At 35.0% G+C, this 115,343-nt stretch carries 126 protein-coding genes, 3 pseudogenes, 1 riboswitch and 1 other annotated feature (2 of these 131 running past the window's edge); of the genes and pseudogenes, 112 read left to right on the forward strand and 17 right to left on the reverse strand.

Going from position 1 to position 115,343, the window contains the following annotated elements; all coding sequences use genetic code 11:
* A pseudogene (locus EHV10_RS09445) lies at positions 1-562 on the forward strand (ATP-binding cassette domain-containing protein) (its annotated part extends 142 nt beyond the left edge of the window); the annotation flags it as partial.
* Between the two features lie 2 nt (positions 563-564).
* Here EHV10_RS09445 and EHV10_RS09450 read toward each other — a convergent pair.
* A complete protein-coding gene (locus EHV10_RS09450) occupies positions 565-780 on the reverse strand; it encodes a type II toxin-antitoxin system RelE/ParE family toxin (RefSeq protein ID WP_128674439.1) in 216 nt (71 codons plus the stop codon).
* Between the two features lie 6 nt (positions 781-786).
* Positions 787-1,068: a type II toxin-antitoxin system RelB/DinJ family antitoxin gene (locus EHV10_RS15410; RefSeq protein WP_334295165.1), complete on the reverse strand. Its 282-nt coding sequence runs from the start codon at positions 1,066-1,068 to the stop codon at positions 787-789.
* Positions 1,069-1,167: 99 nt separating this feature from the next.
* Between EHV10_RS15410 and EHV10_RS09460 the strand changes: the two genes are divergently transcribed.
* The 13 genes and pseudogenes from EHV10_RS09460 (at position 1,168) to EHV10_RS09515 (ending at position 8,484) form a co-directional block, all read left to right on the forward strand.
* Positions 1,168-1,548, forward strand: a complete 381-nt coding sequence (locus EHV10_RS09460) for a hypothetical protein (RefSeq protein WP_128674440.1) — start codon at positions 1,168-1,170, stop codon at positions 1,546-1,548.
* Between the two features lie 106 nt (positions 1,549-1,654).
* Positions 1,655-1,946: GNAT family N-acetyltransferase (locus EHV10_RS15415; protein ID WP_148092617.1), on the forward strand; the 292-nt coding region annotated here is incomplete at its 3' end.
* 1 nt (position 1,947) lies between these two features.
* A pseudogene (locus EHV10_RS09470) lies at positions 1,948-2,261 on the forward strand (GNAT family N-acetyltransferase); the annotation flags it as partial.
* Between the two features lie 77 nt (positions 2,262-2,338).
* On the forward strand, positions 2,339-2,905 hold the full coding sequence (locus EHV10_RS09475) for a GrpB family protein (protein WP_128674441.1): 567 nt from the start codon (positions 2,339-2,341) through the stop codon (positions 2,903-2,905).
* A 170-nt stretch (positions 2,906-3,075) separates the two neighbouring features.
* The gene (locus EHV10_RS09480; RefSeq protein ID WP_128674442.1) at positions 3,076-3,492 is read left to right on the forward strand and encodes a hypothetical protein; all 417 of its coding nucleotides are present in this window, start codon (positions 3,076-3,078) and stop codon (positions 3,490-3,492) included.
* A 72-nt stretch (positions 3,493-3,564) separates the two neighbouring features.
* Positions 3,565-3,975: a GNAT family N-acetyltransferase gene (locus EHV10_RS09485; RefSeq protein WP_128674443.1), complete on the forward strand. Its 411-nt coding sequence runs from the start codon at positions 3,565-3,567 to the stop codon at positions 3,973-3,975.
* Positions 3,976-4,053: 78 nt separating this feature from the next.
* Positions 4,054-4,671 carry an SAP domain-containing protein gene (locus EHV10_RS09490; RefSeq protein WP_128674444.1) on the forward strand — a complete coding sequence of 206 codons (618 nt, stop codon included), beginning with the start codon at positions 4,054-4,056 and terminating at the stop codon, positions 4,669-4,671.
* 44 nt (positions 4,672-4,715) lie between these two features.
* Positions 4,716-5,675, forward strand: a complete 960-nt coding sequence (locus EHV10_RS09495; protein WP_128674605.1) for a DUF4846 domain-containing protein — start codon at positions 4,716-4,718, stop codon at positions 5,673-5,675.
* A gap of 74 nt (positions 5,676-5,749) precedes the next feature.
* A complete protein-coding gene (locus EHV10_RS09500) occupies positions 5,750-6,370 on the forward strand; it encodes a TetR/AcrR family transcriptional regulator (protein WP_128674445.1) in 621 nt (206 codons plus the stop codon).
* A gap of 1 nt (position 6,371) precedes the next feature.
* On the forward strand, positions 6,372-6,794 hold the full coding sequence (locus EHV10_RS15135; RefSeq protein ID WP_128674606.1) for an energy-coupling factor transporter transmembrane component T: 423 nt from the start codon (positions 6,372-6,374) through the stop codon (positions 6,792-6,794).
* 5 nt (positions 6,795-6,799) lie between these two features.
* Positions 6,800-7,765: an ATP-binding cassette domain-containing protein gene (locus EHV10_RS09510; RefSeq protein WP_330508527.1), complete on the forward strand. Its 966-nt coding sequence runs from the start codon at positions 6,800-6,802 to the stop codon at positions 7,763-7,765.
* Positions 7,737-8,009: a hypothetical protein gene (locus tag EHV10_RS15625; protein WP_330508528.1), complete on the forward strand. Its 273-nt coding sequence runs from the start codon at positions 7,737-7,739 to the stop codon at positions 8,007-8,009. The genes EHV10_RS09510 and EHV10_RS15625 overlap by 29 nt, the downstream gene beginning before the upstream one ends.
* A 37-nt stretch (positions 8,010-8,046) precedes the next feature.
* Positions 8,047-8,484 carry a GNAT family N-acetyltransferase gene (locus tag EHV10_RS09515; protein ID WP_128674446.1) on the forward strand — a complete coding sequence of 146 codons (438 nt, stop codon included), beginning with the start codon at positions 8,047-8,049 and terminating at the stop codon, positions 8,482-8,484.
* Positions 8,485-8,648: 164 nt separating this feature from the next.
* Here EHV10_RS09515 and EHV10_RS09520 read toward each other — a convergent pair whose 3' ends face one another.
* Positions 8,649-9,215, reverse strand: a complete 567-nt coding sequence (locus EHV10_RS09520; RefSeq protein ID WP_128674447.1) for an NAD(P)H-dependent oxidoreductase — start codon at positions 9,213-9,215, stop codon at positions 8,649-8,651.
* Positions 9,212-9,808 (reverse strand): TetR/AcrR family transcriptional regulator, encoded by a 597-nt coding sequence (locus tag EHV10_RS09525; protein WP_128674448.1) that lies wholly within the window; start codon positions 9,806-9,808, stop codon positions 9,212-9,214. The genes EHV10_RS09520 and EHV10_RS09525 overlap by 4 nt, the downstream gene beginning before the upstream one ends.
* Positions 9,809-10,044: 236 nt before the next feature.
* Between EHV10_RS09525 and EHV10_RS09530 the strand changes: the two genes are divergently transcribed.
* The 5 genes from EHV10_RS09530 to EHV10_RS09555 all read left to right on the forward strand — a co-directional run bounded on the left by EHV10_RS09530 (position 10,045) and on the right by EHV10_RS09555 (position 12,759).
* A complete protein-coding gene (locus tag EHV10_RS09530; RefSeq protein WP_128674449.1) occupies positions 10,045-10,488 on the forward strand; it encodes a hypothetical protein in 444 nt (147 codons plus the stop codon).
* A gap of 103 nt (positions 10,489-10,591) precedes the next feature.
* Entirely contained in the window at positions 10,592-10,933 is a 342-nt protein-coding gene (locus tag EHV10_RS09535) for a dihydropteridine reductase (protein WP_128674450.1), read from the forward strand.
* A 70-nt stretch (positions 10,934-11,003) separates the two neighbouring features.
* A complete protein-coding gene (locus tag EHV10_RS09540) occupies positions 11,004-11,567 on the forward strand; it encodes a TetR/AcrR family transcriptional regulator (protein ID WP_243116116.1) in 564 nt (187 codons plus the stop codon).
* Between the two features lie 265 nt (positions 11,568-11,832).
* Positions 11,833-12,255 (forward strand): Imm12 family immunity protein, encoded by a 423-nt coding sequence (locus tag EHV10_RS09550; RefSeq protein ID WP_128674452.1) that lies wholly within the window; start codon positions 11,833-11,835, stop codon positions 12,253-12,255.
* Between the two features lie 93 nt (positions 12,256-12,348).
* A complete protein-coding gene (locus tag EHV10_RS09555; protein ID WP_128674453.1) occupies positions 12,349-12,759 on the forward strand; it encodes a GNAT family N-acetyltransferase in 411 nt (136 codons plus the stop codon).
* Positions 12,760-12,843: 84 nt separating this feature from the next.
* Here EHV10_RS09555 and EHV10_RS09560 read toward each other — a convergent pair whose 3' ends face one another.
* Together EHV10_RS09560 and EHV10_RS09565 are read right to left on the reverse strand one after the other, a co-directional pair.
* Positions 12,844-13,347, reverse strand: a complete 504-nt coding sequence (locus tag EHV10_RS09560; protein ID WP_279221824.1) for an NAD(P)H-dependent oxidoreductase — start codon at positions 13,345-13,347, stop codon at positions 12,844-12,846.
* Positions 13,348-13,409: 62 nt separating this feature from the next.
* Entirely contained in the window at positions 13,410-14,006 is a 597-nt protein-coding gene (locus tag EHV10_RS09565; protein ID WP_128674454.1) for a TetR/AcrR family transcriptional regulator, read from the reverse strand.
* Positions 14,007-14,356: 350 nt separating this feature from the next.
* Between EHV10_RS09565 and EHV10_RS09570 the strand changes: the two genes are divergently transcribed.
* The 21 genes from EHV10_RS09570 (at position 14,357) to EHV10_RS09675 (ending at position 32,457) form a co-directional block, all read left to right on the forward strand.
* Positions 14,357-14,803, forward strand: coding sequence for a hypothetical protein (locus tag EHV10_RS09570; protein WP_128674455.1), 447 nt, complete (start codon positions 14,357-14,359; stop codon positions 14,801-14,803).
* 53 nt (positions 14,804-14,856) lie between these two features.
* A complete protein-coding gene (lsa(C), locus tag EHV10_RS09575; protein WP_128674456.1) occupies positions 14,857-16,335 on the forward strand; it encodes an ABC-F type ribosomal protection protein Lsa(C) in 1,479 nt (492 codons plus the stop codon).
* Positions 16,336-16,536: 201 nt separating this feature from the next.
* Positions 16,537-17,175 (forward strand): AAA family ATPase, encoded by a 639-nt coding sequence (locus EHV10_RS09580; protein ID WP_330508535.1) that lies wholly within the window; start codon positions 16,537-16,539, stop codon positions 17,173-17,175.
* Between the two features lie 32 nt (positions 17,176-17,207).
* Complete coding sequence (locus EHV10_RS09585) at positions 17,208-17,447, forward strand: VOC family protein (RefSeq protein ID WP_243116117.1); 240 nt, start codon at positions 17,208-17,210, stop codon at positions 17,445-17,447.
* 102 nt (positions 17,448-17,549) lie between these two features.
* Positions 17,550-18,392 carry an AraC family transcriptional regulator gene (locus EHV10_RS09590; RefSeq protein ID WP_128674457.1) on the forward strand — a complete coding sequence of 281 codons (843 nt, stop codon included), beginning with the start codon at positions 17,550-17,552 and terminating at the stop codon, positions 18,390-18,392.
* Between the two features lie 514 nt (positions 18,393-18,906).
* Positions 18,907-19,227 (forward strand): hypothetical protein, encoded by a 321-nt coding sequence (locus EHV10_RS09600; RefSeq protein ID WP_128674458.1) that lies wholly within the window; start codon positions 18,907-18,909, stop codon positions 19,225-19,227.
* An 86-nt stretch (positions 19,228-19,313) separates the two neighbouring features.
* Positions 19,314-19,769 (forward strand): DUF4869 domain-containing protein, encoded by a 456-nt coding sequence (locus EHV10_RS09605; RefSeq protein ID WP_128674459.1) that lies wholly within the window; start codon positions 19,314-19,316, stop codon positions 19,767-19,769.
* A complete protein-coding gene (locus EHV10_RS09610; protein WP_128674460.1) occupies positions 19,769-20,734 on the forward strand; it encodes a hypothetical protein in 966 nt (321 codons plus the stop codon). Before EHV10_RS09605 ends, EHV10_RS09610 begins: the two co-directional genes overlap by 1 nt.
* A 178-nt stretch (positions 20,735-20,912) precedes the next feature.
* Positions 20,913-21,302 carry a bleomycin resistance protein gene (locus EHV10_RS09615; protein ID WP_128674461.1) on the forward strand — a complete coding sequence of 130 codons (390 nt, stop codon included), beginning with the start codon at positions 20,913-20,915 and terminating at the stop codon, positions 21,300-21,302.
* Positions 21,303-21,378: 76 nt separating this feature from the next.
* Complete coding sequence (locus EHV10_RS09620) at positions 21,379-21,789, forward strand: GNAT family N-acetyltransferase (RefSeq protein WP_128674462.1); 411 nt, start codon at positions 21,379-21,381, stop codon at positions 21,787-21,789.
* A gap of 108 nt (positions 21,790-21,897) precedes the next feature.
* Complete coding sequence (locus tag EHV10_RS09625; RefSeq protein WP_128674607.1) at positions 21,898-22,656, forward strand: class I SAM-dependent methyltransferase; 759 nt, start codon at positions 21,898-21,900, stop codon at positions 22,654-22,656.
* Positions 22,657-22,684: 28 nt separating this feature from the next.
* Positions 22,685-23,074 (forward strand): bleomycin resistance protein, encoded by a 390-nt coding sequence (locus EHV10_RS09630; RefSeq protein ID WP_128674463.1) that lies wholly within the window; start codon positions 22,685-22,687, stop codon positions 23,072-23,074.
* Positions 23,075-23,402: 328 nt separating this feature from the next.
* Positions 23,403-24,884, forward strand: a complete 1,482-nt coding sequence (locus EHV10_RS09635) for a phytoene desaturase family protein (RefSeq protein WP_128674464.1) — start codon at positions 23,403-23,405, stop codon at positions 24,882-24,884.
* A gap of 74 nt (positions 24,885-24,958) precedes the next feature.
* Positions 24,959-25,369 (forward strand): GNAT family N-acetyltransferase, encoded by a 411-nt coding sequence (locus tag EHV10_RS09640; RefSeq protein WP_128674465.1) that lies wholly within the window; start codon positions 24,959-24,961, stop codon positions 25,367-25,369.
* 77 nt (positions 25,370-25,446) lie between these two features.
* On the forward strand, positions 25,447-26,064 hold the full coding sequence (locus EHV10_RS09645; RefSeq protein WP_128674466.1) for an SAP domain-containing protein: 618 nt from the start codon (positions 25,447-25,449) through the stop codon (positions 26,062-26,064).
* Between the two features lie 44 nt (positions 26,065-26,108).
* Positions 26,109-27,068 (forward strand): DUF4846 domain-containing protein, encoded by a 960-nt coding sequence (locus EHV10_RS09650; protein WP_128674467.1) that lies wholly within the window; start codon positions 26,109-26,111, stop codon positions 27,066-27,068.
* Positions 27,069-27,311: 243 nt separating this feature from the next.
* Positions 27,312-28,844 (forward strand): type I restriction-modification system subunit M, encoded by a 1,533-nt coding sequence (locus EHV10_RS09655; protein WP_128674468.1) that lies wholly within the window; start codon positions 27,312-27,314, stop codon positions 28,842-28,844.
* Positions 28,834-29,943, forward strand: a complete 1,110-nt coding sequence (locus tag EHV10_RS09660) for a restriction endonuclease subunit S (protein WP_128674469.1) — start codon at positions 28,834-28,836, stop codon at positions 29,941-29,943. Before EHV10_RS09655 ends, EHV10_RS09660 begins: the two co-directional genes overlap by 11 nt.
* 138 nt (positions 29,944-30,081) lie before the next feature.
* Positions 30,082-30,687 carry a protein adenylyltransferase Fic gene (gene fic, locus EHV10_RS09665; RefSeq protein ID WP_128674470.1) on the forward strand — a complete coding sequence of 202 codons (606 nt, stop codon included), beginning with the start codon at positions 30,082-30,084 and terminating at the stop codon, positions 30,685-30,687.
* 82 nt (positions 30,688-30,769) lie between these two features.
* Positions 30,770-31,753 (forward strand): site-specific tyrosine recombinase/integron integrase, encoded by a 984-nt coding sequence (gene xerA / locus EHV10_RS09670; RefSeq protein ID WP_128674471.1) that lies wholly within the window; start codon positions 30,770-30,772, stop codon positions 31,751-31,753.
* 8 nt (positions 31,754-31,761) lie between these two features.
* The gene (locus EHV10_RS09675; protein WP_207667150.1) at positions 31,762-32,457 is read left to right on the forward strand and encodes a restriction endonuclease subunit S; all 696 of its coding nucleotides are present in this window, start codon (positions 31,762-31,764) and stop codon (positions 32,455-32,457) included.
* Here the strand turns inward: EHV10_RS09675 and EHV10_RS09680 are convergent.
* A complete protein-coding gene (locus tag EHV10_RS09680; RefSeq protein WP_158609914.1) occupies positions 32,454-33,149 on the reverse strand; it encodes a restriction endonuclease subunit S in 696 nt (231 codons plus the stop codon). The two genes, EHV10_RS09675 and EHV10_RS09680, sit on opposite strands and share 4 nt — an antisense overlap.
* Positions 33,150-33,278: 129 nt before the next feature.
* Here EHV10_RS09680 and EHV10_RS09685 point away from each other — a divergent pair, with 129 nt between their 5' ends.
* The 5 genes from EHV10_RS09685 to EHV10_RS09705 all read left to right on the forward strand — a co-directional run bounded on the left by EHV10_RS09685 (position 33,279) and on the right by EHV10_RS09705 (position 40,132).
* Positions 33,279-33,782 carry a HEPN family nuclease gene (locus EHV10_RS09685; protein WP_128674473.1) on the forward strand — a complete coding sequence of 168 codons (504 nt, stop codon included), beginning with the start codon at positions 33,279-33,281 and terminating at the stop codon, positions 33,780-33,782.
* Complete coding sequence (locus EHV10_RS09690) at positions 33,783-36,923, forward strand: type I restriction endonuclease subunit R (RefSeq protein WP_128674474.1); 3,141 nt, start codon at positions 33,783-33,785, stop codon at positions 36,921-36,923.
* 95 nt (positions 36,924-37,018) lie between these two features.
* Positions 37,019-37,114: riboswitch (SAM riboswitch) on the forward strand.
* Between the two features lie 102 nt (positions 37,115-37,216).
* Positions 37,217-38,401 carry a methionine adenosyltransferase gene (metK, locus tag EHV10_RS09695; protein WP_128674475.1) on the forward strand — a complete coding sequence of 395 codons (1,185 nt, stop codon included), beginning with the start codon at positions 37,217-37,219 and terminating at the stop codon, positions 38,399-38,401.
* Complete coding sequence (locus EHV10_RS09700; RefSeq protein ID WP_128674476.1) at positions 38,401-39,432, forward strand: sensor histidine kinase; 1,032 nt, start codon at positions 38,401-38,403, stop codon at positions 39,430-39,432. The genes metK and EHV10_RS09700 overlap by 1 nt, the downstream gene beginning before the upstream one ends.
* Positions 39,433-39,442: 10 nt before the next feature.
* Positions 39,443-40,132 (forward strand): response regulator transcription factor, encoded by a 690-nt coding sequence (locus EHV10_RS09705; RefSeq protein WP_128674477.1) that lies wholly within the window; start codon positions 39,443-39,445, stop codon positions 40,130-40,132.
* Between the two features lie 31 nt (positions 40,133-40,163).
* Here the strand turns inward: EHV10_RS09705 and EHV10_RS09710 are convergent, their stop codons facing one another.
* Positions 40,164-40,466, reverse strand: coding sequence for an AzlD domain-containing protein (locus EHV10_RS09710; protein ID WP_128674478.1), 303 nt, complete (start codon positions 40,464-40,466; stop codon positions 40,164-40,166).
* Positions 40,459-41,181: an AzlC family ABC transporter permease gene (locus EHV10_RS09715; protein ID WP_128674479.1), complete on the reverse strand. Its 723-nt coding sequence runs from the start codon at positions 41,179-41,181 to the stop codon at positions 40,459-40,461. Before EHV10_RS09715 ends, EHV10_RS09710 begins: the two co-directional genes overlap by 8 nt.
* Before the next feature lie 288 nt (positions 41,182-41,469).
* Between EHV10_RS09715 and EHV10_RS09720 the strand changes: the two genes are divergently transcribed.
* From EHV10_RS09720 to EHV10_RS09795, 16 genes are all read left to right on the forward strand, one after another.
* The gene (locus EHV10_RS09720) at positions 41,470-41,829 is read left to right on the forward strand and encodes an Asp23/Gls24 family envelope stress response protein (RefSeq protein ID WP_128674480.1); all 360 of its coding nucleotides are present in this window, start codon (positions 41,470-41,472) and stop codon (positions 41,827-41,829) included.
* Positions 41,830-41,841: 12 nt separating this feature from the next.
* Entirely contained in the window at positions 41,842-43,497 is a 1,656-nt protein-coding gene (locus EHV10_RS09725; protein WP_128674481.1) for a DAK2 domain-containing protein, read from the forward strand.
* Positions 43,498-43,567: 70 nt separating this feature from the next.
* Positions 43,568-45,619, forward strand: coding sequence for an ATP-dependent DNA helicase RecG (gene recG / locus EHV10_RS09730; RefSeq protein WP_128674482.1), 2,052 nt, complete (start codon positions 43,568-43,570; stop codon positions 45,617-45,619).
* Positions 45,620-45,629: 10 nt separating this feature from the next.
* The gene (locus EHV10_RS09735; protein ID WP_128674483.1) at positions 45,630-47,189 is read left to right on the forward strand and encodes a L,D-transpeptidase family protein; all 1,560 of its coding nucleotides are present in this window, start codon (positions 45,630-45,632) and stop codon (positions 47,187-47,189) included.
* A 3-nt stretch (positions 47,190-47,192) separates the two neighbouring features.
* Entirely contained in the window at positions 47,193-47,747 is a 555-nt protein-coding gene (gene rsmD, locus EHV10_RS09740) for a 16S rRNA (guanine(966)-N(2))-methyltransferase RsmD (RefSeq protein ID WP_128674484.1), read from the forward strand.
* A gap of 2 nt (positions 47,748-47,749) precedes the next feature.
* Positions 47,750-48,253, forward strand: a complete 504-nt coding sequence (gene coaD / locus EHV10_RS09745) for a pantetheine-phosphate adenylyltransferase (RefSeq protein ID WP_128674485.1) — start codon at positions 47,750-47,752, stop codon at positions 48,251-48,253.
* Positions 48,246-48,911, forward strand: coding sequence for a hypothetical protein (locus EHV10_RS09750; protein WP_128674486.1), 666 nt, complete (start codon positions 48,246-48,248; stop codon positions 48,909-48,911). Before coaD ends, EHV10_RS09750 begins: the two co-directional genes overlap by 8 nt.
* 66 nt (positions 48,912-48,977) lie before the next feature.
* Complete coding sequence (locus tag EHV10_RS09755; RefSeq protein WP_128674487.1) at positions 48,978-50,384, forward strand: RsmB/NOP family class I SAM-dependent RNA methyltransferase; 1,407 nt, start codon at positions 48,978-48,980, stop codon at positions 50,382-50,384.
* Positions 50,384-51,085, forward strand: a complete 702-nt coding sequence (locus EHV10_RS09760; protein ID WP_128674488.1) for a pseudouridine synthase — start codon at positions 50,384-50,386, stop codon at positions 51,083-51,085. Before EHV10_RS09755 ends, EHV10_RS09760 begins: the two co-directional genes overlap by 1 nt.
* Entirely contained in the window at positions 51,082-54,240 is a 3,159-nt protein-coding gene (locus EHV10_RS09765; protein WP_128674489.1) for an AAA domain-containing protein, read from the forward strand. The genes EHV10_RS09760 and EHV10_RS09765 overlap by 4 nt, the downstream gene beginning before the upstream one ends.
* Positions 54,237-54,881 (forward strand): HAD family hydrolase, encoded by a 645-nt coding sequence (locus tag EHV10_RS09770; RefSeq protein WP_128674490.1) that lies wholly within the window; start codon positions 54,237-54,239, stop codon positions 54,879-54,881. The genes EHV10_RS09765 and EHV10_RS09770 overlap by 4 nt, the downstream gene beginning before the upstream one ends.
* Positions 54,878-55,417, forward strand: coding sequence for a hypothetical protein (locus EHV10_RS09775; RefSeq protein WP_128674491.1), 540 nt, complete (start codon positions 54,878-54,880; stop codon positions 55,415-55,417). The genes EHV10_RS09770 and EHV10_RS09775 overlap by 4 nt, the downstream gene beginning before the upstream one ends.
* Entirely contained in the window at positions 55,417-56,439 is a 1,023-nt protein-coding gene (locus EHV10_RS09780; RefSeq protein WP_128674492.1) for an RluA family pseudouridine synthase, read from the forward strand. The genes EHV10_RS09775 and EHV10_RS09780 overlap by 1 nt, the downstream gene beginning before the upstream one ends.
* Positions 56,411-56,944 (forward strand): Holliday junction resolvase RecU, encoded by a 534-nt coding sequence (locus tag EHV10_RS09785; protein WP_128674493.1) that lies wholly within the window; start codon positions 56,411-56,413, stop codon positions 56,942-56,944. Before EHV10_RS09780 ends, EHV10_RS09785 begins: the two co-directional genes overlap by 29 nt.
* 37 nt (positions 56,945-56,981) lie before the next feature.
* Positions 56,982-57,347, forward strand: a complete 366-nt coding sequence (locus EHV10_RS09790; protein ID WP_128674494.1) for a phosphoribosyl-AMP cyclohydrolase — start codon at positions 56,982-56,984, stop codon at positions 57,345-57,347.
* Between the two features lie 2 nt (positions 57,348-57,349).
* On the forward strand, positions 57,350-58,954 hold the full coding sequence (locus EHV10_RS09795; RefSeq protein ID WP_128674495.1) for a potassium/proton antiporter: 1,605 nt from the start codon (positions 57,350-57,352) through the stop codon (positions 58,952-58,954).
* A gap of 46 nt (positions 58,955-59,000) precedes the next feature.
* On the opposite strand, the gene EHV10_RS09800 is transcribed toward EHV10_RS09795, so the two are convergent.
* Positions 59,001-59,519, reverse strand: a complete 519-nt coding sequence (locus EHV10_RS09800) for a COG2426 family protein (RefSeq protein WP_128674496.1) — start codon at positions 59,517-59,519, stop codon at positions 59,001-59,003.
* 132 nt (positions 59,520-59,651) lie between these two features.
* Between EHV10_RS09800 and EHV10_RS09805 the strand changes: the two genes are divergently transcribed.
* From EHV10_RS09805 to EHV10_RS09830, 6 genes are all read left to right on the forward strand, one after another.
* Positions 59,652-60,518: a patatin-like phospholipase family protein gene (locus EHV10_RS09805; RefSeq protein ID WP_128674497.1), complete on the forward strand. Its 867-nt coding sequence runs from the start codon at positions 59,652-59,654 to the stop codon at positions 60,516-60,518.
* Positions 60,519-60,606: 88 nt separating this feature from the next.
* Positions 60,607-61,596 (forward strand): ABC transporter substrate-binding protein, encoded by a 990-nt coding sequence (locus EHV10_RS09810; protein WP_207667151.1) that lies wholly within the window; start codon positions 60,607-60,609, stop codon positions 61,594-61,596.
* Positions 61,597-61,661: 65 nt separating this feature from the next.
* Entirely contained in the window at positions 61,662-62,564 is a 903-nt protein-coding gene (locus EHV10_RS09815; protein ID WP_034214532.1) for an ABC transporter permease, read from the forward strand.
* A 1-nt stretch (position 62,565) separates the two neighbouring features.
* On the forward strand, positions 62,566-63,363 hold the full coding sequence (locus EHV10_RS09820) for an ABC transporter ATP-binding protein (protein ID WP_128674499.1): 798 nt from the start codon (positions 62,566-62,568) through the stop codon (positions 63,361-63,363).
* A 22-nt stretch (positions 63,364-63,385) separates the two neighbouring features.
* Positions 63,386-64,018 carry a cytidylate kinase-like family protein gene (locus EHV10_RS09825; RefSeq protein ID WP_128674500.1) on the forward strand — a complete coding sequence of 211 codons (633 nt, stop codon included), beginning with the start codon at positions 63,386-63,388 and terminating at the stop codon, positions 64,016-64,018.
* A 1-nt stretch (position 64,019) separates the two neighbouring features.
* Positions 64,020-65,366 carry a citrate synthase gene (locus tag EHV10_RS09830; protein ID WP_128674501.1) on the forward strand — a complete coding sequence of 449 codons (1,347 nt, stop codon included), beginning with the start codon at positions 64,020-64,022 and terminating at the stop codon, positions 65,364-65,366.
* A gap of 26 nt (positions 65,367-65,392) precedes the next feature.
* On the opposite strand, the gene EHV10_RS09835 is transcribed toward EHV10_RS09830, so the two are convergent.
* On the reverse strand, positions 65,393-65,956 hold the full coding sequence (locus tag EHV10_RS09835) for a hypothetical protein (protein WP_128674502.1): 564 nt from the start codon (positions 65,954-65,956) through the stop codon (positions 65,393-65,395).
* A 77-nt stretch (positions 65,957-66,033) separates the two neighbouring features.
* Between EHV10_RS09835 and EHV10_RS09840 the strand changes: the two genes are divergently transcribed.
* The 10 genes and pseudogenes from EHV10_RS09840 to EHV10_RS09890 all read left to right on the forward strand — a co-directional run bounded on the left by EHV10_RS09840 (position 66,034) and on the right by EHV10_RS09890 (position 78,247).
* Entirely contained in the window at positions 66,034-67,716 is a 1,683-nt protein-coding gene (locus tag EHV10_RS09840; protein ID WP_128674503.1) for a DUF2142 domain-containing protein, read from the forward strand.
* A 102-nt stretch (positions 67,717-67,818) separates the two neighbouring features.
* Positions 67,819-69,486, forward strand: coding sequence for a DUF5722 domain-containing protein (locus EHV10_RS09845; RefSeq protein WP_128674504.1), 1,668 nt, complete (start codon positions 67,819-67,821; stop codon positions 69,484-69,486).
* Between the two features lie 343 nt (positions 69,487-69,829).
* Positions 69,830-71,017: ISNCY family transposase (locus tag EHV10_RS09855; protein WP_128674609.1), on the forward strand; the 1,188-nt coding region annotated here is incomplete at its 3' end.
* 1 nt (position 71,018) lies between these two features.
* Positions 71,019-71,786: pseudogene (locus EHV10_RS15425) on the forward strand (transposase); the annotation flags it as partial.
* Between the two features lie 264 nt (positions 71,787-72,050).
* Positions 72,051-72,845 carry a glycosyltransferase gene (locus EHV10_RS09865; RefSeq protein WP_128674505.1) on the forward strand — a complete coding sequence of 265 codons (795 nt, stop codon included), beginning with the start codon at positions 72,051-72,053 and terminating at the stop codon, positions 72,843-72,845.
* A gap of 8 nt (positions 72,846-72,853) precedes the next feature.
* Positions 72,854-74,704: a beta-carotene 15,15'-monooxygenase gene (locus tag EHV10_RS09870; protein WP_128674506.1), complete on the forward strand. Its 1,851-nt coding sequence runs from the start codon at positions 72,854-72,856 to the stop codon at positions 74,702-74,704.
* Between the two features lie 11 nt (positions 74,705-74,715).
* Positions 74,716-76,062 (forward strand): hypothetical protein, encoded by a 1,347-nt coding sequence (locus tag EHV10_RS09875; protein ID WP_128674507.1) that lies wholly within the window; start codon positions 74,716-74,718, stop codon positions 76,060-76,062.
* A gap of 102 nt (positions 76,063-76,164) precedes the next feature.
* Positions 76,165-77,010 carry a LicD family protein gene (locus tag EHV10_RS09880; RefSeq protein ID WP_128674508.1) on the forward strand — a complete coding sequence of 282 codons (846 nt, stop codon included), beginning with the start codon at positions 76,165-76,167 and terminating at the stop codon, positions 77,008-77,010.
* Positions 77,003-77,932, forward strand: a complete 930-nt coding sequence (locus EHV10_RS09885; RefSeq protein WP_128674509.1) for a glycosyltransferase family 2 protein — start codon at positions 77,003-77,005, stop codon at positions 77,930-77,932. The genes EHV10_RS09880 and EHV10_RS09885 overlap by 8 nt, the downstream gene beginning before the upstream one ends.
* 87 nt (positions 77,933-78,019) lie before the next feature.
* The gene (locus tag EHV10_RS09890; RefSeq protein WP_128674510.1) at positions 78,020-78,247 is read left to right on the forward strand and encodes a helix-turn-helix domain-containing protein; all 228 of its coding nucleotides are present in this window, start codon (positions 78,020-78,022) and stop codon (positions 78,245-78,247) included.
* On the opposite strand, the gene EHV10_RS09895 is transcribed toward EHV10_RS09890, so the two are convergent.
* Positions 78,234-79,730, reverse strand: a complete 1,497-nt coding sequence (locus tag EHV10_RS09895) for a BCCT family transporter (RefSeq protein WP_128674511.1) — start codon at positions 79,728-79,730, stop codon at positions 78,234-78,236. The genes EHV10_RS09890 and EHV10_RS09895 overlap by 14 nt on opposite strands.
* A gap of 187 nt (positions 79,731-79,917) precedes the next feature.
* Between EHV10_RS09895 and EHV10_RS09900 the strand changes: the two genes are divergently transcribed.
* The 12 genes from EHV10_RS09900 (at position 79,918) to EHV10_RS09955 (ending at position 89,088) form a co-directional block, all read left to right on the forward strand.
* Positions 79,918-80,463, forward strand: a complete 546-nt coding sequence (locus EHV10_RS09900) for a hypothetical protein (RefSeq protein ID WP_128674512.1) — start codon at positions 79,918-79,920, stop codon at positions 80,461-80,463.
* Entirely contained in the window at positions 80,460-81,422 is a 963-nt protein-coding gene (locus EHV10_RS09905) for a ComEC/Rec2 family competence protein (protein ID WP_128674513.1), read from the forward strand. Before EHV10_RS09900 ends, EHV10_RS09905 begins: the two co-directional genes overlap by 4 nt.
* A 168-nt stretch (positions 81,423-81,590) precedes the next feature.
* Positions 81,591-82,226: a hypothetical protein gene (locus EHV10_RS09910; RefSeq protein WP_128674514.1), complete on the forward strand. Its 636-nt coding sequence runs from the start codon at positions 81,591-81,593 to the stop codon at positions 82,224-82,226.
* Positions 82,227-82,265: 39 nt separating this feature from the next.
* A complete protein-coding gene (locus EHV10_RS09915; protein WP_128674515.1) occupies positions 82,266-83,294 on the forward strand; it encodes a S66 family peptidase in 1,029 nt (342 codons plus the stop codon).
* Positions 83,295-83,332: 38 nt separating this feature from the next.
* Positions 83,333-83,878 (forward strand): DUF6609 family protein, encoded by a 546-nt coding sequence (locus tag EHV10_RS09920; protein ID WP_128674516.1) that lies wholly within the window; start codon positions 83,333-83,335, stop codon positions 83,876-83,878.
* Positions 83,879-83,903: 25 nt separating this feature from the next.
* Positions 83,904-84,449, forward strand: a complete 546-nt coding sequence (locus tag EHV10_RS09925) for a DUF1697 domain-containing protein (protein WP_128674517.1) — start codon at positions 83,904-83,906, stop codon at positions 84,447-84,449.
* Complete coding sequence (locus EHV10_RS09930) at positions 84,450-84,962, forward strand: GNAT family N-acetyltransferase (RefSeq protein ID WP_128674518.1); 513 nt, start codon at positions 84,450-84,452, stop codon at positions 84,960-84,962.
* 27 nt (positions 84,963-84,989) lie between these two features.
* Positions 84,990-85,505: a GrpB family protein gene (locus EHV10_RS09935; RefSeq protein ID WP_128674519.1), complete on the forward strand. Its 516-nt coding sequence runs from the start codon at positions 84,990-84,992 to the stop codon at positions 85,503-85,505.
* The gene (locus tag EHV10_RS09940; protein ID WP_128674520.1) at positions 85,502-85,918 is read left to right on the forward strand and encodes a DUF523 domain-containing protein; all 417 of its coding nucleotides are present in this window, start codon (positions 85,502-85,504) and stop codon (positions 85,916-85,918) included. The genes EHV10_RS09935 and EHV10_RS09940 overlap by 4 nt, the downstream gene beginning before the upstream one ends.
* A gap of 49 nt (positions 85,919-85,967) precedes the next feature.
* Positions 85,968-86,234 carry a hypothetical protein gene (locus EHV10_RS09945; protein WP_128674521.1) on the forward strand — a complete coding sequence of 89 codons (267 nt, stop codon included), beginning with the start codon at positions 85,968-85,970 and terminating at the stop codon, positions 86,232-86,234.
* 256 nt (positions 86,235-86,490) lie between these two features.
* Positions 86,491-87,822 carry a tagaturonate reductase gene (locus tag EHV10_RS09950; protein ID WP_128674522.1) on the forward strand — a complete coding sequence of 444 codons (1,332 nt, stop codon included), beginning with the start codon at positions 86,491-86,493 and terminating at the stop codon, positions 87,820-87,822.
* A 138-nt stretch (positions 87,823-87,960) separates the two neighbouring features.
* Positions 87,961-89,088 carry a glycerate kinase family protein gene (locus EHV10_RS09955; protein ID WP_128674523.1) on the forward strand — a complete coding sequence of 376 codons (1,128 nt, stop codon included), beginning with the start codon at positions 87,961-87,963 and terminating at the stop codon, positions 89,086-89,088.
* Between the two features lie 48 nt (positions 89,089-89,136).
* Here EHV10_RS09955 and EHV10_RS09960 read toward each other — a convergent pair whose 3' ends face one another.
* Complete coding sequence (locus tag EHV10_RS09960; RefSeq protein WP_128674524.1) at positions 89,137-90,225, reverse strand: PTS transporter subunit IIC; 1,089 nt, start codon at positions 90,223-90,225, stop codon at positions 89,137-89,139.
* A 438-nt stretch (positions 90,226-90,663) separates the two neighbouring features.
* On the opposite strand from EHV10_RS09960, the gene EHV10_RS15005 reads away from it, so the two are divergent.
* From EHV10_RS15005 to EHV10_RS10050, 18 genes are all read left to right on the forward strand, one after another.
* A complete protein-coding gene (locus tag EHV10_RS15005) occupies positions 90,664-90,870 on the forward strand; it encodes a hypothetical protein (RefSeq protein ID WP_243116118.1) in 207 nt (68 codons plus the stop codon).
* A gap of 41 nt (positions 90,871-90,911) precedes the next feature.
* Entirely contained in the window at positions 90,912-91,265 is a 354-nt protein-coding gene (locus tag EHV10_RS09970) for a DUF3796 domain-containing protein (protein WP_128674526.1), read from the forward strand.
* A 216-nt stretch (positions 91,266-91,481) separates the two neighbouring features.
* Positions 91,482-91,646 carry a 50S ribosomal protein L33 gene (gene rpmG / locus EHV10_RS09975; protein ID WP_278321299.1) on the forward strand — a complete coding sequence of 55 codons (165 nt, stop codon included), beginning with the start codon at positions 91,482-91,484 and terminating at the stop codon, positions 91,644-91,646.
* A gap of 8 nt (positions 91,647-91,654) precedes the next feature.
* On the forward strand, positions 91,655-91,852 hold the full coding sequence (gene secE / locus EHV10_RS09980) for a preprotein translocase subunit SecE (protein ID WP_128674527.1): 198 nt from the start codon (positions 91,655-91,657) through the stop codon (positions 91,850-91,852).
* Positions 91,853-91,860: 8 nt separating this feature from the next.
* The gene (gene nusG, locus EHV10_RS09985; protein ID WP_007591300.1) at positions 91,861-92,394 is read left to right on the forward strand and encodes a transcription termination/antitermination protein NusG; all 534 of its coding nucleotides are present in this window, start codon (positions 91,861-91,863) and stop codon (positions 92,392-92,394) included.
* A gap of 71 nt (positions 92,395-92,465) precedes the next feature.
* Positions 92,466-92,891 carry a 50S ribosomal protein L11 gene (gene rplK, locus EHV10_RS09990; RefSeq protein ID WP_128674528.1) on the forward strand — a complete coding sequence of 142 codons (426 nt, stop codon included), beginning with the start codon at positions 92,466-92,468 and terminating at the stop codon, positions 92,889-92,891.
* A gap of 17 nt (positions 92,892-92,908) precedes the next feature.
* Positions 92,909-93,604 (forward strand): 50S ribosomal protein L1, encoded by a 696-nt coding sequence (gene rplA, locus EHV10_RS09995; protein WP_007591304.1) that lies wholly within the window; start codon positions 92,909-92,911, stop codon positions 93,602-93,604.
* A 252-nt stretch (positions 93,605-93,856) separates the two neighbouring features.
* Complete coding sequence (locus tag EHV10_RS10000) at positions 93,857-94,183, forward strand: PadR family transcriptional regulator (RefSeq protein WP_128674529.1); 327 nt, start codon at positions 93,857-93,859, stop codon at positions 94,181-94,183.
* A gap of 1 nt (position 94,184) precedes the next feature.
* Positions 94,185-94,772, forward strand: a complete 588-nt coding sequence (locus EHV10_RS10005; protein WP_009218295.1) for an HAAS signaling domain-containing protein — start codon at positions 94,185-94,187, stop codon at positions 94,770-94,772.
* Positions 94,773-94,800: 28 nt separating this feature from the next.
* Positions 94,801-95,676, forward strand: coding sequence for a DUF4097 family beta strand repeat-containing protein (locus EHV10_RS10010; RefSeq protein ID WP_128674530.1), 876 nt, complete (start codon positions 94,801-94,803; stop codon positions 95,674-95,676).
* 251 nt (positions 95,677-95,927) lie between these two features.
* On the forward strand, positions 95,928-96,254 hold the full coding sequence (locus EHV10_RS10015) for a hypothetical protein (protein ID WP_128674531.1): 327 nt from the start codon (positions 95,928-95,930) through the stop codon (positions 96,252-96,254).
* A 223-nt stretch (positions 96,255-96,477) separates the two neighbouring features.
* Positions 96,478-97,155, forward strand: coding sequence for a hypothetical protein (locus EHV10_RS10020; protein ID WP_128674532.1), 678 nt, complete (start codon positions 96,478-96,480; stop codon positions 97,153-97,155).
* A gap of 52 nt (positions 97,156-97,207) precedes the next feature.
* Complete coding sequence (locus EHV10_RS10025) at positions 97,208-98,995, forward strand: leucine-rich repeat domain-containing protein (RefSeq protein ID WP_128674533.1); 1,788 nt, start codon at positions 97,208-97,210, stop codon at positions 98,993-98,995.
* 44 nt (positions 98,996-99,039) lie between these two features.
* Complete coding sequence (locus EHV10_RS10030) at positions 99,040-100,866, forward strand: leucine-rich repeat domain-containing protein (RefSeq protein ID WP_128674534.1); 1,827 nt, start codon at positions 99,040-99,042, stop codon at positions 100,864-100,866.
* A gap of 136 nt (positions 100,867-101,002) precedes the next feature.
* Positions 101,003-101,413 (forward strand): endosialidase, encoded by a 411-nt coding sequence (locus tag EHV10_RS10035; protein ID WP_128674535.1) that lies wholly within the window; start codon positions 101,003-101,005, stop codon positions 101,411-101,413.
* 54 nt (positions 101,414-101,467) lie between these two features.
* The gene (gene radA / locus EHV10_RS10040) at positions 101,468-102,832 is read left to right on the forward strand and encodes a DNA repair protein RadA (RefSeq protein WP_128674536.1); all 1,365 of its coding nucleotides are present in this window, start codon (positions 101,468-101,470) and stop codon (positions 102,830-102,832) included.
* A 23-nt stretch (positions 102,833-102,855) separates the two neighbouring features.
* A complete protein-coding gene (gene ybaK / locus EHV10_RS10045; RefSeq protein ID WP_128674537.1) occupies positions 102,856-103,323 on the forward strand; it encodes a Cys-tRNA(Pro) deacylase in 468 nt (155 codons plus the stop codon).
* Between the two features lie 9 nt (positions 103,324-103,332).
* On the forward strand, positions 103,333-105,942 hold the full coding sequence (locus EHV10_RS10050) for a translation factor GTPase family protein (protein WP_128674538.1): 2,610 nt from the start codon (positions 103,333-103,335) through the stop codon (positions 105,940-105,942).
* 51 nt (positions 105,943-105,993) lie between these two features.
* Here the strand turns inward: EHV10_RS10050 and EHV10_RS10055 are convergent, their stop codons facing one another.
* From EHV10_RS10055 to EHV10_RS10070, 4 genes are all read right to left on the reverse strand, one after another.
* Complete coding sequence (locus EHV10_RS10055) at positions 105,994-106,134, reverse strand: FeoB-associated Cys-rich membrane protein (RefSeq protein WP_128674539.1); 141 nt, start codon at positions 106,132-106,134, stop codon at positions 105,994-105,996.
* A gap of 28 nt (positions 106,135-106,162) precedes the next feature.
* Positions 106,163-108,316, reverse strand: a complete 2,154-nt coding sequence (gene feoB / locus EHV10_RS10060; protein WP_128674540.1) for a ferrous iron transport protein B — start codon at positions 108,314-108,316, stop codon at positions 106,163-106,165.
* Positions 108,317-108,325: 9 nt separating this feature from the next.
* Positions 108,326-108,550, reverse strand: a complete 225-nt coding sequence (locus tag EHV10_RS10065) for a FeoA family protein (protein ID WP_009662413.1) — start codon at positions 108,548-108,550, stop codon at positions 108,326-108,328.
* A 113-nt stretch (positions 108,551-108,663) separates the two neighbouring features.
* On the reverse strand, positions 108,664-108,876 hold the full coding sequence (locus EHV10_RS10070) for a FeoA family protein (protein WP_007591319.1): 213 nt from the start codon (positions 108,874-108,876) through the stop codon (positions 108,664-108,666).
* 291 nt (positions 108,877-109,167) lie between these two features.
* Between EHV10_RS10070 and EHV10_RS10075 the strand changes: the two genes are divergently transcribed.
* From EHV10_RS10075 to thrS, 5 genes are all read left to right on the forward strand, one after another.
* Positions 109,168-109,434, forward strand: coding sequence for a DUF6110 family protein (locus EHV10_RS10075; protein ID WP_007591321.1), 267 nt, complete (start codon positions 109,168-109,170; stop codon positions 109,432-109,434).
* A gap of 134 nt (positions 109,435-109,568) precedes the next feature.
* Positions 109,569-111,605 (forward strand): heavy metal translocating P-type ATPase, encoded by a 2,037-nt coding sequence (locus tag EHV10_RS10080; protein ID WP_128674610.1) that lies wholly within the window; start codon positions 109,569-109,571, stop codon positions 111,603-111,605.
* Between the two features lie 152 nt (positions 111,606-111,757).
* Positions 111,758-112,123 carry a metal-dependent transcriptional regulator gene (locus EHV10_RS10085; RefSeq protein WP_128674541.1) on the forward strand — a complete coding sequence of 122 codons (366 nt, stop codon included), beginning with the start codon at positions 111,758-111,760 and terminating at the stop codon, positions 112,121-112,123.
* Positions 112,124-112,279: 156 nt separating this feature from the next.
* On the forward strand, positions 112,280-113,497 hold the full coding sequence (locus EHV10_RS10090) for an FAD-dependent oxidoreductase (RefSeq protein ID WP_128674542.1): 1,218 nt from the start codon (positions 112,280-112,282) through the stop codon (positions 113,495-113,497).
* 52 nt (positions 113,498-113,549) lie between these two features.
* Positions 113,550-113,742: a binding site (T-box leader), on the forward strand.
* Positions 113,743-113,786: 44 nt separating this feature from the next.
* A protein-coding gene (gene thrS / locus EHV10_RS10095; RefSeq protein WP_128674543.1) for a threonine--tRNA ligase crosses the window boundary here: on the forward strand, positions 113,787-115,343 show its 5' portion. Its footprint extends 399 nt past the window's final position; only the first 1,557 of its 1,956 coding nucleotides appear in the window; the start codon lies at positions 113,787-113,789; its stop codon lies beyond the right edge, outside the window.

The raw sequence follows: 115,343 nt of genomic DNA on the forward strand, positions 1-115,343 counted from the left end.
AAATCCTCTAATATCAGTTTGCGATTTATCATCATATTATGGAGAAAGGCAAATATTAAGTAATATCAGTTTTGATATAAAGCAAGGTGATATAGTGGCTATATATGGGGGTAATGGTAGCGGAAAATCAACCTTGATTAAAATTTTACTAAGGTTACATCACGAGTATTCAGGTGATGTAAAATTAGCAAGTGATTTAAAAATATCATATATTCCTCAGGATACATCAAATTTAACGGGTAGTCTAAATGAGTATATTAAAAGCCAAGGTGTTGATGAAACATTGTGTAAAACAATTCTTAGAAAATTAGATTTTGCAAGAGAATTATTTGAAATGGATATGAAGAACTATAGCGATGGACAAAAAAAGAAAGTTTTAATTGCTGTAAGCTTATCAAAGCCGGCTCATATATTTGTTTGGGACGAACCGCTGAATTATATAGATGTAATATCAAGAATACAGATTGAGGAAATTATAAAAAGAGCAAATCCTACACTCATATTTGTGGAACACGATAAGAGGTTTGTGGAAGATATAGCGAATAAAATAATAAGCCTATAATCTTAAACACGATATATTAATAACCAATCCGGTTCTATGTGACATTCCTTAAAGTCTGATATATTACCGGAGAGTTGATGGTCTCTATATTTGGACTCAAGTGGTTTTCCTGTACTAAGTGAATCAAGTACATCTACTAATTTTGCAATATTTTTACCACCTTTCTTGATTCGCTTTACATCACGCTTCATCTTATTTGTAAATAGAATTTGATACATTTAATCCTACAACATAGCTAAAACAGCTTCTTTTGCAGAATTATATGGTCCATTTAAGTTTCTATGTAACCTTGTATCTTGAATTGCATTAAGACTTTCATTATATTGCTTTTTATGTACAACAGGAAATGGTAATCCATTGTGTTCAAGTGAAGCATTTAAGAAAATCCTTATTGCTGTTGATGTATCCAAACCCAGACTTGAAAATAGTGAGTCGGCGTCTTTCTTTAGCTGATCATCTATACGAATTTGTAGTGTTGATATATTGCATATCCAATACTTAAGCAATTATTTATAGTATAATTATAGTATAAGTGTAGCATATATGCGATGCTGATAACCGGATTAGATAAAATTAGAATTTGATAAAGTTTTAAGGAGATAACTGTGAAGATAGATATAGTTAAAATGAAAAAGTACTATGATTCATTGTCCTTAGATATGTTATGTGACTGTGATTATTGTAAGCTGTACTACCTTAAGTCAAGAAAAGAATTTGCTGAATTGGCATTATGGCTGGATAAATATGGTGTAGATATCGAAAAACCTTTTGAGGTTATGAGTCTTCTCCCGGATGATAGCGGGATTCTTGATTATATTGGAGTACAGTATATTGTTTTTGGTACTTTTTTGAATGATAATTCATATTATGTTGGAGAGTTTAACATAAAGATTGCACATTCACACCCAAATACCGGAATTAGTGATGAACATTTTGTTTTAGAAGTAATTCCAATGAATTCTATGAAATTATTGTTTAATGGATAAAAGTCTGATTTGGAAATAAAGAAAATAATAATTGATTATGTTAGCTAAGCCCGGTAATTAGAATTTAACAAATCGTATTATAAAAAAAGCAAAGGGTTTATAAGTTATGGAATTGAAATTAGAAAATGCTGAATCGAAAAAAACTCAAGAATTGGCAAATTTAATCAGAGCATATAACAGATCAAAGAGAGAGCCGTCTAAAAATGAACCTTTAAATATTTATTTGGAAGATGAACAGGGCAATTTAAAGGCAGGAATGGTAGCGGAAACTTTTGGAAATTGGCTTGAGATTGAATATTTATATGTCAGTGATGATTTACGGGGACAAGGGATCGGTTCAAAAATTTTGAAAATGGCGGAAAGAGAGTCAAAAGAAAGAGGGTGTAAGTATTCATTCGNATGAACCTTTAAATATTTATTTGGAAGATGAACAGGGCAATTTAAAGGCAGGAATGGTAGCGGAAACTTTTGGAAATTGGCTTGAGATTGAATATTTATATGTCAGTGATGATTTACGGGGACAAGGGATCGGTTCAAAAATTTTGAAAATGGCGGAAAGAGAGTCAAAAGAAAGAGGGTGTAAGTATTCATTCGTGGATACTTTTAATTTTCAAGCACCGAAATTTTATGAAAAGCATGGTTATAAAGAAGTGTTTGCATTGAAAAATTATCCTTATACAGGGGAGAGGTACTATTATACAAAAGAGTTATGATTTGAAATGTAGTTTGGAATTGGGATTAGTTACTATGATGACCATTATAGGTAAATCAGAATTTACAGAGGAAGAGTATGAGTAAAAAATTGGAGGAAATGAGCTTAAAAGAACTTTGGCAATTGTTTCCGATATTTTTAGTTGAATATAATAAAAAGTGGATAATATGGTATGATGAAGAAAGAAAATCGATTTTATCAGCGGTTCCAAATAAGTATATAAAAAGAATATCTCATATCGGTAGCACCGCTATATTGGGAATATGGGCAAAAAATATTGTGGATATATTGGTTGAAGTAAACAATAAAGAAGATTTAGATGTTGTTAAAAATATTCTCATAAATAATGGATGGCTATGTATGAATGTGACTGAAACTCGTACCATATTAAATAAAGGGTATACAGAACAAGGATTTGCAGAAAAAGTATTTCATCTTCATATTAGAATTGCCGGAGATAATGATGAATTGTATTTCAGAGATTATTTGAATGAGCATAAGGAAATAGCTAAAGAATATGAAACCTTAAAACTATCCCTTTGGAAAGAATTTGAACATGATAGAGATGGATATACAAATGCAAAAGCGGAATTTATAAATAAATATACAAATTTAGCAAAAAGTGAATATGGTGGAATATATTAAATAACTTCCGGTTTGTCCGACTTAGCCCAATACGAATTTGTAGTGTTGACATATTGCATCTCCAATACTTAAGCAATTATTCGTAATGTAATTAAAGTATAAGTGTAGCATATATGCAATGCTGATAACCGGATTAGATAAAATTAGAATTTGTGGAGGTGTTTTATGCCATGATTACATACAAAGTGGATGAAAATAAGTTAAGATTTTGGAAAGAATTATATGAAAAGAAATCTAAGTTCCTTAAACCAAATAGAATAAGTGGGAGCAATTTAAACACATATTTTCAAGATAAATATCCTACACAAAATTATGACAATATAAAATTTAAGGAAGTTGTAAATTTAAACTCAAAGGAACATTTCCATGAAAATGCAGGTAATATAAATGATATTGTTGCCTATAAACTTAATGGTGACATTTATGTCGGTATTGATTTAAAAACAGGTTTTTTTCATATTGAAAGTGAAGATGTAAGTAAGTCTATTTCGATTTATGATGATTTGTTTATCACGAGAGGGTTAAGCAAAGAGGATCTTCAAAACTATGTGATTGTAGGGCAATTTTTAGAATTAAAAGAGCTATAAATCTTTGTTAGCTAAGTCCGGTAATTAGAATTTAACAAATCGTATTATAAAAAAGTAGAGGGTGTATAAGTTATGGAATTAAAATTAGAAAATGCTGAATCGAAAAAAACTCAAGAATTGGCAAATTTAATCAGAGCATATAACAGATCAAAGAGAGAGCCGTCTAAAAGTGAACCTTTAAATATTTATTTGGAAGATGAACAGGGCAATTTAAAGGCAGGAATGGTAGCGGAAACTTTTGGAAATTGGCTTGAGATTGAATATTTATATGTCAGTGATGATTTACGGGGACAAGGGATCGGTTCAAAAATTTTGAAAATTGCGGAAAGAGAGTCAAAAGAAAGAGGGTGTAAGTATTCATTCGTGGATACTTTTAATTTTCAAGCACCGAAATTTTATGAAAAGCATGGTTATAAAGAAGTGTTTGCATTGGAAAAATACCCTTATACAGGGGAGAGATACTATTATACAAAAGAGTTGTGATTTGAAATGTGGTTTGGAATTGGGATTAGTTACTATGATGACCATTATAGGTAAATCAGAATTTGTAGAGGAGGGTTGATGAAAGATACTAGACCGGATTTTAAAGATATAAAATCATTTGAAGAATTTAACAGATACTATTGGTATCGAGAAGAACTTTCACAAATTTGTAAGGCTCTTGGGCTGGAATATAGATGTACAAAGCAGGAGCTGAACTTAATTATAGAACAATTTTTTAAGGGAAACAGAGTGGAAAAATCTGTAAGGAAAGTAAACAAAAATCAAACTGAATCGATAAATTTAAATACGCCATTGCTTGAATCCGGCTTTTCCTTTAACCAAAAATTTAGAGATTATTTTTCTGCTGTAACAGGAGTTAATCCGTTTAAATTTAATGCTGATATGGCAACAGCTTGGAGGAAAGTAAAAGCTGAAAATGATTTAAGCTTTACGATACAAGATATGCTGAAAGTATATTATGGTGAATCGGATTACGCTAAGTATGATAATTCAGCTTGTCAATGGAATCAGTTTTTAAAAGATTTTTGTAGAGATGAATGTAGCGAGCACTATTCTGACAAGTTAAAAACTGCAGCTGCCCTTTGGAAAGAAGTTAGAGACTCAAAAAATGAAAAAGTTTATTCAAGGGAACTTTTAAAAAAATATAGAAACAAAATAGATAAGTACTTAAAGTAAATAAATCTGATTTTAAGAGTTTGAAAGGATTTATACAGATATTGATGAATTTTATGAAGAGAAATAAATTTTATTTACTGCTTATTATGATGATTTGCATATGCTGGGGTTGTAAGAGTAAAAATATGAATACCGTCACAAATGAGGAAGCGGAAAGTACAATTGTTGAAAATAGTAATGATATAAAAACAAATGATAATGAGAGCAAGGAAGAAAGCACTGAGGAAAGTGCTGTAAAACTTTCGGATTTTATAAATCCTGAGGGCAACACACTTTTTACCCGTTTTATTACTCCAAAGGGATATAAAAGGGTGGAAGCGGCTGAGGGAAGTTTTGCCCATTTTATAGGTAATTATAATTTGGAGCCTGACGGTACTCCGGTATATTATTTTGACAAAAGAGAAAAGGCAGGAAACGGTCATGCTGCGGTATTTTCCATGGAAGTGGCTGAGGAGGATTTGCAGCAATGTGCAGACAGTATTATGAGAATATATGCTGAATATCTTTATAAGTCAGGAAAACAGGATAAGATAAGCTTTACATTTGTAGACGGCTTTGTATGCGATTATGAGCACTGGAGACAGGGGTATAGAGTAAAGTTTTCAAATGATAAACCGTACTGGGAGCAAAGTACAAATCCTGACAGCGGTGAGGAAACATTTAAAAAGTATCTTCGCATTGTATTTGCCTATTCATCCACATTGTCTATGGAAAAAGAGTCAAGACCTGTAGATATCTCTGAAATTCAGGTGGGGGATATTTTTATAAAGGGAGGAAGCCCGGGACATGTGGTAATGGTGGCTGATATCTGTGAAAATGAAGCGGGAGAAAAGGCATTTTTGCTTGCACAGGGATTTATGCCGGCACAAAGTTTTCATATAATTAAAAATCCCGCCCACAGTGAGGACCCATGGTATTATGAAGGCGAGATAAAATATCCTTTAAGAACACAGAATTATACCTTTGATGAGGGAAGTTTAAAAAGGCTTGATTATTTGGAATAGCTATAGGTGTTAGTTATTGACACCTAACTTAAAAAGGGATAAAATGATAACAAAGTTATCAGAAAGGTAAAAGTATGTCAAACGGAGCATATGATATCACACATAAAAAGATATTGGAAAGTGGAAAGGAGCTTTTTTTAAAAAATGGTTATGGAAGGACCAATCTCAGAGAGCTTTGTAAGAAGGCAGGAGTTACTACAGGTGCATTTTACAGGCATTTTGAGGACAAGTCTTCCATCTTTCGAGAACTTGTAGATGATGTGGCAACCGGTCTTTTATCCGGATTTGATAGAGCTGAAGATAAATGCTTTGATAATATAGATACGGGAAATACGGATGAAATCTGGAATATTTCTTCAGATGCTATAAGAGAATTTATACACTATATTTATATGCATTTCGATATATTTAAGCTTATAATTTGCTGCTCGGACGGAACGGAATATAATAACTATATTGACCGCATTGTTGAGCGTGAATTAAACAGTATGTATCGTATATATGAAACACTGGATAAAAAGGGGATTTCTTATAATCGTGTTGCAAAGAATGAGTTACATATGATTATACATGCATATTATGCCTGTATTTTTGAAACGGTTTTACATGATTTCAGTAAAGAAACAGCACTGGATTCTGTTCAAAGTCTGTCGAGTTTTTTTACGGCAGGATGGAGGAAACTGCTTCAAATCTAGGATTGTCACAATAATTTATATTGTGGTATTTTTTACAGTGGGAATGATTAATGCAATCCCATTTCTTTATCCTTTGCTGTTTATTTTGGTTCCGTTTATTACAGGAATACCTTTTATGTTATTTTTGACTAAAGTGGCAGAGGAGAATAAGTCCATCAGTAATGCAATGAGGATGAGAGAGATAAGATTCGGAACTAAGGAATTCCTGAAAAACCCGTCAATGATTTTGGAATACAGATTGGTTCCACTTATGATGTCTGTTGCAAAGATAGGCGAAGAACTTTCAGCAGCGGCACTTTCAAGAGGACTTGGAGGACTGAAAAAAAGAACCTGTATGGTTGAGCTGAGATTTGGAATATGGGATGCAGGTATGGCTATTCTCATAGTTGCTTTAGTTATATGGACAATAATAGGGAGAATATAAATAGTATGGTTGTACTTGAAAATGTGTCTTTTTCTTATAATACTGTAGAGCATAGTGCCGGTGTTTATGATATAAATCTGGAGATTTTGTCGGGGCAGGTTGTGATTCTTTGCGGTGCTTCAGGCTGTGGTAAGACTACAATTACAAGACTGATTAACGGGCTTTCACCTGCATATTATCCGGGAGAGTTGAAAGGAAAGATACTTATTGACGGCATAGATTCATCTGAATTGACATTATACGAATTGTCACAAAAAATAGGCTCCGTTTTTCAAAATCCTCGTTCTCAGTTTTTTAGTGTTGATTCCACAGGTGAGATTGCTTTCGGATGCGAGAATACAGGTGTTTCAAGAGAAGAAATATATAAAAGAATAGGCCGTATAACCAAGGATTTAAATATGGAGTATCTTCTTGACAGAGATATTTTCGCTTTGTCAGGAGGCGAAAAGCAAAAGATTGCATGTGCATCTGTTGCAGCAATGTTACCGGAAATTTTTATCCTTGATGAGCCCTCTTCAAATTTGGATCTTCGTACTATTTCCGATTTGAAGGAGGTAATAAGAAATTGGAAAAAGCAAGGTAAGACTGTCATTATTGCTGAGCATAGGCTGTATTATCTGATGGAGCTTGCGGACAGAGTCATTTATATGAAGTACGGAAGGATTGTAAATGACTTATCTATTGATGAATTTAAAAAAATTGAAGAAACACAATTGCATCAAATGGGGCTTCGTTCCGTTTGTCCGGTCAAATTTGAGGAAAGGAATGATGAAAACAGTAATAAAAATAACTTCAGTTTTAATAATATTTCATTTTCTTATGGGAAAAGAAAATTTATCGATATTCCTGATATAACAGTTCCATATGGTGCAATTGTAGGAGTTTTAGGGTATAATGGTGCAGGTAAATCCACTCTCTCTTTCGGGAGGTCAAAAATAGAGAGTGGCAATAGGCAGTGCAATATCAAGTGATAAGGAAATATTGATTTTTGATGAGCCGACAAGTGGTCTTGACTATGAGCATATGTTGGAAGTTTCTGAAATCATAAAGCATTTAAAAGCTAAGGGAAGAACAAGCTTTATCATAACTCATGATCCGGAGTTTTTAAAGGAATGCTGTGATTATTTGATTTTTTTGGAGAATGGAAAGTTTTTATGGTCAGGTGCATGGACAAAAGAGAACACGGAAAAAGTAAGTAAATTTTTTGAAATATAAGGCTTATAGCAAAAATCTTAGATATACGGGAGACCAAATGGTAAGAGAGATAAAAGAAAATGAATTAAATGATTTACTTCAACTGTATTTGCATTTACATGAAAGCAGTCTGCCACGGATGTCAAAGCATCTTGAGGAGGTATGGATTAGCATTATAAAAGATGAGAATCATCACATTATTGTTAATGAAATAGACAAAAAAATAGTATCCTCCTGTGTCTGTGTTATAATTCCCAATTTAACAAGAAATGCAAGAGCCTATGCATTTATAGAAAATGTGGTTACTCATACCGATTATCGCGGCAGGGGCTATGCAAGTGAATGTTTAAATTTTGCCGGAGAGATAGCTAAAAAAGAGAATTGCTATAAGATGATGCTTTTAACAGGCTCAAAAGATGAATCCACATTAAACTTTTATAAAAATGCAGGCTATAATTGTGCCGATAAGACAGCATTTATACAGTGGATTAAATAATGTTTATAAAAATTAAAGGGTATGTTGCTAAATTAGGACTTTTAATCGTGACATACCCTTTTTAACGGTTAGATCTATAAAGACAGTGAAAACCCTGACTGATAAATTTAATCCTTTATTATCACAGAAGATTTTATTTACATTATTTTTCACAGTCTTTGATTTTAGATACGGGAAGCCATACCGGATATTTTTTCCAAATAGAGTTTCATTTTTTCCTGTGATGAGGATTCCACCTGAGCTAAAGTGGTTAATTTGACCGGTGTAATACCGCAGAGCTTTAAAATCTGATTTTTTAGTACATTACCGTAATCATTACAGAAAGGCAGTGCAAAGGCAGGTGCATTCATAGTGGTGATAATCCATGCTGATTTGCCCTTTAAATGCCCTTCAAGTCCTATTTTCTTATAAGAATAAGCAAAACCGGATACAAACACTCTGTCGATAAAGCCCTTTAAAATAGCAGGCATACCACTCCACCATATAGGGAAGATAAAGATAAGCTTATCGGCTTCTTTGATCATATCACGATATTTTAAAGTCTCCGGACTTTTTGCAAGATCACGCCTTTTATTTTCTTCATCAAATTTCAGCACGGGATCAAAATTTTCTTTATATAAGTCTATGGTTTTAATCTTATGTGTAGACGAAATAGAACTTTCCACCTGCTTTAATATTGCATTATTAAAACTTTTACAATTTGGATGTGCGTAAATAATCAAAATATTCATTTTCTTTCTCCTTTAATATAGATATCAAGCATATGCTTGATAGTACTTTGTATGGTTTCATTATCGAGTTCATTCCTCATAGGGCTTCCTGAGATTATAGCAAGACCGGAGATAAAACTCCAAAAGTGAAGCAGAGACTCGGCTTCGCTATTTGTAAAGTTTTCCTCTTTTCGAAGCATCAGCACAATATGCTTAAACTTTGAAAATCCCGGGAAATCAGAGGTGTCTGAAATGGTATTTTCTGTGAATTTCATATATTTAAACGGGAATTTGATGAATAATGCCTCAAAGAAATAAGGATATTTCTTTGAAAAATTTATCAGATTAAGTCCCATTTGAACCAGCTGTTCTCCTGCACTTTGCTCTATATCCATATCCTTAACAAGCTCATTATCAAGTAAGGTTGAAATATGCTTTAATACAACATTCAAATAATTTTCCTTGCTCTCAAAATGGCGATAAGGAGTACCATGAGTCACACCGCAGGATTTGGCTACGGTTCTAAGTGATAAATTATCAATTCCGGATTGCTTTATTTCTTCCACCCCGGTTAAAATAAGATCTTCTTTTAATTTTTCTGTATTTCTTTTCATATTCGCCTTTCCCGAAAGTATACACCGTCTACAATATTAGTATACACCGTCTACTTTTATTGTCAAGGGGGAAATATAATAAATTCTATGTAAACTTTGGGGCACGTTGGCTTTTTCATTATTTATAATATATGCTATGTTAATAATTTGAAATATGCTAAAATATATAAGCCAATTGTTTGAATTTATAATGGACCACTTGAAAAACAAATTTACAGAAGGAGAGTGATATTGAAATGTGCAAGGAATGTTATGCTGATAATAATAGAATAACACCACTTTTAGAGCCATTTGATTGTTTAAAAAATCATACACAATATATTTGTGGTTCTTGTGGTCGTTGTATTTGTATTTCTAAAGATCCAAAGAGAGGATTGCAACGCTGGAATTTTCCTTTTAAGTCACTAGAAATTGCTAAGTTATATTTGAGAACTGCTGATTATACAATGAAAAAATCTTGTGGAATCTATGAGATTAAGAACAAGAATGGCAGATTATTATACAAAATCTTTGCGGATGGTGAAAAATTGCGAGTATATCTAAGAAATAATAAAGATAAAACTTGTGAAACGATGTTTCCTGTTTTCCGCGTGGAAGAATATAAAGAGTATCCAAATACGCAGATTAGAAAATTAACTTTTGACGAAATACAAAAATATATGTCAGAAAGACAAATTTGAATTTGCACAATTATTGAACTCAACACAAACTACCGTCAGTGTTGTTCCGTTGCTCGTTCTTTGCCGGTATCATAGAACCATCAAATGAAGGAGGCAACAAGCCATGAATACAGATAAAATCTATGCAGAACAACTCGCAAACGAATATGCACCCAAGGATACCTCTAAGGTGGTCGCTCTTCGCAAGCTGGATGCAAAAGCCAAGCTTCCCGCAACCGTTTTTACATACACCTTCGGTATTATCACTGCGACGGTAGCCGGTGTTGGGATATTCCTTTCCATGAAGGTCGTCGGCAGCGGTAGCACTACTATGTTTGTCCTCGGCGTGATTGGGCTGTTGGGTATGGGCGTTAATTACCCCATCTACAAAAAAATGCTGGCTCAGGGAAAGCAGAAATATGCTTTTGAAATCATGGAACTGGCAAAAGAAATCAGCGAGAAGTAAACAAAAATACGAAAGGTGGTAAGAACGACTGAATAGATCAGAAAGCAAATATTTTGCTACTGCAGCCAGAATGGACGAAGCCTTTCTGACACTTCTGGCAAAAAAGAATTTTGAGTATATTACAGTCAAAGAAATCTGTGAAGTAGCAGGGGTCAATCGTTCCACCTTCTATCTGCACTATGAAACGATATCAGACCTACTCTCGGAGAGTGTCAGTCGTATGAACGATCAATTTCTTGCTTGCATGGAGAAAGATTCAGATGCCTTTTTTGCAAAGCTGCTGAATTGCCCGAGGGATGAATTATATCTAATCACGCCGGATTATTTAACACCTTACCTCAGCTACATTAAGAACAACAAACGACTGTTCCGCACAGCAACAGAAAATGCAGCGGTGTTGGGCATGGATAAAAGCTATGATAGGATGTTCCGTCATGTGTTTACGCCGATACTCGACCGCTACGGTGTACTACCGCATGATCGACCTTATATTATGGCCTTTTGTATTCGGGGATTGATGGCAATTATCTCAGAATGGCTCAAGAACGACTGCGCCGATTCCATTACGTATGTTACAGGTGTGATCCAGAAGTGTGTAAAAATGCCACAAAGCGAAACAATGAACGCTGTTTGATAACTCCCGGTTTGCCAAGTCCGGTAATTAGAATTTAAAAATCGAGTTATAAAAACAATAAGGGACATATAAAATATGGGATTAAAAGAGGGTGATTATAAAAATATAAAAGTAACCACACCTGAGGATATAGTGATAGCTAAGGCGTTTTTGGATGCCGGTAATTGTTGATAGAAAAGTCAATTCAGCCTGTGGTTGCGTTGGCTTTTTGGGTATTATGTCAAGCGTCGGGGGGGTTCAACTTCACAGCTGATTCGAGGAAAATATGAAAGTCAATATGAATATTATTGTTGGCGGAACGGATGATATATTGGATAATATATTATCTGCTGCAAGGACGGTAAGAAAAGAAATGAAAAATATTTTTGAAAGCGTTGAGACAGAGACATTACAGAAGGCGGATATTTGTGTTTGTCTTAGCGGAAATATATCAAAGTATTATCCTAAGTCGGGAATTTATCAGGCAAGATATTATTCTAAAGCTAAGAAGTTTATGGTATATGTTCATTTCAGCTCTAATGAGTGGAACTCAAAAAAGACAGAAAGTGTAAGTAAGTTTCTTAAAATGTATAAGGACTATCTTTTGGAGCTTTCGGATATCATTAAGAAGAAAACTACAAAGTATAAACCGGATTTTGATAGTAGGTGTTATGAAGATGGGATTAGAAGGATGTTTGGGAATTTTTGAGGTGAAAATTTGTGACCTCAAAATCATATAAACTTTCAAGGTCACAAAATGCGACCTTGAACAAAGGAACAGGTAGAGGAAATAACATAAAGTATGGAATTTAAATTGGAAAATACAGAATCGGAAAGAACACATGAATTGGCAAATCTAATCAGAGCTTATAACAGAGCTAATAGAGAACCGTCTAAAAGTGAACCTCTTAATATTTATTTGGAAAATGAAGAGGGTAATTTGGTTGCAGGAATGGTAGCGGAGACTTTCGGGAATTGGCTTGAGATTGAATATCTGTATGTCTGTGATGATTTACGTGGACAAGGAATAGGCTCAAAGATCTTAGAAATGGCGGAAAATGAGTCAAGAAATAGAGGATGTAAGTATTCATTTGTAGATACTTTTAATTTTCAAGCACCGAAATTTTATGAAAAACATGGTTATAAAGAGGTTTTTGCATTGAAAGAATATCCTTATACAGGGGAGAGATACTATTATACAAAAGAGTTGTGATTTGAAGTGGAGGTACGAATGGAATCTTAACGCATGAAAGATTTAGGTGAGTCAAGTTTTGGCTCACCCTTTTAAAAATTGGATCTAAGAGATATTTTTGGCTATTGAAGATATTTTTTGTAAATAGAGTTTTCTCTTTTCGTGAGTAGCAGACTCTACCTGAGCAAGTGTGGTCAATTTAACAGGTGTAATACCACATTGCTTTAAAATCTGATTTTTTAAAACCTTACCGTAATCATTAAAGAAAGGCAGTATAACAGAAGGAGCATTCATAGTAGTGATAATCCACGCCGACTTACCCTTTAAATGTCCTTCAAGTCCTATTTTCTTATAAGAATAAGCAAAACCTGATACAAATACTCTGTCGATAAATCCCTTTAAAACAGCAGGCATACCTGACCACCACACAGGAAAGATAAAGATAAGCTTATCAGCTTCTTTGATCATATCACGATACTTTGAAGTCTCAAGATTTTTTGACAGATCACGCCTTTTATTTTCTTCGTCAAATCTCAATACAGGATCAAAATTTTCTTTATATAAGTCAATTGTTTTAATCTTATGTACAGATGGAATAGAACTTTCCACCTACTTTAGTATCGCATGATTAAAACTCTTACAATTCGGATGTGCAAAAATAATTAAAATATTCATTGTCTTTCTCCTTTAATATATATTTCAAGCATACTTTTTATGGTACTTTTAATAGTTTCATTATCAAGTTCGTTTCCAATTAGGCTTCCCGCTATAATTGCCAGTCCTGAAATAAAACTCCAAAAGTGAAGCAGTGACTCGGTTTCACTATTTGTAAAGTTTTCCTCTTTTCTAAGTAAAATAACCACTTCTTTAAATTTGGAAAACCCCGGAAAATCAGAGGTGTCTGAAATTGTTTTATCAGTAAATTTCATATACTTAAACGGAAATTTGATAAATAATGCCTCAAAGAAATTCGGATACTTTTTGGAAAAATTTATAAGATTATCACCCATTTGAATAAGCTGGTCTACTGCATGTCGGCTTGCATCCACATCCTTAATAAGCTCATCGCCAAGAAGTGTGGATATATGCTTTAATACTGTATTTAAATAATTTTCCTTGTTCTCAAAATGTCGGTAAGGTGTTCCATGGGTAACGCCACAGGACTTTGCTACAGTTCTAAGCGATATACTGTCAATGCCGTTTTTCTTTATCTCCTCTACCCCTGTTAAAATAAGGTTTTCCTTTAATTTTTCAGTATCTCTTTTCATATATTTCCTTTCTAAAAGTATACACTGTCTACAATAAAAGTATACGTTGTCTACTTTTATTGTCAAGAGGAAATATGTATTTAGGAACAGATTTTATAGAATTAAAAGTAATTATGATATAATATATTCAATATAAGAGAGAATAAAAACTATAAATATGGAGGAATATTATGCTTAGAGTGTGGTTTGGTGATAGAGATAATGTAATATATAAGAAAAACATTATCATAATTGGGGAAGCATGAAGTACAATTACTGAAGATAATACTTCTGCCTAAGCTAAAGATAATGAGAGCACAGAAGAGAGTTTTAAGGATTGATAAACAATAAGAAGTTGTGGAGGCAAAATTATGAATTCTTGGCACGATATTAAAACGCAAGAAGATATTGATTTGTTAATGTCTGTTTATGGTGACTTTCATGATGCTTGTATTGTGTCACTTAACTTTCAGAGTGGGGTTTTCGTTGATGATAATATGGCAATGCATTTTGGTGGTGCAGAAGAAAGGATATTATCTGTGAAATTTCAACGCCAATGGAGACCGAAAACAATAGAAGTTCAGTTTGTAGGTTTGCGTCAGATGCATTTGGTTGGCTGGCAAGATAATTATTCATGTGATATTTTGAGTGCAAATTTGGCTTTTCACGATAATTTACTACCTGGAAATCCTCATAGAGTAATAATATGGTCGGACACGGATTTCTTTCATGTTGAGAAAATAGATAATTCCATTCATGAGCCGGCAGATACATATATCGTAGCAAATTTTTTAAGGTGGAGAATTGCAGAGGAGTAGACAAACTTCAGTTTGCTAGTCTGGGTAAATTTGAATTTGAGGGGGGTATTTTTGTGTCAACAATTAAAATTGAAAATCTTAGTTTCTCATATTATGGCTATGAAAAACCTGTATTTGAAAATGTATCATTTTCATTTGATACAAACTGGAAAACAGGGTTAATAGGAAGAAACGGAATTGGAAAATCAACACTATTTAAGCTACTTCTAAACCAAGAAGTTTATAGTGGGAAAATCAGCAAAAGTGTTGACTTTATTAAATTTCCACCCAATTTAAGTGATACTTCAAAATTAGGGATTGAGTTATATAAAGAACTAATATCAGATGAGGAAGAATGGAAATTATTTAGAGAACTTAATTTGCTAAATGTAGATGAGAGTCTTGTTTACAGAAAGTTTGAAACGCTTTCTAAAGGAGAACAAACAAAAATCCTTTTAGCTATTTTGTTTACAGGAGAAGATGGTTTTTTACTTATAGATGAACCGACAAACCATTTAGATATGGACGGAAGAAAAATTGTCAGTGAGTATCTGAAAAATAAACAAGGTTTTTTGCTTGTATCTCATGATAGAGATTTTTTAGATGGTTGTATCAATCATGTTATTTCCATTAACAGGAATTCTATTGATGTCCAATCAGGAAATTTTACATCGTGGTATGAAAATAAATTGATGAAAGACCAATTTGAGATTAGTCAAAATGAGAAATTAAGAAAAGATATTAAACGATTAAAAGAAGCTGCAAGACAAAGCCAAATTTGGTCCGATAAAATTGAAAATACTAAAAACGGTGTGAAAGTATCAGGTGTAAAACCGGACAAGGGACATATAGGTCATCAGTCTGCTAAGATGATGAAAAAATCTAAGAATTTGGAGAATAGACAAAATAAGGCAATAGAAGAAAAACAGAATTTACTAAAAGATATTGAAACAAGGGAAAGTCTATTATTGAATACTTTAGATCATCACAAAAACCCTCTAATATCAGTTTGCGATTTATCATTATATTATGGAGAAAGACAGATATTAAGTAATATAAGTTTTGATATAAAGCAAGGTGATATAGTGGCTATATATGGGGGTAATGGTAGCGGAAAATCGACCTTGATTAAAATTTTATTAGGGTTACATCACGAGTATTCAGGTGATGTAAAATTAGCAAGTGATTTAAAAATATCATATATTCCTCAGGATACATCAAATTTAACGGGTAGTCTAAATGAGTATATTAAAAGCCAAGGTGTTGATGAAATATTGTGTAAAACAATTCTTAGAAAATTAGATTTTGCAAGGGAACTATTTGAAATGGATATGAAGAACTATAGCGATGGACAAAAAAAGAAAGTTTTAATTGCTGTAAGCTTATCAAAGCTGGCTCATATATTTGTTTGGGACGAACCGCTGAATTATATAGATGTAATATCAAGAATACAGATTGAGGAAATTATAAAAAGAGCAAATCCTACACTTGTATTTGTGGAACATGATAAGAGGTTTGTAGAAGATATAGCGAATAAAATAATACGATTATAAACTAAATAACAATTTTTAAGTTATAGCTAAGTGTAATCAGAAAGTTTTATTTTTGGGAAAATACGGAGGTAGGGTAGAAGTGGATAATAAATGGCTAAATAGAGGTTTATATGTGAACAAGATATTTTTATCCAAAAAAATTCCAAGTGGCAATTATCTAAAGAGATTACCGGTAATATCAAATCTAAAAAAATAGGTGGACTGGAATTAACTAAACCTGTCACAATTTTTGTTGGAGAGAACGGAGTTGGAAAATCTACACTGATAGAAGGATTAGCAGTGGCAATGGGGTTTAATGCAGAAGGTGGAAGTGTAAATTTCAGTTTTTCCACTAAAGAATCACATTCAAATCTTCATGAATATATTACAGTGAGTCGAGGGTGGAGAAAACATAAAGATGGTTTTTTCTTACGAGCGGAAAGTTTCTATAATGTAGCATCAAATATTGATGACTTGGATAACGGTTCGGGTGGTTTACCAATTATATTAAGCTATGGTGGAGTTTCTTTGCATGAACAATCACATGGAGAAAGTTTTATGGCATTGGTAGAAAATAGATTTTCTGGAAACGGATTATATATATTAGATGAACCTGAGGCTGCATTATCACCAATGAGACTTATGGAATTGATATGTTATATAAAAAAATTAGTAGATAATAATTCTCAATTTATAATTTCTACACACTCACCTATACTTATGACATTTCCGGATGCAGAAGTTATTGAAATAACTCAAGAAGAAATAAAATCAGTTGACTACAAGGAAACAGAATATTTTTTAATAACAAAGAGATTTATGGATTCTCCAGAACAGATGATAAAAAATTTGTTAGACTAAATTTGATTTATATTTGAGGAGGAATATATAAAATGGTAGGAAGAATATATCATGTTGGATTAACTGTTTCTGATTTAGATCGCTCAATAGCATTTTACAATGACATTCTTGGACTTGAATTCCAAGGAGAAATCATGATGACCGGTGAGGAGACAGACAAGCTGTTTCAAAGAAAGAATTGTAAAGCGAGAGTTGCTTATCTGAACGGCTCTAGGTCAGTTGAAGCCCCACCAATCGAACTGATTCAATTTGTTGAACTTAGAAAGTTATAATTTTCTATGAGATGAAGCCTATAAAACTTGTATGTATATTGTAGGGTATGAAAAGAAATCTTCCTCTATACTAAAATAAACCGAAAGAAAGGGGGAATCAAAGTGAATATTATCAAGTCGTTTAACAATACGATTGATTATCTTGAAACAGTTCTTGATGATGAAATTTACGAAAAGAAAGTAACTCAGTTATCCGGATATTCGTATTCAATGTTCAGTCGCTTGTTTTCCATTCTGACTGAAACAACACTCTCAGAATATTTAAGAAGCAGAAGATTGACAGAAGCAGCCGTTATATTAAGAGATACGGATGATAAGATTATTGATGTTGCTTTCAAATTCGGATACGAGTCATCAGATTCATTTGGAACAGCATTTAAGAATTTTCATGGATTTACTCCCTCTGAGGTAAGAAATGGGAAACCGTTCAAATTAGTATCACGAGTGCAATTAACACTCAGTGTAAGAGGAGGAAGAAGTATGAATATTACAATTCAAAAGAAAAAAGCATTTGCAGTTGCAGGTGTAAATGAACAAAGCATCAATTCATCATTATGTCCAAGTGTATGGAATAAGCTATATAAAAAATATAGCTACGATGAACTTGCAAGTTTGGGAAGCGGTCAAAGTATGGGCGTTTGTCATGATATAGAAAATCCAAGCAAAATAAACTACATGGCAGGCTATATTGTTAATGATGTAGACAAAGCCATAAGCATGGGTTTAGATGTTTTGGAAGTGGAAGAAGCAGAGTATGCCGTTGTAGAGTTAATAGGAAGTGTTCCGGATTGCATTCATAACGGGTGGAAATATGCGATGGAAGTATTCTTCCCTGAGCATGAATATGTTCATTCAGGAAAACCTGACTTTGAATATTATTACGAAGGTGATATGGATAGTAAAGACTATAAAATGGAACTTTGGATTCCTATAACTAAAGCTTAAAAAAAACGGTATGTCTAAACCATCGAATAGTGTAAAAACAAAGCACATAACTTTAAGATTATAGAATCTTTCAGATATGTGCTTTTTCTGTATTCAGTAATTTTGTTGGAAAAGTTTTTCTACAGGCCGGGACTAAAATATGGACTGAATATAAAAAGTACAGTAAAATCTATATTAGAAATGTTTCTGGGAAATATTCCGGGAGGGGAACTAAAGGATGAAGATAGATATTGTTAAAACGAAAGAGTAATACAATTCATTGTCCTCAGATATGCTATGTGACTGTGATTATTGCAAATTGTACTATGTTAAGTCACGAAAAGAATTTTCGGAATGATAATTCATATTATGTTGGAGATTTTAACATAAAGATTGCAGATTCACACCCATATACCGGAATTAGTGATGAGCATTTTGTGCTGGAAGTAATCCCTATGAATTCTATGAAATTATCTATTAACTGATAATTTAGGTTTGTAGAAATAAAGTATATAAATTTACGGAGGTAAAGGAAATGAAAAAAATAAGAGAAATGTCGGTTTACTTAATAGTGATAACCTTAGCTTTTTATGTGTTGCCTGTTTTCATTAATGATACAGGAACCGGTATATTCTTCTTACTTATTTTAACTCCGATTATTTGTTTTGTAACTTCTATCATTTATGGAATTAGACATTCTTTTAACTTGATATTTTTATTGCTAATTATGGCACTCTTTATTCCGACCATATTTATATTTTATAATGAAAGTGCAGCTGTTTATGTATTAATATACGGTATAATTGCAACAATAGGAAATCTTTTGGGAAGCTTAATTAAAAAAATTAGTAATTAAGAAATCTCTGTTTGATAAGCAGGGTAATTAGAATTTAGTGTGGTTCAATAAGAGAGAATAAAAAACTATAGATATGGAGGAATATTATGCTTAGAGTGTGGTTTGGTGATAGAGATAATGTAATATATAATACATCGGTATATTTTAGAAACAGATATAAAGACGGTTGGATTACAGATGAATTTGCAAAAGCTGCTATTAAAGATATTGACAGATCTGAAGTATTGGATGCAAATACTATTCAAAGCCCTGTTTTGGGACAAATTCCGCCGGATAAACTGTCAGGTGGTGTAAAGGCTTTGATTCTTATGAAAAATGAACCGGGTAAGACGTTTAATGCATCCAACTGTGGAGATAATTGCTCAAAATGGATACTGAAGCTTGGTAAAGAACAGGATTTCACGATAGCCCTATATCATATAATGGATTTTGGAAAGGAAGATTTTGAAATCCGTATTTTAAATGATAGAAAACTAATAGTGCATAATATGAGAGAGTTTTTAGATGCAGCGGATAAATATCTTAAGGAGAATATGCAGTAATGATTGGTAGGGTAAGTATTAAGATAAGCAATCAAAGAAACTCTTATAAATTCACACTAAATCGGAATATTACTATTCTTCGTGGAGACAGCGGCACAGGAAAGACCACATTGTATGATATGATTAGAGATTACAACAATCTGGGAAAAGAAAGCGGAGTAAAGATTAGCGGTGGTAATATAGTAACGTTAGAAGGGAAAAATTGGGAAGACGAACTTGATAAGTTGAGTAACTCTGTTGTAGTGATTGATGAAGGAAGCAAGTTTGTTTTTTCAAAGGAATTTGCAAGCAAGGTAAAGGGTTGCAATAATTACTTCCTAATAATAACAAGAAGTTACCTTTCACAGTTGCCATATAGTGTGGATGAAATATATCGTATTAAGGGTACCGGAAAGAACAAAGAATTTGAGAGAGTTTATACTGATATTGATAAATTTTATGATAATCCTGATCCAAATAGATTTCCATTCAGGCCGGATATTATTATTACAGAAGACAGCAAGTCCGGATATGAGTTTTTCTTAGAAACTATAAAAAACACATATATAAAATGTGAAGCAGCAGGAGGAAAGTCTAAAATTAAAGGACTTTTGAAAAAATATAAGAATTTTAATATCATTATTGTAGCAGATGGTGCTGCTATTGGGTGTGAGATGGAGAGCCTTGTAAAAGAACAAGAACTCAGTTATGGTAAGCTGGCATTATTTTTGCCGGAGTCCTTTGAATGGCTGATTTTAAAATCCGGTATATTTGGAGATAGCACAGGAATAACAGAGACCTATATTTATGCTGACAGTAAAAAATATGAGAGTTGGGAACAGTATTTTACAGATTTATTGATGAAATTAAGTGAAAAGGATTCTTATAAGAAATATAGTAAAGTAAAATTACCTTTATACTACATACAGCCGGACATAAGGGAAAAAATAATGATGCAGATTCCACATATTAAGTTGGATAAGTAAAGCGTAATATGAAAAGAAATAAATTGTAGTTACTATTGTTTATGATACTTTTTTATCCTTAATTTGAAAATTTAGTACGTAAATAACAAGACATCTTTTAGTATGCTTATTAAAAAAAGTGATTAAGAAATTCCGGTTTACTGGTCCGGGTAAATTTGAAGTTGTGGGAGAGGTGAAGATGGATTTCAATAAGATGATTCTGGAGTTATCAGTTTTTGATATTAATAAAACAAAAAAATTTTATAATAGATTAGGGTTTAAAATAGAATATGAACGCAATGATGAAAGATTTGTTTTCATGTCTTTTCAAGATAGTCAGTTTATGTTTGAACAAATTCATGATGATGGGTGGAACACGGGCGAATTAAGTTATCCATTGGGAAGAGGTATAAACTTTTCAATAGCAGTCGAAGATGTTGAAGAACTTTATAAATTAGTGAAAACTCTAAATTTTGAAATATATAGAGAATTAACAAGAAATAAATATCAAGTTAATGGGGCAGAAGAAACACAAATTGAGTTCTTAATACAAGATCCCAATGGATATTTATTAAGATTTACAAACTGATAACTCCCGTTTTGCTAAGTCCGGTAATTAGAATTTAAAAAATCTAATTATAAAAACAATAAGGGACATATAAAATATGAAATTGAAATTAGAAAATATTGAATCGAAAAGAACTCAAGAACTGGCAAATTCAATCAGAGCATACAACAGATCCAATAGAGAACTGTCTAAAAGCGAACCACTTAATATTTATTTGGAAGATGAACAGGGGAATTTAGTTGCGGGAATGGTAGCGGAGACTTTCGGGAATTGGCTTGAGATTGAATATCTGTATGTCAGTGATGATTTACGTGGACAAGGAATAGGCTCAAAGATCTTAGAAATGGCGGAAAATGAGTCAAGAAATAGAGGCTGTAAGTATTCATTTGTGGATACTTTCAATTTTCAAGCACCGAAATTTTATGAAAAACATGGTTATAAAGAGGTGTTTGCATTGAAAAATTATCCTTATACAGGGGAGAGATACTATTATACAAAAGAGTTGTGATTTGAAATGCAGTTTGGAAGAGGATTGTTTACTATGATAAACAGTATAGCTAAATCATGGTTTACCAAGGTTAGTGAATTTTTAGTTGTTATGGAGGTAAGTAAAATAATGAAAACATATCAGGATATAAACAAAGAAACTATTGACAGATGGGTTGAGGAAGGTTGGGAATGGGGGAAACCAATTTCACATGATGCATATATCAGTGCAAAAAATGGAGAATGGAAAGTTTTTCTTACTCCTACATTTCCGGTTCCACATGAGTGGCTGGGAGATTTAAAAGGAAAGAAAATCTTAGGTTTAGCATCAGGTGGAGGTCAGCAAATGCCTATATTTAATGCTTTAGGGGCAGAATGTACTGTGCTTGATTATTCTTCAAAGCAAATAGAAAACGAATTTTTAGTTGCTGAAAGAGAGGGCTATAATATTAAAGCAATTGAAGGTGATATGACAAAAATTTTGCCTTTTGAAAATGAAACTTTTGATATAGTGTTTCATCCTGTTTCAAACTGTTATGTTGAAGATGTGCAACATGTTTTTAACGAAGCATATAGAGTTCTGAAAAAGGGTGGAATTCTTCTTGCAGGTTTAAATAATGAGATAAACTACATTGTGGATGACGAAGAAAAAGAAATTGTTTGGAAAATGCCTTTTAATCCATTAAAAGATAAAGTGGCTAAAGAATATATGATTAAAGGAAATTCAGGAATTCAGTTCTCTCACAATATAACTGAGCAGATAGGTGGACAATTAAAGGCAGGGTTTACTCTGCTTGATATATATGAAGATACAAACGGTTCTGGTAGGTTGCATGAAATGAATATTAAAACATATATTGCAACTAAATCAGCTAAATTATCGAAATAGATAAATTTGAATTTTAGGAGATGTTGGTATGGATTTTAATAATTTGATTCCTGAATTATCAGTTTTTGATATTCTTCAAACTAAAAAATTTTACAAAGAATTAGGATTTAAAATAGAGTACGAACGACAGAAAGAGAAATTTATTTTCATGTCTTTTCAAGATAGTCAGTTTATGTTTGAACAAATTCATGATGATGGGTGGAACACGGGCGAATTAAGTTATCCATTGGGAAGAGGTATAAATTTTTCAATAGCAGTCGAAGATGTTGAAGAACTTTATAAATTAGTGAAAACTATAAATTTTGAAATATATAGAGAACTAACAATAAATAAATATCAAGTTAATGGGGCAGAAGAAACACAAATTGAGTTCTTAATACAAGATCCCAATGGATATTTATTAAGATTTACAAACTGATAAATTCCGTTTTGTCGAGCTAATACCTTTTAACGATAACCTTAAGCTATCATTAAAAGTTAATGGATATGTTTCCACATACGAACACAACTACTTGACATACTTAGTGTTCACTCGTTTCATATGGAATGCGTAACACTGCTTGTACGAGCAACGAAGTAGCGTAGTAGATGTAACCTCTCTTGTAAAGATTTCCTACAGTCAGAGAGTGGGGTGAAATAGTCTACTGAAAGCATAGAACATAGACAAAAAGCGAAATAGTGAAAATCATTAATTTAAGCAGTGTAGAAATTTTATTTTTTGTAGAAGAAGGAGAAGTTGAGACAGTATGGGTAAAAAAGTAGTAATTATTGGAGCAGGTGTTTCGGGGTTGAGTGCTGGAATATATGCATTGCAGGCTGGATATTCAGTAGAAATATATGAAAAAAACAAAATGCCTGGAGGTGAGTGTACAGGGTGGAACAGGCAAGGATATCATATAGATAATTGTATACATTTTCTTGTTGGATGCAATAAGGATGAACAACTATATAAAATGTGGGAAAATCTAGGAGTTATTTCTGATAGTTTGAAGATCTATCGTGAGCCATATTTTTATTGTATGAATATGGATGGAATAACACTACATTTGTGGAGCGATTTAGAGAAGGCAAGAAAAGAGTTTTTAGAGCTTGCTCCGGAAGATTACAAAGAATTAAATTTGTTTTTTGACTGTGCCAAAACCTTAGAGTGTGTAAAGCCACCGTGCGATTATTCGATTGCTCATATGAATCCTTTGCAATTTATAAAACTAGGAATGAGCATGAAAGATGCAAGTAAAGCAATTAAGGAATATGGAAAGCAGTCGATTGAGGAGTTTGTCAATCGCTTTAAGAATCATTACATTAGAGCAATGTTTAAAAATTACTTTAATAGCAATTTTAACGCTCTTTCCCTTGTTGCATCATATGCTTTTTTTACAAGCAACACAGCAGCTATACCAGAAGGAGGTTCTGTTGGATTGGTTGGTAGAATGCTTGCTAAATTTGAATCCCTAGGTGGGAAGTTGCATCTAGGTATTAATATTGTAAAAATAAATATTGTAGATAGTCAAGTTGTTAGTATTCTGGGTAATAATGGAGAGGTAATCAAATCAGATAACTATATTTGGTGTGCAGACCCACATTATCTTTTCTATGACTTAATTGATGAAAAATATTTAGATAAAAATCTTAGGTACATGTATGATAATCCACAGGGCTATGTTTCTAATACATGTTATCAGGTTGCATTTGGAATATCTACTGAGGAAGATTTGAAATTACCTAAAGGAAGCATTATTTTCCCTTGTGATGAATATGATGTTGCAGGGGAAACGCACAATTTTTGTGGAATGCGAGTTTTTGATTATGATGAGACACTATTTCCAATGGAAAAGAGAGTCATTCAATGTAATATTTTACAAAATGATGAAAATTATGCCTATTGGTTTGGACTAAAAAATAATATTAGCTTATACAATCAAGAAAAACAGCGTCTTGCAGATGACTTGAGATTAAGAATTGAAAAAAAGTATCCACAGCTTGAAGGGAAACTCATCGTAATTGGAACATATTCTCCAGTTACATTTACAACTTGGTGTAATGCATATAAAGGGGGTTACATGAGTTTTAATCCACAGAAAGGATATAAAAACAAGTATGTTAAGAGCACTATTAAAGGTTTAAATAATTTATACCTTGCAAGTCAATGGATTCAAACTGGTGGAGGACTTCCTATTGCTGCAGCAAGTGGAAAGTTTGCTATAGATAATATGAAATCTCATAGATAAATTCCATGTTTGCTAAGTCCGGTAATTAGAATTTAAAAAATCTAATTATAAAAACAATAAGGGACATATAAAATATGAAATTGAAATTAGAAAATATTGAATCGAAAAGAACTCAAGAACTGGCAAATTCAATCAGAGCATACAACAGATCCAATAGAGAACTGTCTAAAAGCGAACCACTTAATATTTATTTGGAAGATGAACAGGGGAATATAGTTGCGGGAATGGTAGCGGAGACTTTCGGGAATTGGCTTGAGATTGAATATCTGTATGTCAGTGATGATTTACGTGGACAAGGAATAGGCTCAAAGATCTTAGAAATGGCGGAAAAGGAGTCAAGAAATAGAGGCTGTAAGTATTCATTTGTTGATACTTTTAATTTTCAAGCACCGAAATTTTATGAAAAACATGGTTATAAAGAGGTATTTGCATTGAAAAAATATCCCTATACAGGGGAGAGGTACTATTATACAAAAAAGTTGTGATTTGAAATGTAGTTTTGAATTGGATTATTTACTATTATAAATATTATAGATAAATCAGTATTTATAGAGGAGGGATGATGAAAGATATCAGACCGGATTTTAAAGATATAAAATCATTTGAAGAATTTAACAGATATTATTGGTATCGAGAAGAACTTTCACAAATTTGTAAATATCTTGGGCTGGAATATAGATGCACAAAGCAAGAACTGAACTTAATTATAGAACAATTTTTTAAGGGAAATAGAGTGGAAAAATCTATAAGGAAAGTAAACAAAAATCAAACTGAATCGATAAATTTAAATACGCCATTGCTTGAATGTGGATTTTCCTTTAACCAAAAATTTAGAGATTATTTTTCTGCTGTAACAGGTGTTAATCCATTTAAATTTAATGCTGATATGGCAACAGCTTGGAGGAAAGTAAAAGCCGAAAATGATTTAAGCTTTACAATACAAGATATGCTGAAAGTATATTATGGTGAATCAGATTACGCTAAGTATGATAATTCAGCTTGTCAATGGAATCAGTTCCTAAAAGATTTTTGTTTAGATGAATGTAGCAATAATTATTCTGATAAGTTAAAAGCTGCAGCTACCCTTTGGAAAGAAGTTAGAGACTCAAAAAATGAAAAAGTTTATTCAAGGGAACTTTTAAAAAAATATGAAGACAAAATAGAGGAGTACTTAAAGTAAATAAATCTGATTTTAAGAGTTTGAAAGGGGGTATACAGACATTGATGAATTTTATGAAGAGAAATAAATTTTATTTACTGCTTATTATGATGGCTTGCATATGCTGGGGTTGTAAGAGTAAAAATATGAATACCGTCACAAATGAGGAAGCAGAAAGCACAATTGTTGAAAATAGTAATGATACAAAAACAAATGATAATGAGAGCAAGGAAGAAAACACTGAGGAAAGTACCGTACAGCTTTCAGATTTTATAAATCCCGAAGGGAATACAGTTTTTACCCGTTTTATCACTCCAAAGGGATATAAAAGGGCGGAAGCGGCTGAGGGAAGCTTTGCAGATTTTATAGGTAATTATCCGCTTGAGCCTGACGGTACTCCTGTTTATTACTTTGACAAAAGAGAAAAAGGCGGAGAAGGTCACGTCGCAGTATTTTCTATGGAAGTGGCGGAAGAAGACTTGCAGCAGTGTGCAGACAGTATTATGAGAATATATGCTGAATATCTGTATAAGAGCGGTAGACATGATAAAATCAGTTTTCATTTTGTAGACGGCTTTGTATGCGATTATAATCACTGGAAACAGGGGTATAGAGTGAAGTTTTCGAATGATAAGCCATATTGGGAGAAGGTTGCAGATTCCGATGATAGTGAGGAAACTTTCAAAAAATATTTGCGTATTGTTTTTTCTTATTCGTCCACTCTGTCTATGGAAAATGAATCAACACCTGTATATATATCAGAGCTTAAAGTAGGAGATATTTTTATAAAGGGTGGAAGTCCGGGACATGTGGTGATGGTAGCAGATATCTGTGAAAATGAAGCCGGAGAAAAGGCGTTTTTACTTGCACAGGGATTTATGCCTGCTCAAAGCTTTCATATAATTAAAAATCCTGCTCACAGTGAGGACCCATGGTATTATGAAAGTGAGATAAGATATCCATTTATAACACAGAGCTATACATTTGATGAAGGCAGCCTTAAGAGGCTTAATTATTTAGATTAGCAGTAAGTGAGGGTAAAAGCATTACATACTAATTATATAGTATATGTCTATTTCAATGTGAAATAAGTATTTTCAAATAGCAAATTTAAAAAGGTCGAAGTAGACTATATCTGCCTTTTTGAATGTCTAGGAGTTTGTATACATGTATAGTATACTCTATTTTAATTTTTAAGAATATGGTAAGATAGATTGATTAAGGGTTTAAATAATATTATAGAATTTAAATAGGATGGAGAATAAATAATGGCCGGAAAAAATAATACAAATATAGGTTTTGAAAAGCAAATTTGGGATGCCGCTTGCGTTCTGTGGGGACATATACCTGCAGCAGAATATAGGAAGGTTATTGTAGGTCTTATTTTTCTTCGCTATATATCAAGTGCGTTTGAAAGACGTTATGATGAATTGGTAAAAGAAGGTGATGGATTTGAAAATGATAGAGATGCATATGCAGAAGAAAATATTTTCTTTGTGCCTGAGGAAGCTCGTTGGAGTAAAATTGCATCTGAAGCTCATACACCTGAAATCGGTACAGTAATTGATGATGCTATGAGAGCCATTGAAAAAGAGAATACGACACTTAAGAATGTTTTACCTAAAAACTATGCTAATCCTGATTTGGATAAAAGAGTACTTGGAGAAGTTGTAGATTTATTTACGAATGAAGTGAAAATGGACGGGACAGAGGCAAGTAAAGATTTACTGGGCAGGACATATGAATATTGTATTGCTCAGTTTGCAGCATATGAGGGGACAAAGGGAGGAGAGTTTTATACACCTTCAAGTATTGTAAAAACAATTGTGGCTATACTGAAGCCATTTGATAATTGCCGAGTATATGATCCCTGTATGGGAAGTGGTGGCATGTTTGTGCAGAGTGAAAAGTTTGTACAGGCTCACAGTGATAACAGGGGAAATATTTCTGTTTATGGACAGGAATCAAATGCAGATACATGGAAGATGGCAAAAATGAACATGGCGATAAGAGGAATTGATGCAAACTTCGGTGCTTACCACGCAGATACATTTTTCAACGATCTTCATAAGACTTTAAAGTCGGATTTTATTATGGCAAATCCACCGTTTAATCTTTCAAATTGGGGTGCAGAAAAATTAAAAGATGATGTCAGATGGAAATATGGAATGCCACCGGCAGGAAATGCAAACTATGCCTGGATACAGCATATGATTCATCATTTAGCACCGAACGGTAAAATAGGATTAGTACTTGCCAATGGCGCATTATCATCTCAAACTTCAGGAGAGGGAGAAATAAGAAAGAGAATCATAGAAGATGATTTAGTTGAAGGTATTGTAGCTTTACCTACACAGCTTTTTTATAGTGTAACTATTCCTGTAACATTGTGGTTTATTACTAAGAATAAAAAGCAAAAAGGAAAGACTCTATTTATTGATGCCAGAAAAATGGGTTATATGGTTGATAGAAAACATAGAGACTTCACAGAAGGAATACAGGAAGACGGAAGCCTGGGAGATATTGATTTATTAGCAAAAACATTTGAAGATTTTCAAAATGGAATATTGGAAGAGAAAAAAGGATTTTCGGCTATTGCTACAATAAAAGATATAGCAAAGCATGACTATATCTTAACTCCAGGTCGATATGTGGGGATTGAAGAACAGGAAGATGACGGAGAGCCTTTTGAAGAAAAGATGACAAGGCTGACCTCAGAGCTGTCAGATATGTTTAAAAAGTCTCATGAGTTGGAAGAGGAAATTCGTAAGAAACTGGGGGCGATTGGGTATGAAGTGTAAGTGGCAAATAAAGAAGTTGTCAGAGATTGTAGATTTTAATCCTCGTGAGTCATTGCCAAAAGGAAGAATTGCTAAAAAGATTGGAATGGATAAATTACAACCGTTTTGCAGAGATATTATGTCATATGAAAATGAACCGTTTACAAGTGGGACTAAATTCCGTAATGGCGATACTATTATGGCAAGAATAACTCCTTGCTTAGAAAATGGGAAAATTGCCAAAGTTGATATTCTTGATGAAGGTGAAATTGGGTTTGGTTCTACAGAATATATCGTTTTTCGTGCAAAAGAAGGAATAGATACAGATTACCTGTATTATTTAGTATGTAGCTCAATTGTAAGAGAGCCGGCAATTAAATCAATGGTTGGTTCATCGGGTAGGCAACGAGTACAAACAGATGTATTAATGAATTTAGATATTAAAGTTCCTTCCGTTGAAGAACAAAAAGTAATAAGTGGAATTTTAAGAGATTTGGATGATAAAATAAAACTTAACAATACAATAAACAATAATTTAGAGCAGCAAGCTCAAGATATATTTGATAATATGTTTCCTGACATTTCAAACGGTTCTCATACCATTGGCGAGTATATTTCGCCAAAGCGTGGTAAAGGTTTGCTTTCTAAAAATGCCATTTATGGTAGTGTTCCTGTAATTGCCGGCGGATTAGAGCCTTCAACCTATCACAATGTAGCTAATACTCAATCGCCTGTTCTTGCAATTTCGGCGTCAGGTGCTAATGCAGGTTATGTAAGCCTATGGAATATTCCCATTTGGTCGTCTGACTCATCATTTATTGATAGCTCAATGACAGATGATGTTTATTTTTGGTATGTGCTTCTAAAGAAACGACAAAAAGAGATATTTGACGCACAAACAGGTTCGGCTCAACCGCATATTTACCCTCAACACATTGCTTCTATGTCAATTACAGGTTTAGATATTGAAAAAGTACATAGCTATACTTTAATTACTACACCAATTTTTGAAATGATAGGACATTACAAAGAGGAAAAAACAATATTAGCTTCAACCCGTGATGCATTATTACCCAAACTTATGTCTGGCGAACTTGATGTCTCCAACATCGAAATCTAGGCTACCAAATTATTGTTTACCAGCTATTCAGAATCAAAACTATCTTATTGCCCTACGGTCAATAAGCATCGCAAGTCTGCGACTTGCTCAATTACTGTATATCATAACTATCATAAAAATATAGAAAGGGAAGTTGCTATGACATTAGAGAATAAACTTGGCATTACTGATTCGATAGAATTAGCTAAGGCTGAAGAAAAAATCAGTAAAAAAAGAGCAATAGAACTCTTTGAAAGCGGATATTTGGATAATCTTGAACATGGAACTTTTAAATCACTAGCTGAAATACACAAATATTTATTTGATCAGATTTATGATTTCGCCGGACAAATAAGAACTGTTAATATTGCAAAAGGTAATTTCCGTTTTGCTCCGCTTATGTATTTGAGAGCATCTCTTGAAAATATCGAAAAAATGCCACAGTCAACATATGATGAAATTATAGAAAAATATGTAGAAATGAATGTTGCACACCCTTTTCGTGAGGGAAATGGCAGAAGTACAAGAATTTGGCTTGATTTGATTTTGAAAAAAGAGTTAGGTAAAGTTGTTGATTGGAGTCTTGTAGATAAGGAGGATTACCTTTCTGCTATGGAACGCAGTCCAGTTAAAACTATTGAAATCAAATATATATTAAAGCAAGCACTGACAGAAAAAATCAATGACCGTGAGATTTATATGAAAGGTATTGATCACAGCTATTATTACGAAGACTATTTTACATTTAAGACAAGTGATTTGTAACTAAAAACTTCTATCAGCGGCAGAAGTCAATTTAAAGAACAGCCGTTGCTTGTCAGTTCTCAATAAAAAAGGAGAAATGACGATGAAACAAAACTTAATAAATGATATTGTTCAAGGTATGTTGCCATATTTGAACAACGCACAAAACGAAAAGTTGCAGGAGGTTTTGCAATATGTCTTTGCAGACTATGAGCTAACAGAAAAGCAAAAACAGGGAAAAACTTCAAAGCAAAACTTTGTAGAACTGTTCTTATCGGCAAAACGCATAGAGGGTTGTTCAGAAAAGTCTCTTAAATACTACAAGGCTACGATTGAAGCTATGCTTGATGAACTACAAAAAGATGTCAAACATATAGTTACAGACGACATTAGGGGATACCTGACAGAATATCAGGAAAAGAAAAAATCAAGTAAAGTTACAATAGACAATATACGCCGTATTCTTTCAAGTTTCTTTGCTTGGTTGGAGGATGAGGACTACATACTGAAAAGTCCGGTACGACGTATACATAAAGTTAAAACCGGCACAAACATAAAAGAGACCTATTCTGATGAAGCTTTAGAACTTATGCGTGATAATTGCACAGAACTAAGAGATTTAGCAATAATAGATATTCTTGCATCAACCGGTATGCGTGTAGGTGAAATGGTGTTGCTTAACAGAAATGATATTGATTTCAACGAGAGAGAATGTATTGTGTTTGGCAAAGGCAGTAAAGAGAGAGTTGTTTATTTTGATGCAAGAACAAAGATTCACTTGCAGAATTATCTTAACAGTAGAATAGATGATAACCCGGCTCTGTTTGTATCATTGAAAGAGCCTCATAAAAGGCTGGAAATAGGTGGAGTTGAAGTAAGATTAAGGGAATATGGGAAGAAATTAGGGTTGCAAAAGGTACATCCGCACAAATTCAGGCGCACACTCGCAACTATGGCGATAGATAAAGGAATGCCCATTGAGCAACTGCAACAGCTTTTAGGGCATAGAAAAATAGACACGACCTTGCAGTATGCAATGGTAAAGCAAAGCAATGTGAAAATTGCGCATAGAAAATATATTGGATAGGGAGGGAAATGGATGTGGCTGTATGGCAGAAAATTAGACTTTGGGAGATAGTTTCGACAAATCAAAGCACGTATTCTCCAAAGGAAGATTGGAAATTTGTAAACTACTTAGATACTGGAAATATTACTATGAATCGAGTTGATGAAATACAGTATATCAATAATTTAACGGACAAATTGCCGAGTAGAGCAAGAAGAAAAGTAAAATTGAATAGTATCATTTACTCAACTGTAAGACCGAATCAGTTGCACTATGGAATTATTAAAGAACAGCCTGATAATTTTTTAGTGTCAACAGGATTTGCAGTAATTGATGTTGATTTTGAAAAAGCAGTTCCTTATTATATTTATTATGTTTTGACGCAACAAGCAATTACAGAACATTTACAAGCTATCGCGGAACAGAGTGTATCTGCCTATCCTGCTATTAAGCCTTCAGATGTAGAAAATTTAGAACTTCTTCTACCTGATAGAAAAACACAGGAAAAAATTGTAGATATTCTTAGTTCAATAGATAAGAAAATAGAACAGAATAATGATATAAACAATAATTTATCGACTTATCAGTGCAACGCATGGACAAATGTGAAGCAGAGTAGGCAGACACCGAAGACAGACGAATGCTTGCATACGGATAGTAAGGTGTCTGACAGAGGTGATAACGCGGAAACTGCGGAGCAGTTTTCTAGTCTATTAGCGGCTTAGAGGTCGATGTCAGAGACATCAATTTCTCCGGACATAAGTTTGGGTAGAAGGGTATCTCGTATAACTCTTAAGCCTTGATTTTCTTCATTGTTTTTCTCTATTAGCTCAAACATAGGCTTAACTGTTTGGTGAAATTGCTCCAACAAATCGTCAGGAGGTAAAAAAATCGGTAGGCTCTTAAAGTCAGTCTTATTAAACTTAGGTTGAGCAGAGCCACCTTTAATACCTTGGATTAGCGATTGACCATATAGCCATTTGAACCAAATATAGAGATAGTATTTCAAATTATCTTGTTCGGAACGAAGCATGATTATATTGTTACCAAGTGTCATTGGCTTTTTTAGTTTTGGACATAAGAATACGCTTCCCACATCGCCAACATTTGAGATAATTATTTCTCCTCCGTAAAGTGTTGACTTTGAAAGAAATTTATAAGAATGTTCATCTACAAATACATCAAATGAACCAGATTTTAAGTCGGTATTGCGTATAAAGTAAGCATAGTTAGATTCTTGATATAAAGTCACATTAGCTTTTAGCGACGCAAAACTACCGTTTGCAACATAGTCAGTTACAACTATTTGCAACTCACCATTTTTAAGTAATCTGAATGTATCAGGTATTAACCCAAACTGTGTTTCAATCAGATTACTTGAAGTATTAACGAAGTCAGTGAACCACTCTTTGAACAAAAGAACGGATTGCTGCTCTAAATTATTGTTTACCAGCTATTCAGAATCAAAACTATCTTATTGCCATACGGTCAATAAGCATTGCAAGTCTGTGACTTGCTCAGTTATTGTTTATTATTGAGGAGTTAAATGAAGTTTAGTGAAATAAAAGAGAACAATATCCTTCCGTTTGAAGTTGAAGATAGAGAGTTACAATTACTATTTAGCTTTTTTCTTCATAAGGCACCTACGATAGATAGTTATTTGGCTTTAAAAAGCAACAAAAATAGTCAAAAATGGAATGATTTTATTCGAGATTGGAAAAAAGAATACTACAAGTTTTATTCAAAGTTCCCCAGTGATAATAAATTGGAACAGTATAAACTTACAGAAAAAGATACGATAGGAAATAAAGACAGAGCTTTTGTTTGTGTTAAAAAGGACAAAAAGGACAAAAAGGAAAGTGATTATGAGTGTTTTGTAAGACATCTTAGGAATGCCATTGCACATGGATATGTTTTTATGAAAAAACAAAAGAATAGAATATTTGTATTGCTTGAGGACTACAATAAGAATGGAAATCATACGGCGATTATTTTAGTTTCAAAATCAGATTTGAAAAAATTAAAAAAAGAAATGGAGAAGGATATATAAATGTTTACCGAATCCGACTACGAAAATTCAATAATTGAATTATTTCAAAACAACCTGGAATATGAATATATATATGGTCCGGATATTGAAAGAGATTTCTATAGTCCATTATATGAAGATGTTTTGATAGATTCACTGCATCATTTGAATAGAAATTTACCTAATGATGCTATTCAGGAAGCGTTACATAAGCTCAAGAATTTTGAAAATGGTGAGCTTGTGCAGAAAAACGCTACTTTTATGGATTACCTGCAAAACGGTATAACGGTAAGATATTTTTTAGATGGGGAAGAACGTTCAGCTATTGTATACCTTGCCGACTACAAAAAGCCTGAAAATAACTCATTTATTATTGCTAACCAGTGGACTTTTATTGAAAATAGCAACAAACGTCTGGACATTATTCTGTTTTTGAACGGTCTCCCGCTTGTGTTAGTTGAACTGAAATCTCCCTCTCGTGAAGAAACGGATGCTTCAGAAGCTTACAGGCAACTACGTAACTACATGCAAGAAATTCCATCTATGTTTGTCTATAATGCCATATGTGTTATGAGCGATCAGTTGACATCGAAAGCCGGGACAATAACTTCCGGTGAAGACCGCTTCATGGAATGGAAAACAAAAGATGGTAATTATGAGAATACTCAGTATGCTCAGTTTGATACTTTCTTTGAGGGTATATTCAAAAAAGAAAGATTACTTGATATTATCAAGAACTTTATTTGCTTTTCAAATGAGGGGATTAACACCTATAAAATTCTTGCCGGATACCATCAGTATTTTGCTGTAAGAAAAGCGGTTGAGTCAACAAAACACGCTACTGTTACTGACGGTAAAGGTGGTGTTTTTTGGCATACACAAGGAAGCGGTAAATCTCTCTCAATGGTGTTCTATGCCCATTTATTACAGGAGGCATTGGATAGTCCTACTATTGTTGTACTCACTGACAGAAATGACTTGGATGATCAACTTTACGGACAGTTTGCAAAGTGTAAAGACTTTTTGAGACAAGAACCTATACAGGCGGAGAGTAGGGAAAATCTAAAAACTTTGCTTGCCGGAAGACAGGCAAACGGTATTATCTTTACTACCATGCAGAAATTTGAGGAGTCTGATGAGCCGCTTTCTGAACGTAATAATATTATAGTTATGGCAGATGAGGCACATAGGGGTCAGTATGGACTTGCAGAGAAAATTAAGATTGTAAAGAATGATGCCGGTAAGGAAGAGGCAAAGCGAGTTATCGGCACAGCAAGAATTATTCGAAATTCACTGCCTAATGCCACATATATAGGATTTACAGGTACGCCTATTTCGTCTAAAGACAGAAGCACTCGTGAGGTATTTGGAGATTATATCGATATTTACGATATGACACAGGCTGTTGAAGACGGTGCAACCAGACCGGTGTATTATGAGAGCCGTGTTATAAAGTTGAACTTGGATCAAGAGATATTGGATAAGATTGATGCAGAGTATGATTTGATGGCTCTGAATGCAGATGAAGAAGTAATTGAGAAGAGCAAAAGAGAGCTTGGTCAGATGGAAGCGGTGCTAGGAAATGATAATACCATAAATTCGCTAGTTTGTGATATTCTTGACCACTATGAAAATAACAGAGAGAATCTGCTTACCGGAAAGGCTATGATTGTAGCATATTCACGTCCTATTGCTATGAAGATTTATAAGCGGATTTTGGAACTACACCCTGATTGGAGCGAAAAGGTGGGGGTTGTTATGACATCAGGAAATAATGATCCGGAGGAATGGAGACAGATTATCGGAAACAAGCATTACAAGGATGAACTTGCAAAGAAGTTCAAAGATAACAACAGCCCTATGAAGATTGCCATAGTTGTTGATATGTGGCTTACCGGCTTTGATGTTCCATCTCTTGCTACAATGTATGTATACAAGCCGATGGCAGGTCATAATTTAATGCAGGCTATTGCTCGTGTTAATCGTGTGTTCCGTGACAAGGAAGGTGGTCTTGTTGTTGACTATGTAGGTATTGCTACAGCATTGAAACAGGCAATGAATGACTATACATCCAGGGATAAAAAGAATTATGGAGATACTGATGTATCAAAAGTTGCATATCCAAAGTTCTTGGAGAAACTGGCAGTATGTCGTGATAAATTCCACGGATATGATTATTCGAAATTTAAAAGTGGTACAGATCTGGAAAGAGCAAAGGCTATCAGTGGTGCTGTGAATTTTATTATTGGGAGAGAAAAGGTTGATGATAAATACTCATTTGTAAAAGAAGCTATTATGCTTCATCAGGCATTATCGCTATGTTCGTCATTGGTTGATGAAGATAATAGATTTGAAGCTGCTTTTTTTGAGGCGGTTAGAGTTCTCGTCATCAGACTTACTGTTACAGGTGTAGGGAAAAAGATTTCGTTACCTGAAATGAATGCAAGAATAAATGAACTTCTTAAGCAGAGTATTAAAAGTGACGGTGTTATAAATCTGTTCTCGGATATTAAAGAGGAGTTTTCTTTGTTTGATCCGAAGTTTCTTCAGGAAGTAGCTAATATGAAAGAGAAAAATCTTGCAGTAGAGCTATTGAAGAAGTTGATTGCAGAGCAGGTCTCTGTTTATCGTAGAACAAATATTGTTAAATCTGAGAAGTTTAGTGAGATTATGCAACGTTCTATTAATGCGTATCTTAATGGTATGCTGACTAATGAAGAAGTTATTGAGGAAATGCTAAAACTTGCAAAACAGATTGCAGCAGACCAAAAAGAGGGTAATAAACTTGGGCTTAATGCTGATGAGCTTGCATTTTATGACGCTTTGACAAAGCCACAAGCAATTAAAGATTTTTATGAAAATGAGGAGCTTGTCGCAATAACAAAAGAGTTGGCAGAAACCCTTAGAAAAAATAAGACGATTGATTGGCAGAAACGTGAATCCGCAAGGGCAAAAATGCGTATGCTTATTAAAAAGCTTTTGAAGAAACACAAATATCCGCCTGAGGGAATGGATGATGCCGTTCAGACAGTTATGACACAATGTGAGCTATGGACTGATAATTACAGCTTTGAAGAAAATAATAATATCTATAAATATAATATTAATACAGAAGAAGCTTTGCCGATGGTTGCGGAAGAAGGTGTGAAATATAATACGTAAATCTTAGTATCAAAATTAATATTTACATAACTATATGAAAATGGTATACTATGACTGCTACAAAATAAATTTGCCCTGATGGGTATATACATATACACTTATTAAGAGTGACGGAGAGTTAAGGATCTGTGATGTCACGGCAACCCCTTTTAGGAAGGTGCCAACCTGAGCGAGAAATCGAGCAATGAGTGGAAACCTTAGTCCACCGTTTGGTGGGCTTTTTTAGATATCGGCTTTATAAAAGATGGTTTATATTCTAAGGTTTATATATAAGTGTAAAAGATAGGAGAAAAATGGAAGAGAGAAGACTTTTTACTTCAGAGTCAGTTACTGAAGGACATCCTGATAAGATGTGCGATCAGATTTCAGATGCAATATTGGATGCATATTTAAGTGCAGACCCGGATTCAAGAGTGGCTTGTGAGACAGCTACAACTACAGGAATGGTACTTGTAATGGGAGAAATCTCATCAAAGGCTACTGTAGATATCCAAAAGATAGTTAGAGAAACTGTAAGAGAAATAGGCTATGACAGAGCAAAATACGGCTTTGACTGTGATACCTGCAGTGTACTTGTAGCACTTGATGAGCAGTCAAGTGATATAGCAATGGGTGTTGACAAGGCGCTTGAGGTTAGAGAGCATATTGATTTAGAGGATGAGGACAATGGTGCCGGTGACCAGGGACTTATGTTCGGATATGCTACAGATGAAACAAAGGAGTTTATGCCATACCCTATATATCTTGCACATAATCTTGCAAAGAGACTTACACAGGTAAGAAAAAACGGTACTTTAAACTATTTAAGACCTGACGGTAAGACACAGGTTACAGTAGAGTATGATGAAGAAGGTAAGCCTGTAAGAATAGATACAGTTGTACTTTCTACACAGCATGACGAGGATGTGGAGCAGGAGCAGATTCATACAGATATAAAGAAATATGTATTTGATGAAATTATTCCTCAGGATATGGTGGATGAGAATACAAAGTATTTTATAAATCCTACAGGCAGATTTGTTATAGGTGGACCTCATGGAGACTCAGGACTTACAGGAAGAAAGATAATAGTGGATACTTACGGCGGCTATGCAAGGCATGGCGGCGGTGCTTTCTCAGGTAAGGACAGTACAAAGGTGGACAGATCGGCAGCTTACGCGGCAAGATATGTTGCAAAGAATATAGTAGCTGCAGGACTTGCAAAAAAATGTGAGATTCAGTTATCTTATGCTATCGGTGTGGCTCATCCTACATCTATTTCCGTAGATACTTTCGGAACAGGAAAGATAAGTGACGGTGCAATAGTAGAGCTTATCAGAAAGCATTTTGATTTAAGACCTACTGCAATCATAAAGATGCTTGACCTTAGAAAGCCGATATTTAAGCAGACTGCGGCATACGGACATTTTGGAAGAGATGATTTAAGTCTTCCATGGGAAAGACTTGATAAAGTGGAAGAACTTAAGAAGGCTATCTGATGAAAATCGGCTCCGGTTTATTTTCGATATTTTGCCTTATAATAATCATACCGTCTATACTTCTTATATACAGTATGAATTATGATACCACGGGCAATATAGGTATCTGGCTTACCATTCTTGTGACCATAATAGATATTGTGGCGGTTGTTATGTGGGTTTGGATCTATAAAAGGATTCTTGTTCCTCTGGATAAATTACAAATCGCCACAAAGAGGATAGCAGACGGAGATTTGGATTATCAATTAGATGAAAGAGATTTTTCTGAGATTCCTTTTTTATACAATGATTTTGAGAGAATGAGAATCAAGTTAAAAGAAGATGAAGAGGAAAAAAAGCTTTCCGAAGATGCGGCAAAAGAGCTGGTAAGTAATATTTCTCATGATTTAAAGACACCGCTTACAGCAATAAGAGGATATGTGGAGGGAATACTTGACGGTGTTGCCTCCTCGCCTCAAAAGACAAGAGATTACCTGAATACGATATATAATAAGACAAATGATATGACTTCATTGATTGATGAATTGCTGTATTATTCGCAGGTTGCAGAAAAACACATGTCCTATAAATATGAAAAAATTTATGTAAAAGAATTTTTTGATGAATATGTAAAGGATTTGTATCTGGAACTTGAAACAATAAAAATTAAGTTTGAGTATATAGTTGATATAGGCCGTAATACTGTTATAGATATGGATAAGGAACAGATAAAGAGAGCCTTAAACAATATAGTTTCAAATGCTGTGAAATATATGGACAAGGAAGAACCTGAAATTCATTTTAGAGTCACAGAAACGTCGGATGCAATAAATATACAAATCTCGGATAACGGCAGAGGGATAGATGAAAAAGATTTGCCACATATATTTGAGAGATTTTACAGAAGCGATGTGTCAAGAAATACTAAACTTGGAGGTAGCGGTATAGGACTTTCTATTGTAAAAAAAGTAATAGAAAATCATGAGGGAAGTGTTGTAGCTGTGTCTAAACCCGGTGTAGGAACAGAGGTTGGCATAGAGTTAAAGAAGTAGGAGATATAAAATGGGCAAAGTTCTTATAATAGAGGATGAAGTAAGTATAGCTGAGCTGGAAAGGGATTATTTGGAAATATCCGGCTTTGAGGTCGATATTTCAACTGACGGTAAAGAAGGACTTGGAAGAGCGTTAAATGAAGACTATGAGTTGGTATTACTGGATTTGATGCTGCCCGGAGTTGACGGATATGAGATATGTAAGCAGATAAGAGCTGTAAAAGAGATACCTATTATCATGGTTAGTGCAAAAAAGAATGATATTGACAAGATAAGAGGACTTGGACTGGGAGCGGATGATTATATGACCAAGCCTTTTTCACCAAGTGAACTTGTAGCAAGGGTAAAGGCACATATTAACAGATATGACAGGTTGGCAGGTGTTTTAACAGCAAATAAGGACATTGTAGAAATCAGAGATTTGAAGATAGATGCAGGTTCCAGAAGAGTTTGGGGCTATGGAGATGAAAAAACATTGACTGCCAAGGAGTTTGATATACTCTACTTTCTTGCAAAGCATCCGAACAAGGTATATTCAAAAGAAGATTTGTTTAAAGAAGTATGGGGGCTTGAGTCAATGGGTGATATTTCAACAGTTACCGTACATATCAAAAATATCAGAGAAAAAATAGAACAGGACAGTTCCAAACCGCAATTTATAGAAACTATTTGGGGTGTAGGGTATAGATTTAGAGGATAAAGATATGGGGCGACAAAAGTCGGCCCCATTTTTATACAATAAAATATTCAATAATAAGTACAAGGCTACAGCATAGAAGTGCAACCTTAAAAAGATTTGCGCCAAACAGGGCCGCAATTATCCCTGCAATAAAGCTTATAAGTGCGGCTGTCTTTGACATTGTAGCATTTAGTATTGCCGGAAAGGTCATTACTGAGAGAGTGACATAGGGAACATAGTATAAAAATGATCTGATAAAGGTGTTTTTAATTTTTTTTCTTATAATTGTAAGAGGAAGAACCCTTATCATATAGGTAACTGCAAACATTATAAAAATATATATCCATTTATTCATCGGCTACTCCGTTCTTTAAAGGAAAGAATATCGCTCCGAGAGCAGATATTATAACAGTCAAAAGTATTGTCTTTATTCCATCGGATATATGGAAAAACTTAAAGGAGAATATATAGCTGAGTGAAAAACTGACAGTGACCAAAGCAAGTATTTTCATATCAGCTTTTGCGGCAGGAACTATTATTGCAATAAACATTCCGTAAAGTGCCACACTGAAAGCTGAAACCAACCTCACAGGCAAAATATTTCCGGCTATAGCACCGAAGAATGTACCGAATGACCATGCCGGTGATGCGACAAGCATTACACCGAAAGTATAGTAAGGATTTATATCTCCGGGTCTTGCAATGGATACTGCAAAAACCTCATCTGTCAGCATATGTGCGATTATAAATATATGGTGCAGAGGTGTATCCTTTCTTATTCTCTGGCTCATGGCAATACTCATTAAAAGATATCTGGCATTTGCTATAAGAGTAATAACAGCAATTTCTATATAAGTTGAGGATATGGCAATCATTGAAAAGCCTGCATATTCTCCTGCAGAGGCATTGTTTAGAAAACTTGCAACAAGTCCTTGAAAAGGTGACAGTCCTGATTTTGTAGCCATTATACCAAGTGAAAATGATACGGCAAAGTATCCGAGAGCAATCGGAATACCGTCTCTGATGCCTAAAAATAAAATATCTTTATTTTTGCTAAATTTATACTCCATAAAAAACCTTCTAAAAAATGATATTTCTATTGTACTACAAAAATCATATCGTGGAATAAAAATTTATACCGATTTTATTATAATCGATTTGGCAAAATAAAAGCTTGCATTGTCTTTATTATAAAAAAATGTTATGATTAAGTATCTTAGATATGTTATGTACCTCAATAGCAGATTTAGGAGATATTAAAAATATCTATAAAACTACGAAAAGTATTTACTCTTTCATAGTTAAGTGGTAAGACCACAGTATAAAGTCTTTTGACGATAAAATGATTGGAGGGTTATATGAACAAAGGTCAAATCAATACAAATCTTGGTCAGATAAGCATAAATCCGGATGTTATAGCATTCTATGTAGGAATACAGGCGGTTGAATGCTTCGGTATAGTTGGTATGGCGGCAGTTTCTGTAACAGACGGTATATCAAGACTTTTGAAGAGAGAAAATCTCACAAAGGGCATCAGTGTAAAAATAGAGGATAATAAGTTGATTTTGGATTTCCATATCATAGTTGCGTATGGACTTAGCATAAGTGCTATAACTCAAAATCTAATAGAGACTATCCAGTATAAGGCAGAGAAGTTTACCGGAATGAAAGTAAAGAAAATAAATATATTCGTAGAAGGTGTACGAATAATAGACTAAGGAGGAGTTTTTGTGAGTCTAGAGCAGATTGATGCACAATCACTAAAGAGTGCTTTTATAACAGGAGCAAAAAGCTTAGAAGCAAAAAAAGAATGGATAAATGAACTGAATGTGTTCCCGGTTCCTGACGGAGATACCGGTACAAATATGACAATGACAATAATGTCGGCGGCAAAGACATTGGCGGCTGAAGAAGGCGATGACATTGCATCTATGTGTAAGGCAATAGCGCAGGGATCACTGCGTGGTGCCAGAGGAAACTCGGGCGTTATACTTTCACAGCTTTTTAGAGGTGCAGCCAAGATATTAAAGGAATCACCTGTTGTAGATGTGTTTGAAATTGCACTTGCATTTGATAAGGCAAGTGAGACCGCATATAAGGCTGTAATGAAGCCGAAAGAGGGTACAATACTTACCGTTGCAAGAGCAATGGGAGAAAGGGCCCTTGAAATACATGATGAATATGATGATATTATCGCATTTTTGGAAGCTGTATTGGCATATGGTGATGAGACTTTAAAGAAAACACCTGAGATGTTGCCTGTGCTTAAGAAAGCCGGAGTGGTAGATTCAGGCGGTCAGGGACTTATGGTTATACTTCACGGTATACTTGAAGGTCTTAAGGGAAATGTTATAGAGCTTGGCGATGTGGTACTTTCAACAAAGTTTGATGGTGGTACAAACGGTGCAGCCAGAGAGGATATTGATACTTCAGATATAAAGTTCGGATATTGTACAGAGTTCATTGTAAATTTAAATAAGGAATTTACAGATAAGGATGAAGAGGAGTTTAAAGCATTCCTTACTTCAATAGGTGATTCACTTGTATGTGTAGCTGATGATGAGGTGGTTAAGATTCATGTACATACAAATGATCCGGGACTTGCTATTCAAAGAGGATTGACTTTTGGAGAGCTTACCAATCTGAAAATCGACAATATGCGTGAAGAGCATAGAGAGAGAGTTATCAAGGGTGTTGATAAAATCCTTGAATCTCAAAAGCAGAAAAAGAAAATGGGAGTTATAAGCGTAAGTGCAGGAAGCGGCCTTACATCAATTTTTAAAGAAATAGGGGTTGATGTAGTGGTTGAAGGCGGTCAGACTATGAATCCAAGTACTGAGGATATCTTGAATGCCGTAGAGAATTTGAACGCTGAAACTATATATATATTACCGAATAATAAAAACATTATCTTGGCGGCTGAGCAGGCGGCTAAAATAGTGGAAGACAAGAAGGTTGTAGTAATACCTACAAAGACTATTCCTCAGGGAATAACGGCGATGGTAAGTCTTTCAGAGGACAGAAGCGCTGAGGAAAACATTGAAAATGCTACCGAAGAGATTTCAAATGTGAAGTCGGCTCAGATAACCTATGCGGTAAGAAATACCACTATCGACGATGTTGAAATACATGAAAATGATGTTATGGCATTGGGAGACAATGGCATAATAGGAGTAGATAAGAGTATTGATTCAGCTGTAGATAAGGCACTTGCCAATATGATTGATGATTCAAGTGAATTGGTATGCCTTTACTATGGTGAAGAGGTAAGTGAAGAGGATGCTACCAAGTTATGTGATGGATTGGTTGGCAAATACGAGAATGTAGAGTTTGAATTACATTTTGGAGGACAGCCTGTTTACTACTATTTCATATCTGTAGAATAAGATTTTTAATAACTAGGTCTGTCAAATATATGATTTGGCGACCTAGTTAAAACTTTGTAGGGAGGTCGGCTTGATAGATTTATCTGTAAAAAATATAAAGGGTGTAGGAGCAAAAACAGCAGAATATTTGGAAAAGCTTGATATAAAGACTGTCAAAGATCTTTTAAAACATTATCCGATAAGATATTTGGAATACAAAGCTCCTACAAAAATTTCCGAAGTAAACAAGGATGAAGAAGTAGTTATAAAGGCTACAATCACAAAAAACATATCGCTTACCGGTCCGAACAGAAAAATTGCGGCAACAAAGATTACAGACTATATAGATTTAATAGATGTGATATGGTACAACTCATCATACTTGAGAGCAACTCTAAAGCAGGGGGAGAGCTATATTTTTGTAGGAAAATTCTCAAGAAGAAGCAAGAATACGCTTGAGCATCCTACAGTTTATACCATAGATGAATATGAAAAGAAGATAGGTAGTTTTAAGCCTGTATACGCGCTTACGGCAGGTATAAATAATAATGCAATGGAGAAGCTGATAAAATCAGCTTTTGAATATACAGATGATAAGGATTTTGAAGAATACTTACCTGAGAGCATACGTAAAGAGTTTTCCTTGAAAGACAGAAATAAAGCAATAAGAAATATTCATGATCCTATAAGTAAGTCAAGTCTTTTTGAATCTAAAAAAAGGCTGGCATTTGATGATTTCTTTAGATTCTTATATGGAATGAAACTTTTGAAAAATAAAAGGCTAAGAGTGAAGTCAAAAAATATAGTATCAAAAGAAATTAAGTATTTGGAAGAAATAAAGTCCACACTGCCGTTTAAGCTTACCGATTCACAAAATAATGTGATAGAGGAGATTTTAAACGATATGTCAAGCGGTGTGGTTACAAATAGATTGATACAGGGAGATGTAGGCTCGGGAAAGACGGTAGTAGCTTTGATATGCCTATATATGGCTGTAAAATCCGGATTTCAAGGTGTTGTTATGGTGCCTACTGAGGTTTTGGCAAAACAGCATTTTAAATCCATGTCAGAGACCTTGGGGAAATTAAAGAATCCGCCTAAGATCGGTATTCTCACAGGTTCTATGACTAAAAAAGAACATTTGGCAGTCTATGAAAAGATGGAAGCCGGTGAGATAGATATTGTAGTCGGTACACATGCTCTGCTTGTGGAAGATGTAAAATTTAAAAATCTTGGACTGGTAGTGACCGATGAGCAGCATCGCTTCGGGGTAAGGCAGAGAACAACTCTTTCAGATAAGGGAGAGGATGTTCATGTACTTGTAATGTCGGCTACACCGATACCGAGAACTCTTGCAATTATACTTTACGGAGATCTGGATATTTCAACCATAGAAACAAAACCTGTGGGAAGGTTGCCCATAAAGAACGCTGTTATAACGGAAAATGACAGGGAAAAAGCTTACAGGCATATATCACTTGAAATAGGTAAAGGACATCAGGCTTATATAATATGCCCTATGGTTGAAGAGAGTGAGAACATCGAGGCGGAGAATGTAATAGAGTACAGTAAGAAAATAGAAGATAAATTTTCACAAAATTGTAAGATAGAAGTATTACATGGGAGACTGCAACAGAAAGAAAAAGATGATATAATGTCTCGGTATATAAATAAAGAGATAGATATTTTAGTTTCTACAACTGTAATCGAAGTCGGTGTGGATGTGCCTAATGCAACAGTTATTATGATTGAAAATGCTGAAAGGTTCGGACTTGCGACACTACATCAGCTTCGAGGCAGAGTCGGAAGAAGCGAATTGCAATCATATGCCATATTTGTCAGAACTTCAAATTCAAATATTGCAAAAAAGAGACTGGAAATTATAGGAAATTCTAATGACGGATTTTATATTGCATCAAGGGATCTTGTTTTAAGGGGCCCGGGAGAGCTTTTCGGTCTTGCACAAAGCGGAGAACTTGATTTTGGAATTGCGGATATATACAATGATAATGATATATTTGAAATGGCAAAAAATGCTGTAGATATGGTGCAAAGCGAGAATATAGGGGAAGAAGAAAGTAAAAAGCTTGAAGAAAGAATAAATAACTACATGGATTTACATTATAAAAAGTTAGCACTTTAATAGGAGTAGTATGGCTGAGAATAAAAAAGAACCAAGAAAAAGAGGTAAAAAAGAGAAGAAGGGAAATAAGTTTGCACTTGGTGTGGCGGTGCTTGGAATTGTATTTGTAGTGGGGTGCTATACTGTAAAAGCAAACACCTACAGAACAAAATTTTTCCCACATACAATAATAAACGGTATAGATGCTTCAGAGAAAACTGTTGATGAAGTCAGACAGGTTATGTCTAAGCAGATAGATAATTTTGAGAGTAAAATAAGATCAAGAGATAATAATGATGAGATAATAAAGGGCAGTGATGTTGGTCTTGCCTTTGTTGAGGACTCTTCACTTGAGGATTTATTACATCAGCAAAACAGTATGGCATGGATCGCAAATATGAGCGGTGAAAAGAACTTGAAAATAAAATCCTCATTTACTGTGGATGATAACAAGTTTGAGGATACAGTTTCAAAGCTTAGAGCGTTTGACGAGTCCAAATTTGTTGCACCTGTAGATGCGAAAATTTCAGATTTTGTTCAGGGTTCGGGATACTCCATTATACCTGAAGTCGAGGGAAATACACTTGATGTAAAGAAGGCAAAAGAGTATATAAAGAGTCAGCTCATTGTTTTAAACAATGATATAAATCTTGATTATGAAGAAAATGACTTGTATGAAAAGCCTGCAAAAAGATCGGACGATCCTACACTTAATCTTGCACTTACAAATTTGAATAAGTATATATCTGCCAGAATCTCATATGATAAGCTGAATGTTTTGAACGGTGATACTATACATAAATGGTTAACTGTAAACAGTGACGGATCTGTAAATATATCGGATGAGGGTGTTGAATCATTTGTAAAGACAATTTCAAATGCTTATAACACTATAGGTAAGCCGAAAACATTGAAGACATCTTACGGTCCTACCGTAACAATATCAGGAGGCTCATATGGATGGAAAGTTGATACCGAAAAGGAAAAAGCAACTATAAAATCTCTTATTGAGGCAGGTGAGACCACAAAGAGAGAACCGGAATTCTCAAGAAAAGCGGCTTCACATGGTGAGAATGATTACGGTAATTCATATGTTGAAGTAAATCTTACCACTCAGCATATGTTTGTGATAAAGAACGGTTCAAAGGTACTTGAGAGTGATTTTGTATCGGGTAATGTTGCAAAGAGCTGGACTACACCTCCCGGTGCATTCCCTCTTACTTATAAGACCAGAAATGCAACTTTAAAGGGTGAAGGATATTCAACTCCGGTTGATTACTGGATGCCTTTTAACGGAGGTATAGGTTTTCATGATGCACCATGGAGATCCGCTTTCGGAGGTCAAATATACAGGACTTCAGGTTCACACGGTTGCGTAAACCTTCCGCCTGCAATAGCAAAGCAATTATACGATTATGTTGACACAGGTTTTCCTGTACTTTGCTACAATTTGGCACCTACTGCCGTAACACCTGAACCTACAGAGTCTTCATCTTCAAGTGAGAGCAGTGCGACAGAGGCGACTGTAGAGCCGATAGGTGACACTACACAGGCAGGAGAAATCAAATCCGCAGTTGAAATAGGACAGTAACAGATGAGAGTGATTTCCGGAACTGCAAGAAGTCTTATTTTAAAAACTCCTAAGGGTACTTCCACAAGGCCTACTACAGATAAGATAAAAGAAACATTATTTAATATGATTTCAAATGAACTCTATAACGCCACCTTCCTTGACTTATTTGCTGGAAGTGGAGGGATAGGTATTGAGGCATTAAGTAGGGGCGCAAAGGAAGCATATTTTTGTGATATAGACAGAGAGGCTATAAGGTGCATAAGAGAAAATCTTGAGCACACAAAGCTGATAGATAAAGCAACCATACTGAAGGGAAGCTTTGAAGCAAATTTAGAAAAGATAAAAACACATGGAAAGAAATTTGATATTGTTTTTATCGATCCGCCATATCAAAAGGGATTTGAGGATAAATGTTTAGATATTTTAATAAATTCCACATTGATTGATGAGCATACATTGGTTATAATTGAAGAAGAATTTAAGACTGATACCACACATTTATCAAAGGATTGGTATATAGATAAGGTCAAAGAGTATAAGTCTAATAAACATATTTTTATGCATAAGCGAGGGTGACTATGGCTAAAGCTATTTATCCGGGAAGTTTTGATCCTATTACTAACGGACATATTGATATTATTGAAAGAGCATCAAAGATGTTTGACAAGCTTATTGTAGGAGTACTTATCAATAACACCAAAGATCCTCTTTTTACACCTGTTGAAAGAGTGGACATGATAAAAAGTGTAGTGGGACATTTGACAAATGTGGAAGTTTTAGAATTTGCAGGATTGTTGGTGGATTTTGCACATGAGCAAAATTGTAATATATTGGTTAGAGGACTCAGAGTAATAACAGATTTTGAATATGAATTACAATTGGCTCAGACAAATAAAATAATTGCACCGAATCTGGAAACGGTTTTTCTTAGTTCAAGCTTGAAATACTCATATTTGAGTTCAAGTATTGTTAAGGAAATTGCGGTATATAATGGAGATATCAGTCATTTTGTAAGAGATCATATCAGAGAAAAGGTAACGAAAAGACTGATTGAAAAAGGTTTGAGGAGAGATCATGAGTAGAATTGAACAGGTGATAACTGAGATAGAAGAGTTTGTGGAGAGGTGTAAAACCGTTGCACTGTCCAATTCAATAATAAAGGTAAATAAAGAAGAATTTATAGCATTATTGAACGAGTTGAGACAGGAGATACCTGAGGAGGTCACACAGTCACAAAAAGTTATAAGCAATAAGGACAGCATTTTAACAGATGCAAAAAACAGGGCTGAGAAGCTTATACTTGATGCAAATATTCAAAGAAATTCAATAAGGGATGAGGCAAAGAGAAAGGCTGATGCAATTGTTCTGAGTGCAAGAAAAGAGTCGGATGCTATAATGAATGAGGCAAACAAGTTAAAGTCACAACTTGTAAATGAAAATCAAATTATGCAGACTGCATATGCGGAATCCGATAAAATATTGGAATATGCAAGAATGGAAGCCAACAATATTGTATATGACGCAAGAAATGAGGCCAACAGTGTCAGACAGGCGGCTATATCTTATACCGATGAGTTGCTTCAAAGTCTTCAGGGAATAATCTCCGGGACAATGGTAGAGAGTCAGAACAGATTCAATCAATATTTGAGTTCATTGCAATTTTATACAGGAGAGATCGATAAGAACAGACAGGAACTTGCAACCAGTATTGTTCCGGCAGATCAGAATACACAGGAATAATTATGGGGCTGTTGCTTGCAACAAGCCCTTTTTTGCGTAATAAGATTGATTTAGATTGAGGTATATATGATACAGGAAAAGGATTTACCGAGGTCCTATGTAGATGCCATGAAGGAGCTTTTAGAAGAAGATTATGATGCATATATCAAATCTTTGGATGAGAAACCCTATGTAGGTATCAGAACAAATTTACTGAAACTTGAGCCGGAAAAACTCAAAGAAATTCTTGACAGAGATTTTAAAGAGATTCCATGGGTCAAAGAGGGATTTTACTTTGAAGAAGAAAGGGGGGTATTAACAACACCTTCTTTAAGTAATATTGAAAAAATAAAGAGCATATCTAAAAATCCGTATTATTTTGCAGGGCTTTATTATATACAGGAACCTTCAGCTATGACACCTGCAATGGTGGCAGGTATAAAACCAGGTGATAAGGTGCTTGATCTTTGTGCCGCTCCGGGAGGAAAGTCTACACAGGCCGCATCATATCTTCAAGGTGAAGGATTATTGGTATCAAATGATTTTTCGGCTTCCAGAGTAAAAGCGCTTCAAAAGAATATTGAGGTAAGTGGAATTGACAATGTTTTGATAACAAATGAAGATCCTAAGAATCTTTCAAAGGTATATATCGAGTATTTCGACAAGATAATAGTGGATGCACCATGTTCGGGTGAGGGTATGTTCAGGCGTGACAGTGCTGTTTTTAGGGCATATCTTGGAAGAGGTCCGGAGTTTTTTACAGGATTACAGGTGAGTATACTGAATGAGGCGGCAAAGATGTTAAGGCCGGGTGGAACTTTGGTATATTCCACATGTACATATTCTAAAGTAGAAGATGAGGGAAGCTTATCTGAATTTTTAGAAAATCATCCTGACTTTAAGATAGATAAAATAAAGCCGGATTTCGGATTTGAAGAGTCTAAAATTTTACCGGGTACTATAAGACTTTTCCCACATAAGATAAAGGGAGAAGGACATTTTGTAGCGAGGCTGAAAAAGGATGAGAGAGCTCTTGAAAAAGATAAAAATAAAACAAAAGATAAAAAGAAAAGAAAATCACCTAAGCTTCCGGAAGAGTTACTTGAGTTTCTCGGGAAAATAAAAAGGGACTGGGATTATGAGAGGATCTTTATAAATAAGGATTATGCATACTATCTTCCAAAGGATGCTTTGATAGATAAGAGCTTACACTATATAAGAACCGGATTACTGCTTGGTGAGATAAAAAAGAACAGATTTGAGCCTTTTCAGGCATTGGCGATGAATATAAAGTTTGATGAATGGGAAAATCCTTTAAACTTAAGTGCCACTGACGAAAGAGTAATAAAGTATTTAAAGGGTGAAACCATAGAAGCGGATGACGAATACATGGGAATCAGACTTGTATGTGTAGACGGATTTTCTCTCGGATTTGTAAAGCAGAATAAAAAGAGCTGTAAAAATAAGTATTATCAAGGTTGGAGATGGATGTAATGATTGTCAGAGTTGATAAAATCCTTTCAGAGCTCGGTTTTGGAAGCCGTCAGGAAATAAAAAAATATGTAAAAGCCGGTAAGATAAGGATAAATGACAATATAGTAAAAAAGCCTGAGGAAAAACTGAACAGTGAAAAAGATAAATTATACTTTGAAGGCAAAGAGGTGGAGGTAGAGGAGTTTGAAACATTTATCCTCTATAAGCCTGCAGGATATGTATGTGCAACTAAAGATAATGTACATAAAACCGTTATGGAGCTTATAGATTCAAAAAGAAAAAATGTTGTACCTGTAGGAAGACTGGATTTGGATACTGAAGGTATTTTAATACTTACAAATGACGGCAGTTTAAATCACAGACTTGTTTCACCTTCATCACATGTGGATAAGACATATTATGCGGTATTTGAAGGCAAACTTAATGAAAATGCTGTAGAGATGACAAAAAACGGGCTGGACATAGGAGAAGGTGAAGTATCTAAAACAGCAAAGCTTGAAATTATATCTGATAATGAAATATTGCTTACAATACATGAGGGTAAATTTCACCAGGTAAAGAGAATGGTAAAAGCTTTAGGAGGGGAGGTGACTTATTTAAAAAGAGTTGCCTTTGGAGGACTCAGACTTGACGATTTGAAACTAAACAAAGGGGAAAGCAGAAAAATAACAGAGATTGAGATGGAGATGCTGAAGGGATGAAAAATAATATTTTAGATGCATGGATTATGGTTGAACATCTCTCTGAGGGAGATATAAGTCTGAAAGACAAAAAGAATCTTAGACTTGATGACTTGACCGACAAAAAATACTATGATTATTTTAACTCATTAGTTGAAAAATCAAATATCAGAAGATATAAGAATTCAGGTTTTGTAATCTATCTTGATATATTTGCTTTTACAGAGGTGGTTGATTTTCTTAGGAAAACATATGGAATAGCAAAGCCGGAGGGAGATATAAATTACGGTGATAAATTCAGTATGGCATTGTGTTTTGACAAGGGCTTGCGCTATATTGACGACAATTTATTTTTCAGTGCAAGCGCATATATGAGATATTACAGGCAGGTGCCTACAGAGTCTGAGTTTCATAAGTTTGAAGAGGATTTAAAAGATGAGCTGAAACAAAGATTTGAAAACTGTGAAGATAATCCTGAGAAATTTGATAAGGCTGTTGAAACTGTTTTAAATAAATATGGAATTGAGCTAAAGAATTGTCGAGTACAGCTTTTAAATAATATTGAAACCGACGCCACAAATCTTCATTCCTTCTTCGTGGACGATTTGACAAAGGCTAAGAGAATAGACAATAAAAACCTTAATGATTATCTTTATGGCAAAACAGCCGGAAGGATAAATTTGGACAGCAAAAAAGATTCTTCTTGGTTTAATAAGACAGAGTTTGAAAAGATTTTAAGTCCTGAAAATTATCCTCTCGGAAGATTTCCAAGTAATACAAAATTTGCGCTTTCTTTTATGCAGCAGGTGGCTGTAAATTTGACTATAGGGTATGATAATAATCAAATGAGGAGTGTAAACGGACCTCCGGGTACAGGGAAGACTACACTTTTAAAAGATATATTTGCACAGCTTATCGTAGAGCAGGCGTTTGATATATGCGGACTGTCTGAAAAGTATGTAAAGGGAAGTGAGCTGACAAGATATTTTGATAAAGCTTCCATAGGCGAGCTCCCTGAGCGTATTGCCAAAAACAATATAGTTGTTGCAAGCTCAAATAACGGTGCGGTTCAAAATATTGTAAATGAATTGCCGCTGAAAGATGGTATTGATGAAAATATTTTACCTGAGCTTGAGGCTATAGACTATTTTAAAGAGATTGCAAACAAGAATGTAAAAGAAAATTGGGTCAAGGAAGACGGAAAGAGTAAAAAAGAACTGATACTTGAGGATACCGGTGAAGAAAAATTCTGGGGCTCTTTTTCCCTTGAGGGCGGTAAGTCCGATAATATGACCAATATACTTAACAGGATAGAATGTATAGTAAATTGTCTTGAAAATGAGTATGAGTCCGATGATAAAATTTATAATAAATTTAAAGTTCAATACAAAAAAGTACTTGGGCTTAGAAATGATGCAAAAAGCTTACAAAATAAGTTTGACGCTTATTATAATGCAAAGTCCGAGCTTAATAAAATAGAGAATACTTTATTAAATGAGGATGAAGAGAGAAGAAAAAAGATTGCCGTATTAAGAGAGAAAGCTAAAGAGTCTGTAAATGAAAAAAAAGTAAGCCTTGATGAAGCTTCAAGTTCACTAAACAGTACTAAAAGAAAAAGAGAAGAACTTTCAGGAAGTATTGCAAATCAAAAAATGCTTTTTGAAGCAAAGCGAAGTCAAAAACCGGGATTTTTCTCATCGCTTTTTAACTCTGATAAAAACAAGAACTTTACAAATGAAATAAATATTTTGCAAAATAAACTTCAGGCTTTATTTGATGAGGATGAGACCTACAGAAAGCTTGAAAATGAGCTTCAAAATAAAATAAACGAGCTGAAAAAATCTATAGATACTCAAAAGAATGCGGCAGATAATGAGAATACTCAGTATGAAGCATGGAAGCAGAACATAAATAACAGAAAAGAAAAATATACTCAGATAATAAGTGAATTTGGTGTTGATAATACAAGTATATCTAAGGGACTTGACTTTGACAGTGATTATGAAAATCTTCAGCTCTCAAATCCATGGTTTGATGAAAACTACAGAGTGGAGCAGTCTAAGCTATTTGTATCGGCTCTAGGTGTAAGAAAGCAGTTTTTATATGAAAACAGAAAAAATATTAAGGCCGCTGTAAGCATATGGAGAAACCAAAGTAAATATATGGAAAATAAGAGATTGATTAATATCTCTTGGAATTGGATAAACCTTACCGTTCCTGTTATCAGCTCCACTTTTGCCAGCTTTTCAAGGATGTTAAAAAATATTGACGAGAATGTTCTGGGTCATACCTTTGTGGATGAAGCAGGACAGGCTCTCCCACAGGCAGCAGTGGGTGCAATATTTAGAAGCAAGAATATTATGGTAGTGGGAGATCCTTTCCAGATAAAGCCTGTACTCACTTTGGACGGCGGTCTGCTTGCATTACTTTCAAAAAGCTATAATGTAAGTGAAAAGTATTTGTCCGAGTCTGCTTCCGTACAGACTTTGGTGGATGCCGCAAGTCAATACGGTTTTTACACAAAGGGTGAAGAAGAAGAGGATTCATGGATAGGTATTCCGCTTTGGGTACACAGGCGCTGTAAATATCCTATGTTTACCATATCAAATGAGATATCTTATCAAAACCTTATGGTACAGGGTAATGAGGGCTATGGAAAAACCGGATGGTATGATATAAAAGGTAAGGCGGTAGATAAGTATGTTGAAGAACAGGGTGAATTTCTTCTAAAAAAGATACAGAGTATGGCAAAGTCAAACCCTAAGATATTGGATAAAAATGAGAGTGACACTATTTATATAATATCACCATTTAAAAATGTTGCTTACAGACTGGCAAGAAAGCTTGATGAAATAGGCTTTACAAGAAGAGAAAACGGAAAAGTCACAAATATCGGAACCATCCATACCTTCCAGGGTAAGGAAGCTCCGATAGTATTTATGGTGCTTGGAGCTGATACAAACAGTAAGGGTGCCGCAAGCTGGGCGGTAAGCGAGGCCAATATGATGAATGTTGCGGCTACAAGAGCGAAGAAGGAATTTTATATAGTAGGAGATAAAAAACTTTACATGAGTTTGGGAAGTGAAGTGATAAGCAAAGTGAATAAGGTTATAACAGCTTACAGTAAGGAACATCCCGAGCTTATAGATGAGAATACGGATTTGGGTAGTTTATGATAAAAGATATAGATGCATGTATTTTCGATCTGGACGGTACTTTGGTAGATTCCATGTGGATGTGGCCTGATATCGATGCCGAGTATTTGGAAAGATTCGGATTTGAATACGATGACAATTTAAAAAATGAAATAGACGGAATAAGCTTTCATGAAACAGCGGTTTATTTTCAAAAGAAGTTCGGTATAAAAGACAGTGTGGAAAAAATCTGTCAGGACTGGGAAGATATGGCGCTGGATAAATATAAGTATGAAGTGAAAGAAAAGCCGGGATGCACATGCTTTTTGAAACATTTAAAGTCAAGAGGAATCAAAATGGGAATTGCAACCAGCAATAACAAAAATATGGTGGATGCGGTACTTAATTCTTTAAATATGAAAGATTATTTTGAGGTCATTACTACATCGGATGAGGTAAAAAAAGGTAAGCCTGCACCTGATGTTTATTTAAGAACGGCAGAACTTCTTGGAGTCAGACCTGAAAAATGTCTTGTATTTGAAGATGTGGTAGCAGGTGTTATTGCAGGAAAAGCTGCAGGAATGAAGGTATGTGCAATAGAGGATGATTTCTCAAAAGAGGTTAGAGAAAGAAAAAAGGAACTGGCGAATTATTATATAAATGACTACAGGGAATTGCTATGACAAAGAAAAAAGGCGAGTACGGGTACAGAAAATACTTTAAAATAAAAAACGGATTAATTATAGGGTTTTTTGTTTTTATTATACTTTTGCTTTTTATATCTTCAAAGATTACAAAAAATGCCGATATTTCAAGGATACTGCTTGTTTCATCCATACTTATGGTACTTCCTATGGCAAACCTTCTGTCACCTTTTCTAGTGGTGTTTAAGTATAAATCATTTGAATATGAAAAGATAAAGGAATATCTTGATGATAAGCATTTTTTATTTGATATAATCCTTACCATGAAGGAGCAGGTAATGCCTCTTGATATAATATATATCGATGAAGAAAGAATCTTCGGTATTCTCTCCAACAAGGCGGATAAATCAAAAACCGAGGAATTTATCAAAGAAAGAATGAAAATAGGCGGTATCAAAGTAAGTGTGAAGATTTGTGACAGCTTTAATGAAATGAAAAAGTTTGTTCAAAGTAAAGATGCGGATGACAAAAATTTAGATGAGATAAGGGCTATCTTTAAAAGCCTTTCAGTATAATGATTGAAATAATTGTAGGAAAAAATGAAAGCGGACAAAGGCTTGACAGGGTTCTGGAAAAAATATTTGTAAATGCAAATACAGGATTTATTTTCAAGATGCTTAGAAAAAAGAATATTACTTTAAATGATAAAAAAGCTGACGGAAAGGAAAGACTTGAGCAGGGGGCAAGTATCAAGCTTTGGTTTTCCGATGAAAGTTTTGAAAAGTTATCAGGGAAAAAAGCGGGAAATATAAAAGACTTAGAGGAAAAGCCGACAGCTAATAAAAAAAGTACAGAAACTTTTAAATCATATATAGTATATGAGGATGAAAATACTGTTATAATAAATAAACCTGCAGGCCTTTTATCACAGAAATCAAGTGAAAACGATATATCGGTAAACGATCTTTTGCTTGATTACCTTGAATTTGATTCCAAGGCGTTAAATACATTCAAGCCTTCAATATGCAACAGACTTGACAGAAATACTTCAGGACTTATGGTTTGCGGAAAGACTTTGGAAGGCTTAAGAGTAAATAACGAATTGATAAAAACAAAGGCTGTCAGCAAATATTATCTGGCTTTGGTAAAGGGCAGAGTGGGAAAAACGGGGGAGATTAATGCATGGCTTTATAAGGATGAAAAGACCAATAAAGTTACTGTCAAAGATAAAACCTTTAAAGGTGCGGATTTTATACAGACAGAGTACGAGGTAGTAGATTATTTTAAAGATACCACACTACTTTTAGTAAAGCTTATAACAGGAAAAACTCATCAGATTAGAGCGCATTTGTCTTCAATATCACATCCTATAATAGGGGATTTTAAATACGGAGAGAAAACGGTGAATGAAAAGTTTAAAAGAGAGTATGGTATAAAGTCTCAGCTTTTACATTCATTCAGACTTGTATATCCGAACAGTGATATTTCAGATACGGATACTTTTAAAGCTTTAAAGGGAAAGTGCTTTGAGGCCTCATATAATAATGATTTCAGAAAGGTGATAGGAGATGGGTACTTGGAAAACAAGAGGTCTTAGGGGCTCGGCATTGGAAGAGTATATCAACTACTCCAATGAAAAGTACAGAGAAAGCGGACTTGCCCTTATTCAAAAGATTCCTACACCGATTACACCGATTGATATTGACAAATCTTCAAGGCATATCACTTTGGCATATTTTGAGAAAAAGTCCACAGTTGATTATATAGGAGTCGTTCAGGGAATACCTGTATGTTTTGATGCAAAAGAATGCGCAAGTACAAGCTTTTCACTTGCAAATGTACATGAACACCAGTTTAAGTTCATGGAGGAGTTTGAAAAGCAGGGAGGCATAGCTTTTCTTATTATATTTTTTAAATCACTTGATAAGATAATATATTTGCCGCTAAAGGATTTGAAACTTTTTTTTGAAAGGATGAATGAAGGCGGTAAAAAAAGTTTTAAATATGAAGAGCTTGATGAGGAATATTTGATACCTAAAAAAGGTGATATTATAGTACATTATTTAGAGAGCCTTAGCTTATATCTCAGTAAGGAATCTTAAAAGAGGATTGAAAAAGTTGGATATAAAGGAGACATAAATGAAACAAATAGATGCAAGAATTTATAACGGAAAAACAAATTTTGAGTGGAAAGATTTAGAATTAAACAGTGAAGGTCTGCTTCCGGTGATAGTACAGGATTATATAGATCATACTGTACTTATGTATACATATATGGACGAATCCGCATGGGAGAAAACACTTGCCACAGGACTTTTGACTTATTATTCAAAATCTCATAAGAGGGATATAGTAAAGGGGAAAAAATACGGAAATTACCAATATGTCAGAGAACTGTTTTTAAACGGAGAAAAGAATGCACTTTTAATAAAAGTTTATCCTATGGGTCCGGCATGTGACGACAGTAAAAAAAGCTGCTTTTCAAATGAGATAGAGGAAATATAATGATGAATCATATTTTGTTGATTGTATCATTTATTATTTTACTTTGTATAGTACTGAATCTTATAACAAGTAAAATAGGTGTGCCTGTACTTTTAGCATTTATTTTGCTGGGAATGGTATTCGGATCTGAAGGCATATTTAAAATCAGATTTGATGATTTCAAACAGGCGGAAACCATATGTTCATTTGCACTTATCTTTATAATGTTTTACGGAGGTTTCGGTACAAGTATCAAGGAGGCAAAGCCCGTACTTTTAAAGGCAGGGCTCCTGTCAAGTGTCGGAGTAGTGCTTACTTCAATGTTTGTGGCTGTGTTTGCTTACTTTGTCCTGAAATTTTCATGGATAAACTCGGTACTTACAGGTGCGGTAATTTCTTCAACAGATGCGGCAAGTGTATTCTCAATATTACGAGACAGACATTTGAATCTGAAATATAATACCGCATCTATTTTGGAAGTGGAGAGCGGAAGTAATGATCCTTTCGCATATATGCTTACGATGATTGTAGTGACTATGATATCGGGAAGTATAACGGTCGGAAGTGTTTTTGGTATGCTGTTTTTACAGCTTTTTGTGGGAGCGTTGACAGGTGTTTTAATTGCTTTTATTTTTAAATATTTGATAAACAGATTCATTATAAACACGCCGGGATTTAATATGGTGTTTGTAATTGCCGTTGCACTGCTTTCATATTCACTTCCTAATGTGGTAGGCGGAAACGGATATTTGAGTGTATATATCACAGGTATTATACTTGGAAATTCAGATATCAGAGGAAAGAAAGATTTGGTTCCGTTCTTTGACGGTATAACAGGTATTATGCAAATACTGATATTTTTCCTTCTTGGACTTTTAGTATATCCGTCAAGACTTTTATTAGTTGCGGGTACAGGATTTGCTCTGGCATGTTTTATAACATTTGTTGTCAGACCGCTTGTTATTACAATAATTATGAAACCTTTTAAGGCGGAGTGGAATCAGATATTTCTTGTTTCATGGTCGGGATTTAGAGGAGCTTCTTCAATAGTTTTTGCAATTACGGCATTATTAAATACCAATGCAAATTATGATATATTCAATAATGTATTTTTTATAGTATTATTTTCAATACTGGTACAGGGAAGCCTGCTTCCTTTTATATCTAAGAAAATTGATATGATTGATGAAGGCTATGATGTAATGAAAACCTTCTCGGATTACAGTGGAGATGAGATACCTATAGAATTTATTCAGCTTACCGTCGGTGAAAATCAAAACTGGTGCGGTAAAAGTATCAGTGATATAAATCTGCCGCCTGATACATTAATGGTTTTAATAAAGCGAGAGGGAGAAGATATAGTTCCGAACGGACAAACTCTACTTTGCTGCGGTGATACAATAGTTCTTGCCGCAAAGTCTATCGACTTTGAAGAATATTACAATATGACAGAGCTTGTTTTAACCAAGAAATTACTCTCAAAAGGCAGCACACTTTCAGAACTTTCAGGGGAACTTGACGCACTTGTAATGCTTATTATAAGAGGGGATGATTTTATTATTCCAAACGGTGAGACGACTCTTTGTGAGGGAGATACTCTTGTTTTAAACAACGGACCTATAAAATAAAAAGCGGTCTGTTAATCGTAGGAATTTACGGTTAACAGACCATTTTTTATACAACATTTGATAGTACGCCGAATGATATAATCATCATTATAATACTTGCCATAAGCATACCTAAGCAGATTGCAAGAAAGGCTTTCTTTCTGTCCATTTCAAGGAATGCGGCTATTATAGCACCTGTCCAGGCACCTGTACCGGGAAGAGGTATACCTACAAAGATAACAAGTCCCCAGAATCCATATTTTTCTATGGAGTCTTTGTTTTTCATAATCTTTTTATGTAGGAATGAGTGCATTTTATTAAAAAGCTTAAATTTGGATTTTTCCATAGCGCTTAAGATTTTGTTAATCAAAAGCAGTAAAAAAGGAATAGGTATAGCATTACCTACAAGTGCTATAACATAACTTTCAACCGGTGAAAGCTTTAGAAGAGAAGCTGCTATAAGACCGCCTCTGAGTTCCAAAATAGGAAGCATTGATATAATAAATACTATCAATTGCTTTCCGAAGCTCAGAGACAGCAGTCCGCCCATCATTCCTACAAGTGATTTCGCTAATTTTTCCGCCATAAATTACCTTCCGTTTTAAAATTTATTATATAATTCATTGTTATATTCTACCAAAATCAGAATAAGTTAGATTGTAACAGATTGAGTAATTACAATCAAGGTGCTAATATATTAAAATATGGAGGTAGAAAGATGGAATTATTAAAAGGGGCAATGTGTCTGGAAGGCGGATCTTTAAGAGGGCTGTTTACAGCCGGTGTTTTGGATGCTTTGCTTGATAATGAAGTATATATTGAATATGTGAACGGAGTTTCTGCAGGTTCTATGAACGGAATGAATTATATTTCAAGGCAAAGAGGCAGATCAAAGAGAATCAATTTAAAATACCTGCATGATAAGAGATATATAAGTTATAAAAACATGTTCAAATCCAGACAAATATTTAATTTCGATTTCTTATTTGATGATATTTCAAATAAATACGATATTTTTGATTGGGAATCATTTAATGACAAGGCGAAAAAATATGAAGTTGTAGCTACAGATGTAATAACCGGAGAGAGCAGATTTTTTGATAAAAATAATTGCAGCGATATTATATCGGCAGTAAAAGCTTCGGCATCCATGCCTGTAATGTCAAAGATGGTAGATGTGGAAGGCAGGAAATATCTTGACGGAGGTATATCAACTTCAATAGCATATAAAAGAGCATTTGATGTAGGTTATTCAAAAGCAATAGTAGTACTTACAAGAGAAGAGGGTTACAGGAAAAAGCCTGTAAATAAGATAAATGAAAGTATATATAAAAGATACTTTAAGCCGCTGCCTAATCTGGTTGAAAAATTAATGACTATACCTGAGAGATACAATAGGATGCAGGAAGAAATGGAAGAGCTGGCTAAAGACGGTAAGCTTTTAATTATCAGACCGCATAATAAGGTAACAGTACAAAGGCTTGAGCACAGTAGTGTAAAACTTGAAAAGCTGTATAATGAAGGCTACGAAGAAGGATTAAAAAATATTGAGAATATAAAGAACTTTATTACTTTAAAGTTTTAATGTTTAAAGCCTTAAGGTATTGACGTAAAAAAACATATATAGTATAATCCCTTGCATAATAAGTTTTATTTATATGGAAGGAAAGTTTATGAAAAAGAATATTTTGACAATAGCAATGGCAATACTCATTGGAGCAAGCCTTATGGCATGCGGATCAAAAGCGGATAATACAAACAGCAAGGCTGATTCTTCATCAGAAGTAAGTGCCGATGCAAAAAAAGTCGGAGTTTTGCAGTATGTACAGCACCCTGCACTTGATAAAGCAAATGAAGGTTTTGTGGCAGCACTTGAAGAAGCAGGTATTGAAGTGGATATCGAGCAGCAAAATGCCGGCGGTGAGCAGTCGGCGGCACAGACTATTGCAAACAAGCTTGTAAATGATAAGAAAGATTTGATTCTTGCAATAGCTACACCTGCAGCACAGGCTGTAGCAGGTGCCACTACAGATATTCCGGTAGTTATAACAGCAGTAACAGATCCTGCAGCTTCAGGACTTGTGGAGAGCAATGACGCACCGGGAGGAAATGTTACAGGAAGTTCTGATCTTACACCGGTAGCGGATCAGATTGAGCTTTTAACAAAACTGTTACCTGAGGCAAAGAATGTGGGAATACTCTATTGTACAGCTGAGGCAAACTCCAAGTTACAGGCTGAAATGGCTATGGATGCTCTTAAAGAGAAGGGACTTACCGGAGTTGAGTACACAGTTTCAAGTTCAAATGAGATTCAGACAGTGGTTGAGTCAATGGTAGGTAAGGTAGATGCTATATATGTACCTACAGATAACGTTATTGCGGCAGGTATGACAACAGTAGCTATGATTGCCACTACAGAGCATAAGATTCCTATAATAGGAGCGGAGGCTGCTCATGTGGAAAACGGTGCTTTGGCAACATACGGTATTGATTACTTTGAGGTCGGAAAGCTTGCAGGAGAGCAGGCTGTTGAAATTTTAAACGGTAAGTCACCTGCAGATATTCCTATAGCTTATTTGCCAAAGGATAAATGCAAACTTACAATAAATGAAGAGGTTGCAAAAGAACTTGGAATAGACACATCAAGTATTTCAATGCAGTAATTTATGGTATATTATAAAATAATGAAAGCTTAAATTGAATTATAATATAATTTTTGGAGGTATAAATGTTTACAGCACTGTTAGGTGCCGTTGCGCAGGGAATACTTTGGGGGGCAATGGTGCTTGGGGTATATATTACCTATAAACTGCTGGATATAGCGGATTTGACGGCAGACGGAAGTTTTGCTTTTGGAGGATGTGTATGTGCGGTCATGATTGTAAACTTCAACATGAATCCTTTACTTGCACTTTTATTTGCAACTTTTGCCGGAATGATTGCAGGCTTTATCACAGGAGCATTACATACAATATTTGAAATACCGGCGATTCTTGCCGGTATTTTGACACAGATTTCTCTTTGGTCTATCAATCTTAGAGTAATGGGAAAGAGTAATATACCGCTTTTAAAGACAAATACCATATTCTCATGGCTTACAGATGCTACAGGTATGAGTAATGCAGTAGCCGGTGTTATACTAGGTGGAATTATTATTGTACTTATTATAATGATTTTATACTGGTTTTTCGGTACGGAGCTTGGTTCCGCGCTCAGAGCAACCGGAAATAATGAAGCTATGATCAGAGCTCTCGGAGTAAATACAGGTCATGCAAAGCTTCTTGCCCTGGTGATAAGCAACGGACTTATAGGTCTTTCAGGAGGCCTTATAGTACAAAGTCAGAAGTATGCCGATATCAATGCGGGAACAGGAGCTATAGTAATCGGACTTGCAGCTATAGTTATCGGTGAGGTAATACTCGGTAAAGTAATATCTTTCTGGATGAAACTTTCGGCAGCTGTTGTAGGTTCTATCGTGTACTTTGTAATCAGAGGTATTGTATTACAGCTTGGAATGGATGCCAACGATATGAAGATGCTTTCTGCAATAATAGTGGCACTTGCGCTTGCCGTACCTGTAATGAGTGCAAAAATAAGGGCAAAAAGAGCCTATTCACCGAAGGGAGAATAAGATGTTAGAGATTAAAAATGTCAGTAAAACCTTCAATATAGGTACAATAAATGAAAAGAAAGCTTTAAATAAATTATCACTTAAGTTAAATCCGGGAGATTTTGTAACAATAATCGGAGGAAACGGTGCCGGTAAGTCAACAATGCTTAATATGATTGCAGGTGTATATCCTATTGACGGCGGTCAGATTATAATAGACGGCGTGGATATATCAAGAATGCCGGAGCATAAGAGAGCAAAGTATATCGGAAGAGTTTTTCAGGACCCTATGATGGGAACCAGTGCAGGAATGCAGATAGATGAAAACCTCGCACTTGCTTTCAGAAGAGGAGAAAAAAGAGGTTTATCTTGGGGAATAAAAAGATCTGAGAAAGAGCTTTACAAGGAAATACTTGCAAAACTAGGACTTGGACTTCAAACCAGAATGACATCAAAGGTAGGACTCTTATCAGGAGGACAAAGACAGGCGTTGACGCTTTTGATGGCAACACTTAAAAAGCCTAAGTTATTACTTTTAGATGAGCATACGGCGGCACTTGATCCGCAGACTGCAAAGACAGTTCTTGATCTTACAGAGCAGATTGTGGCTGAACAAAATCTTACAGCAATGATGGTAACTCATAATATGAAGGATGCCCTCAATATAGGCAACAGACTTATAATGATGCATTCGGGCAGAGTAATCTATGATGTAAGCGGTGAGGAAAAAAAGAAACTTAAGGTTGAAGACCTTTTGAGAAAATTTGAAGAGGCAAGCGGCGGTGAGTTTGCCAATGACAGAATGATGTTGGCTAATTAGTAAATTCAAATAGGAGGGGACTATGGATAAGAAACTTATTATCACCATAAACAGAGAATATGGAAGCGGTGGAAGAATAATAGGACAGCAGCTTTCAGAGAAACTTGGAATACCGTATTATGATGATGAAATAATAAAGATGGCATCTGAACATTCGGCTGTCGGAGAACAGTACTTCAGAATGAATGACGAAAGACCGGGGCATAATATTTTACAAAGGATAATAGGTGGAATAAAGAATGCAAATAATAAGCCGTCCATAGGAGATGATATAGTTTCACCTGACAATCTTTTCAGATTTGAAAGCGAAGTTATAAGAGAGCTGGTAGCAAGTGAATCCTGTATACTTATAGGTAGATGTGCTGATTTCGTACTCAGTTCAGCAGGAGAAGATGATTTTATTTCACTTTTCGTATATGCCGATCTCTCAAAAAAGGTTGACAGAGTAATGGAAGTTGACGGAGTAGATGCCAAGGAAGCACTTAGAAGAGTGCAAAGAAACAATAGAATCAGGAAAGAGTATTACAAGTATTATACAGGTGAAGAGTGGGATGATATGACACATTACGATCTTCCTCTGAACACATCAAAGATTACACTTGAACAGGGTGTGGATTTGATACTGGAATACTTAAGAATCAGAGGTAAGTTATAGAATGAAGGATAATTATATTGACAGCTTTTTGGCACAGGAATTCGGAAAGAGCCAAAATTATAATGAAATTAAAAACGGACTTTTTAGCGAATTCAATGTAAAAAAAGGTCTTAGAAATGAAGACGGTACAGGAGTAAGAGTAGGCCTTACAAAAGTATCCGATGTAGTGGGCTATGATATAATAGACGGTGTAAAAACAAATGTAGACGGCAAGCTTTACTACAGAGGTTACAGCTTAAACGACCTTGTGAACGGAAGTGCAAAGTCCACAAGAGGATATGAGGAAGTAATGTTCTTACTCTTATTCGGATTTTTGCCTAATAAGGTGGAACTTGACAATTTCTCAAAGGTATTCAGAAGTATGTATACACTGCCAAGCAACTTCTTTGAAAGTGTGCTTCTTAGAAATCCCGGAAAGAATTTGATGAATGTGCTTCAAAATGCTGTACTTACTCTATACAACTACGATGAGGAACCTGACAATGTGGATGTTTATTCCACTCTTGTAAAAGGTATAAGAATATCGGCATCACTTCCTGTTATCATGTGCTATGCATATCAGGCAAAGAGACATTATTTTTATAATGACAGTTTGATAATACATTATCCTGACGAGAAGCTTTCAATGGCTGAGAATATATTGCAGATGTTAAGAGTCGATCAGAAATTTTCAAAGAATGAGGCGGCTCTTCTTGATACAATACTTATTCTTCATGCAGACCATGGCGGCGGTAACAACTCTACATTTACCAATGTAGTTGTTTCATCCACAGGTACGGATATCTACTCAACTATAGCGGCATCCATAGGATCGTTAAAAGGACCTAAGCATGGCGGTGCAAATATTTCGGTTGTACAGATGATGAAGGCGATAAAGGATGAAATAGGTATAACTACCGATGAAAAGAAGATAAGAAATATCGTAAACAGACTGCTTGATAAAGATTTCTATGATTGCAGCGGTTTAATATACGGATTCGGTCATGCGGTATATACTATCACAGACCCAAGAGCCGAGCTTTTAAGAGAGTACTGTGAGACTGTAGCAAAAGATAAGGACAGACTGGAAGAGTATCACTTCTATGAAGAGTTTGAAAAGACTGTAAAGAAAGTGGTATTTGAGAGAAAGGGAACTACAATTTCTTCAAATGTAGACCTTTACTCAGGGTTTGCATACAATATGCTCGGTATTCCTGAGGATCTTTATACACCTCTATTTGTTATATCAAGAAATATAGGTTGGGTTGCTCACAATGTGGAAAACAAGCTTTATGATGGAAGAATAATGAGACCTGCTACAAAGTATGTGGGAGAATTAAAAGAATATACACCTTTTAAGGACAGATAAAAAAGAGGCCATGAGCCTCTTTTTTACTATTTCTTATCTGTACTGTTTTCTAAAATATCATCAATCTTTTGTGCCAAGCCTTTCTTGTCCTCATCGGAGTCCATTTCATAGAATTCAACTTCCACATCGGAATCAAGGTCGTTTTCAACAACTTCGGATTTTTTAGAATCCTTTCCGAATTTGTCAAGTTGCTTTTTAGCCTTGTCAACTACAGGCTCAACGCTTGATTTAGCTTTTTCAAACAGCGGCTTTGCATTGTCCTTTGCTACATCACCGGCTGCAGAAACATTATCTGTAATAATATTTGCCACATCCTTTAACATTTCCTTGGCTGCACTTGCCATACCTTTTGCACTGTTTGCGGTGTCCTTTGCTGCCGTAACGAATTCATCTGTAGTAGACTTTAATGCTGTATACTTTCTGTTTGCGGTAGCATCCTCTGTTTTATAATCTGAAAGTTCGTCTTCAAAATCCTTGAATTCGCCCTCCAATTCTTTTTGATATTCTTTATACTTCAGTATATATGACACTCCGGCTGCCGCAGCACCTGCAACAGTTGCCCAAAACATTAACTTTTTTAAACCTGCCATAATAACCTCCTTTACAATAGTAGTAATTACAGTGTAATATCTATTTATAAAAAGTACAAGCATTATTTGGAGAGTTTATGAAAAAAGTCATCTATTTATTTGGTTGCATAGTAGGATTTATTGTAATCGCTTATATTCAAGGACTGTATGTAAAACTTGGAGTATCACATACAAGTGATTACTTTTTAAGTAAGAGCTATATCATATTATCTGTTGTCGCCCTTATACTGATACTCGTATCCGGAATATATTTGAATTTAACAAAATTCAGTATAGTTAAGTTATATCCGGTTGTAATGCTTATATTCGGAGTTGCATATATGTATGTTTTTCCGGCCATGTCTGCACCTGATGAAATAGCACATTTTATATCGGCTTATAAAATATCAAATAAGATGCTTGGAAAACAGGCAACCGTTAAAGACGGACATGTAATAATAAGAGCACAGGATCTTTGGATAGAAGATGTGGACGGAGAGTACACTTTTGACAAAAGTAAAAGTGAAGAAGAGAAAGTTTTAATACCTGAGGAGGGAAGTCATGGGAAAATTATTTCAAGCAAGCTTGAAGAAACATCTTACAAGGTTTTTTATGGAGAGGGGAATATTCGCGGCGCTGATAATTATATCAGTTTTGGCGGCAAAGATTATGAAAAGGCCCAGTCATTACACGCGCCTGTAAATACCATACCGAGTGTATATTTTTTACCAGCAACGGGTATTACTGTAGCCAGAATAATGGGGCTTAACAGTGTTTATCTTGTACTCTTTGGAAGAATAGCAAATCTTATTTTATTTATATTATTCGGTACTTTGGGAATATATTTCCTGCCTAAATTTAAAGAATTTATTTTTTTAGTCAGCCTTCTTCCTACAACAATTGAACTGGCGGCATCATATTCCTATGATGCGGTTATGATTTCAAGCATGATTTTTTTTGTGTCCTATGTATTTTATCTTGCACATGAAAAGAAGGAGTTTGGTATAAAAGACCTGGTCATAGTTTCACTTATTGCGGGACTTGTTTTACCATGTAAAATGGTTTACTTCCCGATGCTTTTACTGCTTTTTTGTATACCGATGTATAAGTTTAAATTCAGAGGTAAGGTGGACGGCAAGATAAAAAAAGAAAATATAACTTTTTTTCTCGCCTCTGCAGTAGTGGTACTTTTGACATGGGTGTTTGCAATGTATCTTGTCAACAGATCTACAGTAGTAGGATATTCTACAAGCACTGCTTCAAGTCTTGAGTGGGCAGGTGAGGAGAGCTACACCATAGGTTATTTACTGCACAATAAATTAAAGGCTGTAAAGCTGTTTTATAATACATTGCTTTTACAATTTGAATACTATCATAAGACAATGTTCGGAGCATATCTCGGACATGCGGATGATGTGGTGGGGATTCCGTATATAGGATTTTTGGTACTTAATATAGGCATGATATTTTCTGTTTTCGGAGAGGCAAAAGAAAAGCAACTGTTGGTAAAAGAAAGGGTGCTTACAGGTATCAGTATATTCTTTGTCATATTTTTGGTACTTTTATCAATGCTTATAGCATGGACTCCTATAAGCTCGGAATTTATAGAAGGTGTGAGTGGAAGATATTTTATTCCGGTACTGTTGCCTCTTCTTATGATCTGCAGGAATAATAAGATCGTGATAAAGGATGAGACCAAGAGAAATATCATATTTCTGTTTATACTTATAAATGCTATATCTTTGCTGAAAATATTCAGTACGGTATGTATAAGACTGTAATAAAAAGGGCAAACAGACTTACTTGCGATATAACAAAAATGTAAAAAAAAATTAACAAAGCTTTTTTGTAAATAAGTTATAATATATAAAGAAGGAGGCAAGATGAAAAGAAATAATTTAATAAAACTTGCATCTGCATTAGCTATAGTAACAATGCTTGGACTTGGATTACATAGTAATGCATATGCTCTTAGTGCAACATCAAATATTGAATCGGTTGTGATAGGAGAAAATAAGTCTACAGTTGATATCACTATGAATAACTCAGGTGATATGGCAGGTACAGACGGTAATTTTTATCTTTTTGAATTACAGCCGTATGAGGAGGGTATCGGAAACAGAACCGACTATCTTGAGAAGGTAAGTGCAGGTAATGTTAAGAAATCATATCAGCTTAATAAAGGCAGTGAAAGCAGCAGATTGTACAACAGTTATGCGGTGGCAGTTTATGACGGATCGAAATATGTTCAGGTAAGTTCACTTAAATATATTACAAATCCTGAGGCGGTTGCGGCAAATACTGATGCATACAAGGCACAGGCATCAAAGAAAGGTTTGCAGATAGAGCTGAAGATGCTTGATGATGCATTTAACCTCGGTGTAAAGCATGCATCTACAAATATTGCCTTCAACCAGATTTTGGGAAGCGGTATAGATTACAATTATAACGGTAAGACATATCATTTCAATAAGACACTTATAGAAAGCTATGATAAGACAATAAGTGCTTTCTCAGGAAAAGATATGACTGTTACAGCTATTATTTTGAACGGTTATAATGAGGCTCATCCTGAGCTTATGTATCCGAATATGCCCAGAAGAGACAGCATATTCTACTATATGTTCAATGCTTCATCAAAAGAGGGCACAGAGACCACTGAGGCTATTGCATCATTCCTTGCGGAAAGATACAACGGAAAAAATACCGCACACGGTAAGGTATCAAACTGGATTATAGGAAATGAGATCAACAACCAGCAGTGGAATTATATAGGAGATATGGATGTAAGAAGTTATACAAGAAAGTATGAGAAGGCATTTAGAATTTTCTATAATGCAATCAAGTCTACTTCTTCTACAGACAGAGTATTCTACTCGCTTGATTATAACTGGAATAATGAGATAAACAATAAGAATAAGTATGGTGGAAAGCAGATAGTAGACAATTTCAATTCTCTTGTGCTTGAGCATGGAGATATTGATTGGGGACTTGCTTATCACCCATATCCGGCACCTATGACAGATCCTGAGTTCTGGGATGATGCTCAAAAGACCGGATGGATAAAGGACAGCTTTGATTCACCTGTAATAAACTTTGCAAACTTAAATAAGCTTACAGATTATTTTGCACAGGATGCACTTAAAAAGCATGACGGCTCGGTAAGACATATTATGCTTACAGAGGAAGGCTTTACAGCTACAAATCCTACAAGAGGAAATCTTGAGAATGAGCAGGCTGCAGCATTTGCATACTCATACTATCTAGTAGATTCAAATCCGTATATCGAAGCATATATCTTAAGCCGTCAGGTGGATGCACCGCTTGAGGTAAGACAGGGGCTTTCATTCGGACTTTGGACATGCAGCATGAATGTTGGAGATGAAATTCAGGCTATATCAAAGAGAAAACTTTGGACAGTATACAGATATATTGACAAGTCAAAGTACACTCTTGACAATACCGATTTTGCAAAGAGCATCTTAGGTATAAGCAAGTGGCAGGAATTGGTTCCGAACTTCAGATGGGCGGCACAGGAAAACAGAAGATAAATTCTTTTAATTTAAAGGGGCTGTCGGGAAATGGCAGTCATAAAATAGGGAGGAGTAACTCAAAATGAGTCGCTCTTCCCTAAATTTTTACATAAAAAAAGATGGCTAACGACAACCATCTTTCTCCGTTACATGTTATAATGTAACTATGCTCACAATTAATTATTATAACGACTTTTTTGAAATAGGTCAACAGAAAATCAACTTTAGCTTATATGAATATAAGCCATAAATGATAAAGTCCTAGTATACCACAAATAAAAATGTCCCACTTATGGTAGAATAGTATTTTGTATATTCTAACACTAGGAGGGACTGACTTATCAGAAAGGTTATTTTATCAATGAATGAACAAAGAAAATATGAGGTTATTAAAGGGCTGGTAGATCACCCGGATACAGCTAATAAGGATAGAGCTGCTCTTATCCTAGGATGCACCAAGAGGCATATAAACCGTATGATACAAGGTTATATTAAAGATGGTAAGGCATTCTTTATCCATGGTAACAGAGGTAAGAAGCCTGCTACCACTATCCGTCCTGATGTCAGAAGTCAGGTTATTGATCTATACAGAACTAAATACTACGAGGCTAACTTTGAACACTATACGGAGCTTCTTAAAAAGCATGAGGGTATAAGCATCTCTTCTTCCTCTGTAATGAGTATTTTGGAGTCAGAGTACATTCTATCTCCAAAGGCTACAAAAGCTAAGCGTAGACGCATTAAGCAGGCTCTCAGAGCCAAGAAGCAAGCTGCAACATCAAAAAAGGAATTATCACAGATACAAGCTAACTTAGTAGCAGTTGAAGATGCTCACAGTCGTCGTCCAAGATGTGCTTATTTCGGCGAATTGCTTCAAATGGATGCTACACCTTATGAATGGGTGCCCGGACAGATATGGCATCTACATTTGGCCATTGATGATGCCTCAGGTGTTGTTACGGGTGCATGGTTTGATACTCAAGAGACTCTTAACGGCTACTACCATGTGTTTGAACAGATTCTTACTGATTATGGTATTCCCTATAAGTTTCTTACTGATAAACGAACTGTATTTACATACAAGAAAAAAGGTGCCTTATCTGACGACAAAGACACCTATACACAGTTCGCTTACGCCTGCAAGCAACTTGGTATACAACTTGAATCAAGCAGCGTACCACAGGCTAAAGGACGCATAGAACGATTGAATCAAACCTTACAGTCACGCCTGCCTATTGAGTTTAGACTCGCAGGCGTAACCGACATCAATAATGCCAATGAATTCCTTTACCACTACATAAAAGAATTCAATGAGAAGTTCTCACTTCCATGTAATGGTATCAAATCTGTCTTTGAAAAGCAACCGTCTAAAGAAAAAATAAATCTTACTTTGGCGGTTTTAACCGAGAGAACTGTTGATGCCGGACATGCGATTCAATTCGAGAAGAAATTTTATAAGATGGTAGATAATAAAGGAATGCAGACCCATTACCGAAAAGGTACCAAGGTTATGCTTATCAAAGCATTTGATAGGTCTCTGTTTGCGTGCNGCATACAATGTACAGATAGCAGTAGAGAATTATTTTATTGTACATAGTTATGTAAGTAATGATCGTACAGATTATAATACATTAATTCCGGTCCTTGAAAAGCATAAGGAAGCATTTGGAGAAGTACTTGAAGAAGTGACAGCAGACAGCGGTTATTGTAGTGAGAAAAATCTCTTATATCTAAAAGAAAATAAGATAGACAGTTATATAAAACTGCAGGATCATGAGAAAAGAAAAACAAGAGCATACAGTAAAGATATAGGTAAATACTACAACATGAAGACAATGGTATTTGAGGATGAACAAGTCTATATCTGCCATGACGGTCGTGAACTGAGACATATCAACACTGAAAAGAAAAGACAGAATGGTTATACACAAACATATGAAGTATATGGATGTTCAGACTGTAGTGGATGTGAACATAAGTCTAAATGCTTATACAAATATAATCCTGATAAAGATATTGATAAGAACAAAGTGATGAAGATCAATGAAGTATGGGAAGAGCTTCGAGAGAAGTCACATGCTAACATACAGAGTGAAAAAGGTATTCTAAAACGACAGATACGCTCTATTCAAACAGAAGGTCATTTTGGAGATATTAAAGAAAATGAAGATTTCCGACGCTTTAACTATCGCTCTTCAGATAAGGTATATAAAGAATTTATGCTTTTTGCAATAGGAAGAAATATAAACAAATATCATCGTTTTCTCTACGCAAAACTAAAGAAATTTGAAGGAAAACTACAGGAGAGAACCGCATAGTAAAAAATGCAAAAGCAAAATTTCTGCTAAGGGGGTTTTGTGCCCAAAAATAGACAGTATAATAGAAAAACAAAATATCCTGACAAAGTCACAAAGCCAAAATGCCTTGTACTTGTCAGGATATTTCTATTTAGTTCTGTAGGGATTAAAATTCAGTATTTCCCGACAGCCCCTTTTTTAAATGTCCCGACATAATGCAATGGCTGTATTTTCATGGTATAATAAAGGACATTATAAAAAGAAAGTAGCAAAGACGGGGAAGTTATGAAACATACATTTGTTATTTGCGCATATAAAGAATCACCATATTTAGAAAGCTGTATAAAATCTTTAAAGGCACAGATTGTAAAATCAGATATAAAGATTGCCACATCCACACCGAACGATCATATATATAACATTGCAAAAAAATATAATATCGATGTGTTTGTAAATGATAATAAGAAGCCTGAGAATGTGTCAAATATCGGTTTTGACTGGCAGTTTGCTTATAATACGGCGCAAACGGAGCTGGTAACCATTGCACATCAGGACGATATTTATTTAAAAAATTATACTAAGGATTTGCTTAAGTATAAGAAAAAATATCCCGATATGACTCTTTTTACAACATCATCTATAACATTGAAAAACGGCAAGATAAAGCAATTCGGTAAGGTGGAGATTGTAAAAAAAATACTCAGATTACCTCTTAGAGTAAATGCATTAAATAATATATCTTTTGTAAAAAGACTTGCAATTACATTCGGTAATCCTATAATTGCACCAAGCTGTGCATATGATAAGAGACTTTGTCCTAAGGATTTATTTATATCGGAGCTTAAATTTGCACTTGACTGGGAGTGCCTTCTTAAGCTCTCTAAACTTGAAGGAAGAATTGTACTGTCTGAAAGACCCGGTATTTGCTATAGAATACATGACGAGGCTACAACTAAAAAAAGCATAATGGATAATTCAAGGCAGATGGAGGAAAGTATAATGTTTGATATTTTGCTGCCGAAACCTTTTGCGGATATTTATAAGAAAATTTATCAAAATTCATATAATGCTTACTTTTAGGAGGACTTATGGCAATTATTAAAATTGAAGAAAAGTATGAATATCTGAAGGATGTTCTGCTTTCAATGCTTCTTATAGGTATTGCATTTGTGATAAATGCAGGAATGAGCATAAGAGGACTCTATCAGGATGACCTGTTTATGTGGTCAACAAGAAGAGGAGTGGGATTTTTTAAATATGTATTTCCCGAACAAACCAGAAAATTCAGACCGGTATACTGGATAGTTGCATGGATATATCAGGGTATTTTAAAAAACGATATTTACCTTATAGTACCTATAAATATGATTATAGCTGCAATTATATCAATAGGAGTGTATTTCTTTGCCAAAAGTATGGCAAAGTCAAGAGGTTTGGCATTTACGCTTTCCGCAATGTTTTTGATATCCAGATTTTCATATTATAATATAGGGCAGTTTTTAGGTGTTATGGAGGCCATGGCCTTAGTATTTGCACTGCTTATGTTATATTTTTTATATCTTTATATCAAAAACGGAAAAGGTATTTATTTTTATTATGCATGTGGATTTTATTTTTTAAATTGCTTTACACATGAAAGATTTATGGTTCTTTTACCCATGCTTATATTTGCGGCAATTGTCGGAAAAAGAAGAAAAATTTTAAATGCATTAATATCTATAGCATTATTTGTAATGATAACCCTTATAAGACTTCTTGCACTGAAGTCATTTGTTCCTGAGGGCACGGGAGGTTCAAAAGTCAGTGAGACATTTAATCTTGCAGACTTTTTCAGTTCAATGAGAATTGAAATTTTGTATCTCTTAGGTATTAATACCGGACCTGAACATCTTAACGGAATAAATTTTCATAATGTAAATACAGCGCTAAAGCTTGTAATTATAATAGGGATATTGGCTGCATTTGCTTTTATAATAAAATTTATTTATTCGATAGCGGTGTACAACAAGAAAATTGAACTGTCGTGGATAAAAAACATTTTACTTTTTACAGGATTTATAATAGGAAGTATGGTGTCATCCGCCGTTACCATAAGGGTTGAGATGAGATGGGTATATGCACCGTATTTATTTATGCTTTTATTGATTGCATATATTTACGGGGTGGATAAAAGTATCATGGTAAAAAGGTTTAAGAGTAAAAAGATAAAAGCCTCTCCGGGAAAGATTTTTTATGTATCATTTACAGCTGTAGTGTTACTTTTTGTATGGGCATTTTGTATGATAACAGCAGATATATATTACAGAGGTTATTATGATAATATATATATTTTCATAGGTCAAAACAGAGCAAATTCTCTGGCAGATGAAACATATTATAAGTATGGTAAGGACTTGAGCGATAAAAGAATTTTTATAATAAAAAATGATTTTAAACTCAGTAAATTTGATTCACTTGAGTTTTTCAGAAGCTATGATCAAAATATCAGAGAAGATATCGTTACCTTTATTGAAAGTTACAGGTCAATAGGGCAGATTGATGATGATATGATAGTTTTATCTGAAGACTTGAAAAATAATTCATATCAGGATGTAACGGATTTCCTGAGAAATATAAAGATTGAAAATGTATACGGACATTATTCGGACGGTTGGACGGACGAAGAGGCAAAACTTAATGTAATGTCAGGAGAAAACGGTGAGATTCACTTTGAGATAATGTATCCGGGTGAGCTTAACGGAGATGAAGAAATAGAAATAGAAGTCAATGGAGAAAAGGAGACGCTGTATCTCATATCAAATATAACACAGTATGAAATAGATACTACTCCGAATTCATTGACAGATATACATTTGAAGAGCAATTTTTACCTGCCCGATGCCACAGAGCAAAGAGGCGAAGACAGATTGAGTTATATTTTAAATATAAAAATAGATTAGAGAGTGTGTGAATGAAGAAGTTTTTAGCGTTTTTCATGCCGATATTCGGAGCCTTATATCTGAGCGCATATATAAGAAGTGCAATGCTTGATGTGGTCTACACGGATTATATTAGGATAATAAATACATATCTTAAGGATCCTTTTTCACCAAAGCCATATTTTAGCAAGGATATACTTACAAGATTGCCTATAACATATTTTGAAAGAATGATAAATGTAGCTTTCTTTAAATATTCAACAATGTTTGATATGGCTTTGGGAGTCATATTCCTTTCGCTTATGGGAATCATAATAGGTATATTTATGGCGAACAAAAATTTGAATCTTAGATATTTTATCCTTGTAATGATGCTGGTTTTTTCACTTTCTCAATGGGAAATGATTACAAACGGAACCGGATGGGTGCATTTTTTTACATTCTTTCTGTTTGTACTGCATTTTTACATACTTGATTCATATGTACACAGAGAAACAAAAGTAAAGTTTAGTTTAAATATTATTTTACCTGTATTTACGATACTGTTTGCGGCAGGTTCATATTCACTTGCATATGGCCTTACCTTGATAATTGTATATGTTTTATACGCAATTAAGAAAAAGAATAAAATTACATTTACTCTTGCAATACCTGTGATACTTTCTTTGACTGCATTTATGTATTCATATGCAAACTCATATACTGAACATGCAGGTGCTACAACAGAGAGTTTGAGTAGTGTATTTTCAAGGAATCCTGTTTACTTTGTGCTGTTTAGCCTAAATACTTTTGCATCAGATATCATAAGTATCGGTATAGTGGAAAGGTATGAGATAGGTATTCTTATAACAAGTATTATAGGGGCTGCGGTTATATTCTTTTACCTGTATGCGCTATATTTGAATTTTAAATATAAAATATATGAGTCTACAGCATTCCCGATGCTTATGCTTGTATCGGGACTTTTCAGTCATGCTATGGTTATTTTGACAAGATGGATTTTTTTAAATCCTCTTTATGCCATGAGTTCAAGATATGCACTTCAATTCGGTGCGGGGCTGATAGGTGTGATATTGACATTCGGTTATGTGAAAATACATATAAATAAAGAGAAACAAAGTATGTCACCATTGACAAAGGCAGCTGTTTCATTGTTTGTATTGTTTGTATTTTTAGGAAATATTTCTACTGCCGGAAATGAGATCAGAATGGCAAAGTATCGTTTGGAAAGCTTTGAAGTGAAGATGGAAGTGGCAAAGAATTTTGAGAATGAAAGTGATGAGACTTTAAAAAAAGTCTTGCAATACCATAATCCGAAGAAGACAAGAGAAGCGCTTGGTATTATAAAGTCCAAGAAACTTAATATTTTTTCCGAATAGTGATATAAATATTGTAGTTTTCTGTTGATTTGTAAGGTATAAAGAGTGTAGAATGATGTAGTTAATATTTAAATATAAATATTTTTGAAAAGAGGCCTATAAATGGATAATTCTTACGGAATGTTGGCTTTGCAGAAAGCAAATCTATATATTTTACAGGAAATAGATAGAATATGTACAAAATATAAAATAAACTATACTTTGGACTCGGGTACATTGCTTGGAGCTATCAGACATGGAGGTTTTATACCTTGGGATGATGATGCCGATATTGCAATGACAAGAGCAAACTTTGAAGCTTTCAGAAAAATTGTAAAAAGAGAATTATCGGATAAACTGGAATTTATCATGCCTAATGAATTTCAGGGAGGAAAGGTTTTTTACGATTTTACTCCAAGAATCATATATAAGCCCAGTATAAGACATAAAAAACAGGATAAAAAAGATCTATACGAAGGTAAACTCAACCACCTTTGGGTTGATATATTTATAATAGATAAGTTGCCGAACAGGAAAACACTAAAAAGGTTTACACTTTTTACTCAAAAGCTGATATATCTTTTTTCCATGGGACATAGAAAGAAGCTTGATTTCAAGAAGTACAAGGGTATGATGAAAATCGCCATATTGTTTTTCTCTATCTTCGGTAAAATAATACCTATGAAATTTTTATTCTGTATACAGGATAAGATTTCAAAATTATTTTATAAAGGCAGAAAAAACAATACCTGGTATTACAGCAATTATCAACCGGATTATATCGACATAGAGGTAAACAGCAGATGGTATGAGAAATATATCAAAATTCAGTTTGAAGATATTTCATTATCAATCATAGATGAATATGAAAATGTATTACAGCTGGTTTACGGAGACTATATGACACCTCCTCCAAAAGCTGACAGAGTACCGACGCATGGAAGTACGGAGATAGAAGTATATGAGTAAGAAGATTTCAATTATTGTATCTGTATACAATGAAGAGGAAGTTTTATTTGAATTTTACAGAGAGACAATAAAGGTTCTTCTATTAATTGATAATCCATATGAGATAATTTTTGTAAATGACGGAAGTACAGACGGGTCAAGAAGTACTTTGTTTAAATTATCAAGAGATGACGAGAATGTGAAGGTTATACATTTTTCAAGAAACTTCGGACATGAGGCGGCTATGATTGCCGGTATAGATTATGCAAGCGGAGATTATATTGTCTGTATGGATTCAGATTTACAGCATCCTCCTACATTACTGCCTGAGATAATCAGAAAATTTGATTCGGGTTTTGATATAATAAACATGGTCAGAACCGAGAACAAATCGGCAGGTATATTAAAAAATATAACATCAGCGGGATTTTACAAAGTTATCAATAAAGTAAGCGATATGAAGCTTGTAAGTAACGCATCAGATTTCTTCGGAATATCAAAAAGGGTTGCCGATATTTTAAGAAATAACTACAGAGAGAAGACAAGATTCCTTCGAGGTTATGTTCAAAATGTAGGTTTTAACAGCACAAATATAGAATATGAGGCAAGGAAAAGGTATGCGGGAGAGAGTAAGTATTCAATAAGAAAACTTTTCAGATTTTCCATGAATACTATAATGACATTCTCAAATCTTCCGCTTAAACTTGGAATGTATGCAGGCGGAATGGCGGCGTTTTTAGCTATAATAATGATGATTTATACTGTTGTGTCTTTTTTAAGAGTAGGTACACCAAGCGGTTATGCAACAATTATATGTTTGATATGCTTTATGTTTTCAGTACTTTTCTTTATAGTGGGAATAATAGGAGAATATCTGGGACTTATATTGGCTGAGCAAAAGGACCGTCCTTTATATATAGTCGAGGAAAAAATCAATTTTTAAACATAAAGGGCTGTGAAAACGGCTCTTTTTTTGATAGAATAGATGTATATTTCTAAAATTAATTACATTTCTGAAATCGGAGAGCATATGAATATATCACAGGCAATTTCTAAAAGAATTATATTATTATGTTATGAGAAAAATATTACAATTTATGAGTTATCTAAAAGATCGGGTGTTCCCAAAACTACTATAAAAGACATCATTTCAGGCAGGAGCAAGAATCCAAGTGTTTTGAGTATAGAAAAACTCGCCATAGGATTTTCAATATCCATAGGCGAGTTTTGGAATCACGAAATTTTCAGTTACCGTTAAGGTACATATCTGCATCCTTAAAGAAGGAAATTATAAGTAAAAGCATTATAATTCCTATAGGGAATGCCGCAATAATGGACACAGTCTGAAGGTTTGACATGGAGTTGTCCGAAAAAATAAGTCCTATAGGCAGCAGTATCAAAAGTATTGACCAGTAAAGCTTTATCTTTTTTGAAGGCTCTTTATTTTCAAGGTCCTTATATGAATAAGATGCGGCTACAAGTGTTATGGAATCAAATGTAGTGGCATAAAATGTAATCATGGTAAGTATCAAAAGTATCATTGCTATAAAAGGCAATGGAAGAGAGGATATTACTTCACCTATGGTTTGGTATAGATTCTGACTTTCATTGTATATCTTTAATAAGTCTACCTGCCCTAACACATTAAGTGCAATACCGTAGTTTCCAAGTATTATAAAGGACATAAATGTACCTGAAAGGCCGAATATATATCCGCCGAGTATAACCTCCTTTATAGTTCTGCCCTTTGATATACTACCTATGAAAAACGGAGTGGCTACACACCATACCATCCAGTAAGCCCAGTAAAAGACTGTCCAGTCCTGTGCAAAAGTTGACTGTCCGGTAGGATCAATATAAGTGGACATTGAAAAGAAATTATTCACAAGGTTTCCAAGCGAAGCAAAACCGAGCTCAAGAATAAACTTTCCATGTCCTCCGCCGAAGAAAACATATATCAAAAGTGCAAAGAATAAATAAGTGCAACATGATGCAAGTTTTGAAACACCTTCAATACCAAGATAAGCACAGGCGGAATAAATAACACAGGTTACAATCAAAATAACAATAGTAAGTATATTATTATTTGAAACACCGAAGAGCTTGGCAACGGTTTGTGACAGAAGCGGAGTGGCAAGCGAAAATGTAGTAGCGGTACCGGCTATAAGTGCAAATACCGCTATCAGGTCAACAATTTTCCCCCAAATACCGTCAACCTTAGAACCCAGAAGTACTCTAAGTCCTTCAGAATATTTTGCCCTTGTTCTTTTCCTTACATGAAGCATAAAGCCGAAACATGAAGCAAGTACAACATAAAATCCCCATGGAATAGGGCCCCAGTGAAATAAAGGATAGGTAGCCGACCATAGTGTAGTATCACCGAGTGAACTGATTCTGCCTTCATTTGCATAAAGCATCCATTCACACAGTGAATAAAATAATATATCAGCCGCAAGCCCTGCGGTAAACATCATAGTGCCCCATGCAAAGTTTGAATGTTCTTTTTTACCGCTTCCAAGCTTTATACTGCCATATTTTGAAAATGCAATATATATGGATAATAAGAATATAAACAAACCGAATATAAGGTAAAATATTCCCAGGCTGTTGTTTAATAAGCTTCTTATTTGTGCAAGTATATTTCCGGCTTGAGTAGGAAATATGAAAAATAACATTACAAGTGATATCACAAGTAAAAAAGGAACTATAGTGACAAAATAATCAATACTCGATTTTTTCATAACGCCTCCAAATGTTCAAAATCAAAATATTTATCGTGATATTGAACATAATAACATTTTTATAGTGATAAATCAAGATATAAAAAATATCTTAAAAAATATGGAATAATCAAAAAAACACTACACAAAACAAAACCCTTTGATATAATATAAAAGTTAGTAAATGTCTAAGGAAAGGTATTCATGTATGATTAAATTTAAAAGACATATTATAGGAGCTGTTTCTATAATATTTGCCTTATCTTCAGGAGCCTGTGCAAATTCAGATATAGTCGTAAGAGATTCTTCGATGAACAAAGAGGTAAATGAGCCTGTATTTGAAACTCAAAAAAATATAACTTTGGATTGGACTCAGATAAGAAGTGACGCAGAAGAACAATTCAATGACAAAACTCTATACCCGATGAGTGATTATATTGATATGGCTTTTAAGGCTGATGAAAATAGGGTATTGCTTATATGGTCACTGTCAAACGAAATCAGTGATGATGAAGCATTGGCATACGGAACTGAATATATTAAAGCAGTAAATGATTATGCCGCAACTCAGGATTTTTCTATAGAAAAATCAAGCGAAAACTCTTATGGTGGACTCTTTGATAGGTATGATCTTGAGGTACAGCTTTTTAGAGAAGATGATATCATGGAAAACTCCAGATATATTGTGAATCAGGTTATTGAAGCAGGGACTAATACTAACTTAGAATTACAGAACAAAAAGGGGGATAAATGAAACTTCTAAAGAAAATTCTGATGGCGTCATTATGTTCATTGATGGTACTTAGTACAAGCATGACATCATTTGCAGGTGTTATAGGTAAGAGTTCATCAAAGTATCCTAAGGTTGTAATGGGTGCACCGGCAGATGCGGATACTTATTTAAACGGTGCTGAAATCCATATGCTCTCCTCATCTACAAAGAGTCAGATGATGAGCTTTGTCATTAAGACAAAGAACGGCAAGATTATTGTAGTAGACGGAGGTCTTCCACAGGATGAACCACACTTGGTAGAAACTATAAAGAGCTTCGGTAATGAAGTAAGTGCATGGATTTTGTCTCATCCTCACAGCGATCACGGCGGTGCATTTACAAAGCTTGCAGAGAACGGTTTTGAAGGATTGCAGATAGATGCATTCTACTACAACATAAGAGAGCAGGCATGGTATGATAAGTATGAAAGCTATAGAGCGGACATGGTAAATACAATCAGAAACTCAATAGCAAAATTACCTGCAGGCGTATCTCATATGACAAGTAAGGGTGAGGTTTACTATGTAGACGGTGTAGCTATCCACGTACTTAATGATCCATATTGGATAGAGTCAAATTCTATCAACAATTCATCCGTAGTTTTCAGATTAGACTTTGACAACGGTACAAGAGTGTTATTCTTAGGAGATATGGGACCTGCAGCAGGTGAGAGACTAAAAGCTGATGTACCTGCTTCAGAGTTAAAGGCTGATATCGTACAGATGGCTCATCACGGTCAGTACGGTGTAAACAAAGATGTTTATGAGCTTATCGCACCTAAGGTAGCTATGTGGAATGCTCCTGAGTGGCTTTGGGACAATGACGGCGGTTCAGGTTATAATACCGGAAATTATAAGACTCTTGAGGTTAGATCCTGGATGGAAGAGTTGGGAACAAAGAAGAACTTTGTTATAAAGGACGGAGACCAGACCATCAAATAATTATATTTTAAATATGATTAACCGGTACAGGTATTGAGGATTCAATGCGTGTATCGGTTTTTTGTTTTAAAGAGAAATAATATGGTGAATTTATGAAAATTCCTAGTATAATAATAATTATGTAATATATTGTTTTTTGAACTATATACTTTATGGGAGTTAGAAGTCATGGATCTATTTGAATATATTAAAAACCGTAATGAAATAAATACCCTACTTATGAAAGAGTGTGATATTTGCTTTTATAAGCAGATTAGTGAAGTTCAGTTTTCAGAGAATAATGAAGTCTATTCTATGGAATGTAAGGCATTTGCACATGATGCAAGTGGTGGAGAATTTGTGTTTCTGGAGGATGGGAGTATAGGGTTTATCGGTAGTGAGGGAGAAGTCGGAAGAGTTGCAGAAAGTTTAGAAGACTTACTGAACTTTTTAATTTCAGGTGGAAATATTTTTGATTTTAACTGTAAGCAAATTTATCAGAGCGAAAGCCTATTGGAAGCTTTTTGTACAGGTTATATTTTAAAGGCGAGAGAAGAATGTGAAGCAAAAGGTATGGACCTGGACAATATCAGAGCCGGTATTGCAAAGGAACTCTCTTTATGCTTTGATCCTGATAAACTGTCTTATATGGCAATGAGCTTTTATAAAGCAGCCACAAGAGAGCCTGCTTTTACCTGTAAATATATGGATGAAGAAGATGAATATTTTTGTGATTCCATACTTTCAGATAATATAGGCTTGTGGATAACAGAGCTTACAGGTATGACAAAAGAGGAAATTGAAAGCGGAAGGGTTAAAGAGTAAAAGGCAAGTTTATAATATGGCTAATATATGGAGGTATTTATGGTAAAGAAAATAGGCATAGTCAGTTTATCAAGCGGTGTTTTAGGAGAAAGCTTTATTAAGCATGAACTTAAAATAGGTGTGGAAAGATTAAATAAATACGGTATAGAGGTTAAATTTTTACCTAATGCACTTAAGGGTGTGGACTTTATAAAGGAACATCCTGAAAGTAGAGCTAAAGATCTGGTAGAGGCTTTTAAGGATGATTCCATTGACATGATTTTATGTGCAATAGGAGGAGTGGATACATATAAGCTTTTGCCATATCTGTTTGAAAATAATGAGTTGAAAAGGCACGTTAAACAAAAAATATTCTTAGGGTTTTCAGATACCACTAAAAATCATTTTATGCTGAATAAAGTGGGAATCAAAACATTCTATGGTCAGGCATTTCTACCTGATATATGTGAGCTCTCAAATGAAATGCTATCATATACCAAAAGATACTTTGAAGAGCTTATAACAACAGGAAAAATAAAAGAAGTACGTCCAAGTGAGTTTTGGTATAAGGAAAGAGAAGACTTCAGTGAGAATTCTGTCGGAGTCGATATGGAAAAGTATAAAAATACCCGATTTGAGTTACTTTGTGGTAAGCCGGTATTTAGAGGAAAGATTTTAGGAGGCTGTATTGATTCAATCTATGATATATTTGATAATTCAAGATTTGAAGATACGGTATCTCTTTGTAAAAAATATGATTTATTCCCAAGTCTTGATGAGTGGAAGAATAAAATTTTATTATTGGAGACAAGTGAGAATAAGCCGGAACCTAAACTATATAGAAAAATGATTGGAGCTTTAAAGGATTATGGAATATTTGATGTGCTATCAGGTGTTTTAGTCGGAAAGCCTCAAGATGATGTATATTATGATGAGTATAAGCAAATTTTACTTGAGGAAATCGGAGATAAAGACTTATCTGTTGTTTATAATATAAATGTGGGACATGCAACACCGAGGTGTATTATTCCTTTTGGAGTTGAGGCAGAGGTAAATGTGGATAAGCAGGTGATTACTTTTGATAACTAAATCGGATGATTGTTGCCGAAGTGACTTAAGGAGGTTATGTGTTTTTAAAATATAATAAAAATGAGAAGTTGGAATTCAATTATAAGAGGGCATGTGGCTTATGGTTAATTTTGGTAGCAACAGTTATTTCAGTGGCTACTTTTGTGGGTGGAAAACAAATCATAAATATGCAGATATTTTGCATCGGATATATTGTCAGCTTTTTTACAGTCAATGTGAATAAAAAAGTATTAAATAAGCTGTCTGACGGAAGCTCGTCTGAATTTCAAAGAAAAGTATCATTATATGCAATTATTTTATTGTTTATTTTAATGTCATTACTTGGTGGACCGTTTTTTGCCGATGAGAATTGGAGATTGATTTGGTTGGGAGCATTGATGGCGACTGCAATACACTTCTTTATGTATTATCTTGTACATGGAAATTCAATGATTTATTTAGGGATTATTTGTACTGTGAATGTTGCAGTAGGGTATATTTTTCAGGGCATTCCTGTAACTATGATTGCATATATTGATGCGGCAATTAAGCTCATATTCGGGATTTATCTGTTAGTTTTCTCAAAAAAGTCAAAACAGAAATGAATTATAGTTTATAGAGGTAAGTTAGTTGAAATATATACTTTTATTGCGTGGTATAAATGTTGCCGGAAAGAACAAAGTCTCTATGAGTGACTTGAAAGTTTTGTTAACTGAAGTAGGATTTGATGATGTTGCTTCCTATATCAACAGTGGAAATTTGCTCTTTAGCAGTGTGGAAAGCTATGAAAGTTGTATCTCCAATATAAAACATTTATTGGAAACGAACTTTGACTTTTCAATCCCTTTTACTTTAATAAATAAAGATGATTATTTAAAAGAAAAGGAAAATCTTCCTGAATGGTGGTATCAAGAAATGGCAAGAAGAGATGTTTTATTCTTTTCCTGTGATTCGGATAGAAGTAAAATCTTAGACTTTATAGATAAATCCACATTTTATAATGAGATAGTGCATATTGGAAAAAATGCCTTATTTTGGGGAAAACATGATGAATCGGAATATTTGAAAACCACCTATCACAAAAAGCTGATAAAGCAGGATTTTTACAAGCAGATAACAATAAGGAATGGAAATACATTTGAAAAGATAGTAGAGATCCTTGGGAAGGGAAGATAAATGGATAATATAATTATAAAAGAAGCATCTCCTGAGGATGCTTTAGCAAGAATAGAATATTCAAAAAAGATAGGGGCAGAGACAGATAATTTATCATTTGGAGCGGAAGGTTTTCCGATTTCTGTTGAAGGAGAGGAAGAATATATCCGTTCTGTTTTAAAAGATGAAAGATCCTGCTCATTTTTTGCATGGAGAGATAAAGAAATCATTGGAGATGTAAGCTTAACCGGAATGCCAAGGCGAATGAATCACAGGGCGGAACTTGGTATTACAGTTTTGAAATCGGAATGGAATAAAGGACTGGGGAGCAGGTTGCTTGAAATGGCGATAGAGTATGCCAAGTCACATGGTATTGAGATAATAAATCTTGAAGTCAGAAGTGATAATTTTAGAGCAATCCATGTCTATGAGAAGTTCGGATTCAGAAAAATTGGGGCGTCTCCTGCATATTTTAAAATCGGAGACTCATATATAGATTTTGATATAATGTATTTGGATTTGAGAGAGAATTAGAATTAGAAGCTGTGCAGGTGGTTATAAATGAGAACGAAAAATGTTGTGGTTGAAAAATGGAATCCGAAATGGAAAGATGAATTTGAAAGGATAGTAGTTTCATTAGGTAAGGACATCATTTACAATTCGATTAAAATTGAACATGTTGGAAGCACATCTGTCGAAGGCCTGTCTGCAAAACCAATTATTGACCTTGATATTGTCATTGAAAATGACAAATTTGAAATTATAAAGAGATTGCTTAAGGATAAAGGATACGAACACGAGGGAAATTTGGGTATTGAGGGTAGAGAAGCTTTTTCATACTCCGGAAAAGAAGAATTGATGGCACATCATTTATATGTATGTCCGAAAGATTCCAAGGAACTCTTCAAACATATTACATTCAGAGATTTTTTGAAAAATAATCCTGCTTTAGCATCTGAGTACTCAAAAGTGAAAGAGCAGGCCGCAGTACTTTATCCCGATGATATAGATAAGTATATGGAGTTTAAATCGGAAATTATTGAAAAGATTTATAAGAGGTGTGGGTTATTAAAATGAAAATAGCGGTAAGTGCCTGTTTACTTGGAGAAAATTGTAAATATAACGGCGGAAATAACTACAGCAAAAAAGTAAGAGCTTATACTAAAGGACATGAGGTAATACTTGTTTGTCCGGAAGTCCTTGGCGGACTGCCTATTCCAAGAGAACCTGTGGAAATAGTAAACAGTATAGTAAGTCTCAAGGACGGCACATCTGTTGATAAAGAATTTCGTGAAGGAGCAAGGAGAGCACTTGAGACAGTAAAAGAGCAAAATGCCGATATCGTTATTTTACAGTCAAGAAGTCCGTCATGTGGAGTTAATGCAATATATGACGGTTCATTTTCAGGGAAAATTATATCAGGACAGGGTGTATTCGCCGATTTATTAAGGAAAAACGGAATAAAGGCGATAGATGTTGAGGATTTATAGATAGACAGGGAGCTGCCAGCTTTCTTAATCAAAATATAGAGGTAAACAAATGAATGATTTTGATATATTATTTGATGAGATAAAACAACTTTCTAAAGCTGTTACAGAATCGAATTATTCTGATTACAGTAAGCAGGCGTATGATATCTTAATCGCTATACATGATTTGGGAATTTCAAAAGATTCTGTATATAATATGTTTTTTGAATATTATAAAAGCTTAGAGGAAGGATTATCAAAAGAGTGGTTTGCGGATATGCTTGATTATATATGTGGATGGTGCAATCCTGAAAAATATATTTGGAAAGATGAGTAATTTATAGGCGGCTTTTAGCTGTCTTTTTTGATTGACAAAAAATTTCAAATATTATATACTCAAAAATGTAAACGCTTACATTGTTAGAGGGCGAAAAAGAAAATAAAATCTGAAGATATGAAGCAAATATATCGATGTATAAAGCTAAGATGCGGAAGCTGAAAGATAACATTGAAGTAGGTAAAATTATTTCAATGATAACAGATTACTGATGGCAATGGCTGCAGTAGTTAATAAAAAATATTAGGAGTATAATATGAAGGCTAAAGAGAGAATCATCCAATTTGGTGAAGGCGGTTTTTTGAGAGGGTTTGTAGACTATTTCTTCCAGAAATTAAATGATAAGGGCTTATTTGAAGGCTCTGTAGTTGTCGTTCAGCCTATAAAAACGGGTATGTGTGAGATGCTTGAAGCACAAAACTGTGAATACAATCTTTTCTTAAGAGGAGTTGATAACGGTAAGGTGGTAGATGAACATACTCATATAGATGTTATCAGCAGATGTATCAATCCATATGAGGACTATGAAGGATATTTGAGTCTGGCAAAGAATCCTGATTTCAGATTTATTGTGTCAAATACTACAGAAGCAGGAATTGTGTATGAAGATGATAATAAACTCTCCGATTCACCCGCAAACAGCTTTCCGGCAAAACTAACAGCACTTCTTTATGAAAGATTTAAAGCAGGATTGTCCGGATTTATTATACTTTCATGCGAACTTATAGATCACAATGGTGAAGAGCTTTTAAAATGTTGTAAGCAGTATGCTTCCAAATGGGAGCTTGGAGCGGATTTTGCTTCATGGCTTGAAAAAGAAAACAGCTTCTGCTCTACATTGGTTGACAGAATTGTTACAGGATTCCCAAGAGATGAACATAAAGCACTTGAGGAGAGAATTGGTCAAAAGGACAATATGATGGATACAGCCGAAATTTTCCACCTCTGGGTAATACAGGGAAATCACGAGGATGAGCTTCCACTGCAAAAGGCAGGCTTTAATGTAGTTTGGACCGACAATGTGGATCCTTATAAGAAGAGAAAGGTTCGTATACTTAACGGAGCACATACTTCAATGGTTTTAGCAGCAAGACTATATGGACTTGAGACTGTAGGCGAGTGCATGAAGGATGAAAAGGTATCATCACTTCTTAGAAAATCTGTGTTTGAGGAAATAATACCTACAATAGGAGATACCGAGGATAACAGAAAATTCGGAGAGGCTGTATTTGAGAGATTTTCAAATCCTTTTATTAAGCATCAGCTTTTATCAATTGCACTTAATTCAGTGTCAAAGTTCAGAGCCAGAGTACTTCCGACAATCTTGGAGTATAAGGCGGAAAACGGAAAATATCCTGAGATACTAAGTTTCTCATTGGCCGCACTTATCGCATTTTATAAGACAGATGAAGCAAATGACGGTGAAGAGATTGTAAAGTTTATGAAGAGCGCTTCAGTAGCGGATATCTTAAAGAGAGAAGATTACTGGGGTGAGGATATTAGCGATATGTATGATATCGTAAACAGATGGTTTGAAAAGATAGAAAAAGACGGTGTAGCGGCTTGCTATGATGAACTCTTAAAATAAGTTGTTTAAAGGTGGAGGAAACTTCGCCTTTTTTATTTCAATAAGAATTATTTTATAAACAAGTGGATTTTTTAAGTGTATTTTGATGTATTTATATGATAAACTGACATCAGTACAGATGAAAGGAGAAACAGCAAAATGAGAGTTGTTGTTGCCATTGATTCATTTAAAGGAAGTATGTCTTCTTTGGAGGCAGGAGAGGCTATATCAAAGGGAATAAGAAATGCACATAAGGATGCGGAAGTTGAAATAAGACCGCTTGCAGACGGTGGCGAGGGCACGGTTGAAGCCCTGTCTATAGGAATGGGCGGAAGACTTATAAATGTTGATGTAACAGGACCGGCAGGAAAAAGCGTAAATGCTGTTTACGGAATAGTTGATTCAAGCAAAACAGCTATAATAGAAATGTCACAGGCTGCGGGAATTACTCTGGTAAGCGGAGATGAGAAGAATCCTTTACATACTACAACATTCGGAGTAGGAGAAATTATAAAGGATGCTATAAAAAATGGATGTAGACATTTTGTAGTTGGAATAGGAGGTTCCGCTACCAATGACTGTGGAATAGGTATGCTTCAGGCTCTTGGATATGAGTTCCTTGATAAAGACGGTAAACAGGTGGGATTTGGAGCAACCGGAGTAAGAGATATTGTTACTATAAAAGATGAGAATGTAATAAAAGAGCTCTCTGAATGTTATTTCAGAGTGGCATGTGATGTAAACAATCCTCTCTGTGGAGAGCTTGGATGCTCTGCAATATACGGACCGCAAAAGGGCGCTACTAAGGAAATGGTGGCAGATATGGACGTATGGCTAAATGCCTATTCAAAGATAGTAAAAGAAAAATATCCTACTGCAGACAGTGAATATCCGGGAACCGGTGCGGCAGGAGGACTTGGCTATGCATTCCTTAATTTTACAAATTCAAAGTTGGAGTCCGGAATAAAGATAATACTTGATGAAACTAAGCTTGAAGAATATGTAAAGAATGCAGATGTTGTGGTTACAGGAGAGGGCAGACTTGACCACCAGACCGTTATGGGAAAGGCTCCTGTAGGTGTGGCAAATATTGCAAAGAAGTATAATAAAAAAGTCATAGCATTCTCAGGAAGTGTAACAGAGGATGCAGGAGTTTGTAATGAGCACGGAATTGACGCCTTCTTCCCGATACTTAGAAGAATAGTTACATTGGAAGAAGCAATGCAAACAGATACTGCAAAGCAAAATCTTACAGATACCGCAGAACAGGTATTTAGATTATTGTAAAAAGAAAATCCCCGGGATTTTGGATAGTACCAAATCCGGGGATTATTTTTATAACTTTAAATCGCCTGTCTTTACCAGTCCCATCTTTTTCACAAACATATGAATAACAGGAGTGATAACAGCCGGAAGAACAAATGATATAAATATAAGTCCGATCCAGTCAAATGAGGTGATAGAAGCTTTGCTTCCGTTTGCAATATCGCTTACCCATCCGGTGTATACACCAATCTGCCCTACAAGACCGCATGTACCCATACCCGATGATACAGCAGCTCCGTTCATTTGCAACTTAAATATACATGTAGCAACAGGTCCTGTAATCATAGAAGTAATACATGGCGCAATCCAAATGCGAGGGTTCTTTACAATATTACCCATTTGAAGCATTGATGTTCCTATACCTTGTGAAATAAGTCCCGCCCATTTATTCTCAGGAAATGAGATAACAGCAAATCCGACCATCTGAGCACAGCAACCTGCCAAAGCGGCACCACCTGCAAGTCCTGTAAGTCCAAGAGCCGCACATATGGCTGCCGATGAGATAGGAAGTGTAAGTGCCACACCGACAAGAAGTGAAACCAGTATACCCATAAGGAAAGGTTGAAGGCTTGTAGCCCACATAATAACTGTTCCAAGTTTCATAGCGGCTTTTCCGAGAGTAGGAGCCAGTATGGCGGATAAGAAGATTCCGACAGATATGGTTACAAGAGGCGTAACAAGTATATCTATCTTAGTTTCTTTTGAAACCATTTTTCCTACTTCAGATGCTATAATAGCAACAAATAATACTGCCAAAGGTCCGCCTGCACCACCCAGTGCATTTGAAGCAAAACCTACAGTAATTAAAGAAAAGAGTACAAGCGGTGGCGTATTGAGTGCATATCCGATAGCAACAGCCATTGCCGGACCGCTCATAGCACTTGCCAGAGATCCTACAGTATATTCAACCCCTGCAATAGTAGCAACCGTACCGGTAAGGAAAGAGATCTGAAACTGCTTACCTATGGTATTTATAATAGTACCTATAAGCAGTGAACAAAACAGTCCCTGTGCCATAGCGCCCAAAGCATCAATGCCGTAACGCTTGGCTGAAATTACAATATCTTTCCTTTTAAAAAATAATTTTAGCTTTTCCATAGAAGCCCTCCATAGACGTGTGTTTTTGTTTCAATGTTTATTCTAGAATTAAACTGAAATTTGTCAAGAAAAAATATTTATTTACGGCTTATAAGCTTATTTTAAAATGTTCTAAATTGAAAAAAAATACATAGCGTGATACAATTTAGTCAAGATATATAGGCTGTGAAAATCAATTAGAAAGGATGAGTTTAGTGAGAAAATGTATTGTATTTTTAAGGCGAAATGCTTATGAAAAAAAAGTCGGTTGAGTTGATTATAGCGTTTGCTATATGCAGTATAGAATTTATTATAATAATTCTTATATTATGTATTAATGGATATAATTCTATAAAAAAACCAATAGGTAGTACATATTGTGCGGATCAAATCTTTGATGTGGTTAATTCAGATGCTATTTCCTTTTTTGGTACTGATTTTTATGGAGGTGGGACATATATGGACACAAAGACCCGTGAATATAGAAACTATACAGTAGATCCCGGTGATAGTTTTTGTACGATAACGTTGGACAATGGTTCATATGCCATATATGATTATAAAAATACAGTTTGTGTTATTACACCCGGAGTAGGGATAAAGTATTATAAAAGAGTGGGAAATTCAAACGGAGCATTTGTTCTGCAAAAACATGATTATGAGTAATCAATATATGAATAATCCGCGCTTAAAGAGGGAGGATTTTGATGGAAAATTTGGAGAATAAAAAAATATACAGATTTAAAAAAAATTTAGGATTTTTAGGATTTTTGGGATTTCTAGGATTTTTAGGATTTGTATTTGATTATATGGCGTTTTTTCATTTTTTTAGTTTTTATTGTTTTTTTTCATTTTTTTTTGTGAATGATACGCAGAGTATTAAGAATAAAGATGACAAAAGACATACTTTATACAGAGGTATTTTGGCTACTATATTTACAGCCAATATAGTTATAACTAACAGTGGATATATACAGGATAAATACTCGGCTATGACTATTTTAATCAGTGTAGCTTTTGCTATAGCCGTTATAGCGGATGCTATTATTGGAAGAAGTTAAATGTACTGAAAAATTTATTTAACATAATTTAAACATTCTGTATACGGAATCTATTTTAAGCTTTTTGTTAAATGTTGGAGTGGGTTGATTTTCAACCCACTTTTTATATCAAGAAAAAATATTTATATATTGACGGCTATACTTGTATGTGATAGAATACTTAAGATTAAGGATGCAAAGTCCTTTTTTTTTGGATTTTCAAGTCTAATTCGAACAATGGAGGTGGAGATTGTGCGTACAAAGATAACACTTGCTTGTACAGAGTGCAAGCAGAGAAACTATAATACGACAAAGGATAAGAAAAATCATCCTGACCGTATGGAAATTAAAAAGTATTGTAGGTTCTGTAGAACTCATACAGTGCATAAGGAAACAAAATAGGAGTAATTATGGCTGAAGGAAAAAGCGGAAAGATATCTGACTTTTGGAAAGGTATAAAGACAGAGTTTAAAAAGATAGTATGGCCTACAAAGGATGATATTATAAAGCAGACTATTGCTGTTATTTCATCATCTATTGTACTTGGTATAATAATATCAATACTTGACTTTATCTTCAAATTTTTACTAAACTTTGTTCTTAAATAGGTGAAAATATGGCAGAGGCACAATGGTTCGTAGCCCATACTTATTCAGGCTATGAGAATAAAGTAAAAGTAGATATTGAAAAGACAATTGAGAATCGCGGACTTCAAGATCAGATACTTGAGGTTACGGTTCCTATGGAGACCATACTTGAAGTAAAAAATGGTGTCGAAAAATCGTCAGATAAAAAACTTTTCCCCGGATATGTTCTTATACATATGTATATGAATGATGAAACCTGGTATGTTGTAAGGAATACCAGAGGCGTTACAGGTTTCGTAGGCCCGGGAAGCAAGCCGGTACCACTCACCGAAGATGAACTTGTAGCACTTGGCTATAGCGGTAATGCCGCTAAGCCTGAAGCAAGACTTGAGGTTGACCTTAAGGAAGGCGATATGGTTACAGTCATCAGCGGAGCATGGAAGGATACCGTGGGAGTGATTACCGCTGTCAACGAAAAGAGGAAAACTGTTTCTATTAACGTAGAAATGTTTGGACGCGAGACAAAAGTAGAGCTCGAGTTCACAGAAGTTAAGAAGATGTAATTTATTACATAGTTGCATTTATTTAAATGCGTGGGAGGGAAATCCCCGAAATTACCACAAGGAGGTGCCATATGGCAAAGAAAGTTACAGGATATATAAAATTGCAGATACCTGCAGGTAAAGCAACACCGGCTCCACCTGTTGGTCCGGCTCTCGGACAGCATGGTGTAAACATAGTTGAGTTTACAAAGCAGTTTAATGCAAGAACAGCAGATCAGGGAGACTTAATCATCCCTGTTGTTATCACAGTTTATGCAGATAGAAGCTTTAGTTTCATAACTAAGACTCCACCGGCTGCAGTTTTACTTAAGAAAGCATGTAAGATCGCTTCAGGTTCAGGTGTACCTAACAAGACAAAGGTAGCTAAGATTACAAGAGCTCAGCTTGAGGAAATCGCTACTCTTAAGATGCCTGACCTTAATGCAGCAAGTATTGACGCAGCTATCTCTATGATAGCAGGTACAGCCCGTTCAATGGGTATCACAGTAGAAGACTAATTTAGGAGGTAATATACATGAAACACGGAAAAAGATATGTTGAAGCTGCCAAATTAGTTGATCGTAGCGTACAGTATGATGCAAGCGAGGCAGTAGCTTTAATTAAGAAGACAGCAGTTGCTAAGTTCGATGAAACAATAGAATTACATATAAGAACAGGTCTTGACGGACGTCATGCAGACCAGCAGATTCGTGGTGCGGTAGTTCTACCACACGGAACAGGTAAGACTGTAAAAATCTTAGTATTCGCAAAGGGACCAAAGGCTGATGAGGCTTTGGCTGCCGGAGCTGACTATGTTGGAGCAGAGGAGCTTATTCCAAAGATCCAGAATGACGGTTGGTTAGATTTTGATGTTATCGTTGCAACACCTGATATGATGGGCGTTGTAGGACGCCTTGGTAAGGTACTCGGACCTAAGGGACTTATGCCAAACCCTAAGGCAGGTACAGTTACAATGGATGTTACAAAGGCTATTGCAGACATCAAAGCAGGTAAGGTAGAGTATCGTCTTGATAAGACAAACCTCGTTCACGTACCTGTAGGAAAGGCTTCATTCAGTGAGCAGCAGCTTTTGGAGAACTTCCAGAGCATCATGGATGCCATCAATAAGGCAAAGCCAAGCACAGTTAAGGGTGCTTACCTTAAGAGCGTAGTCTTAACATCAACAATGGGTCCGGGAATCAGACTCAATGTTGCTAAGATTACAGGCTAATTAGCTAATATAATAAAGACGCACAGACTGCCATATGCTTTTAGAGTATGTGGCAGTTTTTTAGTTGAAATAAATAAATAACACATAGTACCTTGCAATATACAGTAGCGTATGTTATTATAATCAAAGATAAATATTTATGCTATTTTACAAAACTTATTTTAGTTTATTTCATTTAAAAGATATGGGTTGAATTTTTCAGTCTGTAAATATTTCCTAGAGTAACAAAGATTTTATTAGAAAGGAAATACCATGGTAACACAGTTTAAAAAAGGGGTATTGGAGCTGTGCGTACTGTCTCTTATAAGTAAAAAAGATTGCTACGGATATGAGATAGTAGAGGTGATTTCACAGGCGATAGAGGTATCTGAGGGTACGATATATCCCCTGCTTAGAAGGCTTATCACAGAACAGTATTGTACAACATATTTAAAAGAATCCAGTGAGGGACCGCCAAGAAAATATTATACTATCAGCAAATCCGGCAGGGAAAGATTTGAAAGCCTTAAGTCTGAGTGGAATAATTTTTCAAAGCAGGTCGATTATATAATTGATCTGAATATCACAAAAGGAGATTAGAATGAAAAGACAGGAGTTTTTAGCTATACTTCGTGCCAATTTAGCCGGTATTGAAGAAAAAGAGTTGGAAGATATAATGTATGATTATGAAGAACATTTTACAATCGGCTTGGAAAAGAACAAAACCGAAGAAGAAATATCCGAAGCCTTAGGCAATCCTGTACATATAGCAAATGCATACAAGGCGGACAGCTTTATAAAAAAAGCCGAGACAAATCCCCGCCCCTACAATATGTTTAAAGCCATACTTGCCGGTATCGGACTCGGACTTTTTAATATAGCATTTGTTATAGGTATTTATGCCGGAGTTATAGGCATTGTTTTGGGACTTGGAGGTATTGCCCTGGGTATAAGTATTGCCGGAATTATTTTAATGATACAGCCTGTTTTTATTCTGCCATATGTAAGCACACCCTTTAATTTGACTCTTGAACTTGGAAGGTTGGCATGCTTTATATCGGGAATAGGTGCTTTGGCATTAGGGATAATGCTTATACTTCTCACCGTTTTTATATGCAGGCTTATATTTAAGATAACAATTGCTTATATTAAGGCAAATGTTGAAATGGTAAAAAGAGCGGGTAAATAGAAAGCTATATTTTATAAGAGAGGTATCCATGAAAAAAATAAAAAATTCCAATAATTGGCTTATTGTTTCGCTTATATTGTTTTTGATATTTATATGTTCGGCAATAAGTGTAGTTATATTGATCTTTAGAGCACCAAATATAATCCGTACTCCAAATTATGATAATGATTTTGAAGAAAAGAAAGTTATAACGGAAAATATTGATATTACGGGAATAGATATTATAGATGTAAAATGTGAAGTTGGAGAAATAGATATTGAGAAATACTCCGGAGAAGATGTAAGCATAGAGTATACTGCAAATGAAGATGCCAAGGTAGAATTACAAAAAGCAAATGGGATACTGACAATTGATGTAATGTATGGAAAAATGTTCAAACTGAATCTTGATATTTTACAAAGTAATAATGTAATGCTGAAAATAAAGATACCTGAGAGCTATACTAAAGATATAACTGTTGACAATAATATGGGTGATATGTATGCAAAGGGTAAATTTACAAATGCAAAATTGATTTCGGATTTAGGTGATATAGAATCCGAGATGGATGTGGATTATCTGGAGGTGGATATAAGTGCCGGAGATTCTAAAATATCGGGTAAGGTAAATTCATCAAGAGTTGAATCTTCCTATGGAGAAATTTATTTTAAACCGTCTTTAGGTGAAAAGGGAGAACATACATTAAAGGCTGATGTGGGGGATATATTCCTGGAACTTGCACCTGACAGTGATGTTACCGTGGAGGCAAGAACCGCCTTAGGTGATATAAAAAATCAATTTGATTTCACCAATATTATAAAGGATGAGAGGAAGGATTTAGCTTCAAAATTTTTGGCATCCAATAAAAAAGGACAGAACAGAATAGTATTAAAAAGCGATACAGGTGATATCAATATCAAATAATAAATATAACAAAAGGTGATACTGCGATATGCGGCATCATCTTTTTTATTGGCTAAAATATTTAATACTTTTATTTTTGTTTAAATTAAGTGAATAGTTAAAAGTTAAATGAACATATATAGATAATTTGATGTTAAAACTTGAAAATATTCTATTTATATATTAACATATAAGTAAGAAAAGTAGAGTAAGAAGTTACGATGTGATTGTATTTACAACTGAATATAGTTATTTTGGTGAGGAAGTTGAATATGAAGAGAGATTACAGATTTTTAATTATATTTATTTGTATGTTTATAGCAGGATGTGCAAGATTAAAAAACATTGACAGTATAAATGCAAAAAAAATAAAAAATGAGGTTGATGAATACTATAGTAAATTTTCAGCACAGTCCATGCTTGGAAATATAAAAACAGTTAATAAACTTAGCACGGAATGGGACGGGGAAATAACAAAGTATATTGATAAAGAGGATAAGGTATGCAGATGCAGTATCGTAGTTTTTGGAGAAGGAGGGAAATCAGAACTGGAATATTGGCTTTTATATAAGTATGTTTATGTGTCGGAATTAAAATAATATTATTCATATCCTATTTATATCGATTATACAAGACCGGTAGATATATTATACAGAACTCTTAATGAATATATTATTTATAAAGACAAGGTTTACCTGCTTGAAGGGGGATACTTTAAAAAAACGGAAAATAAACTGCCGGTAAGTTCATTGGAAGAGATAGATAAAGCGATGGAAGAGTAAAGTTTTTGCGGATTGATTTTATTTTTAAGGCGGTGTGATTATGGAAACTGAGGCAGGGGTAACATTAAAAAATAAGCTAAAAAAGATAATAATAATAACATCTGCATTGTCATTGATATTTGTACTGATAGTATGCAAGGAGTTTTCAGAGAAAAAAAGGAAGGACAAAGCGTATGAACATGAAAGCAAATCCATGGTTATAGCGACTTTAGCACAACTTCTGAGAGCGGATTTGAAATGTAATGATAATAGGGGAAATGAAAAGATAATTGAGAAGAGTAAAAATTTGACTCGTATAGTTGAGCAGGATATTTATGACTATATCGAGGGAAAAAAATACAGCCTTTATAATTATACAATTATAGAAGATGAAAACACACAGAAGTATATAGATATTTTTAACGACAATATGCAGCATATACGAATAAGCAAAAAGGACAGTAATGGAAATTTCACTCCCGCTAAAACTATATCGGAGGAAGAAGGGCTTGATGAGTTTAAGGAAATAAAGGACTTGGATGAGCTTATAAAGTATATGTATAAAAAAACGGAGAATGGTGCATACTATATATATGCTCTCGAGTTTATAGGAAGCGATAACTATGATTTTAAAGGGAAAATAATATATGAAAGAGACGGCATAGAAAATATTATATATGAGGATAGAGATATAAGAATATGGGATTTATTTTCCAAAATATGCAAAGATTATCAGTGATTTATATTGCAGTACGAAAAGGCAGTATATTTAAAACCAAGGAGATATGCTTATGAGCAAAGGAATAAAAAACAGGCTGATTATTTTAATATTATTGATTGTGTTTATTGCACTGTATGTAATTACTCATGCAAAAAGAAAACTGATTATAAAGGATAATATATTCTATGGTGTTGAGGAGGGAATATTTGAGAGCAAGTTCAGCATGAAAGAGCTGATTGTTCCTACAGGGGTTAAATCAATATCTGCGTATTCCCTTGTAGGCTGTGAAAATCTGGAAGCCGTGGAATTGCCTGATACACTTGAAAGCATCGGAGAACTTTCATTTATGGGCTGTAGAAAACTTGAGCATATTAAAATACCCGGAAATGTAAGAGGTATAGGTATAGGGGCATTTTTAGAATGCTCAAATTTAAAAAATATAGAATTACCTGAAGGTTTGGAGAAAATAAATGCTGCAGTATTTAAAAACTGTACCTCTTTGGAAAAAATAAGTATTCCGCTTGGGGTAAAGGAGATTGACGAATCTGCATTTTCAACTTGTAGAGAACTGAAGGAAATAGAGTTGAATGAGGGGCTCGAAAAGATAGGCAGTGAGGCTTTTTTGGGCTGTGGGAAAATGCAGAGCATAAAAATTCCGGATTCTGTGGAGGATATAAATGACTTTGCTTTTAAAGATTGTAAGAACCTTTCAAATATAGAAATGTCCAAGGGTATAAAATATATCAGAGAAGGTGCATTTGAAGGTACAAAGTATTATGAGAGAGGTCTGTGGGAAGATGAGGACGGCATATATATAGGTGATGCTCTGATAAAATATGAGAATAAAGGCAGTGAGATAAGGGTAAGAGAGGGCACAAGAGTGATTGCAAGTAAAGCCTGTGCCGATTTGCCTGATTTACATACGGTTGAATTGCCTGAAAGTATTATTATTATAGGAAACGGAGCTTTTGTAAACTGTAAAAGTCTTAAAAATATAAATCTCCCTAAGAATTTAGAATATATTGAAAGCAATGCATTTTTTGAATGTAATATAGAAAGCCTGATTATACCTGCAAGTGTAAAGAGTATAGGAAGCGAGGCATTTGCCAATTGCAGAAATTTATCGAATGTGGATATGGAAAAGACTCCGGATAGAATAGATGTAGGAGCATTTGAAAATACATACTGGCTTGAGCATTTGGAAAAAGATGAATATGGCTGTAAATATTTTCAAAATATACTCTTTGGATATGAAGACGGAAAGAGCCATGTTAAGCTCAGGGAAGGAATAAAGCGTATAAACGGTGATGTATTTTTTAATTCTTTAAAATTAGAAAAAATAGAGATTCCAAAAAGTGTGGAAATCATAGAAAGGGAAGCTTTTAGCGGATGCCAAAATTTAAAGGAATGTATATTCGAAGAAGGAAGCAATATTAAGATAATTTATGAGGAAGCTTTTAAAGAATGTAAAAGTCTTAAAGAAATAGAGATTCCTGAAAGTACGAAATATCTGGGTGGTAAAGCCTTTGAAGACTGTGAATCACTTGAAAAAGTTGTATTTAAGGAAGGCTGTGATATCAAAATATTAAATATGGGAGTATTTTGGGGTTGCACTGATTTAAAAGAAATTACTTTGCCTTCGAGCTTGGAAGAGGTATATTTTGCTGCTTTTGCACATTGTGAAAGCCTGGAAGAAATAAGATTTCCGGAAAGTATAAAGTATATAGACATCTCTGCTTTAGATACATGTAAGAACCTAAAGCAAATCGAAGTACCTGTAAGTATAAAAGAGAATTTTAAGATAGTGAAAAAAATAATTGATTTTGGAGGTGCACACCCTAAAGTTATATACTATTAAATTTATGTATCTTAGATAAAGCTAAAGTAGAGGGGAGGATTGCTGTGGTTAAAGGAAATAAAAATGCTAAAATATATGCAATTACTATAACAGGTATAGTAATTATCATATTATTATGTTTCTTTCTGAGTAATTTAAAATGTAAGCAGCTTATAGAAGATGGTGTTTTTCTTGACATAAAAAGCGGTCTTTTGGAAAAAAGAGACAGCATTACAAAAGTGGAAATACCAAAAGGAGTTACAGCTATAGGTGGTAGAGCATTTTATGATTGTACCAATCTGGAAAGTATTATTATACCGGAAGGAGTCACAGTCATAGGTGAAAGCGCATTTTATAATTGTACCAATCTGGAAAGTATTATTATACCGGAAGGAGTCACAGTCATAGGTGAAAGCGCATTTTATAATTGTATCAATCTGGAAAGTATTATTATACCGGAAGGAGTCACAGTCATAGGCGAAAGAGCATTTTATAATTGTACCAATCTGGAAAGTATTATTATACCGGAAACTGTTAAAAAAATAGATATTTATGCTTTTGATAATTGTGTAAAAATAGAGTATATAAAATTACCTGATAATTTGGAAATAATATATACAGGGGCATTTAATAATTGCAGTTCATTAAAGAGTATAGAAATTCCCAAGGCTGTGGCTACTGTTTATCCGGAAGCGTTTTTAGATTGTAATTCTTTAGAGGAAGTTTCCTTTTTAGGAAATATAATTGAAATAAATAAAAGTGCTTTTGAGGGTTGTGAGAAACTTAAAAAGATAAAATTGCCGGAGAGCCTTGAAAAAATAGATGAACTTGCCTTTAATAATTGCAGCAGCTTATCAGATATAAATATACCGGAAGGGATAAAAGCTGTGGGGGAAGATGCTTTCTCGGGAACCGATATTCTTAAAAAAACAGATATTGATGAATACGGTTGTGTATATATGGGAAAGGTATTGATATACAGTAAGGAAGAAAAAGAGTGTATTAAGATTAAAGATACCACTAAAGTAATTGCAGACGACGTATTTGATAATTATGAAAATTTAAAGCAGGTCGAATTTCCGAACAGCTTGGAAAGAATAGGAAATAACAGTTTTAGATCTTGTACATCTTTGGAAGAAATAAGTATCCCTGAGGGAGTAAAGAGCATAGGGGAATCCGCCTTTATGTATTCAGGATTAAAAAAGGTGGATTTACCTGATACTGTAGTGGATATAGGTGATTATGCGTTTATGGAATGTATACATTTATCTGAAATAAATTTGTCGAAGAATATAGAAAATATTGGGCATTGGTGTTTTAGTAATACTGACTATCTGCTAGATATGGAGTCTGATGAGTATGGTTGTAAATATGTTGGTGATATACTTCTTGGATACACAGGTAAAGGTGCTAAAAGAATAAAAATTAGAGACGGAACAAGACTGATAGCGGCAGGGGCTTTTGAAGACAGGGAGTTTATAGAAGGGGTATATATACCTAACAGTGTTGAGATGATGGGAGGGTATGTATTTTATAATTGTTTCGACTTAAAAGAGGTGTATTTTCAGGAAGGCAGTAAGCTGAGTGAATTAAAGCCGGTGACATTTGGACAATGTATATCTTTGGAAGAAATAGAATTACCGGAGAATTTAAAGAAAATACAAGATCATGTCTTTATAAATTGTGCTTTTAAAACTATAACAATGCCTGAAAATGTAGAATATGTAGATCCTTATGCTATCAGTGAATATGATATGCTTGAAGAAGTCAGAGTACCGAAAAAACTGAAAGGTGAGTATTATTTTGGGGACACATATATTATAGACAGTGAATATCATCCGGGAGATAAATTAAATAAGACTCAGAAAAAACCCGATATTGTATTTTATTAAAATACTGAGGTAAATGAATATTAAAGCTAATATAATAACTCACATACACCTTATTAATTCTCAATAATATACTTGTTTGAACTTTCCAAATGTTGTATACTATTTCTACAAAAACATAGCTTGGTAGGAGGTTTATATGCCTGTAGTAGAGAGTCTTATTTGCAAAGAGTCGGATGGTAAACTTAGTTTTGGAAATTATATTCTTGGTACAAAATCAAAGGTAGAAGATTTTGCACATGAGGGGGATGTATATAAGGTAAAGACTTTTAAGGAGATAACAAAGCTTGAAAGAAATTCGGCTTTTGTGTATGAATCGGTTCCGGGTAGTGCAGTGATGGAATTTGAAACCACCCCAAATTTGACTACATTTAATATATATGGTTTTGGGGATACTCAAATAACTATTGGTTTGGAAGAAGATACAGAATATGAGGTTTATGTTGATGATGTAAGTATCGGAGGCATGAAGACAAATCTATCAGGTAAGCTAATATTTAGTGTTGAGCTAAGTGAGAACGGATCAAAGGTTTTAATCAAAAAAAGATAGTTGCATGGGCATACCGGTAAGCCGGATATGCCCATTTTAAATAGAAAGGTTTTTATGGCGAAAGCAAAGTCCAGTGCATTCTTTTGTAAGGAATGTGGGTATGAGTCACCTAAGTGGTTGGGACAATGCCCTATGTGCAAGGCATGGAACAGTCTTGTTGAAGAGCCGGTAGCAAAGACAAAGACAGTAAGCAGGGGAATTTCTGCAAATACATATAAAAAGCCTGCTAAGCTTTCTGAAATACAACTTGAAGATGAGGACAGGTTTAAGACGGGTTTTGAGGAGCTTGACAGAGTACTTGGCGGCGGAGTGGTACGAGGCTCACTTGTTTTGGTAGGTGGAGATCCGGGAATTGGAAAGTCCACATTATTGCTTCAGGTTTGTAAGAACATATCGGATGATAACAGAACTGTGCTTTATATCTCAGGTGAGGAGAGTTTAAAGCAGATAAAGATGCGAGCAAAAAGAGTGGGAGACATCACAGGGAATTTAAGCTTTTTATGTGAGACGAATCTCAATATTATAAAAGAAACCGTGCTGAGTGAAAAGCCGGAAGTGGTTGTTATAGATTCTATACAGACTATGTTTAATGAAGAGGTGGCGTCAGCTCCGGGAAGTGTAAGTCAGGTAAGAGAATCTACAAATCTCTTAATGCAGGTAGCAAAGGAAAATAATATTGCTATATTTATAGTCGGACATGTGACAAAGGAAGGGCAGGTTGCAGGTCCCAGAGTGCTTGAGCATATGGTGGATACAGTGCTCTACTTTGAAGGTGACAGGTTTGCTTCATACAGAATACTGCGTGCCGTCAAGAACAGATTCGGTTCTACAAATGAGATTGGTGTATTTGAAATGCAACAAGTGGGACTTATAGAAGTAAAAAATCCTTCCGAGTTTATGCTCTCAGGAAGACCGCAGAATGCTACAGGTGCGGCCGTGGCATGTTTAATGGAGGGTACAAGACCGATACTGGTAGAAGTACAGGCTTTAGTGGTTACTACAGCATTCGGACTGCCTAGGAGAACTTCCACAGGAACAGATGTGAACAGAATAAATCTTTTGATGGCGGTCATAGAAAAAAGATGTGCACTTGCAATGAGCAGATATGATGCATATATAAATATTGCGGGCGGACTTAGAATAAATGAGCCTGCCCTTGATCTGTCAATTATTATGTCGCTTATCTCAAGCATGAAAAACAGGACAATAGATGAAAAGACGGTAATATTCGGAGAGGTGGGACTTTCAGGCGAAGTAAGAGCCGTAAGTATGCCTGAAATCAGGATTAGAGAGGCTATGAAGCTTGGATTTGAGGTTTGTATTTTACCGATGGTATGCCTTGAGAAGATTTCATTTAATGGAAATATAAAGCTTATAGGTGTAAGAAATATAAATGAGGCGGTCTCACTTTTAAATTGATATAAATTAAAGGAAAGAGAAAAATGGACGAGAAAACAAATGTAATGAGACTTTTGGATCAAAAGAAGATAAAGTATAATCATTATTCATATATAGATACTCCGGCTACAAACGGTGTGGAAGTGGCACAGTTGCTTGGACAGGATGAGAAAAAGGTTTTTAAGACATTGGTAACGGTTGGAAAGAGTAAGGCAAACTATGTATTTGTAATACCGGTGTCAGAGGAGCTTAATTTAAAAGAGGCGGCAAAAGCTGTAGGTGAAAAATCTATAGAAATGTTGAAGTCAAAGGACTTACTGCCTCTTACAGGATATATACATGGGGGTTGTTCTCCGATAGGTATGAAAAAGAGATTTACTACTGTAGTTGATTCCACAGCTTTGAATTATGAAAATATTATATTCAGTGCAGGTAAAATCGGTTATCAGGTTGAGATGAATCCAAAGGAGTTGAAAAAATTTGTGCCTGTAAGTTTTGCTTCGTTGACATAGGTTAAGCTCATGATAAATGTTGGTGTATTGGCACATGTAGATGCCGGAAAAACTACATTGATAGAGGCGATACTCTACAAGACAGGAAAGCTTAGAAAAACAGGAAGAGTGGATTTCGGTGACAGCTTTTTGGATAATGATGAATATGAAAGAAAAAGAGGAATAACTATATTCTCAAAGCTTGCAAGAACAAGTATAAATGGAATAGAAATAAATATAATTGATACTCCGGGACATGTGGATTTCAGTGCCGAAATGGAAAGAACCATATCCATACTTGATATGGCAATTTTGGTAATCAGCGGAAGTGAGGGGGTACAATCACATTCATATACACTTTTCAGATTATTAAGAGAAGCAAATATACCTACTGTAATATTTGTAAATAAAATAGACAGTGATAAGTTTGACAAGAATAAAGTATTGGGGGGACTTAAAAAATCTCTTTCAAAAAATATAGTGGACTTTTCAAAGGAAAATAAGATGCTTTTAGAAGAGATTGCAGCCTGTGATGAGAATCTAATAGAAAAGTTTATCGAAGGGGAAGAAATAACAAAATCTGATATAAGTTTTTGCATAGAGAATTCAAAAGTATTTCCGACAATATTCGGTTCAGGATTAAAACTTATTAATATAGAAGGAATACTTGAACTTATAAAAGAGTATGTACATGAAAAAACTTATCCGGATGAACTTTCAGGAATAATATATAAGATAAAATATGACGAGAACGGAAACAGACTTTCCTTTATAAAACTTCTTGGTGGAATTTTACAGGTTAAGGATACACTCTTTGATGAAAAAATCAATCAGATAAGAGCTTATGACGGTGAAAAATATAATGCAACAGATAAAGCTTTTGCAGGCGACATTGTAGCGGTCACCGGGCTTTCAAAAGTTCATGCCGGAGACACATTCGGAGATGTAAAAAGACCTGTACAAAAGCTGTTACCGGTACTCAGTTACAATATGGTATTTCCGGATGACATAAGCATAAATCAAATATACCCGAAGCTTTTACAGATATTTGATGAGATACCTGAAATCAGAATGGAGTATGACGAGGAACTTTCAAAAATCAGGGTGAATTTGATGGGTGAAGTTCAGATAGATCTTATAAAAAATCTTATAGGTGAAAGATTTGGAATTAATTGTGATCTTATAGACGGAGGTATCATTTATAAGGAAACTATAAGCGGATATATTGAGGGAGTAGGGCATTTTGAGCCGTTAAGGCATTATGCCGAAGTGCATATACTTATCAGTGAAGGCGAGAGAGGAAGCGGCATAGTTTTTGTAAATGAGGTGTCGGATGATGAACTTCCAAAGAACTTTCAGAGGCAGGTAAGAAATATTGTTGAGACATCTAAGTTTAGAGGTGTACTTACAGGTAGCGAGCTAACAGATGTGGTGCTTACTTTGGTAGCAGGCAGAGCACATGAAAAACATACCGAGGGTGGTGATTTTCTTGAGGCTGTAAACAGAGCTGTAAGGCATGGACTGATGTATGCCAAATCAATTTTATTGGAGCCATATTATGACTTTGAAATAAACATACCTATGACTTCTCTGGGTAGGCTTTTAAATGATTTAAACAATATGAATGCAGAGGATATAAGCTATGAGGGTGGAGAGACTCTCAGAGTGACGGGATATGCACCTACAGTCAATATACAAAACTATGGAAGCACTCTTTTATCATATACCAAGGGACTTGGTCAAATAGGTTTCAGTCTAAGAGGATTTTTACCATGTCATAATGCGGAGGAGATTATAGAAAAAAGCTTATATATGGCGGAATATGATACAAAGAATACTCCTGATTCCGTATTTTGCTCTCATGGTGAGAGTTTTATAGTGCCGTGGAGTGAAGTATTTAACTATATGCATTTACCGCTAAAGAAGTTTGAACTTGTAAAGGAAGAGGAAAAGATAGAGACCGTAAGATCAACCTATGATGCCACAAAAGCCGACAGTGAAGAGCTTATGGCCATATTTGAAAGGACTTACGGTAAGGTAACTCCAAGGATAGGAGACTGGGATGCACCTGTAAAAAGAACACCTGAAAAAGAGTATGTTTATAAAGAAAGAGCAAAAAAGAAACATTATCTGTTGGTTGACGGTTATAATATTATTTTTGCTTCAAAGTCGCTAAATGAACTTGCACAGATAAATATTGATGCGGCAAGAGACAGACTGATTGAACTTCTGATAGATTATAAGGCCTACAAGGACTATGAGATTATTCTGGTATTTGATGCTTACAGGCTTGTAAATCATCCTACGGAGGTGCAGAATTTCTCGGGTGTATATGTAGTATATACAAAGACTGCGGAAACGGCAGATCAGTATATAGAAAAGACCACGCATGAAATGATAAAAAGATATGATGTCACTGTAGCTACATCAGACGGTATTGAGCAGATCATTATAAGAGGTAAGGGGGCAATACTTATCTCGGCAAGGGAGTTTTTAAAAGACTTGGAAGACACTAAAGAGGCTTTCAGAAAAGAACATATAGAAAAGACTTCAGTTACAAACAGATTGTTTGATTCTTTAGAAGTAGAGCTAAAAGAAAAAATAGAAAATATCAGACTTGGTAAAAAAGAAGAGCCCTAGCAAATGCAGGGGCTCTTTCTTTTAATTGGATTTAAGTATTTGAATAAAGAATCAGGTATGACAGCTGCCTGAGCAACCGCCACATCCTCCACCACAAGAGGACTTCCCGTTTTTCTTATCTTTATAAATAGATCTTACAATAAGACCCACTACGCCGACCAATACAGCTGAAATAATAACTGTTGCTGCCATAATGATCTCCTTTCTTTAATAAAACCGCTTATACTTTAGCTTTTACAGTAGAATCTTTTTCTACATATGGCTTACGTACAAGACCGTAAATAATAGCTGCGATTCCGATAAATCCGAATATTGTACCGACACCGAACTTACCTGTAAGGATAAGTGAACCTACCTGATATATAATCATAGCTACTATATATGCAAAAATACATTGATATCCTACAGCAGTCCAGAACCACTTTATACTGCTCATCTCTCTTCTGATAGCACTCATCGCTGCAATACAAGGAGCACACAGAAGGTTGAATACGAGGTATGAGTAAGCTGATAGAGGTGTGTAGTCGGCACGTAAAAGCTGCCAGATACCCTCACCGGTATCCGCATTGAAATCGGAAACATGGTATAGAATACCGAATGTACCTACGACATTCTCTTTTGCCATAAGTCCTGTGATGGCTGCAACTGCAGGCTTCCATGTACCCCAACCGAGAGGAGCAAAAATCCAAGCAAATGTGTTTCCGATATTTGCAAGAAGAGAAGTATCCATCTGATCTTCAGCAAGATATGAGAATGAACCGTCTACAAATCCGAAATAGCTAAGGAACCATATAAGGATAGTTGCAAGTGTAATAACTGTACCTGCCTTCTTTACGAAGCTCCAACCTCTTTCAGCCATTGATCTGATGATTGAACCTGCTGTAGGAAGGTGATATGCAGGAAGCTCTATAACGAACGGTGAAGGATCGCCTGAGAATAGTTTTGTCTTCTTAAGCATGATACCTGAGATGACAATAGCGGCAATACCTACAAAGTAAGCTGATGAAGCAACCCACGCGTCATTATCAAACAATGCACCTGATATAAGTGCTATAACAGGAAGTTTTGCAGAACATGGAATAAATGTGGTTGTAATAACCGTCATTCTTCTGTCATGCTCACTCTCAATAGTTCTTGAAGCCATAATTCCCGGAACACCGCAACCTGTACCTATAAGGATTGGAATAAAGCTCTTACCTGAAAGTCCGAATCTTCTGAAAACTCTGTCCATAACGAATGCAATTCTCGCCATATATCCACAGCCCTCTAAGAAAGCGAGGAAGAAGAAGAGTGTAAGCATCTGAGGAAGGAATCCGATTACGGCACCTACACCGGCAATAATACCGTTTACAATAAGGCCTACAAGCCATTCGGCAACGCCGGCAGATTCAAGGAAACCTTGAACACCCGGCTGAATAATTTCTGCGAACAAAACATCATTTACCCAGTCGGTCATTCCTGTACCTACAGTGGTAATAGAAATATAATAAACGGCAAACATGATAGCTGCGAATATCGGAAGACCCAAAATTCTGTTTGTAACTATCTTGTCAATCTTATCTGAAATACTTACATAGTCTTTATTCTTAACCTTATAAAAACTTGCAATAACTGTTGAGATATAATTGTATCTCTCGGATGTGATAATACTTTCAGATTCATCATCCATAGCATCTTCACATTTTGTTATAATCTTTTCAATTTCAGCCAATGTACTTTCTGAAAGATTTAACTGCTCAATAGCCTTATCATCTCTTTGGAACAACTTAACACCGTACCATCTTCTTTGAAGCTCGGGTACGCTGCTTGGAAGAAGAGCGATGATATTTTTGATAGCTTCTTCTACATTCTTGTCAAACTCATGCTTTTCCTTTGGAAGAGTATGACTCTTAGCTATTTCAATAGCTTTTTCTGCAGCTTCCATAACTCCTGTACCCTTAAGTGCGGATATTTCCACAACAGGGCATCCAAGCTTTTCACTCATTTTTGCAAGATCAAGCTTGTTTCCGCTCTTTTCAAGTACATCGAGCATGTTTACAGCGATAACAACAGGTACACCTAACTCTGTAACCTGTGAAGTAAGATATAAGTTTCTCTCAAGGTTTGTACCGTCGATGATATTAAGTATCGCATCAGGCTTTTCATTGAGAACATAGTTTCTTGCTACAACTTCCTCCAATGTATATGGAGAGAGAGAATAAACACCCGGAAGGTCTGTGATGATAACATCTGTATGTCCTTTTAATTTTCCTTCCTTTTTTTCAACGGTAACACCGGGCCAGTTTCCAACTGTCTGGTTTGAACCTGTCAAGGCATTAAATAAAGTAGTTTTACCGGTATTTGGGTTTCCGGTAAGCGCAATTCTGATTGCCATATTAGCTCCTTATCTGTTTATTTCAATTTTTTCCGCATCTTCTTTTCTAATAGAAAGCTCGTATCCTCTAACTGTAACCTCAATAGGGTCACCAAGAGGAGCTACCTTACGAACATGAATTGATGTGCCTTTTGTAACACCCATATCCATGATTCTTCTCTTTACAGGACCTTCGCCATGAACTCTGGCAACAGTAACAGTCTCACCGATTTTTACATCTCTTAAAGTATCCATTCTATTCTCCTTTCCGCATTATAATAAGTGATTTCTGAAAACATACAATGGAAATTCCATTGGCGAATGTAAATAAGCTGCTTACATTCTACTACCTAAAATTGTCAGGCAACTTAGATCATTATTTTTGAGGCCAATTCCTTGCTGATTGCTACTCTTGAATCCTTGATATTAACTATCAAATTTCCTGCCATAGCATTGACAACAGTGATTTTGCCATCAACAACAAAGCCGAGGGTTGCTAAAAAAGTCTTATCTTTTTCACGACCGCCAATTTGCTTTATTGTGTATTCTTCACCTAAGTTAGCCATAAGTAATGGCATCATAACTCCTCCTTTTCATGAAACATGTCAAATACATTTTATAGGTTAGCATACACTAACATTAAATGCAAGATTTTTTTAAGGAAAAGTTAGAGTTTACTTACTGAATTTACCGAATATTAGCAAAAACTAACTAAAAAGTACTTAAAAAAATACAATATTCACAAGTAAAAGTCCTATTTTGGAGTAAATTTTCTATTTACAAGAATTTAAGTTTATGATATATTATTACCGTAATAAATTTTATAAAATATAATTGTTAAAATTAGTTAACGCTAACTTAAGGAGGTTAATATGTTTTTACTTAACGGTTTTGGATGGAAGAAGTTCGGTTTATTTGCAGCAGGTACACTTTTCGGTACAGCAGGAATTAAGTTGCTTTCAAGCAAGGATGCTAAGAAGGCATATGCACAGGGAACAGCAGCAGTACTTCGTATGAAGGAGTGCGTAATGGATACAGTTTCATGTGTACAGGAGAATGCAAGCGATATTTTAGCAGAAGCTAAGGATATCAACGAAGAACGTGCAGCAAAGGAAGCTGAAGGAAACATCGAAGAGTAATTTCTCTTATCAGTAATATAAAGTTTTTAGTATAAGGAAGAGTCTGACTCTTCCTTAAGTTATAAGAAGATGTAGAGGGATAAAAAGTGAATTGTAAAATTTTACATGAGTCAAACAGAAGAATGCGTGTGCGCATGGCTCAAAAAAGAATGTCGGTAAAAGAAGCGGATATGCTTCAATATTATTTGGAAGGCTTTGAATTTATCAGAAAAGCCGTTGTATATGAAAGAACCTGCGATGTCGCTATTTATTACAAGGATAATAAAAGAGATGCAGTTATAAATAAACTTAAAAAATTTGATTATAATAATACTGCTTTGCTTGAGAGTATGCCAAGTACTTCAGGCAGACAGATTACAAGAGATTTTCAGGAGAAGATGGTGGGAATGCTCATGTTCACAGGTGTGAGAAATATGTTCTTCCCAAACATCATCAACAATATTTATACAATTGTTAAGGCTGTTCCATATATTTATAAAGGACTTAAATGTCTGTTCAAGTTAAAATTTGAGGTTGATTTGCTTGATGCACTTTCAATAGGAATATCTATTGCACAGGGTAATTTCTCAACAGCCGGTTCACTTATGCTTTTACTTAGTGTAGGTAATGAACTTGAGGACTGGACACATAAGAAGTCTGTAGACGATCTTGCAAGAAGCATGTCATTAAATGTAGACAAAGTATGGCTTGTAACGGATGACGGTGAGGTTTCAGTACCTATTTCACAGATTCAGTCAGGTGATACCATCAGAGTACATACAGGAAATATAGTACCTGTTGACGGAGAGATGGTAAGCGGAGAGGCTATGTTAAACCAGGCATCTCTTACAGGTGAGTCGGTACCTGTAGAAAAGAGAGCGGGATCCAGAGTATATGCCGGAACTGTTGTTGAAGAGGGTGAATGTCTTTTAAAGGTAGCCGCAACTACAGGACAGAGCAGATATGATAAGATTGTATCTATGATTGAGGAAAGCGAAAAGCTTAAATCAAATACAGAAAATATGGCAAACAGACTTGCAGACAGACTTGTTCCATATTCATTGATGGCAACAGGACTTACATATCTGTTTACAAGAAATATAACAAGAGCATTGTCTGTTCTTATGGTGGATTTTTCATGTGCACTGAAGCTTTCTATGCCTCTTGCAGTACTTTCAGCAATGAGAGAGGCCGGAAATGACAAGATTACCGTAAAGGGCGGAAAGTTTATGGAGGCAATTGCAAATGCCGATACTATCGTATTTGATAAGACAGGTACACTCACATATGCCTGCCCGAAAGTACAAAGAGTTATCGGAATTGACGGAGATGATGAGAATCAGCTCTTAAAGATTGCCGCATGCCTTGAGGAACATTATCCTCACTCCATTGCAAATGCTGTAGTAAAAGAGGCTAAAGACAGAAAGATTCGTCATAAAGAGATGCATTCGGAGGTGCAGTATATAGTTGCACACGGTATTGCAAGTAAAATAGAAGGTGACAAGGTTGTAATAGGAAGCTATCATTTTGTAATTGAAGATGAAAAAGCTTTTCTTAGTGAAGATGCTAAGAAAAAGCTTGCAGAGCTTGATCACAGATATTCACATCTGTTTATGGCTATTGCGGGAAGACTTGCAGCTATTATTGAGATTGCAGATCCTCTCAGAGCCGAAGCAAAGGATGTTTTAAAGAAATTAAAGGCTCTCGGAATCAAAAAGACTGTTATGATGACAGGAGATAATATCTATACAGCCGAAGCTATTGCAAAAGAGGTAGGAGTAGATAAATTCTACGCTGAAGTATTGCCTGAGGATAAGGCAAGCTATGTGGAAAAAGAAAAAGCAAAGGGCAGAACCGTAATAATGATCGGTGACGGTATAAACGATTCACCTGCATTATCAGCTGCAGACTGCGGCATTGCCATAAGTGAAGGTGCGGCAATTGCCAGAGAGATAGCGGATGTATGTATATCAGCAGACGATTTAAATGATCTTGTAAGATTAAAAGAACTTTCAAATAAGCTTACAAGACGTGTTCGCTCAAACTTCAGATTTATTATGGGATTTAACGGTTCGTTAATAGGTCTCGGTATTTTGGGAATACTTGCTCCGGGAACATCATCACTGCTTCACAATTTGTCAACTGTAGGTATATCACTTTCAAGTATGACAAATCTCTTACCGGAGAATTAAGAAAAACAAATTTTAATATATTCGGACATCTTTTGATGTCCGATTTTTATAAAGATAACCAAAACAGTTGCAAGTAATTGATGATTACGACACTTTTATGTATAATACCAGCATAAACAGTAAGTAGGAATTCAATAAAGAAGGAGGTAATTATGGTTATACAGGAAGCTGCCGAGATGTATCTGGAGACAATACTAAGATTAAAGAAAAAGACAGGCGTAGTAAGGGCAGTTGACATTGCAAGAGAAATGGGATATTCAAAGCCGACAATAAGTGAGCAAATGAAAAAGTTCAGAGAAAACGGCTATGTTGAAGTTGACAATGAAGGACATATCACATTAACTGAAAAGGGCCTGGAGATTGCAGAATCTACACTTGAAAGACATATAGCTTTGGGTGAGATTTTACAAAAGATGGGTGTAAGCAAGGAAACAGCGATAGAAGATGCCTGCAGGATAGAGCACTATATCAGTGAAGAAACATTTGAATGTTTTAAGGAATATTTTAAGAATAAATAGTTTAAAGAAAAAGCCTATAAATCCGTCACGGATTTATAGGCTTTTGTCAAAAAAATATCTAAATGTATTTTATCAGATACTTTATTGAAAAATATTTATTTACACTGTAAACTTAACCAGTCTTATATTAAGTTAGTTGGAAGTAAGAGGTGAAAAATGGGATTACATATAGTAAATGAGGCCAATAAATGTCTGCAGTGTAAAAAGCCGCTGTGCAGCAGTCATTGTCCTATAACAACATCAATACCACAGGTTATATCACTTTTTAAAGAAGGAAAGATAATGGAGGCCGGAGAAATTCTCTTTGAAAACAATCCTTTATCTTTGGTTTGCTCAATAGTTTGTGACCACGAAGCTCAATGTCTCGGTAATTGTATAATGAACAGAAAAAATAATCCTGTAAGATTTTGCGATATAGAAAAGTTTATATCGGATTTCTATCTGGACAGAATGGAATTTGTTAAAAAGCCGAGAAAGAATGTTATGGTCGCTGTCATAGGCGGCGGTCCTGCAGGTATGACTGTAGCGATTAAGATGATAAAAGAAGGCTATGATGTAACTATTTTTGATGAAAAGAATACAATAGGTGGAGTGCTTCAATACGGTATTCCTGATTTCAGATTGCCCAAGTCTTTAATGCAAAGATACTATGACAAGATGGAAAAAATGGGAATCAAGATAAGAAACAATACCGCAGTAGGTGGAGCTTTGGAGATAAAGGATCTTTTCAGAGACGGTTACAAGGCTGTATTTGTAGGCACCGGAGTGTGGAGAGCAAAGACTCTGGGTATTGCAGGTGAGAGTATGCCGAATGTACATTTCAGTGTGGACTATCTGGCAAATCCTGACGGACATAAGCTTGGAGACAGTGTTGCGATAATCGGTATGGGAAATGCCGCAATGGATGTGGCAAGAACAGCTCTTAGGAGAGGTTCAAGAACAGTAAAGCTCTATGCCAGAAGTAAAAGAGTTGCAGCAAACTCTGTAGAGGTGGAGGCGGCCAAATATGAAGGTGCCGAGTTTATATTCGGTAAGGCTATTGAAGCCATTACATATGACGGCCCTGTATTTAAGACTGCAATATTTGATGAAGAAGATAATGTTATCGACTATGAAAAAGAACTCGACTATGTAGATGCGGATTCTACAATCATATCTGTAAGTAACGGACCTAAGAATAAACTTGTTCTTACAACAGACGGACTTAGAGCATCGGATAAAGGACTTTTGATAGTGGATGAAAATTGTATGACAACTGTTGAAGGTGTTTTTGCGGCAGGTGATGTGGTTCACGGCTCAAAAACAGTAGTTGATGCAGTGGCTCAGGCAAAGGTTGCTGTAGAAGGCATGCTTAATTATTTGGAAAATTTATAAATAAAATATACTGAGACCTTGACAAAGAGAAAATCAAGTAATATTATATTGTGCATAAACGAAGAAGAGAAAAGTAGCATATGTGGAAATTACAGAGAGAGTTGGAGGCTGAGAGCAACTTGTGGAAGTATATGTGAAGACCGTCTCGGAGTGGCTTTAATACAGCACGTTGATTACGTTATAATCAAATGAGGGATATATTTATATATCCGAATTAAGGTGGAACCGCGTCAATCGCCCTTAAACGATAGTTTAGGGGCGATTTTTTATTATTGGAAATGGAGGAAATATGAAGATAACATTAAAAGACGGCTCAGTAAAAGAATATGAGAGCAAAAAAAGTATTATTGATATTGCTAAGGACATCAGTGAGGGGTTGGCAAGAAATGTGGTTGCCGGTGAAGTAAACGGTGTTATGCATGATTTAAGAGATGAAATTGAAGCTGATTGTGAGCTCAATCTTATTACACTAAAGGATAAGGAAGCACTTTCAGTTATAAGACATTCAGCATCACATGTACTTGCAGAGGCTGTAAAAAGAGTTTTCCCTGAGGCTAAGCTTGCCATCGGACCAAGCATTGCAGAAGGATTTTATTATGATTTTGATCACGAGCCTTTCTCAAGAGAAGATCTTGACAAGCTCGAGGCCGAAATGAAGAAGATTATAAAAGAAGGTGCACATATCGAGAAATTTGAGCTTCCAAGGCAAGAAGCCATCAAATTTATGGAAGAAAAAAATGAGCCTTATAAGGTGGAACTTATAAAAGATTTACCTGAGGGTGAGAAGATATCTTTCTATAAGCAGGGAGATTTCACAGATCTTTGTGCAGGACCTCATCTTCAAAGAACAAAGGATATCAAGGCGTTTAAGCTTATATCATCATCAATGGCATATTGGAGAGGAGATTCAAACAAGGCAAAGCTTCAAAGAATATACGGTACAGCATATAATTCAAAAGAGGAGCTTGAGGCACATTTAAAACATCTTGAGGATATTAAGCTTAGAGATCACAACAAGCTTGGAAGAGAAATGGAACTCTTCACAACTGTAGATGTAGTGGGTCAGGGACTTCCTCTTATGTTACCGAAGGGTACAAAGATGATTCAGAAACTCCAAAGATGGATTGAAGATCTTGAGGACAATGAGTGGGGATATGTAAGAACAAAGACACCTCTTATGGCAAAGTCCGATCTTTATAAGATTTCAGGACACTGGGATCACTATCAGGACGGTATGTTTATTTTGGGAGATCCTCAGCATGATGGAGAAATCCTTGCACTCAGACCTATGACATGTCCTTTCCAGTACTATGTATACAAGAATACTCAAAAGTCATACAGAGATCTTCCATATCGTATGGGTGAGACTTCAACACTTTTCAGAAATGAAGATTCGGGAGAGATGCACGGACTTACAAGAGTAAGACAGTTTACTATTTCAGAGGGACATAATGTAATAAGACCGGATCAGGCTGAAGAAGAGCTTCAAAGCTGCTTAAACCTTGCAATATATGTACTTGAAACACTGGGACTTAGAGATGATGTAACATTCAGACTTTCAAAGTGGGATAAGGACAATAAGGAAAAATACCTTGGAGATGAGGCATATTGGGAAGGAACACAGGCGGCACTTAGAAATATCTTGGTAGAAAAGGGACTTCCTTTTACAGAGGCTGACGGTGAGGCTGCATTCTACGGACCTAAGATTGATATTCAGGCAAAGAATGTTTACGGCAAAGAGGATACAATGATTACAATTCAGCTTGATGCCGCTATTGCAGAAAACTTCGACCTTTACTATATAGACCAAAACGGTGCAAAGGTAAGACCTTATATTGTACACAGA

Source organism: Lachnoanaerobaculum gingivalis, from assembly GCF_003862475.1.
GTDB classification, from domain to species: Bacteria; Bacillota; Clostridia; order Lachnospirales; family Lachnospiraceae; genus Lachnoanaerobaculum; species Lachnoanaerobaculum gingivalis.

What these genes read in the sequence shown, in the direction of transcription:
- EHV10_RS09880 (WP_128674508.1), top strand. Translation starts at nt 76,165, where the DNA reads ATGGATAATTCTTACGGAATGTTGGCTTTGCAGAAAGCAAATCTATAT.
- EHV10_RS09765 (WP_128674489.1), top strand. Translation starts at nt 51,082, where the DNA reads ATGAAAAATAATATTTTAGATGCATGGATTATGGTTGAACATCTCTCT.
- EHV10_RS09620 (WP_128674462.1), top strand. Translation starts at nt 21,379, where the DNA reads ATGAAATTGAAATTAGAAAATATTGAATCGAAAAGAACTCAAGAACTG.
- EHV10_RS09770 (WP_128674490.1), top strand. Translation starts at nt 54,237, where the DNA reads ATGATAAAAGATATAGATGCATGTATTTTCGATCTGGACGGTACTTTG.
- EHV10_RS10080 (WP_128674610.1), top strand. Translation starts at nt 109,569, where the DNA reads ATGGCTCAAAAAAGAATGTCGGTAAAAGAAGCGGATATGCTTCAATAT.
- EHV10_RS10050 (WP_128674538.1), top strand. Translation starts at nt 103,333, where the DNA reads ATGATAAATGTTGGTGTATTGGCACATGTAGATGCCGGAAAAACTACA.
- EHV10_RS09475 (WP_128674441.1), top strand. Translation starts at nt 2,339, where the DNA reads ATGAGTAAAAAATTGGAGGAAATGAGCTTAAAAGAACTTTGGCAATTG.
- EHV10_RS10020 (WP_128674532.1), top strand. Translation starts at nt 96,478, where the DNA reads ATGGAAACTGAGGCAGGGGTAACATTAAAAAATAAGCTAAAAAAGATA.
- EHV10_RS09635 (WP_128674464.1), top strand. Translation starts at nt 23,403, where the DNA reads ATGGGTAAAAAAGTAGTAATTATTGGAGCAGGTGTTTCGGGGTTGAGT.
- EHV10_RS09810 (WP_207667151.1), top strand. Translation starts at nt 60,607, where the DNA reads ATGAAAAAGAATATTTTGACAATAGCAATGGCAATACTCATTGGAGCA.
- EHV10_RS09795 (WP_128674495.1), top strand. Translation starts at nt 57,350, where the DNA reads ATGAATCATATTTTGTTGATTGTATCATTTATTATTTTACTTTGTATA.
- EHV10_RS10055 (WP_128674539.1), bottom strand. Translation starts at nt 106,134, where the DNA reads ATGGCAGCAACAGTTATTATTTCAGCTGTATTGGTCGGCGTAGTGGGT.
- EHV10_RS09685 (WP_128674473.1), top strand. Translation starts at nt 33,279, where the DNA reads ATGAAGTTTAGTGAAATAAAAGAGAACAATATCCTTCCGTTTGAAGTT.
- EHV10_RS09890 (WP_128674510.1), top strand. Translation starts at nt 78,020, where the DNA reads ATGAATATATCACAGGCAATTTCTAAAAGAATTATATTATTATGTTAT.
- EHV10_RS10015 (WP_128674531.1), top strand. Translation starts at nt 95,928, where the DNA reads ATGAAGAGAGATTACAGATTTTTAATTATATTTATTTGTATGTTTATA.
- EHV10_RS09705 (WP_128674477.1), top strand. Translation starts at nt 39,443, where the DNA reads ATGGGCAAAGTTCTTATAATAGAGGATGAAGTAAGTATAGCTGAGCTG.
- EHV10_RS09955 (WP_128674523.1), top strand. Translation starts at nt 87,961, where the DNA reads ATGAGAGTTGTTGTTGCCATTGATTCATTTAAAGGAAGTATGTCTTCT.
- EHV10_RS09750 (WP_128674486.1), top strand. Translation starts at nt 48,246, where the DNA reads ATGAGTAGAATTGAACAGGTGATAACTGAGATAGAAGAGTTTGTGGAG.
- EHV10_RS09780 (WP_128674492.1), top strand. Translation starts at nt 55,417, where the DNA reads ATGATTGAAATAATTGTAGGAAAAAATGAAAGCGGACAAAGGCTTGAC.
- EHV10_RS09485 (WP_128674443.1), top strand. Translation starts at nt 3,565, where the DNA reads ATGGAATTAAAATTAGAAAATGCTGAATCGAAAAAAACTCAAGAATTG.
- EHV10_RS09945 (WP_128674521.1), top strand. Translation starts at nt 85,968, where the DNA reads ATGAATGATTTTGATATATTATTTGATGAGATAAAACAACTTTCTAAA.
- EHV10_RS09585 (WP_243116117.1), top strand. Translation starts at nt 17,208, where the DNA reads ATGGTAGGAAGAATATATCATGTTGGATTAACTGTTTCTGATTTAGAT.
- EHV10_RS10025 (WP_128674533.1), top strand. Translation starts at nt 97,208, where the DNA reads ATGAGCAAAGGAATAAAAAACAGGCTGATTATTTTAATATTATTGATT.
- EHV10_RS09450 (WP_128674439.1), bottom strand. Translation starts at nt 780, where the DNA reads ATGTATCAAATTCTATTTACAAATAAGATGAAGCGTGATGTAAAGCGA.
- EHV10_RS09535 (WP_128674450.1), top strand. Translation starts at nt 10,592, where the DNA reads ATGAATACAGATAAAATCTATGCAGAACAACTCGCAAACGAATATGCA.
- EHV10_RS09825 (WP_128674500.1), top strand. Translation starts at nt 63,386, where the DNA reads ATGGATAAGAAACTTATTATCACCATAAACAGAGAATATGGAAGCGGT.
- EHV10_RS09865 (WP_128674505.1), top strand. Translation starts at nt 72,051, where the DNA reads ATGAAACATACATTTGTTATTTGCGCATATAAAGAATCACCATATTTA.
- radA (WP_128674536.1), top strand. Translation starts at nt 101,468, where the DNA reads ATGGCGAAAGCAAAGTCCAGTGCATTCTTTTGTAAGGAATGTGGGTAT.
- EHV10_RS09530 (WP_128674449.1), top strand. Translation starts at nt 10,045, where the DNA reads ATGTGCAAGGAATGTTATGCTGATAATAATAGAATAACACCACTTTTA.
- EHV10_RS09950 (WP_128674522.1), top strand. Translation starts at nt 86,491, where the DNA reads ATGAAGGCTAAAGAGAGAATCATCCAATTTGGTGAAGGCGGTTTTTTG.
- EHV10_RS09785 (WP_128674493.1), top strand. Translation starts at nt 56,411, where the DNA reads ATGGGTACTTGGAAAACAAGAGGTCTTAGGGGCTCGGCATTGGAAGAG.
- EHV10_RS09970 (WP_128674526.1), top strand. Translation starts at nt 90,912, where the DNA reads ATGGAAAATTTGGAGAATAAAAAAATATACAGATTTAAAAAAAATTTA.
- EHV10_RS09550 (WP_128674452.1), top strand. Translation starts at nt 11,833, where the DNA reads ATGAAAGTCAATATGAATATTATTGTTGGCGGAACGGATGATATATTG.
- EHV10_RS09630 (WP_128674463.1), top strand. Translation starts at nt 22,685, where the DNA reads ATGGATTTTAATAATTTGATTCCTGAATTATCAGTTTTTGATATTCTT.
- EHV10_RS09775 (WP_128674491.1), top strand. Translation starts at nt 54,878, where the DNA reads ATGACAAAGAAAAAAGGCGAGTACGGGTACAGAAAATACTTTAAAATA.
- EHV10_RS09600 (WP_128674458.1), top strand. Translation starts at nt 18,907, where the DNA reads ATGAAAAAAATAAGAGAAATGTCGGTTTACTTAATAGTGATAACCTTA.
- EHV10_RS09875 (WP_128674507.1), top strand. Translation starts at nt 74,716, where the DNA reads ATGAAGAAGTTTTTAGCGTTTTTCATGCCGATATTCGGAGCCTTATAT.
- EHV10_RS10085 (WP_128674541.1), top strand. Translation starts at nt 111,758, where the DNA reads ATGGTTATACAGGAAGCTGCCGAGATGTATCTGGAGACAATACTAAGA.
- EHV10_RS10070 (WP_007591319.1), bottom strand. Translation starts at nt 108,876, where the DNA reads ATGATGCCATTACTTATGGCTAACTTAGGTGAAGAATACACAATAAAG.
- EHV10_RS09840 (WP_128674503.1), top strand. Translation starts at nt 66,034, where the DNA reads ATGAAAAAAGTCATCTATTTATTTGGTTGCATAGTAGGATTTATTGTA.
- EHV10_RS09735 (WP_128674483.1), top strand. Translation starts at nt 45,630, where the DNA reads ATGGCTGAGAATAAAAAAGAACCAAGAAAAAGAGGTAAAAAAGAGAAG.
- EHV10_RS09720 (WP_128674480.1), top strand. Translation starts at nt 41,470, where the DNA reads ATGAACAAAGGTCAAATCAATACAAATCTTGGTCAGATAAGCATAAAT.
- EHV10_RS09555 (WP_128674453.1), top strand. Translation starts at nt 12,349, where the DNA reads ATGGAATTTAAATTGGAAAATACAGAATCGGAAAGAACACATGAATTG.
- EHV10_RS09675 (WP_207667150.1), top strand. Translation starts at nt 31,762, where the DNA reads ATGGATGTGGCTGTATGGCAGAAAATTAGACTTTGGGAGATAGTTTCG.
- EHV10_RS09500 (WP_128674445.1), top strand. Translation starts at nt 5,750, where the DNA reads ATGTCAAACGGAGCATATGATATCACACATAAAAAGATATTGGAAAGT.
- feoB (WP_128674540.1), bottom strand. Translation starts at nt 108,316, where the DNA reads ATGGCAATCAGAATTGCGCTTACCGGAAACCCAAATACCGGTAAAACT.
- EHV10_RS10035 (WP_128674535.1), top strand. Translation starts at nt 101,003, where the DNA reads ATGCCTGTAGTAGAGAGTCTTATTTGCAAAGAGTCGGATGGTAAACTT.
- EHV10_RS09625 (WP_128674607.1), top strand. Translation starts at nt 21,898, where the DNA reads ATGAAAACATATCAGGATATAAACAAAGAAACTATTGACAGATGGGTT.
- EHV10_RS09940 (WP_128674520.1), top strand. Translation starts at nt 85,502, where the DNA reads ATGAAAATAGCGGTAAGTGCCTGTTTACTTGGAGAAAATTGTAAATAT.
- EHV10_RS09910 (WP_128674514.1), top strand. Translation starts at nt 81,591, where the DNA reads ATGGATCTATTTGAATATATTAAAAACCGTAATGAAATAAATACCCTA.
- EHV10_RS09710 (WP_128674478.1), bottom strand. Translation starts at nt 40,466, where the DNA reads ATGAATAAATGGATATATATTTTTATAATGTTTGCAGTTACCTATATG.
- EHV10_RS09830 (WP_128674501.1), top strand. Translation starts at nt 64,020, where the DNA reads ATGAAGGATAATTATATTGACAGCTTTTTGGCACAGGAATTCGGAAAG.
- EHV10_RS09935 (WP_128674519.1), top strand. Translation starts at nt 84,990, where the DNA reads ATGAGAACGAAAAATGTTGTGGTTGAAAAATGGAATCCGAAATGGAAA.
- EHV10_RS09565 (WP_128674454.1), bottom strand. Translation starts at nt 14,006, where the DNA reads ATGAAAAGAGATACTGAAAAATTAAAGGAAAACCTTATTTTAACAGGG.
- rplK (WP_128674528.1), top strand. Translation starts at nt 92,466, where the DNA reads ATGGCAAAGAAAGTTACAGGATATATAAAATTGCAGATACCTGCAGGT.
- EHV10_RS09640 (WP_128674465.1), top strand. Translation starts at nt 24,959, where the DNA reads ATGAAATTGAAATTAGAAAATATTGAATCGAAAAGAACTCAAGAACTG.
- fic (WP_128674470.1), top strand. Translation starts at nt 30,082, where the DNA reads ATGACATTAGAGAATAAACTTGGCATTACTGATTCGATAGAATTAGCT.
- EHV10_RS09760 (WP_128674488.1), top strand. Translation starts at nt 50,384, where the DNA reads ATGATTGTCAGAGTTGATAAAATCCTTTCAGAGCTCGGTTTTGGAAGC.
- metK (WP_128674475.1), top strand. Translation starts at nt 37,217, where the DNA reads ATGGAAGAGAGAAGACTTTTTACTTCAGAGTCAGTTACTGAAGGACAT.
- EHV10_RS09650 (WP_128674467.1), top strand. Translation starts at nt 26,109, where the DNA reads ATGAATTTTATGAAGAGAAATAAATTTTATTTACTGCTTATTATGATG.
- EHV10_RS09660 (WP_128674469.1), top strand. Translation starts at nt 28,834, where the DNA reads ATGAAGTGTAAGTGGCAAATAAAGAAGTTGTCAGAGATTGTAGATTTT.
- EHV10_RS09900 (WP_128674512.1), top strand. Translation starts at nt 79,918, where the DNA reads ATGATTAAATTTAAAAGACATATTATAGGAGCTGTTTCTATAATATTT.
- EHV10_RS09490 (WP_128674444.1), top strand. Translation starts at nt 4,054, where the DNA reads ATGAAAGATACTAGACCGGATTTTAAAGATATAAAATCATTTGAAGAA.
- EHV10_RS09815 (WP_034214532.1), top strand. Translation starts at nt 61,662, where the DNA reads ATGTTTACAGCACTGTTAGGTGCCGTTGCGCAGGGAATACTTTGGGGG.
- EHV10_RS10065 (WP_009662413.1), bottom strand. Translation starts at nt 108,550, where the DNA reads ATGGATACTTTAAGAGATGTAAAAATCGGTGAGACTGTTACTGTTGCC.
- EHV10_RS09610 (WP_128674460.1), top strand. Translation starts at nt 19,769, where the DNA reads ATGATTGGTAGGGTAAGTATTAAGATAAGCAATCAAAGAAACTCTTAT.
- rplA (WP_007591304.1), top strand. Translation starts at nt 92,909, where the DNA reads ATGAAACACGGAAAAAGATATGTTGAAGCTGCCAAATTAGTTGATCGT.
- EHV10_RS10010 (WP_128674530.1), top strand. Translation starts at nt 94,801, where the DNA reads ATGAAAAAAATAAAAAATTCCAATAATTGGCTTATTGTTTCGCTTATA.
- EHV10_RS09905 (WP_128674513.1), top strand. Translation starts at nt 80,460, where the DNA reads ATGAAACTTCTAAAGAAAATTCTGATGGCGTCATTATGTTCATTGATG.
- EHV10_RS09885 (WP_128674509.1), top strand. Translation starts at nt 77,003, where the DNA reads ATGAGTAAGAAGATTTCAATTATTGTATCTGTATACAATGAAGAGGAA.
- EHV10_RS09845 (WP_128674504.1), top strand. Translation starts at nt 67,819, where the DNA reads ATGAAAAGAAATAATTTAATAAAACTTGCATCTGCATTAGCTATAGTA.
- EHV10_RS09915 (WP_128674515.1), top strand. Translation starts at nt 82,266, where the DNA reads ATGGTAAAGAAAATAGGCATAGTCAGTTTATCAAGCGGTGTTTTAGGA.
- EHV10_RS09615 (WP_128674461.1), top strand. Translation starts at nt 20,913, where the DNA reads ATGGATTTCAATAAGATGATTCTGGAGTTATCAGTTTTTGATATTAAT.
- EHV10_RS10005 (WP_009218295.1), top strand. Translation starts at nt 94,185, where the DNA reads ATGAAAAGACAGGAGTTTTTAGCTATACTTCGTGCCAATTTAGCCGGT.
- EHV10_RS09960 (WP_128674524.1), bottom strand. Translation starts at nt 90,225, where the DNA reads ATGGAAAAGCTAAAATTATTTTTTAAAAGGAAAGATATTGTAATTTCA.
- EHV10_RS09700 (WP_128674476.1), top strand. Translation starts at nt 38,401, where the DNA reads ATGAAAATCGGCTCCGGTTTATTTTCGATATTTTGCCTTATAATAATC.
- EHV10_RS09870 (WP_128674506.1), top strand. Translation starts at nt 72,854, where the DNA reads ATGGCAATTATTAAAATTGAAGAAAAGTATGAATATCTGAAGGATGTT.
- EHV10_RS09570 (WP_128674455.1), top strand. Translation starts at nt 14,357, where the DNA reads ATGAATTCTTGGCACGATATTAAAACGCAAGAAGATATTGATTTGTTA.
- EHV10_RS09715 (WP_128674479.1), bottom strand. Translation starts at nt 41,181, where the DNA reads ATGGAGTATAAATTTAGCAAAAATAAAGATATTTTATTTTTAGGCATC.
- coaD (WP_128674485.1), top strand. Translation starts at nt 47,750, where the DNA reads ATGGCTAAAGCTATTTATCCGGGAAGTTTTGATCCTATTACTAACGGA.
- EHV10_RS09495 (WP_128674605.1), top strand. Translation starts at nt 4,716, where the DNA reads ATGAATTTTATGAAGAGAAATAAATTTTATTTACTGCTTATTATGATG.
- EHV10_RS09520 (WP_128674447.1), bottom strand. Translation starts at nt 9,215, where the DNA reads ATGAATATTTTGATTATTTACGCACATCCAAATTGTAAAAGTTTTAAT.
- EHV10_RS09655 (WP_128674468.1), top strand. Translation starts at nt 27,312, where the DNA reads ATGGCCGGAAAAAATAATACAAATATAGGTTTTGAAAAGCAAATTTGG.
- EHV10_RS09835 (WP_128674502.1), bottom strand. Translation starts at nt 65,956, where the DNA reads ATGGCAGGTTTAAAAAAGTTAATGTTTTGGGCAACTGTTGCAGGTGCT.
- EHV10_RS09790 (WP_128674494.1), top strand. Translation starts at nt 56,982, where the DNA reads ATGAAACAAATAGATGCAAGAATTTATAACGGAAAAACAAATTTTGAG.
- rpmG (WP_278321299.1), top strand. Translation starts at nt 91,482, where the DNA reads ATGGAGGTGGAGATTGTGCGTACAAAGATAACACTTGCTTGTACAGAG.
- EHV10_RS09645 (WP_128674466.1), top strand. Translation starts at nt 25,447, where the DNA reads ATGAAAGATATCAGACCGGATTTTAAAGATATAAAATCATTTGAAGAA.
- EHV10_RS09605 (WP_128674459.1), top strand. Translation starts at nt 19,314, where the DNA reads ATGCTTAGAGTGTGGTTTGGTGATAGAGATAATGTAATATATAATACA.
- EHV10_RS10075 (WP_007591321.1), top strand. Translation starts at nt 109,168, where the DNA reads ATGTTTTTACTTAACGGTTTTGGATGGAAGAAGTTCGGTTTATTTGCA.
- EHV10_RS09755 (WP_128674487.1), top strand. Translation starts at nt 48,978, where the DNA reads ATGATACAGGAAAAGGATTTACCGAGGTCCTATGTAGATGCCATGAAG.
- EHV10_RS09480 (WP_128674442.1), top strand. Translation starts at nt 3,076, where the DNA reads ATGATTACATACAAAGTGGATGAAAATAAGTTAAGATTTTGGAAAGAA.
- EHV10_RS09510 (WP_330508527.1), top strand. Translation starts at nt 6,800, where the DNA reads ATGGTTGTACTTGAAAATGTGTCTTTTTCTTATAATACTGTAGAGCAT.
- EHV10_RS10000 (WP_128674529.1), top strand. Translation starts at nt 93,857, where the DNA reads ATGGTAACACAGTTTAAAAAAGGGGTATTGGAGCTGTGCGTACTGTCT.
- rsmD (WP_128674484.1), top strand. Translation starts at nt 47,193, where the DNA reads ATGAGAGTGATTTCCGGAACTGCAAGAAGTCTTATTTTAAAAACTCCT.
- secE (WP_128674527.1), top strand. Translation starts at nt 91,655, where the DNA reads ATGGCTGAAGGAAAAAGCGGAAAGATATCTGACTTTTGGAAAGGTATA.
- EHV10_RS09800 (WP_128674496.1), bottom strand. Translation starts at nt 59,519, where the DNA reads ATGGCGGAAAAATTAGCGAAATCACTTGTAGGAATGATGGGCGGACTG.
- EHV10_RS09540 (WP_243116116.1), top strand. Translation starts at nt 11,004, where the DNA reads ATGGACGAAGCCTTTCTGACACTTCTGGCAAAAAAGAATTTTGAGTAT.
- nusG (WP_007591300.1), top strand. Translation starts at nt 91,861, where the DNA reads ATGGCAGAGGCACAATGGTTCGTAGCCCATACTTATTCAGGCTATGAG.
- EHV10_RS09930 (WP_128674518.1), top strand. Translation starts at nt 84,450, where the DNA reads ATGGATAATATAATTATAAAAGAAGCATCTCCTGAGGATGCTTTAGCA.
- EHV10_RS09525 (WP_128674448.1), bottom strand. Translation starts at nt 9,808, where the DNA reads ATGAAAAGAAATACAGAAAAATTAAAAGAAGATCTTATTTTAACCGGG.
- EHV10_RS09820 (WP_128674499.1), top strand. Translation starts at nt 62,566, where the DNA reads ATGTTAGAGATTAAAAATGTCAGTAAAACCTTCAATATAGGTACAATA.
- xerA (WP_128674471.1), top strand. Translation starts at nt 30,770, where the DNA reads ATGAAACAAAACTTAATAAATGATATTGTTCAAGGTATGTTGCCATAT.
- EHV10_RS09805 (WP_128674497.1), top strand. Translation starts at nt 59,652, where the DNA reads ATGGAATTATTAAAAGGGGCAATGTGTCTGGAAGGCGGATCTTTAAGA.
- ybaK (WP_128674537.1), top strand. Translation starts at nt 102,856, where the DNA reads ATGGACGAGAAAACAAATGTAATGAGACTTTTGGATCAAAAGAAGATA.
- EHV10_RS09515 (WP_128674446.1), top strand. Translation starts at nt 8,047, where the DNA reads ATGGTAAGAGAGATAAAAGAAAATGAATTAAATGATTTACTTCAACTG.
- EHV10_RS09895 (WP_128674511.1), bottom strand. Translation starts at nt 79,730, where the DNA reads ATGAAAAAATCGAGTATTGATTATTTTGTCACTATAGTTCCTTTTTTA.
- EHV10_RS09690 (WP_128674474.1), top strand. Translation starts at nt 33,783, where the DNA reads ATGTTTACCGAATCCGACTACGAAAATTCAATAATTGAATTATTTCAA.
- EHV10_RS10090 (WP_128674542.1), top strand. Translation starts at nt 112,280, where the DNA reads ATGGGATTACATATAGTAAATGAGGCCAATAAATGTCTGCAGTGTAAA.
- EHV10_RS15005 (WP_243116118.1), top strand. Translation starts at nt 90,664, where the DNA reads ATGGACACAAAGACCCGTGAATATAGAAACTATACAGTAGATCCCGGT.